Genomic DNA, 113,563 nt, shown 5'->3' with positions numbered 1-113,563 from the left:
AGCCGGATCTGATGGTCCTCGACGTGATGCTTCCCGGCTTCGACGGCCTGGAGGTCTGCCGGCGGGTGCAGGCACAGCGCCCGGTGCCGGTGCTGATGCTCACGGCCCGGGACGACGAGACCGACATGCTGGTCGGGCTCGGTGTCGGCGCCGACGACTACATGACCAAGCCGTTCTCGATGCGCGAGCTGGCGGCCCGGGTGCACGTCCTGCTGCGGCGGGTGGAGCGCGCGGCGCTGGCCGCCGTGACTCCGCGCAGCGGCATCATGCGCCTCGGCGAGCTGGAGATCGACCACGCCCAGCGCCGGGTCCGCGTCAGGAACGAGGACGTGCACCTCACCCCGACCGAGTTCGATCTGCTGGTCTGCCTGGCGAACACGCCGCGTGCTGTCCTCTCGCGCGAGCAGCTCCTCGCCGAGGTCTGGGACTGGGCGGACGCCTCCGGCACACGCACGGTCGACAGCCACATCAAGGCCCTGCGCCGCAAGATCGGCGCCGAGCGGATCCGTACCGTCCACGGCGTCGGCTACGCGCTGGAGACCCCCGCGCCATGAGCCGGCGGCTGAGCCGGCTGCGGTCCGAACTGGGCTCGGTCGAGATCTCGATCAAGACCAAGCTCGGCGCGCTGGTCGTGATGTCGGTGCTGATCACCTCGGGGCTGGCGCTGGTCGCCTTCAGGACCGGGGCCGAGCTGCGCTACATCACGGTGTTCGCGATGATCACGACCCTGCTCATCACCCAGTTCGTGGCGCACGGCCTGACGGCGCCGCTGGACGAGATGAACACGGTCGCGAAGTCGATATCCCACGGTGACTACACCCGGCGGGTGAGCGGCGCCGACCGCCGCGACGAACTCGGCGACCTCGCGAACACGATCAACCTCATGGCCGACGACCTCGAGGCGGTGGACCGGCACCGCAAGGAGCTGGTGGCCAATGTCTCCCACGAGCTGCGCACCCCCATCGCCGCGCTGCGCGCGGTCCTGGAGAACGTCGTGGACGGCGTCTCGGCCGCCGACCCCGAGACGATGCGCACGGCCTTGAAGCAGACCGAGCGGCTGGGCCGGCTCGTGGAGACCCTGCTGGATCTGTCCCGGCTCGACAACGGTGTGGTCACGCTCAAGGCACGGCGCTTCGAGGTGTGGCCGTATCTGTCGGGCGTGCTGAAGGAGGCCAATCTGGCGGCCGGGCAGCGCGGACTCTCCTCCGGCTCGGGCAACCACACACGCAAGGACGTCCATCTGCACCTCGACGTGCACCCGCCGGAGCTGACCGCACACGCGGACGCCGAGCGGCTGCACCAGGTCGTGGCCAATCTGATCGACAACGCCGTGAAGCACTCACCGCCGCACGGCCGGGTCACCGTGCGGGCCCGCCGCGGCCAGCACGCGGAGTCGCTGGACCTGGAGGTGCAGGACGAGGGTCCCGGCATCCCCGAGTCGGAATGGCACAAGGTGTTCGAGCGCTTCAACCGCGGGAGGGTCGCCTCTCCGCACGGGCCGGGCAGCGACGGCGGCACTGGTCTGGGCCTCGCGATCGCCCGCTGGGCCGTGGAACTGCACGGAGGCCGCATAGGTGTGGCCGAATCGACGCGCGGCTGCCGTATCAGGGTCACCCTTCCGGGAATCCCTCAGCGGCGCGGTTGACGTAGGGTTCGAAGCGGAAGCCTGCATTCGTGCGGTGTCGGCCGCTCCGGCCCCAGCGGATCCGGAGCACGCGCCGGAGTGCGTGTGCAGCCAGGGGTGCGAGCCACAGGCCGCAGCCGTGATGACGCGCACCCATTCGAAGGGGAACTTCGCTTGTTTCCCGCCATTTCCTACGCCGAAACCGACCGTCCGGTGTGACTTAGGCGACGATGACCACGCCCGGCCTGCACCACCCGGCCGGGGAGGCGTAGCCTTTATTTCCGCTGTCCATCACCTTGTGAAGCGGAAGAGGGCGGTTGCCGCCGTGTCGTCTCAGTCCCCCAGTAACTCGAGCTCCCCCAGCCTCCGGCCGGGCGGTGACTCCCCGACCGACCCAGACGGGCAGGGGAAGAACCCCGCTGCCGCGTTCGGTCCCAATGAGTGGCTCGTCGACGAGATCTACCAGCAGTACCTCCAGGACCCGAATTCGGTCGACCGTGCCTGGTGGGACTTCTTCGCCGACTACAAGCCGGGCGGTACGACCACCGGCACCGGCGCCGCTGCCGCGGGGGCAGCGGAGGCCGCGCCCCCCGCGGGCACCCCGACGCCGGGCACCGCACAGGCTCCGGCGCCGGTGACTCCCGCAGCCCCGGCCGCACCGGCCCGGCCCGTGGCCGCGGCTCCGACCGCACCGGCCGCTCCGGCCCCGGCGAAGCCCGCCGCCGCTCCGGCGAAGCCCGCGGCAGCGGCAGCGCCCGCCCAGGAGGCCCCCGGCGGTCCCGAGCTGGTCACCCTCCGCGGCCCGTCCGCGGCCGTCGCGAAGAACATGAACGCCTCGCTGGAGCTGCCGACGGCCACGTCCGTCCGGGCGGTCCCGGTGAAGCTGCTCTTCGACAACCGGATCGTCATCAACAACCACCTCAAGCGTGCCCGGGGCGGGAAGATCTCCTTCACCCACCTCATCGGCTACGCGATGGTGCGGGCCATCAAGGCCATGCCTTCGATGAACTGGTCGTTCGCGGAGAAGGACGGCAAGCCGACCCTGGTGAAGCCGCCGCACGTCAACTTCGGTCTCGCCATCGACCTCGTGAAGCCCAACGGCGACCGCCAGCTCGTCGTCGCGGGCATCAAGAAGGCCGAGACGCTGACCTTCTTCGAGTTCTGGCAGGCCTACGAGGACATCGTCCGCCGCGCCCGCAACAACAAGCTGACGATGGACGACTTCACGGGCGTCACGGTCTCGCTGACCAACCCCGGCGGCCTCGGCACCGTCCACTCCGTGCCGCGTCTGATGCCCGGCCAGTCGGTGATCATGGGCGTCGGCTCGATGGACTACCCGGCCGAGTTCCAGGGCACCTCCCAGGACACCCTGAACAAGCTGGGCATCTCCAAGGTCATGACGCTGACCTCGACGTACGACCACCGGGTCATCCAGGGCGCCGCCTCCGGCGAGTTCCTGCGGATCGTCGCCAACCTGCTCCTCGGCGAGGACGGCTTCTACGACGACGTCTTCGAGTCGCTGCGCATCCCCTACGAGCCGGTCCGCTGGCTCAAGGACATCGACGCCTCGCACGACGACGACGTCACCAAGGCCGCCCGTGTCTTCGAGCTGATCCACTCCTACCGGGTCCGCGGCCATGTCATGGCCGACACCGACCCGCTGGAGTACCGCCAGCGCAAGCACCCCGACCTGGACATCACCGAGCACGGGCTCACCCTGTGGGACCTGGAGCGCGAGTTCGCGGTCGGCGGCTTCGGCGGCAAGTCGATGATGAAGCTCCGCGACATCCTCGGCGTGCTGCGCGACTCGTACTGCCGCACCACCGGCATCGAGTTCATGCACATCCAGGACCCGAAGCAGCGCAAGTGGATCCAGGACCGTGTCGAGCGCCCGCACGCCAAGCCGGAGCGCGAGGAACAGCTGCGGATCCTGCGCCGCCTCAATGCGGCGGAGGCCTTCGAGACCTTCCTGCAGACGAAGTACGTGGGCCAGAAGCGGTTCTCGCTGGAGGGCGGCGAGTCCGTCATCCCGCTGCTCGACGCGGTCATCGACTCCGCGGCCGAGTCCCGCCTGGACGAGGTCGTCATCGGCATGGCCCACCGCGGCCGTCTGAACGTCCTGGCGAACATCGTCGGCAAGTCCTACGCGCAGATCTTCCGCGAGTTCGAGGGCAACCTCGACCCGAAGTCGATGCACGGCTCCGGCGACGTGAAGTACCACCTGGGCGCCGAGGGCACCTTCACCGGCCTGGACGGCGAGCAGATCAAGGTCTCGCTGGTCGCCAACCCCTCCCACCTGGAGGCGGTCGACCCCGTCCTCGAGGGCGTCGTCCGCGCCAAGCAGGACATCATCAACAAGGGCGGCACGGACTTCACCGTCCTGCCCGTCGCCCTGCACGGCGACGCGGCCTTCGCGGGCCAGGGCGTCGTGGCCGAGACGCTCAACATGTCGCAGCTGCGCGGCTACCGCACCGGCGGCACGGTCCACATCGTCATCAACAACCAGGTCGGCTTCACCGCCGCCCCGGAGTCGTCTCGCTCGTCGATGTACGCCACCGACGTGGCCCGCATGATCGAGGCGCCGATCTTCCATGTGAACGGCGACGACCCGGAGGCCGTGGTCCGTGTTGCGCGGCTCGCCTTCGAGTTCCGCCAGACGTTCAACAAGGACGTCGTGATCGACCTCATCTGCTACCGCCGCCGCGGACACAACGAGGGCGACAACCCGCAGTTCACCAACCCGCAGATGTACAGCCTGATCGACAAGAAGCGCTCGGTGCGCAAGCTCTACACCGAGTCGCTCATCGGTCGCGGCGACATCACGCTGGAAGAGGCCGAGCAGGCGCTCCAGGACTTCCAGGGCCAGCTGGAGAAGGTCTTCGCGGAGGTCCGCGAGGCCACCAGCCTCCCGGCCCCGGCCCATGTTCCGGACGCCCAGGCCGAGTTCCCGGTGGCTGTGACCACCGGGGTCTCCCAGGAGGTCATCAAGCGGATCGCCCAGTCCCAGGTCAACATCCCGGACCACGTCACCGTCCACCCGCGACTGATGCCGCAGCTGCAGCGCCGCGCGGCCTCGGTGGAGGACGGCACGATCGACTGGGGCATGGGTGAGACCCTGGCCATCGGCTCGCTGCTGATGGAGGGCACCCCGGTGCGGCTCGCCGGCCAGGACAGCCGCCGCGGCACCTTCGGCCAGCGTCACGCGGTGCTCGTCGACCAGGAGACCGACGAGGACTACACCCCGCTGCTCTACGTGGCCGATGACCAGGCCCGCTACAACGTCTACGACTCGCTGCTCAGCGAGTACGCGGCGATGGGCTTCGAGTACGGCTACTCGCTGGCCCGCCCGGACGCGCTGGTCATGTGGGAGGCCCAGTTCGGTGACTTCGTCAACGGCGCGCAGACCGTCGTCGACGAGTTCATCTCCTCGGCCGAGCAGAAGTGGGGCCAGACGTCCGGTGTCACGCTGCTCCTGCCGCACGGTTACGAGGGCCAGGGCCCGGACCACTCGTCCGCCCGCCCGGAGCGCTTCCTCCAGATGTGCGCGCAACACAACATGACGGTCGCCATGCCGACCCTGCCGTCGAACTACTTCCACCTGCTGCGCTGGCAGGTCCACAACCCGCACCACAAGCCGCTCATCGTCTTCACCCCGAAGTCGATGCTGCGTCTGAAGGCCGCGGCGTCGAAGGCGGAGGAGTTCCTCACCGGCGGCTTCCGCCCGGTGATCGGCGACGAGTCGGTCGACCCGTCCGCCGTCCGCAAGGTCGTCTTCTGCGCCGGCAAGGTCTACTACGATCTCGAGGCCGAGCGTCAGAAGCGTGGTGTGACGGACACTGCGATCATCCGTCTGGAGCGTCTGTACCCGCTGCCGGGTGCCGAGCTGCAGGAGGAGATCGCCAAGTTCCCGAACGCCGAGAAGTACCTGTGGGCGCAGGAGGAGCCGGCGAACCAGGGTGCGTGGCCGTTCATCGCGCTCAACCTCATCGACCACCTGGACCTGGCGGTCGGTGCCGACGTCCCGCACGGTGAGCGTCTGCGCCGCATCTCGCGGCCGCACGGCTCGTCCCCGGCGGTCGGCTCGGCCAAGCGCCACCAGGCGGAGCAGCAGCAGCTGCTGAACGAGGTCTTCGAAGCCTGATCCGCTCCTGCACAACGGGACCGGCCCCCACCGAAGCGATTCGGTGGGGGCCGGTCCCGTTTTCCGGGCGATCGGTGGGCGCTTCAGATGATCGAGGGCTCGAAGTCCCAGTAGGGCCGGTTCCTGGAGCGCGCGGAGACCGTGTGGACGTGCTGGGGGCCCAGCGTCGACTCGAGGTCGTTCAGCGCCTCTGCCTCGATCTTGTCGGCGCGCTGCCGCTCCCGCAGACCCCGCAGGTCCGCCGCGTGGGCGATCCGGGAGGAGAGGGTCAGCGGATGCGTCCGGCCGAGCGCCTCGGTGGCCCGGACGACGACGGACTCGGTCAGTTCGGCCGCACTCTCCGGATCGCCCACCAGATTGCGCAACGCGGACGCGTTGACGGCGCAGCCCAGAGTCCAGGGATGGTTCTCGCCGACGGCCCGGGTCATGTCGGCGAGGGCCTCCTCGACGAGGTCGTGGGCCGGTTCGCGCTCTCCGACGTTGCGCAGGATGAGGGCGTGGTTCCCCCGGGTACCCGCGGTGTAGGGGTGCTCTGCGCCGACCATGTCCGTATAGCGTGCGACGACGCGTTCGCTTATCTCACGTGCCCGGTCGATGTCGCCGTGCTCACGGGCGAAGCAGCACTGGCCCGCGGCGAACATGACGGTGAGCGGATCGCCCTCGCCCAGCACCCGTTCGCAGCTCTCCAGCACGCGGGTGAAGAGCTCCTCCGCCTTGCCCCACTCGCCCATGCGGTACTGGCACAGGGCCAGGTTGTGCTCGGCCCTGAGTGTCTGGGGGTTGTCCTTGCCCATCACGATGCGGTGCACACGTACGCTCTGGGCCTGCAACGACTCGGCCTCGCTGTAGCGGCCGAGCAGGCGGAGGTCCGTCGCGTAGTTGATCTCCGAGTAGAGCGTCCAGCCGTGCCGGGCACGGAGCAGCAGCCTGCGGGCCTCCATCGTGCGCCGGTTGAGCTCGAGCGACTCCGTGTAGCGGCCCAGCAGCCGCAGCGAAATGGCCCGGTTGTTCTGGGCGTTGAGGGTGCGGGAGTCCTGTTCGCCGAGGAGCTCTCGGTACGCCTCGAGGATCCAGGTGGAGAGCTCCAGTGCCTCCTCGTACCGCCCGAGCCCGCGCAGATCGGCCGCGAGACCGCCGGCCGCGCGAAGGTGCTCCAGGTCCTGGGGGCCGCGCTCGACCCGCAGGTGCTCGACGGCTGCACGCTCGATGGCCTCGGTGCCGGCGTAGTCGCCGACGGCGCGGAGCAGATTGGCGTAGTGGTAGCTGAGGTCCCAGATCCGGGGGTGGGTCTCGCCCAGGAGTTCCCTCCAGGCCGTCATGGCCCGCTCGCCCAGCTTGATCCCCGCCTTGTACTCGCCCGAGAGGTACATGTAGCGCAGGCAGTTGAGCACCAGGGTCTGGACCGCAGGCTCGGTGCTCCGGAGGACGTCCGCGAACTTGAGGTGCGGGGTGATCTCCGCGTACCGCGGCCACAGCCGGCTGTCCGTGGGGCGGCCGGGATCGGCGGAGGCGAGCGCCCGGCGGACGACGTCGACGAACTCCCGCCGGTCACGCTCCGGAATGTCCTTGCGGACGATCTGGTGGACCATGCGGTGCAGATAGAGGGACTCCCCCAGGGACGCCGCCTCGTCGGAGTTCGTCTCGTGCGATTCGAGACGTACCACCGAGTACTGCCGCAGCTGGCCGATCGCCTTGTTCCACAGCAGCGGGTCGTTCATCAGACCGGTCAGCTGCTCGGGCAGCGCACCGGGCGGCATCTCCTTCAGCAGCCGTACGGGCACCGAGCCGGGCGCGAAGAAGGTGCACAGGCGCAGCAGGTCGACCGACTCGGCAACGGTCTCGCGGAGCTTGTTGAGCAGTATCGACCAGGCCGTCTGGAAGGCGAGCGGGAAGTCCGCCGACACCTTGACGACGTCCTGGTCGATGCCGCCCTCGAGCAGTTCGATGTACTCGGCGACCGACATGTCCGAGTCATTGAGCCAGCCCGCCGTCTGGTCCAGCAGCAGGGGCAGGTCCTCGAGCGCCTCCGCGAGCTGGTCGGCCTCGGCGTGGGTGAGGCGGGGGGCGCGGCGCCGGATGAAGGCGACCGACTCGACCCGGTCGTAGACCGGCACCTCCAGCAGGTTGCTGTTGTGCTCGCTCCACTCCGGATTGCGCGAGGTGATCAGTACGTGCCCGGGGCCCGTCGGCACCAGGTCCCAGATGTGCTCGGGCTCATCGGCGCCGTCGAGGACCAGCAGCCATCGGGAGTAGGGCTCGCCGCGCCGCAGGGCATCACGGGCCGCGCGCAGCCGCTCGCCGTATTCGGCGCCGGTGGACAGGCCGAGTGCCGGGGCGAGTTCGGCGAGCTTCTGGCGGTAGGTGACCCGCTTCTCGGCGGAGACCCACCAGACGACGTCGTACTCCGAGCCGAAGCGGTACACGTATTCGGCTGCCAGCTGCGTCTTGCCCACGCCCGACATGCCGTGCAGGGTCACCACACCCGCGCCGGAGCCCGCCTGCTGGAGCGCATGATAGGCGTCGTTGAGCAGGCTCTCACGGCCGGTGAAACGGGTGTTGCGGCGCGGCACCCCGCCCCACACCTCGGGGGTGTCGGCGGGGAAGCGGGGTCCGCGCCGGTCCTCGGCCGGCTCGGACAGCGGTTCGGTGGGCAGGTCGAGGCGGGCGAGCAGCCGGCGCTCGGCCTCTTCGACGCCGACGTTGGTGAGGTCGGCGGCGGCGAAGACGGTGGTGGCGGTGGGGATCCGCGAGGTGGTGATGTTGACCGCGGCGAACCGGTCCGGGTCGGAGGCCACCACCTCGCGCAGCGCCCTGTTCCACTCCTCGTGGCTGCGCGGTCCGAGCTGGAAGTACCACTCGCTGAGCACCACCAGGATGCGGCCGGGGGCGAGCAGCAGGTCCTGCAGCGTCTCCTCGAGCGAGGTCTCGACGGGCGGGTCCCAGCGCTGGAAGACCACGCGCGTTCCGCGGCGTTCGAGACGGTCGCCGATCCAGGCGGCCCAGGCCCGGTTGAATCCGGCGAAACTGATGGTGACGGTCTGCGTCCCGGTTGCTCCAACCTGCTTACGTGCTCCGGGCATTCAACCGTCTCCCTGGTTCGTCATAAGCCTTATGAACATACACCCGCACCCGGTGTCCGCACCGGTGGATACGGCCCTCGCTCACCGCCCCGGCACCCCGTTCCGCTGGCACCAGATCACGCGCGCGGTACTGACATATGCCACTGCGCGTGCCAGGTGCCCCGAAGGGGGCGGATGATCAGCCAATTGGTCGTAGAGCGCCGTCATGCCGTTGACGAGGATCCGCCCTTCGCGGGTCAGCGCCGCGGAGCCGGCCAGCACGGGCAGCACCGCCCCGACCTGCTCACGGCAGCGGGCGTGTTCGGCCCAGGCCATGTCCCGGTGCCGGGCGCTCTCCGCGCCCAGCGCGAACCGCTGCCAGTAGTCGGCCAGCGCGATGTGCGAGTAGGCGCCCTGCAGCAGCCCGTCGAAGGGCCGGGGGTCGGACCGCCAGGGCGCGAAGTACCGGGGCGTGACGTCCTCGTGATGCAGGGGTACGAGTGCGCCCAGGGCCGCCAGCTTGGTGTGCTGGAGCTCATGGACCAGGGTCGACGCGATGAACGCAGGGGTGGACGGCTTGCTGCTGAGGACGGCACCGAAGGCCTCCCGCCTGGTGCCGCTGCAGTGCGCGGCACCGTCGCCCGCGACCGTGGAGCCGGGGGGCGGCGCGAGCGGGACCAGACAGCGGAGGAGCGCTGCCGATTCGGTCAGGCGGTGCTCTCCGCCGAGCCGGAGGAGGGGTTCCACACCGGACCAGGACTCGGCCCATTGCTTGCGTTCGCCCTCGTCGAGAGCGGCCGCGGCGCTCAGGCCGTGCCGCTCAAGTCCGCCGCCAGCGGTGCGGTAGGGGTGGAGGTCGTCGAGGGGTACGGGTGCGGCACCCGGCTGCACGGCGGACAGCCTGACGGCGGGAACCCAGCGGGGATCGCCGGAGCGGGCGACGCCGTCGGCGCCGATCCGCACCCTGACGGGCGGGCCCGCGCACGGATGGGCTGCCAGTTCTCCTTGTGCGAAGGAAAGTTCGACCGGACCCGGGGAGACCCTCAGTGCTCCCAGGAGCGGGAGCGCGAGCAGTCGCTGCCGTGCGGTGACGCGTGCGGTGAACGGCAGGCCGGCACGGAGTGCGCCCGTCGCCGCGAGCACCCCGAAGTGGTCGAGATCGTCGCACAGTCCGGGGACCTGCGCCGTGGCAGTGGCAGTGGCAGCAGTGGTGAGGCCGTAAAGACAGCGCTGGGCCCAGGGTCCCACGAGCGGATAGAGGAGCAGCTCGCGCACGGCCGCCCGGTCCGCGCGCTCCGCCGCCTCCAGAAGCGCCCAGTCGTCGTACAGGCGCTGGACCGTCTCCGCCGGGCAGACGTTCCCGGGGGCATCCCGCGCCGCGTCGAGCAGGGCCCTGAGCAGCACCAGCCGACGCGTGTGCTGGTCGCGTACGAGCAGGGCGAGCGTCCCGGCGCTGCCCTCGGTGCGGCCGAGTTCGTGCAGTGACCGGTCCGGGATCGCGGGGACGAGGGGGACCACGGCGCTCACTGGTCCGCCCCCTTCCTCGCCCCGGACCGCGTGGTCCCGGCCGTGGCCGTGGCCAGCCGGGCCGCCACATGGCGGATGAAGCGCTCGAGGTCGGCGCAGTAGACGGAGCGGTCGGTGAAGCCCTGCCCGGCGCGGTAGCGGTGGGCGTAGTGGCCGCCGCCGCAGACGGTGAGCAGCGGGCACGCCCGGCATTCGGTGGCCAGGGCGGAGGCCCCGGAGTGCCGGGCGGCTATCCCCGGGTGCTCCAGGGCCTCGTCGAAGCTGTGCCGGAAGACGTCGAGTCCGGTGGCCGCTGCCGTGTCGTACGCGGACTTCAGGGAGTCGACCTGCTCGATGGCGCCGTCGGTCTCCACGACGACGGCGTTGACCGGGTCCAGGCCGAGGGATTCGGTGGCGCCCGGCAGGCCCAGGAGCAGTGCGAGGCACTCCTCGAACAGTCTGATCCGGGTCTCCCTGCGTTCAGCGGGCCACCAGCGGTCGAAGACCGTGCACAGCCAGTCCCCGTACGGAGTGACCCTGCCGGCCGTGTCGAGCCCCGGCGGCGGGTTGGTCCAATTGCCGTGCGGAAGCAGCAGATCGACGGCCGGGGGGCCCAGCGCGAGGAGCGATTCGTACATCTCGACCGGTTCGGTCCGCGGGTCCACGACGGTGAGAATGCCGGCGTACGCCTCCGGGTGGCGCTCGGCGAGGAGCGTGGCACCCCTCACGGCCGCGGGCCAGGACGGCCGCCCGGCGTGGTCGGTGCGGAGCGTGTTGTGGGTCGCGAGACCGCCGTCGAGGCTGATGCCGATGCGGATGCCGTGCCGGGCGAGTGTGGTGACGCGGTCATCGGTGAGCAGGGTCGCGTTGGTCTGCACCGTCGCGTGAACCGTGCAGCCGGGTGGCACCCGTTCGCGTACGAGTCCGGTGAAGTCCGCGAGCCGGCCGGCTCCCGCGAGCAGCGGTTCGCCGCCGTGCAGCACGAGGGCGACATCACGCGTGCGGTGCGCGGCGGCATGTTCGGCGATCCGTGACGCGGTGCGGTCGAGTACCTGGGGCGGTGCGGCGGCGGGGCGGGCGGTCCAGGTGCGGTCGGGGCCCGCGTAGAGGTAGCAGTAGCGGCACGCCAGATTGCACCGGCCGTGCATCTTGACGATGAACTGCCCGAAGGGCACGGGGGGAACCGTCTTTCGAGACACTCCGGCACCCCCATGCTGTCCGGCCCCGGCACACCTTCCGGGACTGCCCCCGCTGCCGGTCCGAGGCGAGTATCCCTGGTGTGCCCGCAGGGCAAACCTCGGGCCGGGGACAATGTCCTGTTCACCGGACCGACGGGCCGAAACCATGTGGGGCAAGGGCCGCACTGCGGTTCAGAACGCGTTGTTGAAGCCCCACAGCATCTCCCGGGGCTGCTCCGCCCTGCCGCGCAGATCCGCCAGTACCTCGGAGAGCACCGGGTGGTCCATTGTCCTCAGCGCCGCGAGGTCGAGCCCCAGCAGATCGGGCAGTGCGTCCCGGTCGTCCGCCGGTCCCGTCGCTCCTTCAACCACCGACTCGCCCATCTCGTCTCCCCGTTGCCGTCGAGCTCGTCCAGCTCGTCACGCCCATCGCTCTTGTCTCTCGTCGCCGTGGTCGCGCCCGTCGCGCCACCGCCGCACCGTGCTACCGCTCGAGCTCGGCCAGCCGCTCCGCGGTGGCCTCGCCCTCGGCGCCGCCGCGGTCCGGCAGCGTGCGCCACGTCCGGGCGGCGGCCCGGTACGCCTCGCGTGCCGCCCGGGGCCTGCCCGCCTCCTCATAGGTCCTACCCCGCCAGTGGTTGGCCCTAGCATTCAACTCGGCCGCCTCTTGGGCCTGTTGTGGACTGTCCAGCTCCGCTTCGGCTTCCTTCGCACAATCCGCGGCATCGCGGAAGGCCTCGGCGGCTTCGTCCAGCCGCGTCGGCCTGCCCAGGCTCCGGTACGCGGCCAGATGGGCCTTGCCCAGCTCCAGCCAGCAGCACGCCGCGGTCAGCCGGTCGTCCGCCTCGCGTGCCGCGAGACCGAAGAGGTGCTCGGCCTCCCGCAGGTCCACCCGGTCCTCGGTGGCCGCGTGCCGCAGCATCAGCGCACGGCCCAGCATCAGCAGTCGCCCTGCCTGACGGGCACTGCCCGCCGCCGTCTCGGTGCGGCAGTCACGGAGCACCCGGACCGCGGCACCGATGTGCGGCCGGCCGTCCGGCAGCTCGGCCCGCCGGAGCAGGGCGCTTCCCCACTCGGCAAGGAGATCGGCGTGAGCCCGGGAGTCGCGGGGCACTCCGCGGGCCGCGGTCCCGAACCACTGTGCGGCCCGCTCCAGTTGGGCCGGGTCGCCGTTCTCTCCGTAGCGGGCGACGCACACCCGTCCCGCCCGCGTCTCGAACGAGGCGCGCAGCCGGGGTTCGCGGGCCGTCGCCCACGCCTGTTCGACGAGCGTGCCGGCCTCGTCCGTACCGTCGCCGGAGCGGAGGAGCGCGTCCACCAGGTCGAGCAGTATCCGCAGCCGGGTACCGGTCGTCCGGTCGTCGGCCGTGCTCCCGCTCCGCCCGCCCGCCGGTCCCTCCGGCCGGCCATCGCCCGCCGATGCGAAGGCCTTGCGCAGCGAACGCGCCGCCTGCCCCGCGTACACCCGCGACTGTTCCGGGTCGCCGGTCGCACCGGAGAGCCGCAACAGGGTCCGGCCATGGGCCAGGGGCAGGCTCGGTGGGCGGTTCTCCTGGTCGGGCCAGACGTCGGCGAACGCCTCCAGCATCCCGACCGCGCCCTGCAACAGGGCACTGTCACCGCCCAGCCGCCACTGTGCCTCCAGCGCACGGACCCGTTCCAGGGTGAGCCGCAGCGCCTCGGCAGGATCGAGGCCGGGGGCAGCGCAGGCCGCGGTGTACTCACGGTCGGCGCGGCGCAGCAGCTCAAGGGCGCCGCGCCGGTCGCCGCGCCGGCGACGGTCGTCGGCCGCCGCATGCAGCACCTTGGCGAGTACGGCGCGTTCCCGCACGGCCCCGTGGTGCGCCGATGCCCGTTCGGCGGCCCGCCGGGCCTCACCCAGCAGCTCCCCGTCGCCCTGGACCTCCCACAGCCGCAGCAGGCATCGGGCGAACTCCGCCCACATCTCCGGTCCCGGACCCGGCCCGGCCTGCCTCTCGCGCTCGACGGCGCCGCGCAGCAGCTGCACCGCGTCCATCAGGTACTGGACCATGCCCTCCGATTCGAACTGCCCCAGCAGGGCGCGGGCACTGTCCACCGAGGCGTCCGGGGCCCGGTCGGGGGTCCGCCCCGGGCCCCCGTGCGAGGTGCCGGACGGGCCGAACTGTTCCGGAAGCGGCAGGAAGCGTTCCAGCACCCGCGCCGCGACCTCGGCGAAGGGATGGGGGACCCGCCGGGTCCCGGACCTGCCGTTCTCGCCGGCTTCGCCGTTCTCGCCGCCGTAGTCGGAGTCCTCCGCCGGTGTCCCGTCCGGTATGTCCAGGGGCCGGTGCCGGCCGTCGTCCAGCTGGGCGAGCGCGAGGGCCGGGAAGTTCGGACCGCCCTTGCCGAACCGCTGCTCGACGTACTCGGAGCAGTGCTTGAGCACGAGCAGCGCCTCGTCCCTCCCCAGCGGGCCGAGCAGCGCCTCCTGGACCCCGGGTGCGAACTCGTACCACTGCTCGTCGTCCCCGCCGTCGCCTCTGCCGCTGCGCGTCAGCAGGCCGCTCAGCAGGACCTCGGCGAGCTCGGACGGACCCGAGTGGGGCAGCATCGTCCGCTGGACCAGTTGCATCACCGGCAGGCAGAGGGGGGCCGCGGCCAGATACACGGCCAGCTGACCGGCGGCCGGGGATGCCGCCGACCGGAAGTTGCTGACGAGCTGGAGCGGGGAGAGCCGACGGCCGGGCCGCGCCGCCTCCAGCGCGGCATGGTCCGTACGGACCCAGCCGACCGCGCCGGAGACCCGCACCGCGCCGGTCCCCGACAACAGCCCGGCCCAGGCGCCGAGCGCCCCGGCCACCGGCGGCAGCACCGGGACCGGCAGCCCGCCGCGACGCCCGCCCTGTCGGGCGGCGGCGCCCTCGCCGTCGACCTTCAGGGCGGCCGCGCCCGTGATGCCTTCACCGCGGGACAGCACCCCGTAACTGACGGGCAGCCTGGTGCGGTTCCACATGCGCTGCGGCAGCGGCTGCACGACGGCGGCGGGAGCCTGCCGGGCCAGTTGGTGCAGGAGCCGGTGGGCACGTCCGCTGCGCCAGAGCGGCCCGGCACAGTCGCTGAGCACCACCGTGACACGACGTCCGGTCGGATCGCTGAGCCGGTCCGCGGAGTGCAGTGGCGCGGCGGCCGGGTCGAGGCTGCGGCTGACGACGGGCGATCCGTCCGGGCCCTGGTGCAGATATCGCACCTGGACATCCCTGAACGCTCCCAACTGGGCGAACACCTGCTGCAGTTCGCCGAACAGGCGGTTCCACACCGTCATGGACGACGAGGCGTCCATGACGAACTGCAGCAGCGCCTCGGCCCGCGGGACCGCACGGAACACAGGGATGATCAGTCCGCCGGCACGGGCGCTCAGCTCCGCGGTCCCCGTCTCGTCCAGGGTGCGGCGCAGCGCGGGGGCGGGCGGGCGGTAGCGCTGCAACGGGCGAAGGGCGCGCTGCAGTTCGAGCGGCGAGGGAAGGGCGGGGGCGGCGGGTACGCCCACGGGGAGTGCGGCTGAGCCGTGCCGTCCGGCCGCTCTCGATCCGGTGCGGGGCGGTAGCGGGTAGAGCGACACCCGCCGCTCGTCGCCCACGACGGCAGGCGTGGATGCGCGGTCCCCGCCGGGCGGAGTCGCCGGTGCGGGAGGAACGGTCCGTGGGGGGCGGGCCGACGTACCCGCACGCTCGTCCGGCGCGGGCGGGTCGCCCCGACCGGTCCCGGGCGGGTCCGGAGGTGGCTCGGGGCGGGTGGTCCACCGGGCGAGCCAGAGGGCGTCGCAGAGCTGTTCGGCATCCGGGTCGAGGCCGAGTTCACGGAGCCTGGCGACGAACACGGGCAGCAGCCCGCCGTCGGGACGAACCGCGCGCCCCCCGCCCTCGTGACGTCCGGGCCCTCCACTGCCGGGGTGTTCCGGCCCGCCGACGGCCGGCGGGTCCTGTGGTCCGTGCCGTGCGACGGCATCGGGCATCCCTACATCACCTCGGCCGGTCGAGTCGCTGGATGAGCAGTTCGGCGAGGCGGTCCCGGCCGGCGGCCGCGGCGGTGTCGGTGAGGTAGATCGCATTCAACAGCTGGTCGGTGGCCAGGAGTTCAGTGCGCGACCGCTCCAGGAAATGGGCGATGAGATCCTCGCCGGAGCGTGCCGCCTCGTCGCCGAGATGGGCGCGTACGAAGGTGGCAAGGCGCTGGTGGTCGGGACGGCCGAGCTCCAGATGGATGCAGCGGCGCATCAGAGGGGCGGGGAAGTCGCGCTCCCCGTTGCTCGTGAGGACGACGAAGGGGAAGGCGCGGCACTGCACCCGGCCGCCCTTCACCGTCGCCTTGGTGCCGTCGTGAGTGAGGACCCGGGCCTCGCCGCCGGGCAGCCGGTCGGCGATCCGTTCCAGCTCGGGGATCTCGAACTCGCCCTCCTCCAGCACATTGAGAAGGTCGTTCGGCAGATCGATGTCGCTCTTGTCGAGCTCGTCGATGAGCAGCACCCGGGGGCGCTCCGACGGCAGCAGCGCGGTGCCCAGCGGCCCCAGCCGGATGTAGCTGCCGATGTCGTCGGTGGGGCCCTGTCCCGGTGCCTCCGCGCTGTGCGCGGCGATCTGCACGTCCTGCAGCCGGGCGATCGCGTCGTAGCGGTAGAGGCCGTCCTGCAGGGTGGTGCGGCTGACGACGGGCCAGCGCAGCACCCGGCCGAGCCCCAGCTCATGGGCCACGGAGTGGGCGAGCGTGCTCTTGCCTGCGCCGGGGCTGCCGGTGACCAGCAGAGGGCGCCGCAGATAGAGCGCCGCGTTGATCATTTCCAGCTCTTCCGCGCCCGGCCGGTGCAGTTCCGCCTCGTGGCGGTAGCCGCCGAGGCGACGGTCGGCGGAGCCGTCCTCGCCCGGCCCGCCGTCGGCCCCGTCGGCAGCCGCGTGCCGGCTCGCGAAATCCCGCCAGGGCGGCGGTGGCGGCAGTTGCTCGATGCCCTCGTGAGGTTCGCCCGCGCCTCGGTAGATGAGCCACTCGCTGGGTTCGCTCATTGCGTGTTCCTCGTCGTCGCTCGCGTCACTGGCGTCACTCGCGTTGTCGGCGTCACTCGTCGGCGGGGGCAGCGGCCGATCGTGCTTCACGGTAGCGATCCGTTGTACGGGCCGTAAGGGGAGAAGCGTCCGGACCGTCCCGGCCGCCGCTCACGGCGCCTCCAGCAACTGGCCCGCGCCCGGCAGCGGATGGTGCGGGTCGTCGTAGAACAGCGCAACCCCGTCCGACCAGTACGTCTCCGCACGGCCCGCGAGCACCCCCCGTCTCAGCTCATGCACCTTCCACGGCAGCCGGTCGGCGGTGCCCGCCTCCATGAGCGTGTCAGCCGCCCGCCGGTGGAACTCCGAGCAGACACCGTCGGAACTGTCGGTACCCCGGCGCCACAGAGCGACGCTGAAGCCACCCTCGAGGACCCGCAGCAGCCCCGCGGCGGACCGCGGGTCGGGCGGGGTTCCGTACCGGCAGAGCACCGGCACCGTTTCATGGGCCAGCGCGCGCAGTTCCGCCACTTCGGGAACGGGTACCCGCAATCCGTCCTCGCAGTCGACGACGGCAGCGCGCATCACGGCGCTCGTCGTGCGGTTCCAGCGCGCCAGCCGCTCGTCCGCCGCGTCGTCCTCCGCCGGTGGATCGAGGTCGGAGCAGCGGACGACCACGGGGCGCACGGCCCCGAGCGACTGCCCGTCCGGCGGTACACGCCAGTTGTCGACGTCCAGCCCGAGCAGTGCCCCCACCATGGCGACCTGCAGCACGGCAGGGCTGTCCGGCTCGTCGCACCTGCGGAACGCCTCGGTGAGCGGAGCGGCGATCCTGGCCGGAAGGGCGTCGAGGGCGGTGCCGTGACTGTCCTCCGCGACGGGCAGGACGTCTCCGCTGCGGCGGGCGACGCCGATCCGCCAGTCGTAACGGTCCCGCTCCCAGCCGCGCGGCTCCAATTCCAGCAGGACGAAGGGGCGTTCGGCCGGCCGGGCGCGATCAGCGCCGGGGCCGGGGCTGCGGTGGTGCTCGTGGTCCGCACGGTGGTTCTGCCACTCGAGGGCGAGCGCATGCCGGAACTCACGGGAGAGCCGGTCGTCGGCAACCCTCTTCACCCACTCCCAGAGGGTCTTCTCGGCGGTCAGGGCGGACGGCGCGGCATAGGGCCGCTCGGCCCTGATGACGTTCATGCAGTAACGCAGGATCAGTTCCAGCGCAGCGTCTCCGCTCGTGGCCTCGTACAGCGAGCCCAGGCCGTCACGCCAGCTGCGCGGGGCGGGTCCGTGGTCGCCCGCCCCGCTGCCGGGGAGCCCGGACAGGAGCCCGAGCAGGCTGTGGGTGCTGACCGGTGGCGGGAATTCGGCCAGGCGTCCCAGGAGGTCGACGCGCTGCTGCGGGCTGAGCGCGCGCGTCGGGGACCCGGTGACGCGCAGTTCGCTCTGCACGTCCGCCCAGGTCCGGTCCGTGCCGACGGGACTGGTGTGCCGGTCCGCGTGGTAGCGGTCGTGGGCGTGGAACACGGCCTGGTAGGTGTCGTCCGTCTCGGCCGTGACGGCTGCTGGGGGCACGGGCAGCGAACGGAGCCGCTCCACCCCGATCGAGGTGCCGCCCTGGGCGCTGTCGAGGCGCGACTTGAGCACGCCGACGACCTCGCCGCGCGCCAGATCGACGGCAGGCCCTCCGGAGACGCCCGGGACCAGCCAGTCCCCGTCGAGCCTGATCTGCTCGTCGGCATCGGCCCAGCCGCCGAAGGTGCCCATCACCTCGCACCGCCCGGTGAGCCGCTTCGGCCTTCCGTCCGCGACGGTCCACCCCGCGTACATGACATTGCCGCCGGCGAAGAGGGCGCCGGGCCGCTCGGTGACGTACACACACGCGTGCTCGACCGGCCGCAGCAGCTGGACGAGCGCGAGGTCGGGGGCGGGCCAGTCGCCGGCCCGCAGGACGGACGAGTCGCGCGCGGCGTACGGGTCGTGCCGGTCCCGCAGGGTTCCGGGTGGACAGTGGCCGCTCTCGGGCAGCGTCGCGACGACGGCGCCCCGCACCGAGGTCTCGCCGCGGCCGGGGGCGGTCTCGAAGACGATGTCCACCTCGCGCCCCTCCCCCTGCACGGCGACGTGTGCGCATGTGAGGACCCAGCTGGGGGCGACGAAGAACCCGCTTCCGAGGAAGCCCCCGCCGGATCCGCCAGGAGCATGCCCCGGCCCCGCCGCATGGATACGTACGGTCGCGGCCATCACGAGGTTCATGAGCGCACGGCGCGTCCTCTCCGGAACGCCCCCTGCGCCCCCGTCCCGCCCCTCGTTCATGATCCGCCGCCGTCGGGCGGGGTGGCGCCGCCCGGGTGCGCCGGTGCGCCGGGGACCGCCCGGCCTCCCGGGGCGGGGGACCAGGCCGGCATCGGCGGGACGACCGGGGCGGTGGTCTGCGCGGCCGCGGGCGGTGCGTCGACGGGCGGCCCCCCGCCGTGCCAGGTCAGAGTGATCTTGATGGCGCCCTTGGCCTCACCGTCCGCGAGCAGTCCCACGACCTTGCCCGCCTTGGCGGTGAGCTCGATTCCGAACTCCACGCTGACCTCGTCCGGCCGCACGGCGCGCAGCGGCTCGGCGAGCGAGCGCGCGACACCGGTCACGACCCCCTGCAGACTCTCGACCCTGGCCTGCACCTGTTCGGCGAAGCCGGTGTCGCTGTACGAAAGCCCTCCGGACGCGGGCGGGAGCGGGCGCTCCAGCTCCTCGGCCCCGGAGATCCGGGCCCAGACCGGTGTGCCGTCCGGCAGCACGATGTGCGTGATACGAGCCTCGTTGTCCCCCATGGCATCCCCCGTTCCCCCAACTCCCCGCAGATTAACCCGGGTACGCCGGCGATGCGGGGATCATCGGGAAGGACGGCCGGGGGTCGTCCGCCGGTCCGGACCGGGGCTCCCGGCGAGGCACATTAGGCTGTTTCCCATGTACTTCACCGACCGTGGCATCGAGGAACTGGAGAAGCGGCGCGGCGAGGAGGAAGTCACGTTCGAGTGGCTCGCCGAGCAGCTGCGTACGTTCGTCGATCTCAACCCGGACTTCGAGGTCCCCGTCGAGCGGCTCGCCACCTGGCTGGCGCGGCTCGACGACGAGGACGACGAGGAGTAGGTCTCCCGCTGCCCTGCACCGTCAGTCCGCTCCCGGGCGGGCGCGCAGGCGGTCGCGGGCCAGGCCGACGGCTCCGTGGGCCAGCAGGATCGCACCTGCGACGGCCCAGCCGGGGCTCCGCCGGGTGAGACCCCACAGCGTGAGGGGAAGGCCGGCCGCCAGCTGGACGACGGAGAGCGCGCGCGCCGCCGCGCCGCGGCCGTGCAGATCCGCAGGACCGGCCGCCACGGCGGGGGCCGGGCCGGGGACGTCGGAGCCGTCGCCGGCCGAATCCCCCCGTCCGTGCCGGCCGACGGACGCGGCATCGGGCAGGACCTGCGCAGCCGCGTGGAGCCGGTCAGCGGACTCACCTGGAGCGAGGCCCGCCGGCAGGTCGAGGCCGGTGCGTGTCAGGACCGCGACGAGGCCGACGAGGCGGACGCGGGCGTCCGCGTCGGGGTCGGGGCGGGTGAGGGGGTCCAGGGCCTGCACGTCCAGAACGGGGTCGAGACCGAGACGGGACGCGAACGAACGCATCGCCTCGTCCTCGCCCGCCGGGGTGCCGTCCGCGAGCCAGATGTAGCCGACCGGGCGGCGGAAGCCGGACGCCAGCGTGTAGCCGGCCCGTTCGGCGTCCCACCACAGGGCCAGGACGGGCCCGTCGGCGCCGACCGTGAGGGCGGTGGCCCAGCCGGTGAGTACGCGGTCCACCGGTTCCGCGGTGTGCCAGGGCCTGCTCTCGGGGACGAGCACACTCCAGTCACGTCCGGCCGGTGCGACGAGAAACCGCTCGCGCAGGAGCCGGGCCGGGGACCGCACGGCGGCCGGCTCGGCCCGGCAGAGGAGCAGAGCACCCTCCGATGTCGCGTCCATGGCCCATACGCTAGGGCAATTCCTCCCGCTTGATGTGCATTACCCATGCCACCCTTGACTTCCCGGGCTCGCGATATATCGTATCGATCGGAAGACGCGATATGTTGCGTCCGGGCCGTCAGGGAGGTCAGCACATGCCAGAGCCGACATGGACAGTCGGTGAGCCCCGGAAGCTCGCGTTCGACGAACCGGTGACGACCCTCGAAGTCGGCATCGTCAACGGAACGGTGAACGTCGTCGGAACCGACGAGGACTCCGCCCGCCTGGAGGTCACCGAGATCGAGGGCCCGCCCCTGATCGTGACGCGCAACGGATCCACGCTCTCGGTCGCGTACGAGGACCTGTCCCGCAAGGGCTTCCTCAAGCTGCTCGACCGCAAGCGCTGGCCCCGCCGCGCCGTCGTGTCCGTGGCCGTGCCGTCCGGAGCGTCCGTGGAGGTGTCCGTCGTGGGCGCCGGGGCCGTCGTGTCCGGCATCCGCGGCCGCACGACCGTACGCGGCGTCACCGGCGACACCACGCTCGTCGGGCTGTCCGGGACCGTCCGCGCCGAGACCGTCTCGGGCAGCCTCGAGGCTCAGGCGGTGACCGGCGATCTGCGCTTCAACTCCGTGTCCGGCGACCTGACCGTGATTGACGCGGCCGGCTCCTCCGTGCAGGCGGAATCGGTGAGCGGTGACATGGTGATAGACCTCGACGGGACACCCACGGACGTCCGGGTGACCAGCGTCTCCGGTGACGTCGCGATCCGGCTGCCGCACCCGGCCGACGCCCACGTCGAGGCGAACACCACGAGCGGGTCGGTGTCCAACGCCTTCGAGGAGCTGCGGGTCGACGGCCAGTGGGGCACCAAGAGCATCACCGGGACACTCGGCACGGGCAACGGCACCCTGCGGGCAACCACGTTGTCCGGGGCGATCGCACTGCTGCGGCGTCCCCCCTCGGAGGAGGAGCCGGGCGACGAGGCGCCCCCGCCGGGCAGGCCCGGCGACGCGCCGTACGACGCACCCACCGGAAAGGTGCTCTGACATGCCACCCGTCTTCGCCCACGGCCGGCTCCGCCTCTATCTGCTGAAGCTCCTCGACGAGGCACCGCGCCACGGTTACGAGGTGATCCGCCTGCTGGAGGAGCGCTTCCAGGGGCTCTACGCGCCTTCCGCCGGTACCGTGTACCCGCGGCTGGCCAAGCTGGAGGCCGAGGGGCTCGTCACGCACACCTCCGAAGGCGGCCGCAAGGTCTACTCGATCACCGACGCCGGACGCAGGGAACTCGCCGGGCGCAGCGCGGAACTGGCCGACCTGGAGCTGGAGATCCGCGAGTCCGTGTCCGAACTCGCCGCGGAGATCCGGGACGACGTGCGGGGCGCCGCGGGGAAGCTGCGCAGCGAGATGCGGGCGGCGGCGACCGAGAACCGGCGCGGCGGTGCGGGTGCCGACGAGAACGAGACCTGGCGCGCGGCCAAGGAGGAGATGCGGCGGGCCAGGCAGGAGTGGAAGGAGCAGGCGCGGCGGGCCAAGGACGAGTCGCGGCGGGCCCGGGAGGACGCACAGGCCGCACGCCGCCAGGCCAAGGAGGCACAGGACCGGGCCCATGAGGAGGTCCAGCGCATCGCCCGGCAGGTCCAGGACCAGGTGCAGGGGCATTTCGCGCGGGGCGACTGGCCCACGGGTGTCCGGGAAGGGCTCTCCGAACTCACCTCGCAGCTGGGAAGGATGGCGAAGGGCACGACCTGGCCGCCGTACATCAAGCCCGAGCCGGCGGACGTGGACCCGGACTGGGCGAAGGACGCGGCGGACACCGGCGATCCGGTGCGCGACCTGGAGCGTCTCCTGGACCGGTTCCGCGACGACGTCCGCGACGCGGCCCGCGACCACGGTGTGACGGCGCCCCAACTCGCGGAGGCCCGGCGCCACCTCTCGACCGCGGCGGCCCATATCGTCGCCCTGCTCCGCGGCGGCCGCTGACGGCCCCGCCCTGGTCGAGTCCCGGCCGGGGCGGTTCCGGTCGACCGGCACCGCGGCGCCCGGAGTGGCCGCCGGGCCGGTGCGGGACATCCGACGGTGCGCGAAGCCGGCGGTTTCGCCGGGTCCGACGGCTGCGGCGGCGGGCACCCGATGGCCGTGCCGAGAGCCGGGGTCGCCGTGGGTGTGGGGACAACTGCACGGGCAGCTCTCCGAACGATCAAGCCGGAGGAAACATCGCCCGCTCCAGCGTGGTGTACGTCGCCCCGTGGTCCGCCAGCACCTCCGCAACGCACCCGGGCCGCGCCGCCAGGGCCAGCAGGATGTGTTCGTCGCCGATCGACCGATCGCGGCGCCCCACCGCGATGCGCAGCGACTGCTCCAGCGTGTCCTTCGCCTCGCGGGTGAACGGGCGGCGCCCCGACCACCGGCCCTTCTCCTTGCGGCTGCCCGCCAGTGCGCCCGCGCCATGGGTCTCCTCGACCCGCGCGACGATCTCCGCGACATCGATGCCGAGACCCGCGAGTGCCTCCGTGTCCGCCTTGGACAGTCCGCCCCGCCGTCTTGCGTCCGCCAGCGCCGACTCCAGCGATGCCCGCCGGTCCGAAACTCCGAGCGCCCGGAAGGCGGACGACGCCTTCGTGTCCTTCTGGTCCATCAGCGCGAGCAGAATGTGCTCCTCGGTGATCGCTCCCGAGCCCGTCCGTTCCGCATGGGCGACCGCTCCCGTCACCACCGAACGGGCGCCTCGTGTGAACCGTTCGAACATCACTGCCTCCCGTACTTCTTGTGCACGGCCTGCCTGCTGACACCCAGCTCGGCCGCGATCTCCTGCCACGACCAGCCCTGATTGCGGGCGCTTCTGACCTGGACGGCCTCGAGCTGCTCCAGCAGTCGCCGCAGGGCGGCGACCGCTCGCAGTCCGACCCGCGGGTCGCGGTCGCCCGCCCGCTCGGCGAGATCGGTTGCTTCCGTCATGTCCGTCAACCTACATTGACAGCCGGATGGCGTCAACCAAAGTTGACAAGCGGATGTCGCCGTCGCCCGACTCCCCTACAGTCAGGATCAGTTGCCGCACTGAAGCTCGGAGACCGACGGGTCGAGCAGGGACGAAAGTCGGGACTGGTGATCCGGCGGTGACTTGTGCGCCGCCTCCGAGCAGCGCTGCGAGTCCGGCACCCCCGCCCGCGGCGTGCCGGGTGACATCGCCCGGGGGAAGAAGCGCCCGCTCGTCCGGGGCTCGTTCACCACCTCCGTGGCTTGCGCACCCTGCACGCCGGCTGCATGGACGGCGACCGCGGTCCCGGGCGGGGACACACCGTTCCGTCGAGGTCGAGGTGGAGGCCGAGGCCGAGGCGCGGGCACCGGCCACGGACCCTGACGACGACCAGCCCGTCCCGGTCAGCCGGACCGTGGCGGTGCACCTGCGCACGGGCCGAGCGCACCGCACATCCACGGTTCCGGCCGCGCAGTCCGAGGGCCCGCGGCCGGAACCGCCCCTGTCCGCCGGCCCCGGGTCACGGACACCTCCACATCGGCACCCGGCACGGCTCGGATGCGGACGAGGCCATGGCGGGAGGGTGCGACCGCGGGGGTGTCGCTCCAGGCTCGGGGCCGGGGCCCGCTGCTCTTCACGGTGATGCGCCAGCCGGTCGGACTCGGGGGCAGCGAGAGTTCGGTGACGCGCGAGCCCCGGCGGGCAGCCTCGTACGACAGCCGGTACACCCCGGCCACCGGATCCCACGCGTCCGTCCGCACCGCACCGGCGACCGCCGACGCGTAGGGCGCCGACGTCTGCTCCTTGTTCGTGCGGAAGCGGCCGTCGCCGTCCACCGCGCAGTAGCCGCCGCCGTAGCACCACACATAGCCCGCCCACCCCGAGCTGTAGCGTCCGAGGGAGGCCAGCGCATCGCGGTAGAAGCGGCTCATGTTCGGCAGGGAGTTGTTGAGCGGGCCCCACTCCCCCACGACCACGGGGACCCGGTACTTCCGTGGATACGCGGTGACGGCGGCCTCGTAGGACTCGATCCACCCGGCCGCGGGATCGTAGTCCCTGCCCGCCTCCATCGCGGCGTTGTAGAAGTGCGGGGAGTAGACGACCTTGGGATCCTTGATCTTTCCGAGGCCGGTCGGGACACCCTCGCCGACGATCGGGGTCGGCTCCACGAAGAGCCAGCTGTCCGGGTCGACCGAACGCACCGCGTCTGCAAGCCGGTTGTACATCGCGGTGAGCTGCTCGCGTTCGATCCGCCTGGCCGCGGACGGGAGGTCCTCGCCCTCGGCCATCTCCCCCATGGGCTCATTGATCAGGTCGTAGCCGAGAACGGCCGGATGGTCCTCGAAGCGGTCTGCCAGCACACGCCACATACGCGCCTGGGCCCGTTGGAGATCGGGATCCTCGTACAGATGGGTGAAGGCCCGCTGGACAGCAGGCTCGAAGTACTCGGCGAACCAGTCGTCCGGATGCGGGGTGAACGGCAGCCCGTCCGTCCGGGTCGCCCATTCCGGGATTCCGCGATGCCCGAAAGCGGGCCCGAAGACATCCTGGTGCGCGTCGATGAGGACCTGGATGTCGTACGCGGCCGCCCAGTTCAGCACGCGCTCGATCTTGCGCAGATAGCTCTCGCTGTACCGGCCGCGCACCGGCTCCAGGTCGTCCCAGAAGACCAGCAGCCGGGCGAAGCCGAAACCGTGGGCGCGCAGGTCCCTGAAGTGCCGCTCGGTGACCGCGGACAGGGCCTGTTCGCCCCGATGGGTCTTGTCCTCGACGTTCCAGCCGCGCAGGGTGACGACCCGGCCCCGGTCGTCGGTCAGCCGGGGAATGCCCGAAGGACCGGTGTCGGCGTGCGCGGGCGTCCCCGCGCAGAGGACGGCTGAGCAGACGGCAACGGCAAGCAGGCGGTGCATGGCAACCTCCGGCACGGCGCGATCGGCAGTGCCGGAGATCCCATCAGGACATCTGACGACGCATCAAGAACCGGTCAGGACAATCTTTCCGAAGAGCTCGCCGGAGGCCATCTTCTCGAAGCCCTCCCGTGCCCGGTCCAGTGGCAGCACCTCGTCGATCACCGGACGCACACCGGTGGCCGCGCAGAAGGAGAGCAGGTCCTCGAGCTCGTCCTTGGAGCCCATGGTGGAGCCGACGACCTTCAGTTCGAGGAAGAAGATCCGGGTCAGCTCCGCGTGCGAGGGACGGTCACCGCTGGTCGCCCCCGAGATCACCAGGGTGCCGCCGGGCCGCAGCGACTTGACCGAATGCGACCAGGTGGCCGCGCCGACCGTCTCGATGACGGCATCCACGCGCTGCGGCAGGCGCGCGCCCGGCTCGAAGGCGTCGACCGCTCCCAGCTCGACGGCCCGCTTGCGCTTGGCCTCGTCGCGGCTGGTGGCGTAGACGCGCAGACCGGCCGCCTTGCCGAGCACGATCGCGGCGGTGGCGACGCCACCGCCCGCGCCCTGGACGAGTACCGAGTCGCCGGGCCGTACGCCCGCGTTGGTGAAGAGCATGCGATAGGCCGTCAGCCACGCGGTGGGCAGACAGGCGGCCTCTTCGAAGGACAGTTCCTTCGGCTTGGGCAGGACGTTCCAGGCGGGCACGGCGACCTGCTCGGCGAAGGTGCCCTGGTAGCGCTCGGTGAGGATCGAGCGCGGCTCGTGCGGACCGACACCGTGGCCGGTCTGCCCGATCACCGAGTGGATCACCACCTCGTTCCCGTCCGCGTCGATACCTGCGGCATCGCAGCCGAGAATCATCGGAAGCCTGTCCTCGGAGAGGCCGACGCCCCGCAGCGACCACAGGTCGTGGTGGTTGAGGGACGCGGCCCTGACGTTCACGGTCGTCCAGCCCGTAGGCACCTCGGGCGCCGGGCGTTCGCCCAGCTCGAGGCCGGTCAGCGGCTGGTCACGGTCGATGCGGGCGGCGTAGGCAGCGAACATGACCTTGACCTTAGGGCCGGCCGGTGCACGGCGGGAACCGCACACCGGTGTGACACACACCCTCTTGCCAGCGCCTGGACCCCGCCCCCGACGGCGACGGGCCGTGCCGGGGACCCCGAAGGGTGCCCGGCACGGCCCGTCCACAGCACGGATCCGCCGGAGGCGTCAGCGGCGGGCGACGCCCTCCGCGCGGGCGGCGGCGGCGACGGCCGCGGTCACCGCGGGGGCGACCCGCTCGTCGAACGGCGACGGAATCACATAGTCCGCGGCGAGCGCATCGCCCACCACGTCCGCCAGTGCGTTCGCCGCCGCGATCTTCATGCCCTCCGTGATCCGGGACGCCCGCACCTGCAGTGCGCCCGCGAAGATGCCCGGGAAGGCGAGGACATTGTTGATCTGGTTCGGGTAGTCGCTCCGGCCCGTGGCCACGACGGCGGCGTACTTGTGCGCCACGTCCGGGTGGACCTCCGGGTTCGGGTTGGCCATGGCGAAGACGAAGGCACCCGGCGCCATCGAGGCGACCGCGGACTCCGGCACCGTACCGCCGGACACACCGATGAAGACGTCCGCACCCGCCAGCGCGGTCTCGAGCGACCCGGACAGACCGGCGCGGTTCGTGATCTCCGCGAGCTCCCGCTTGACCGGAGTGAGGTCTTCACGGTCACGGCTGACGATGCCCTTGCGGTCGGCGACCGCGACATCCCCGAGGCCCGCCTCGAGCAGGAACTTCGCAATGGCGACACCGGCTGCGCCGGCTCCCGAGATGACCGCGCGCAGGTCGCCCAGACCCCGCCCGGTCAGCTTCGCCGCGTTCCGCAGGGCGGCCAGCGTCACGACCGCCGTGCCGTGCTGGTCGTCGTGGAAGACCGGGATGTCGAGCCGCTCCTGCAGCTTGCGCTCGATCTCGAAGCACCGCGGCGCCGAGATGTCCTCCAGGTTCACCCCACCGAACGACGGGGCGAGCCGCACGACGGTCTCCACGATCTCGTCCGTGTCCGTGGTCGCAAGCGCGATCGGCACCGCGTCCACGCCGCCGAACTGCTTGAACAGGATCGCCTTGCCCTCCATCACCGGAAGCGAGGCCTCGGGTCCGATGTCACCGAGACCGAGTACGGCCGTACCGTCCGTGACGACGGCGACGACCTGCGACTTCCAGGTGTAGTCGTGGACGAGCTCGGGCTGCTCGGCGATGGCGGTGCACACCTTGGCGACGCCGGGGGTGTACGCGAGGGACAGGTCGTCCTTGTCCCGGATCGGCACCGTGGCCTGAACTGCCATTTTGCCGCCGCGGTGCAGGGCGAAGGCAGGATCGAAGGGTTCGCCGGACTCTCCGGCGGCGCCCTCCGCTTCCGTACCGCTCTCGCTGTGGGGATTGACGATCTCGGCTGCCATTTCTGGTTGACCCCTTAAGTCTTCATCGTTTGAGGGTGGCCACTCCTGGTTGAGGAGGGGTGGGCGGGCACCGCGTCCGTTCCCTGGCCTTGGGCGGGTTGGCCCACCCGCCAGGGGGAGGTACGTACGCGCGGGCGCGCCGCACAACGCGCCCCGAGCCCCGGATGAGGGGTGTAAGGATCCTTCTTACCGGACGATGCCACCGCCGACGAGTCCATTATTCGCGCAGTGAGCGGTCGGTGACGCGACTCATACGCAGGTCGTGACGAGTCGGGACCAGTGGGTGAAACCCGCCATGAATCGCATCCACGCGTCGAGACGGGACCTGAAGATTTTCCGGCCGACAGAGGGAAAAACCGCAGATGATGCGGCCTGTGGTGGCCGGATGTACCGGCCTGTGTCAGTTCGGGGGGTCACCCGTTATCCGATTTTGACATGCGGAGGACGCTGAATGGGCTGATCCGAATGGCAAGATGCCGGAAACACACGGGATGGCGACACTCGAAGGTGAGTACGCATCCCGCCTGGCAATTCCCTTCACATGCCGGAGGACCACGATCATGACCGCAAGCACCACCCGTCGCACGACCGCCGCCAGGTCCCGGATCGCCGCGGTCGGCGCGATCGCGGTCGCCGGCTCGCTGATGCTCACCGCGTGCGGTGACCAGACGAACTCGGGTTCGGGCACTGCAAAGGAGAGCGCGGCCGGCAGCAGCGCCCCGCTGTTCGACAAGCTGCCGAAGAAGTACCAGTCCGCCGGAGTCATCAAGGTCGGCACGGACGCCGCCTACGCCCCGATGGAGTACGAGGAGGGCGGCAAGATCGTCGGTATCGACCCCGACATCGCCGCCGCGCTCGGCAAGGAGCTCGGCGTCAAGTTCGAGTTCACCAGCGGCACCTTCGACGGCCTGATCTCGTCGCTGAACACCGGCCGCCAGGACGTCGTCATGTCCGCCATGAGCGACACCAAGGCCCGCCAGGAGGGCCTGGACGACAAGGGCAAGAAGACCGGCGAGGGCGTCGACTTCGTCGACTACTTCACCTCCGGTGTCTCGCTGCTGGTCAAGAAGGGCAACCCGCAGAAGATCACCTCGCTCGACGACCTGTGCGGCAAGAAGGTCGCCGTCCAGCGCGGCACCATCTACGCGGACACGTTCAAGGCCCAGGCCGCCAAGTGCGAGAAGGACGGCAAGGGCAAGCTCACCATCGAGGCGTTCGACACCGACGCCGAGGCCCAGACCCGTGTGAAGTCCGGTGGCGCCGTGGCCGACCTCAACGACTACCCGGTCGCCGCGCACATCGCGAAGACCGCGGGCGGCGGCAACGACTTCGAGGTCGCCGGCGGCCAGACCGACGCCGGTCCGTTCGGTATCGCCGTGGACAAGGACAACGCCGAGCTGCGTGACGCGCTGAAGGAAGCCCTGGACGCGATCATCAAGAACGGCGAGTACGCCAAGGTCCTGGAAAAGTGGGACGTCAAGAACAGCGCCGTCACCGAGGCCACGATCAACGCCGGTAAGTAAGTCCTGGCGTACCTCGCCTCAAGCGTTCCACTGAAGGGCAGTCACTGTGACTGACAAGTTCGACAAGACGCCCGCCGACGAGCCCCCAACGGGCTCGTCGGTGAGCAAGGAAGACGCCGTCGCCGCTCACCCCGAGCAGATCAAGGCGATCCCGGTGCGGCACTACGGGCGCTGGGTCTCCGGCGTGATCGTGCTGGCGCTGCTGGGCTGGCTCGGCTTCGCGTTCTCGCAGGGCGACATCCGCTGGGCCACCATCGGCGACTACCTGTTCGACGACCGCATCATCGCGGGTGCGCTCAACACGATCCTGATCAGCGTTCTGTCGATGCTGATCGGCCTCGTGCTGGGCATCGTCTTCGCCGTCATGCGGCTCTCGAAGAACCCGGTCACCGGCGCGGTGGCCTGGCTGTACATCTGGTTCTTCCGCGGCACCCCGGTGTATGTGCAGCTGCTGCTGTGGTTCAACCTGGCGCTGATCTTCCCCATCCTGAACATCGGGTTCTACAAGGACGAGATGGTCGACGTCATGACCCCGTTCCTCGTGGCCCTGCTGGGACTGGGGCTGAACGAGGGCGCCTACATGGCCGAGATCGTCCGGGCCGGCATCCAGTCGGTCGACGAGGGGCAGACCGAGGCGTCGCACGCCCTGGGCATGCCCACGGGCAAGACCATGCGCAGGGTCGTGCTGCCCCAGGCGATGCGGGTGATCGTGCCGCCGACCGGCAACGAGTTCATCAACCTGCTCAAGACCTCCTCCCTGGTATCGGCGGTTCAGTACACCGATCTGCTCCGGGCGGCGACGAACATCGGCTCCACCTCCTTCGCCATCATGGAGATGCTGATCGTCGCGTCGATCTGGTACCTGGCCCTGACCAGCGTCTTCAGCGTCGGCCAGTACTACGTCGAGCGGTACTACGCCCGCGGGTCGCTGCGCCAGCTGCCACCCACTCCGTGGCAGCGCGTCAAGACGAACCTCCGCTTCCTTCCCAGCCCCAGGGGGGTGTGACATGACCGCCATGGTGAAGGCCGAGGGCGTACACAAGTCCTACGGCGCAGCCCACATCCTCAAGGGCATCGACCTGGAGGTCGCCCCGCGTGAGGTGTTCTGCCTCATCGGTCCCTCCGGCTCCGGCAAGTCCACCTTCCTGCGGTGCATCAACCACCTGGAGAAGATCAACGCCGGCCGGCTCTCCGTCGACGGCCAGCTCGTCGGCTACCGCCAGAAGGGCGACAAGCTCTACGAGCTCAAGGACAGCGAGGTCGCCCTCCAGCGCCGTGACATCGGCATGGTCTTCCAGCGCTTCAACCTGTTCCCGCACATGACCGCCCTCGAGAACGTCATGGAAGCTCCGGTCCAGGTCAAGGGCGAGACCAAGTCGGTGGCCCGCGAGCGGGCCGCCCGCCTGCTGGACCGGGTCGGGCTGGGCGACAAGGCCAACAACTACCCCTCGCAGCTCTCCGGCGGCCAGCAGCAGCGCGTCGCCATCGCCCGTGCGCTGGCGATGGAGCCGAAGCTGATGCTCTTCGACGAGCCCACGTCCGCCCTGGACCCGGAGCTGGTCGGCGACGTCCTCGACGTCATGCGTGGCCTCGCCGAGGAGGGCATGACCATGGTCGTGGTCACCCACGAGATGGGCTTCGCCCGCGAGGTCGGCGACTCCCTCGTCTTCATGGACGGCGGCGTCGTGGTCGAGTCCGGCAACCCGCGCGACGTGCTGACCAACCCGCAGCACGACCGCACCAAGGCGTTCCTGTCGAAGGTGCTGTAGCAGGCGGACACAAGGGCGGGTACGGGCGTGTGATGTGCCCGTACCCGCCCTTCGCCGTACCGCCGCGGACCGCTCGGGGGCGGCGGCGGCACGGCAGGGCTACTTGACGGCGAGCACGAGCGAGTCGGACGGCGACGCCCAGACCGCTCGGGCCTCGGCGAACCCGGCCACACGCAGTGTGCGGGCATGCCACTCCAGCGAGGGGGTGTCGCCTTCGGCGTGCTCGCCGTAGATCTCGAAGCGGCGCGCGGTCGGGCCGGCCAGTACGGGGTCCTCGGCGGCCAGCGCCCACCAGTCGGCCCAGTCGAGCACTCCGGCCGCCCTGGCCCGGTCCATCGCGGCATGGCGGTGGGCGCGCTCGGCGGCGTTGATACGGGGGGTGGACTCGTCCCTCATGTGGTCGGCGTTCATGAAGACGCCGCCGTCCGCGACGAGGCCGGCGATCCGGCCGTAGAGGGTGGCGAGCGGCCCGGTGCGGATCCAGTGCAGGGCGGTGGCCGTGAGCACGGCATCGTACGAGTCGTGCGGCAGGGCCGCGGTCCAGTCCGGGTCGGTGAGGTCGGCGGTCACGAAGGTGACGCGTTCGTCGCCCGCGAAGTACCCCTCGGCGATGGAGAGCAGCGCCGGGTCGAGATCCACCCCGACACTGACGGCCTTCGGGAACCGCCTGAGCAGCCGGTCCGTGATACTTCCCGTACCGCACGCGAGGTCCAGGACCCTCGGCTGGGGGCCGACGACGGCCTCGACCATGTCGAGCATCACCCGGAAGCGCTCCTCGCGATCGGGCATGTACCACTCCTGCTGGCGGTCCCAGCTCTCCTGCCAGGCCGCCCAGTCCGTGCCCGTCGCGGCAGTCTCCGTCATGGAACTTCCTCCACTCCGTAATACCCTCGAACTCAGAGCATCTCTTACCTGATCCCCGCCGACAGTAGACCCCACTCCGTAAGGACTACAAGTGGAACTGGCCTCTTACTCGGATTACGCCGTGCATCTGGTCAACACCGAGGAGCCTGCTCGCAACAAGGACGTACTCACCTCGGTCGAGGCGGTCCGCGAGCTCTTCGGGGCATCCGGCCAGGCCGCCCGCCGCGCGACGGACGCGGACGTGACGCGATTCCGCTCGGTACGGGCCCGGCTCCGCGCAGTGTTCGGCGCGGCCGACTCGGGCGACCAGACCCAGGCCGTCGACCTGCTCAACTCGCTGCTGCTGGAATTCCCGGTGAGTCCGCAGATCTCCGGCCACGACCATCTCGACGACGAGGGACGGCCTCGCTGGCACATGCACCTCGCCGACCATCCCTCCAATGCGACGGCCGGCTACGCGGCGATCGCCGCGATGGGGCTCGCCTTCCATCTCACCGAGTTCGGCGTCGACCGGCTCGGCCTCTGCCAGGCCGCGCCCTGCCGCAACGCGTACCTGGACACCTCCACCAACCGCTCCCGCCGCTACTGCTCGGACCGCTGCGCGACGCGGGCGAACGTCGCCGCCTACCGGGCCCGCAAACGCTTGGAGACGGACCGGACCGACCGGTCCGACAGCACCGGCCGCACCGCGGAGACCAGCCAGACCACGACGGAGCGCAGCGACCGCTGATCCTCCCCGCGCGGCCGGTACCGGGCCCGTACGCGTCCCAGGAGCAGCTCGTCGGGCACCGTGCCGAACACCCGGCTGTCCCCCTCCGCGTGCGGGTTGTCCCCCAGCACCCACCAGCCGCCCTCGCGCCGCTCGGCGAGCCGCTTCACGATCAGCAGGTCCTGCTGCAGCGGATGCCGCAGCACGGCCACGTCCCCCGGCCTGAGCACGGCCGCATAGTGCACGAGCAGCTGGTCCCCGTGCGCCAGCGTCGGATGCATGGAGGGTCCCGTCACCTCCGCGATCCCGAAGGGTGCCGCGGGCTCCCGTCCCAGCTCCGTCATGGTCCACCTCCCGGTGCCACCGCCCGCTCCCGCTCCGCTCCCACGGTACGTTCAGCCGACGGTCCCGTACCCACCCTGGACTTTTGACCTAAGCCCCAGGGGGCACTCGCGAAATCACGCCTCTCACGGAGTAATGTCCCACCTGAGAAGACGATCACGAGGAAGGACAGCTCAATGCTCTCCCGCCTGTTTGCCCCCAAGGTGAAGGTCAGCGCGCACTGCGACCTCCCCTGCGGCGTGTACGACCCGGCCCAGGCCCGTATCGAGGCCGAGTCGGTCAAGGCCGTCCAGGAGAAGATGGCCGCCAACGACGACCCGCACTTCCAGGCCCGCGCCACGGTCATCAAGGAGCAGCGCGCGGAGCTCGCCAAGCACCATGTGTCGGTGCTGTGGAGCGACTACTTCAAGCCCCCGCACTTCGAGAAGTACCCGGAGCTGCACCAGCTGGTCAACGAGACCCTGAAGGCGCTGTCGGCGGCGAAGGCGTCGACCGACCCGAAGACGGGTGAGAAGGCGCTGGAGCTCATCGCCGAGATCGACCGCATCTTCTGGGAGACAAAGAAGGCCTGAGGCCGTCCGCTCCGCCGCAGCACCCTCATCCGCACCCGGTCCGCGTTCCTCCGCCGCACACATGGCGGCGGTGACGGCCGGGTGCGGTTGTGCATCATGGCCGGAACCCGAACCGGAGGCATGAGATGTTACGAGTGAGGGGTGTCGTCCTGCCCGAGCGGGAGGAGCGTACGTTCTGGATCGACGGGGACCGGCTGCGCGCCGACCCGGCGCCGGGGGCCGACGCCGAACTCGTCGTGGACGGCGGCTTTCTGCTGCCGGGGCTCGTGGATGTCCACACGCATCCCGGCACGGAGACGACCGATGTGCCCTTCGACGACTCCGTGCTGCGCAAGCATCTGCTGCAGCACAGGGACGCCGGGGTGCTGCTGGTCCGCACGCCCGGGACCGCGGCGAGGATGCCGGAGTGGGTGGACGGTGACGAGGAGCTGCCCCGTGTGCGGTCGGCCGGACGATGGCTGGCGACACCCGGGCGGTTCTTCCCCGGGTTCGGGCGCGACGTCCGTGAGGACGAACTGGCGGCAGCGGCGGTCGAGGAGGCAGCGGCGTCGTCCGGCTGGTGCAAGGTCGTCGGTGACTGGCGGTGGGACGAACCCGCCGTACCGCTGGATCTGCTGACCGAGGTCGTGGCGGGCGTGCATGCGGCGGGCGGCCGGGTCGCCGTGCACTGCCAGACGGCGGAGGGGGCGCGCAACGCCGTGCTCGCCGGGGCCGACAGCCTGGAGCACGGGATGCACCTGGATCCGGGACTGCTCGACCGGATGGCCGCACAGGGCACGGCATTCGTGCCGACGCTCGCCGTCTTCGGCGCGAAGGCGGGCAGCTTCTCCGCTCGCGAGCGCAGTCCGCATCGGGACGACTTCCTCGCCGGCTGGGAGGGCATGCTCACAAACGTCCGCTCGGCGCACGAGGCCGGAGTCACCGTCCTCGCCGGCACCGACAGCTTCCCGTGCGGCACGGTCGCCGAGGAGTCGGCCTGGCTGGTGCGCGCCGGCGTGCCCGCCGAGGCGGCACTGGGCGCGGCGTCGTGGACGGCCCGCGACTGGCTGGGCCTGCCGGGTCTGACGGACGGCGCGCCCGCCGATCTCGTCGCCTACGAGACGGATCCGGCCCTCGATCCGGACGTTGTGGCGCATCCTTCGCGGATCATCCTCCGCGGGCGCGTGGTCCGCTGACGCCGCGTCGGCGGAAGGCTCACGCTGCGGGCGTCTGAAGCAGCGGGCTCTTGTTGCGCAGCAGCCACTGGCGGTACGGCGCAGCGCGGAAGGCCGCCTCGCGGTAGGCCGCGGCAAGATCGCGATGGACGAGTTCGTACTCCTCGGCGCCTGCTCCGCGACGGTGGCAGAGGAGCAGCCGCACCGCCAGCGGGTCGCCTCGCAGTGGGCGGATGGCCATGTCCTCGCGGGGGGTCGAGGTGGGCTGGCAGGGGGCGACCGCCTCGCCGACCACGATGAGGGAGGCGGCCGTGTGGTAGTCCGCGTGCAGGATGGGCGGGTCGATACCGGCCGCTGCCAGGACGCGGCGCAGGCCGGCCCACTCGCCGTCGACGGTCGGATCGACCATCCAGCGGTCGTCGGCGAGGTCCCGCAGATCGACCACCGCCGCCGCCGCGGCCGGATGATCACGGGCCATGGAGATGAACTGGGGCTCGCGCTCGACGAGGACGCGCAGTTCCAGCCCGTCCGGTACCCGCAAGGGGCATCCCTCGACCTCGTGGACGAAGGCCACGTCCAGCTGCCCGGCAGCGACCATCCGCAGCAGGGCGTTGGCCGAGACGTTCATATGGAGGGAGAGGTCCCTGCCCTCCGGCAGCCGTTGCCTCAGACGCCGTAGCCAGCCCGCGAGGGCCCGGCTGGCCGTGGAACCGATACGCAGCCGGGAGTCGTCCGCCCGGGCGACGGCCGCCCTGGCCTCCATGACCAGCGCGGACATTCCGGCGACGAGCGGACGCGCCCGGCTCAGCACCGCGAGGCCGAGCGGGGTGGGCCGGCAGCCGGTGCGTTCGCGCGAGAACAGCTCTCCCCCGAGGGCGTTCTCGATGCGCCGCAGCTGGGTCGTCAGCGAGGGCTGACTCATTCCCAGCAGTCGGGCTGCCTTGTGCAGGCTGCCCGTGTCGGCGATCGCGCACAGGACGCGCAGGTGCCTCACCTCCAGCTCCATGGCTTGAGCGTAGGACGGCACCCACCGTCACACCAGACACCTGAGTCGCAGCAATTTCCTTGATTTTCACGGCACTTGGGGGCGATCGATGGCGTGATGCCATCGCGCTATCGCCAGTTGACATCATCCCCAGCCGACCGGAGCTCCCCGAAACTCTCCCCTACCGATCCCCACTCGGACGAGGAGAACCCCCCATGAGACATCCCAAGGCGTTATCCTGCGCCGCCCTCGGTCTCGGTCTCGCAGCCGCGCTGACCGCCGCCACCCCCGCCACCGCGACCACTGCCGTCCCCACCGGCAATGGCGCGTCCGCCGTCGCGTACGAAGGTTCCTCGGAGGACGCCAGGGCGACCAGGGCCTTCTTCGACGCCGTCGTCAGGTCGGTCGCCGAGAAGCGCGCCAAGAACCCGGGCGCCCGGGCCGTCACCGTGATCTACAGCGCGAGCAGCGCCCCGAGTTTCCGATCCCAGATATCGCGCAGCACGCAGATCTGGAACGGCTCCGTCTCCAATGTGCGGCTGCAGGAGGGCAGCAACCCCGACTTCCGGTACTACGAGGGCAACGACCCGCGCGGCTCCTACGCCAGCACCGACGGTCACGGCCGCGGGTACATCTTCCTCGACTACCGGCAGAACCAGCAGTACAACTCCACCCGCGTCACCGCGCACGAGACCGGCCATGTACTGGGGCTGCCCGACCACTACTCCGGCCCGTGCAGCGAGCTGATGTCGGGCGGCGGCCCGGGCACGTCCTGCCAGAACGCCATTCCGAACGCGGCCGAGCGCGCCCGCGTCAACCAGCTCTGGGCCAACGGCCTCGCCGCCGCCCTCGCGAAGGTCTCCTAGGGTCTCTCGTGTGGGTCGGGCTGGATCGGTGAGCGGGGTCCGGTGCGTGCGATCGCAAGGCGGAGGAAGGATTCCACGCGAAGCGTGGGCGACCGACGACAACGCTGCGAGCGTGCGTGCCGGGGCACACGAGCCCGGCACGATCCGAACGAAAGGCCCACCCCTCGCAGAGATCCCGCCTCATGGCGCCCCGCGTCCAGGAAGCCGCACCTGGACGCGGGGCGCCGGCGCGAGGACGGCCACCTCCGGCTGCCGCTGCCGGAGCCGCCGCCCGTCAAGCAGCCGGAGGGCGGAGCCGCCCGTGCGGTGTCCCGACGGTCCGCCGCGAATCCCGCAGGCCGGTTCGTACGGCCGGTCGGGGGGCCGGGCGAGGTCACCCTCGTCGGGGACCTCCCGGGCGCAACTCCGAAGGAGCGCTCCGGGCACTCCGACGACGCAGCGTGCAGGTACCTCCCAGCGGTTGCCGGCGGAGCGCCGCACAGGGCGCCAGGCGCCGCTTGAACCGCTCCGGCACGTCGAACTCCGGCACGGCACCGGCGGCGGAGCAGCGGCGCGCCCTGCGTTCAGGCCCTTTCCAGCAGCCTCCGCCCGAAGGCCGCTCCCGCCGGCAACTGCCGCCGGATACGCCCGAGCGCCTCGTCGAAGTCGCCGCCCGCGATCCCGGACTCGTACGCCGCCCCGCCGAAGTGCAGGGTCAGACTCAGGTCGACCCGGTCCGGACGGCCGTCCGCCCCGCGCTCGCCGAGCGCCAGCAGACAGCTGAGCGTGGCCTGCTCCACGGCCCCGTCCAGGGCGACGGACAGCGGCAGGTCCCATTCCACTACGCAGCCGGCAAGGGCCTCGTCCGTGTCCGCCGCGCCCAGGGCCGCGAAATCCGGGCCCGCGTACTCAATTCCCCTGATACGGGTGTGCACTCCCCGCCCGCCCTCGGCAACCGCGATCGCGATCGCTTCCGTACCCCGGCGGTCCCGGTACCAGCCGGTCCAGACTTCCGTCGACTCCGATGACATGGCGCGGACTGTAGCGGTATGACTGGCTCCGCCGTACATCCGGCCACCCCTTCGAATGCCTCGAACACCCGAACGGCCGTATCACGCGCCCCCGCTAGGCGGAGGAACCCGGTGCCGGGCCCTCGGCCGGCTCGCCGTTCGCACCTTCGGTGCCGGTGGAGCGCTCCGTGGCGACGTCCGGCGCCTCCGCCCCGGGGGGCCCGGCGTGGAGCGCACAGGAGGTGTTGTGACAGGGTCCGGGGACCCATTCGGGGACGAATGCCCCCAGGATCTTGCGCCGTTTGATGGCGGTACCGACAGGCTGTCCGCAGGACGGGCACACATACTCACCCTGCGGGCGGCGGACGGTCCGGCGTCCTTCGCTGCCCATGCGTCAAGGATAGGGCGGCGCGCCCGGGACGAACAGCGCACGGCAGCACGGCCGGCCGCACCGTCGGCTGCACGGCCGTCACCCCCGTGCCCTCACGGCCACAGCGGGGCCGCTGTGCCCGGGCGAGCGGCGTCCCCACGACCACCGGCCGCACCCCCGCGCACCCGACCCTCCCGTGGCACGCTCTACCGCTTCCTGCTGTACTTCCGCACGACCACGCCGTTGTCGAAGGTCCGCACCCAGTCCAACGTGAAGTCGGTGACAGCGAATCCGGTGGCGAACATGGGCATGCCGGCGCCGTACACCTGCGGGTAGGTCTTGATCACGAGCTCATCGATCTCGTCGAGCAGCTCCCCCGCGATCTGCGAGCCGCCGCAGAGATAGATGTCGAGCCCGCCGTCCTCGGCCTTGAGCTCGCGGACCCTGCCGACGAGGTCGTCGGAGATGATCTCGACATTGGGGTCGGGGGACTTCTCCAGAGTGCGCGAAGGGACGTACTCACGCAGTTGCGCGTAAGGGCTGGTGACACCTATGTCCAGCGCCAGCTGGTAACTGCCCCGCCCCTGGATCAGCGTGTCGAAGTGCTTGTTCTCGGCGTCCTGGATACCCATGGCCTCACGGCCCTGGAACGGAATGGTCTCCGGGTACTCGGTCTTCAGGAACTCCAGGTACTCCGCGCCCACGAAACCGAACATGGACGAGGCATCGCCGTCGGGGTCACCGATGAAGCCGTCGATGGAACAGGCGATGAAGTAGGTGAGCTTGCGCAAACCGGTCCTCTGTTTCTGTAGGGGTCAACCGGTTCAGCCCGTTCCCCCGAGCCGAACCACTTCGAATATAGTGCTCCATCCGTAGTGGTTACGCAAGGGTCTTTCACCGAAGGCATCCCGAGGAGGTACACGGAGAGATGGCCAGAAACCCGGAGCGCAGGATCGCCCTGGTCGACGCCGCCATTGAGGTGCTCGCCCGCGAAGGAGCTCGTGGCCTGACGTTTCGTGCCGTCGACAGCCAGGCGGGCGTGCCCACGGGGACGGCTTCCAACTACTTCGCGAGCCGCGACGACCTGTTCACCCAGGCGGGCGCCCGGATCCATGTGCGCATGACCCCTGATCCGGACCAGGCCGACGAAGCGATGCGGCCCGCCCCCACGCGTGCGCTGTACGTCGAGCTGATGCGCTGGCTCGTACGGCGCATGGCAGCCGAGCGCACCGGCTATCTCGCCATGCTGGAGCTGCGGCTGGAGGCCACCCGCCGCCCGGCGCTGCAGGCCGAGCTCAACCGGGCGATCCGCACCGAGCTCGACGCGAACCGCCGCCTGCACCTCGATTCCGGTCTGCCGGGCGACGCGGATGCCTTCCTCGCGCTCTATCTGGCCATGACGGGCCTGCTGCTCGAGCACTTCACCCTGCCCGAGGTGCTCGCGGACCGGGAGCTCGACGATCTGGTCGAGACAGTCGTCACCCGGATCATCCCCGAGAAGTGAGCGGCTCCCCCACCGGCTCGACACTCCGGCCGGCCCCGGGCTCCCGCCACATGGGCCACATGTGCGGGCCGTCGGGCAGATCGACGGTACGTCCCGTGAAGGCGAAACCGAGCCGCTCGTACAGCCTGCTGCTGCGTGCGCTGCTGGCCTCCAGATAGGCGGGAACGCCGTCACGGTCGCAGCGCTCCAGCACGGGGGCGATCAGTGCAGTGCCGAGGCCCTCGCCCTGCCGGTCCGGGGCGACGGCTATGAGCAACAGAAACTCGTGCGCCCTGTCGTGCGGATGGACCGCACCGGTCAGCCGCCCGATGAGCTCCGCACGCTCGTTCTCCGGGTCGGCGATCTCACGCATCCGCGCGGGGGTGTCGTCCTCCTCCTCGGGCGGCCCGGCCGGCACCTGGAGCCAGAGCGCCGCAGCCGTCCCGTCCTCGGTCATGTCGACCCGGCCCTCGGCCAGCACGAGGTCCAGGAAGACCCCCATGAAGACGCCGTGCACCTTGCGGCGGTGGTTCTCGTCGGGAAAGACCCAGCTGCTCACCGGATCGTGCATGAACGCCTCGTCGAGCAGCCGCACCACTGTCCCGCGATCGCCCGCACTCGCCTGCCGTATCCGCACGCCCACGCCCGGCCCCTCTCTGGGAACATCAACTGGTCGCTGTGATCCTAGAGTTGGGGACCGGGCCACCGCACCCGGCGATGCTCAGCGAGTGCGGCGTGTGACGAACTCCGCGAGGGACAGCAGATCCCCCGCAGCCGCAAGATCCGGCACGGCCCGGGACAGCTGCTGGACGGCCCGCGCCATCCGGTCCGCCGCCTGCAGCTGCGCCCAGTCGCGGCCGCCCGCACGGTCCACGGCATCGGCTGCGCGGCGGACGTCCTCGGCGTCCATCGGCCGCGTGTACAGCCCGGCCAGTTCCGTGCCCGCCGCCGTACCCGAGCTCAGCGCCGCGACGACCGGGAGCGACTTCTTGTGTGCGACGAGATCGGCGCCGGCCGGTTTGCCCGTGCGCTCGGGGTCGCCCCAGATCCCGATCAGATCGTCGATGAGCTGGAAGGCCAGCCCCGCCTCCCGCCCGAAGGCGTCCATAGCCGCGATCTCCTCCTCGTCCGCCCCCGCATAGAGCGCACCGAGGGCACAGGCGCATCCCAGCAGCGCCCCGGTCTTCGCGGTCGCCATGGCGATGCATTCGTCGAGCGAGACCTCGTGCGGGTCGAGCTGCTCGAAAGCACAGTCCGCCTGCTGCCCGGCGCACAGTTCGATGATGCACGCCGCGAGCCGGGCGGACGCCCTGGCCGACGCAGGGTGATCGTCCTCGGCGAGCAGCCGCAGCGCGAGGGCGAGCATGGCGTCACCCGCGACGATGGCGTCGGGAGTGCCGAACACCGTCCATGCCGTGGGCCGGTGCCTGCGGGTCGCATCCTCGTCGATCACATCGTCGTGCAGCAGCGTGAAGTTGTGCGCGAGCTCGACCGCGGCCGCGGCCCGCACGGCCTGCTGCGGGTCTCCGCCGAGCGCCCGTGCGGCGGCGAGCACCAGAGCGGGCCGGATCGCCTTGCCCGCCCCGTCGGCGGCCGGGGTGCCGTCGGCGTGCTCCCAGCCGAAGTGGTACATCGCGACACGGCGTATGGATCCCGGCAGGGACTCGACCGTGTCCCGCAACCGGGGATCGACGAAGGTCCGGGTGCGCTCCAGGAGTGCCGCTGCCTCGTGGCCATCGGTGGCGGCATCCGTGCTGGTCATGGTCACGGTCTTTTTCCTCCGCGGACGTAATGGGGGCGGGGACGGCCGGCACAGGTGGCCGTCCCCGCGGTTCAGCGGGCGCCCGGTCAGCGCCAGCGGCTCACTTCGACGTTCTCCAGCACACCGAGGGCGTCGGGCACGAGGATCGCCGCGGAGTAGTAGGCCGTGACGAGGTACGAGATGATCGCCTGCTCGTCGATGCCCATGAAGCGGACCGACAGACTCGGCTCGATCTCGTCGGGGATGCCGCTCTGCTGCAGCCCGATGACGCCCTGGTCGTCCTCGCCCGTTCGCATGCACAGGATGGACGTCGTCCTGGAGTCCGAGATCGGGATCTTGTTGCAGGGAAAGATGGGCACTCCGCGCCAGGCCGGAATGCGGCTCCCGCCGATGTCCACGGTCTCCGGGTAGAGACCCCGCCTGCTGCACTCCCGACCGAACGCGGCGATCGCACGCGGATGGGCGAGGAAGAGCTTGGAGCCGCGCCGCCGGGAGAGCAGTTCGTCCATGTCGTCCGGGCCGGGCACACCGTCGTGCGGCTGCAACCGCTGTCCGTAGTCGCAGTTGGCCAGGAGCCCGAACTCCCGGTTGTTGATGAGCTCGTCCTCCTGGCGCTCGCGCAACGCCTCGACCGTCAGCCGCAACTGGTGTTCCGTCTGGTTCATCGGCTGGTTGTAGAGGTCCGCCACCCGGCTGTGCACCTTGAGCACGGTCTGGGCGACGCTCAGTTCGTACTCACGAGGAGCCGCGTCGTAGTCGACGTACGTATGCGGAACGACCGCCTCGCCGACATGGCCCGCGGAGAGGTCGATGGCGGCCTCGCCGTACTTGTTGGTCCGCTGGTGGGGAATCGACAGGACCGAGAGGAGATGGGCACCGAGCGACTCCGCGCGGTCCGCGAGGGCGAGCACATCCTGTCGGGAGAGCTCCAGCGCCACGCACGCGGTCGCCGCCCGGGCCGTGAACTCCCACACGGCGTCCCCGTCGACCAGCGACCGGTCCCCGAAGTAGGCCCCGTCGGCGAGGACTCCGAGCACCGCCTCGTCGCCGTAGGGTCCGGTGCCGATCTGCTCCACACGGCCGTGGGCCAGGAGGAACACCCGGTCCGTCGCCTCGCCCTTCGAAGCCAGCACGTCGCCGGGCGCGAAACGCACCTGACGGCAGCGCTGCGCCAGCTCGCCCAGCACGGCTTCGTCGTCGAACCCCCGCAGCGGCGGCAGCTCGCCGAGCTCGGCCGGAATGACCTCGACCTGGCTACCGGTCTGGATGAAGGTGACCCGGCCGTCGCCCACGGAATAGCTGAGCCGGCGGTTCACCCGGTACGTACCGCCCTGGACCTGGACCCAGGGCAGCATCCGCAGCAGCCACCGCGAGGTGATCTCCTGCATCTGCGGCGCCGACTTGGTGGTGGTCGCCAGGTTCCGCGCTGCGGCCGTACCGAGACTCTGCTGCGGCAACGCCTGGCCCTCGCGCACCTCGTCACCAACCGAACCAACCGACATGAGACTCCCTCACATTCATGGGTTGACCTGCGAGGAAGAGCCTTCCAGCACGGAGAGTCCCGACGCCATTACACAAATGAGTGGGACTGATCGGAGAGGGACGGGGCACGGCGCGTCCGCCGGTGCCGGGCGAATCCTTCGACCCCTCAACGAGGTTGGGGTCGTGGCCGTTGTATCTGCGGCACACGTGACTCGAGTGGAAAAGGAGTAGGTCATGGCCCCACCCATGTCCGCGAACAACTTCCTCGACGCCCTGCGCGACGAGGGGCTGACGGTCGTCCAGGTCGGCGACTGGCGCACCCACAACCGCGATCACAGGGGTCCCTGGGGCCCGGTGAACGGCGTGATGATCCATCACACCGTCACCCGTGGCACTGCGGACACCGTCCGGATCTGCCGCGACGGGTACGCCTTCCTCCCGGGCCCCCTCTGCCACGGCGTCATCGCCAAGGACGGCTCGGTCCATCTGGTGGGCTACGGACGCGCCAATCACGCGGGGCCGGGCGACGACGACGTCCTGCGCGCCGTCGTCGCCGAACGGGCACTGCCACCCGACGACGAGGCGAACACCGACGGGAACCGTCACTTCTACGGTTTCGAGTGCGAGAACCTGGGCGACGGCGAGGACCCCTGGCCCGCGGTCCAGCTGGAGGCCGTGGAGAGGGCCGCAGCCGCGGTCTGCCGGCGCCACGGCTGGACGGCACGCTCGGTGATCGGCCATCTCGAGTGGCAGCCGGGCAAGGTCGACCCGCGCGGCTTCTCCATGACGTCCATGCGCGCCCGCATCGACGAACGGCTGGGGCGAGGGGCCGTGACGGCGCCGGGGAGGGGCCGGACGGCGGCCGGAGGGACACCGGTGGCTGTTGCCGGCGTGCCCGGGTGACACGGGCGGCCACCACCGGGCAACACCCTGCATGACGCCCGCGTGACAATGGCCGGGTGAACGCGTTCGACCTCGGTGCCCTCCGTCCCCGGCTCCCCTCCCCTCTGGAGCCGGTCGAGGACGAGCGCTTCACCCGGCACGGTGTGCGACTGCTGCTCAAGCGCGACGACCTGATCCATCCGGATCTCCCGGGCAACAAGTGGCGCAAGCTCGCACCGAATCTGCTCGCCGCCGCCGGACGGCCCGTCCTGACCTTCGGCGGCGCGTACTCCAACCATCTCCGGGCCACCGCCGCGGCGGGCCGGCTGCTCGGCTTCCGCACCATCGGTGTCGTCAGGGGCGACGAGCTCGCCGGCCTCCCCCTCAACCACTCGCTCGCCCGGTGCGCCTCGGACGGGATGCGGCTGCACTTCATCGACCGCGCGACGTACCGCCGCAAGGCCGAACCGGAGGTGCTGGCAGCAATACTCCACCGCCTCGGGGAGAGCGCGGAGCCCGGGGAGTGCCATGTCGTCCCCGAGGGCGGGAGCAACGCCCTGGCGGCACACGGCTGCCGGGAACTCGGGCTCGAGCTGCGCGGCGTGGCCGATGTGGTGTCCGTGGCATGCGGGACGGGCGGGACGCTCGCGGGGCTGGCCGCCGGACTCGCACCGGGCCAGCGGGCACTCGGTGTCCCCGTGCTGAAGGGCGGCTTCCTGGGCGAGGAGATACGGAATCTGCAGCAGAGCGCCTTCGGACGCCCGGCGGGCAACTGGTCACTGGACGACCGATTCCACTTCGGTGGCTATGCGCGCACCACTCCCGCACTCGACGCCTTCGCCGAGGACTTCGAGGCACGGCACGGGCTGCCCGTCGAACGTCTCTACGTCGCCAAGATGCTGTACGGGCTCGTCGCCCTCGCCGACGAGGGCGCGTTCCCGGCGGGAACAGCCGTGGCCGCCGTGATCACGGGGAGCCCGGAAACGGCTGCCGGGACCCGGTGCCCTTCGGGAGCCCCAGCGCCGCCTCAGTCCGACCCCTCCCGATAGGCGGCCGCCTCCTCGAGGTCCAGCCGCCGCAGCAGCGTCCGCATCATCTCGTCGTCGATGCGCCGCTCGTCGCGCAGCCGTACGAAGACCTCCCGCTCGGCATCGATCACCTCGCGCGCGAGCCGCCGGTAGGTGTCGTCCGCAGATTCCCCGGTGATCGGATTGCCGGCCCCGAGCCGCTCCCACACCGCGTTCCTGCGCCGCTCCAGGACGGAGCGCAAGCGGTCCGCAAGCGGTCCCGGCAGAGCATTGCGGTCATCGGCGAGCAGCTCCGCCAGGCGCGCCTCCGCCGCCGCGGACGCCTCGCTCTGCGCCTGCGCCTCGGCCAGGGTCTCTGCCTGCGCATCGCGCTGGGGCAGCTTCAGGGCCCGGATCAGCGGCGGAAGGGTCAGGCCCTGCACGACAAGTGTCCCGATCACCGTGGTGAAGGTCAGGAACAGCACCAGATTGCGGGCGGGGAAGGCCTCCCCGCCGTGCACGGTCAGCGGAATGGAGAAGGCGATCGCGAGGGAGACCACACCGCGCATCCCTGCCCAGCCGACGATCACGGGCGCCTTCCAGTTCACCCCCGGCTCCCGTTCCCGGATCCGGCTCGACAGCTTCCGGGGCAGGAAGGTCGCAGGGAAGACCCAGACGTAGCGGACCACCACCACGGCGACGAAGACGACCAGGGCGTACCAGACCGACTCCCCCATGCTGTACGAGCCGAGTCCCTGGACGACGTAGGGGAGCTGCAGCCCGATCAACGCGAAGACCGAGGACTCCAGGATGAAGGCCACCATCTTCCAGACGGCCTCCTCCTGGAGCCGGGTCGCGAAATCCACCTGCCAGGACCGGTGCCCGAGGAAGAGGGCGACCACCACGACGGCCAGCACGCCGGACGCCCCGACCTGCTCGGCCGCGGCGTACGCGACGAAGGGGATGAGCAGGGAGAGGGTGTTCTGCAGGAGCGCTTCCTTCAGATGCGTACGCAGCCAGTGGATAGGCACCATCAGGACCAGGCCCACGCCGACACCGCCGACCGCCGCCAGCAGGAATTCACCGATGGCGCCCGCCCAGGTCACGCCCTCCCCGATGGCCGCGGCCACCGCAACCCGGTACGCCGTGATCGCGGTGGCGTCGTTCACCAGGGACTCGCCCTGGAGGATCGTGGTGATGCGGTTCGGCAGTCCGAGGCGGCGCGCGATCGCGGTGGCGGCGACGGCGTCGGGCGGCGCCACCACCGCGCCGAGCACCAGCGCGGCCGGCAGCGGCAGATCGGGAATCAGCAGATAGACGAGATAGCCGACGACGACCGTCGCGAAGAGCACATAGCCGACGGAGAGCAGGGCGATCGGCCTGACATTGGCCCTCAGGTCGAGGTACGAGCTGTCCACGGCGGCCTTGTGCAGCAGCGGGGGAAGGATCAGCGGCAGCACGATGTGCGGGTCCAGCGTGTACGCCGGCACACCGGGCACATAGGCGGCGGCCAGCCCGACGGCCACCAGCAGCAGCGGTGCCGGTACGAATGTCCTGCGGGCGGCCGCGGCGATCACCGCGCTCGCCGCGATCAGAGCCACCAGTGGCAGAGCGCCCATCTCACCGACCTCACGTCCGTCACACCCGTCGTAATCTGGCAATCATGAGCGAGTGCCCGCATGTTCTCGACCTGCCGCGCCCCGAGCCCGCACAGCTGAGCGACACCTGTCGCGAATGTCTGGCGGACGGCACACACCCCGTGCAGCTGCGGCTCTGCCTGACGTGCGGACACGTGGGATGCTGCGATTCCTCGGCCAACCGGCACGCCACCCGGCACTCCGAGGGAACGGGGCATCCGGTGATGCGAACCCTGGAGCCGGGGGAGAGCTGGCGGTGGTGCTTCGTGGACGGTTCGATCGTGTGACGCCTGGGTACGTCAACCCTCCACCAGTTCTTCTCAATTGGGCCCGCAGACCTCTAGCCACTGTGCGTGCCCATGTGCTTACCATGAGTGACAGCGCCGGGTAGGGGTCCCTGCGACACGGCACCATGGATCGCGATAGCGTCGCCAGTCCAGGTACTGGCTGCGCACCGACGCGCAGCACTCGGCTCCGGGACCGTCCTCCCGGGGCCTCGATCGACCTTGTGCCACCTTGGAGGTGAGGGTGTCCCAGATCGCAGGCGAGCCCGGGACCCAGGACTTCGTGGAAGTCCGGCTGCCCGCTGCGGGTGCCTACCTGTCCGTGCTGCGTACGGCCACGGCCGGCCTCGCGGCGCGCTTGGACTTCACCCTCGACGAGATCGAGGATCTGCGTATCGCGGTCGACGAGGCGTGCGCGATCCTGCTGCAGCAGGCCGTACCGGGATCCGTCCTCAGCTGCGTCTTCCGGCTCGTCGACGATTCCCTCGAGGTCACGGTCTCGGCCCCGACGACCGACGGGCGCGCACCGGAGCGCGACACCTTCGCCTGGACGGTGCTCTCGGCACTGGCGGGCAAGGTCGACTCCTCCGTCGCGGACGACCGCACGGTCTCCATCAGCCTGTACAAACAGCGCGGCGCGGGACCCGGGCCGGCGTGAGGAACGGGGACGGTCCGGTGCGGGACGAGGAGCGCAGTCCCGGAGTGCCGGGCGGCGGGCGTGCGGCTCCGGCCGATCCGGTGTACGCACCGGCGGGCATCCCGGAGCAGCAGGCCAGGCCGCACCCGGCGGTGGATGGACGTGACGTGTCGGCCGCGGCGGACGCGGCGGAGCAGGCGCAGGCGCAGGCAGAGCGGGCGGCCCATATGAGCGAGCAGCACCAGCACCACTCAAAGGATCGTGAGCACCACGACCCGAACGACCGGAGCGAGGCGCGCTCCATGTTCATCGAGCTGCGCAAACTTCCGGAAGGGTCGCCCGAGCGAGCGAACCTGCGGAATCAGCTGGTGCGGATGCATCTGCCGCTGGTCGAGCATCTGGCCCGGCGGTTCCGCAACCGCGGGGAGCCCCTCGACGATCTGACCCAAGTCGCCACGATCGGGCTGATCAAGTCGGTCGACCGGTTCGATCCCGAGCGGGGCGTCGAGTTCTCGACGTATGCGACCCCGACGGTCGTCGGCGAGATCAAGCGCCACTTCCGCGACAAGGGCTGGGCGGTGCGGGTGCCGCGGCGGCTGCAGGAGCTTCGGCTCGCGCTCACGACCGCGACGGCGGAACTGTCCCAGCAGCACGGGCGCTCCCCCACGGTGCATGAGCTGGCCGAGCGTCTGGGGATCTCCGAGGAGGAGGTCCTGGAGGGACTCGAGTCCGCGAACGCGTACTCGACCCTGTCACTGGACGTCCCCGACACGGACGACGAGTCCCCGGCGGTCGCGGACACACTCGGCGCGGAGGACGAGGCGCTGGAGGGCGTCGAGTACCGGGAGTCGCTGAAGCCGCTGCTGGAGGATCTGCCGCCGCGCGAGAAGCGGATTCTGCTGCTGCGCTTCTTCGGGAACATGACCCAGTCGCAGATCGCGCAGGAGGTCGGTATCTCCCAGATGCACGTCTCGCGGCTGCTGGCCCGGACGCTGGCACAGCTCCGCGAGAAGCTGCTGGTCGAGGAGTAGCAACCGCGTCCGGGCTGCACGGTGGAGACTGCCTGCGCGGCACCGGCCACAGCCGCCGGTCCCCGGGGTGCCGACGTCCGGTGATACCGGGGGCACGGCCGCGAGCCGTTGCGTCCTCGGCCCGTGCGGCGGTTGCGGACGGGGCGGACGCGTCGGGATCCACCGCGGTACCGGCAACATCGCCGGAGCACACCCGGGTTCCGGCCGAGGCCAGTGCAGTGACCGGCAGGGATCACCGGCTCGCGACGCCTGTACGGCTCCGGCGGCTACCGCGGGGTGGGGGCACCCCCGGCGGAGCCAGGGGGAGTACCCCCCCCCCCCCCGCGCTGCGTTGTCGCATCACCCGAGTACGTCCGGTACGAGGGCGATCTCCACCGGCCTCCGACCGGGTGGGGCCCGCGGAGCCAGGGGGGTGCCCCCACCGCGGTGCGATGCTTCCCCTCGGCCTGGCGGGCCCGCGGAGAAAGCCCCTAGCGGCGGCTGCCCAGAGCCTGCGTCGTCGCCGGGTTGAGCACGAGAACCAGCCCCGTCACCGCCACCACCGCCAGGGCGATCCCCGCGGGAATCAGCGAGCCGGACGAGCGCAGGAGGGTCCAGGCCACCGGCAGGGCCATGAGCTGGGTGATGAACGCCGGGCCGCGGCTCCAGCCGCGGCGGAGGAGCAGTCCGCGGGCCGCCAGCAGCGGAATGATGCCGAGCGCGATCAGCGTTGCCCCGCCCGTTTCGGCCTGGGAGGTGCTGTCGGGGTCGCCGGTGAGACCGGTCACCAGCATGTAGATGCCGCCGACGATCAGGGCCAGGGCCTCCAGACCGCAGACGGCCGCCGCGGCGGTCAATCGGTTCGGGCGGGCTCCGGAGTCCGGGGCGGTGGTCGGCTCGGGGGTCTGCTCAGCACTGCTCACCCATGCAGGGTAGCCGTCGCCCCCGGAGCGCCTGGGCGGGTCCGGGTCCCGGGCCGGGGGTGAGCCCGGTACCGCGCGGTAGGTACCCTGGCGGCCATGCGCGCACTCCTCGTGGTCAACCCGGCAGCAACCACCACCAGTGCCCGCACCCGTGACGTCCTCATCCATGCCCTGGCCAGCGAGATGAAGCTGGAGGCCGTGACCACGGAGTACCGCGGCCACGCCCGCGACCTCGGCCGGCGCGCGGCCGAATCCGACGACATCGACCTGGTGGTCGCCCTCGGCGGCGACGGCACCGTCAACGAGGTCGTCAACGGACTGCTCCACGCCGGCCCCGACCCCGACGCCCTCCCCCGGCTCGCCGTCGTCCCCGGCGGTTCCACGAATGTGTTCGCCCGCGCTCTCGGCCTTCCGAACGACGCCGTCGAGGCGACCGGAGCGATCCTGGACGCGCTGAGCCTGCGCAGCGAACGGACCGTCGGCCTGGGTCTGGCATCCGGCACGCCGGGCACGGACGACGAGGGCGTGCCGCCCCGATGGTTCACGTTCTGTGCCGGATTCGGCTTCGATGCCGGAGTCGTCGGGCGGGTGGAACAGCAGCGGGAGCGCGGCAGGAGATCGACCCACGCGCTCTACATACGCCAGGCGGCCCGCCAGTTCCTCGAGGATCCCTACCGCAGGCGCGGCGCGATCACGCTGGAGCGGCCCGGAGCGGAGCCGGTGAAGGACCTGGTTCTGTCCATAGTCTGCAACACCTCCCCCTGGACCTATCTGGGCAATCGGCCGGTGTACGCGTCCCCCGAGGCTTCCTTCGACACCGCCCTGGACGTCATGGCACTGAGCCGTCTTTCAGCCGCGGCGCTGGCCCGCTATGCCACTCAGCTGCTCACTTCGACCCCGCAGCGCGGCCCGCGGGGCAAGCACGTCGTCTCCCGCCACGATATGACGGACTTCACCTTGCATTCGAAGGCCCCGCTCCCCTTCCAGATGGACGGAGACCACCTTGGGCTGCGTACGAGCGTGACGTTCACAGGCGTTCGCCGTGCACTGCGTGTGATTGTGTGAGTGGAAGGGCCCAAAGTCCTTGCACTCGAACGTTTAGGCGCGGATCCACCCCATGGAAGTACGGCTGTGATCTAGTCGACACCAAGGAATCAAAAAAAACTTTCCGGAAGGGGTTGTATCCGCAGCCGAGGTTTGCGAATCTCTACGTGGCGCTCGGGACGGCCCGCAGAACCGGCCTCCCGGAGCCAGAACCCCTCTCAAACTCGGACCGCAACCAGTCCAACTGGGCGTCGGCCCTTCCCTTGCGGGGGGATTCGTGAAAGCGTTCACATTCACAAGCACCCTGCATGTCATACCAAGAGAGGTAGCAGCCATGGACTGGCGTCACAACGCCGTTTGCCGCGAGGAAGACCCCGAGCTGTTCTTCCCCATCGGCAACACCGGTCCTGCGCTGCTGCAGATCGAGGAAGCCAAGGCCGTCTGCCGCCGCTGCCCCGTCATGGAGCAGTGCCTGCAGTGGGCGCTCGAGTCCGGCCAGGACTCCGGCGTCTGGGGTGGCCTCAGCGAGGACGAGCGCCGCGCCATGAAGCGTCGCGCCGCTCGCAACCGGGCGCGCAACGCGTCCGCCTGACGCCACCTGTTACGAGCCTGAGCCCGGCGGCGCGTACGGCGAGTACGCACTCACCGCCCCCGAGCCGCAGCGCGCAGCAGTAACCAGAAGCGTTCGAGCCCCGGACCGTACCCGATACGGTCCGGGGCTCGCTGCTGTGCCGGGCCGGCCTACTTCTGACCGCGCACCGGGATGTCGAGGACGACCCGGGTGCCGCGCTCCGGGGCAGGCTGCATGTCGAAGGAGCCTCCCAGCTCCCCCTCGACGAGCGTCCTGACGATTTGCAGACCGAGATTCCCGGCCCGCTGCGGATCGAAGCCCTCGGGCAGGCCCCGGCCGTCGTCCTGAACGGTGATCAGCAGACGCTCGTCGGCACCGCCCGCTTCCTCCCGCTGTGCCGGGGAGACCCTGATACGCATGGCCGAGACCTCGACCGTGCCGTGCTCGCCCGGCGCGAAGGCGTGCTCCAGGGCGTTCTGCAGGACCTCGGTGAGGACCATGGACAGCGGGGTGGCGACCTCGGCGTCGAGGATCCCGCAGCGGCCGGTGCGGCGGCACACGACCTTGCCGGGGGAGATCTCGGCGACCATCGCGACGACACGGTCGGCGATCTCGTCGAACTCGACCCGCTCGTCGAGGTTCTGGGAGAGCGTCTCATGGACGATGGCGATGGACCCCACCCGGCGGACCGCCTCGTTGAGCGCTTCGCGACCGCGTACGGAATCCATCCGGCGGGCCTGCAGCCGCAGCAGGGCGGCGACCGTCTGGAGGTTGTTCTTCACCCGGTGGTGGATCTCCCGGATGGTGGCATCCTTGGTGATCAACTCACGTTCGCGGCGGCGAAGTTCCGTGACATCACGGAGAAGCACGAGGGAGCCGATCCGGGGGCCCTTGGGCTTGAGCGGAATGGCCCGCAGCTGAATGACCCCGCCGTTCCCCTCGACCTCGGCCTCGCGCGGCGCATATCCGCTGGCAAGTTTGACCAGGGCTTCGTCGACCGGGCCGCGGGACGGGGCGAGTTCGGCGGTGATCTGGCCCAGATGCTGCCCCACCAGGTCGGCGGCAAGGCCGAGACGGTGGTAGGCGGACAGGGCGTTCGGGGACGCGTACTGCACGACACCGTCGGCGTCGAGACGGATCAGCCCATCCCCGGCGCGCGGCGAGGCGTCCATGTCGACCTGCTGCCCGGGGAAGGGGAACGCCCCGGCGGCGATCATCTGCGCCAGGTCCGATGCGGACTGCAGATAGGTGAGCTCGAGGCGGCTCGGGGTCCGCACGGTCAGCAGATTGGTGTTTCGGGCGATCACCCCGAGGACGCGCCCCTCACGACGGACGGGGATCGACTCGACCCGTACCGGCACCTCTTCGCGCCATTCCGGGTCGCCTTCGCGCACGATCCGCCCCTCGTCGAGGGCGGCGTCGAGAAGCGGGCGGCGTCCTCGCGGAACCAAATGGCCGACCATGTCGTCCTGATAGGAGGTGGGCCCGGTGTTCGGCCTCATCTGGGCCACGGAGACGTAGCGCGTGCCGTCGAGCGTGGGAACCCACAGGACGAGATCCGCGAAGGAGAGGTCGGAGAGCAGCTGCCACTCCGAGACCAGCAGATGCAGCCACTCGAGGTCGGACTCACTGAGGGCGGTGTGCTGGCGTACGAGGTCGTTCATGGAGGGCACGCTGTGAGCGTACCTTTGCGGTGAACCTGACGGGACGGGGCTCCGTGGTGGAGGATGGGCCCGGAACCGGCTGCGCGCATGGATGGACAGACGGAATGGTCTAGTCCAGAATGATGTTGACAGCAGTACCACCCGGGGGACGCCCCCGGACCACCGAATACCTCCACCCTCCCCGCACAGGAGGGTGGACCGAGGTACGCGATGCTCTCTGCCCTGACTGCGTCGCTGCCTCACCGGCCGCACGGGTCCGCACCCCGCCGGCCGAGCAACTCCGGGCTGCGGTGCCGGACGGGTTGAGGGTCCCGTCCCGGCGCCGCGGCCCGCGGGTGTTTTCCGGGCCGGAACCCGCTCTCGGGGCGAGAGCCTTCCTCGTCGGATCCCCCGTCGCCGCGAAGGACGCGGAGGAGCCCACCGCGCTCGTCGGGGCTGCACAGCCCTCGGCAGCGATCCGGCGAGCATCTCCGGGACCGGGCCACGGGCCAGGCTCAGGAGCCGCCCCTGAGCCGGTCGCGCTGGATCTGACGGCCCAGGGCGCGTCGCACGGACGCCGGGGCAGTGGCAGCGGCCTTCGATGGGGCGGGGACATCGAGATGACGGCTGATCTCGTCGTACGCCTCCCGACAACCGCCCGGCAGCTCTTCCCGATACAGCGTCAGGTCCTGTTCGACGAGGCGCCGCAGCTCGTCGACGTTCCGGGGCGTGAAGCGCTTCTTCCCCCGGGTCAGGGCGTTGACGTAACGCGTACAGCAGGCGGCGTCACAGAGGGTCTCGGAGAGTTCCTCGGCGAGGCCCCACAGGCGCCCTTCGAGCCAGGGCATGTCGCGCTGGTCGAGGGAGAGCTCCATCGGGGGCGGCGGGTCGCCCGCCCTGCACTTCTTGACCTGCTTGGACACGGCAGGCTGGCTCATCTCCGCGAGCTGCGCGATCTTGTCCTGGGTCCAGCCGAATCCGGCGAACAGCTTGATCATCTCGGTGCGCAGCTTCCGCATCTCCTCGCCCGCACGGATGACGTCGTTCATCTCGGCGAGCATCCGCCCGGCCTGCTCCTCGGTGAGCGTCCCGGGGTTCCGGTGTGTGTTCTCTTCGCCTGCCATAGCTCGGTTGTATACCCGAGCCCGGCCGTTATAACCCAGTTGTACAACCAGGTTATGACTGAGAGGGTTCCTCTCATGCCCTTCTTCCCCGCATCCGATGGAACCCGGCTCTCCTACCGCGCGACCGGAGACGGCGACCCGGTCGTCTGCCTCCCCGGCGGTCCCGCGGACTCCCGCTACCTCGGCAACCTCGGCGGTCTCTCCGCGCACCGCCGGCTGATCACCCTGGATCTCCGCGGCACCGGCCGGTCCGCGATTCCCGAAGACACTTCCTCCTACCGCTGCGATCGCCTGGTCGACGACGTCGAGGCACTGCGCGAACACCTCGGGCTCCGACGGATGGACCTGCTCGGCCACTCCGCCGGCGCGAACATCGCGACGCAGTACACAGCGCGACATCCGGAGAACGTGGGCAAGCTCGCCTTGATCGGCCCCGGCACAAGAGCCGTCGGCATGGCGATCACCGGGGAGATGCGGCGCGAGCTCGCACGGCTTCGCGCGAACGAGCCGTGGTTCCCGGCGGCGTTCGCCGCGCTGAAGGCGGTCACCGAGGGCACGGGCAGCGACTGGGAAGCCGTCTCCCCCTTCTTCTACGGCCGCTGGGACGCCCTGGCGCAGCAGCACCACGCGGCCGGCCGGCCGGACAACGAGGTTGCGGTCGCCCTCTTCGCGGCCCCGGGCGCCTTCGACCCGGAGGCCACTCGTGCGGCGCTCGCCGCCTGTGGGGCCCCCGTCCTGCTGCTCACCGGAGAGTACGACGTGAGCAGCCCTCCCCGGTCGGCGGCCGAGTTCGCGGGCCTGTTCCCCGACGCCACGCTCGTCGTACAGCCCGGTGCGGGCCACTACCCCTGGCTCGACGACGCCGACCGGTTCGTCGCGACCGCTGCGGCATTCCTGGGCTGAGGGCGCGCCGATGGCCGACCTCGGCGCCGCTTTCCGTGCCGCGACCGGTCAGGCCCGCGCCGCCACGCCATCACCTCGGCTCACCCGTTTCTGCTAGATTGGTCTATACCACTATCGTCGACCGATGGGCAGGCCCAGCGTGGAAGTTGTCATCGTCCCGGACGCCAAGGCTGGCGGAGAACTCATCGCCCAGGGCATCGCGGACCTGCTCCGACGCAAGCCCGATGCGCTGCTCGGGGTCGCCACCGGATCGACGCCGCTGCCTGTCTACGAGGCCCTCGCGGCGAAGGTGCGGGCGGGCGAGGTGGACGTGTCACGCACACGGATTGCGCAGCTGGACGAGTACGTGGGACTGCCCGCCGGGCACCCCGAGTCGTACCGCTCGGTCGTCCTGCGCGAGGTCGTCGAGCCGCTCGGGATGGACACGGACGCCTTCATGGGCCCGGACGGATCGGCGGACGACGTACAGGGGGCATGCACGGCCTACGACGCAGCGCTGGCCTCGGCCGGCGGAGTGGACCTGCAACTGCTCGGGATCGGAACGGACGGGCACATCGGGTTCAACGAGCCGTGCTCGTCCCTGGCCTCGCGCACACGGATCAAGACGCTGACGGAGCAGACGCGCGTGGACAACGCACGCTTCTTCGGCGGCGACATCGAGCAGGTGCCCCACCATGTGATCACGCAGGGTATCGGCACGATTCTGGAGGCACGGCACCTGGTCCTGCTCGCCACCGGCGAGGGCAAGGCCGAGGCCGTGGCCGCCAGCGTGGAGGGTCCGGTCGCCGCGGTGTGCCCCGCCTCCGCGCTGCAGCTGCATCCGCACGCGACGGTGGTCGTGGACGAGGCCGCGGCGGCGAGGCTCACCTTGGGGGACTACTTCCGGCACACCTATGCGAACAAGCCGCAGTGGCAGGGTCTGTAGCCCCTGCCACACGCCGGACGCCGACGCGCCGGACCGCCCGGCCTCGCTGTCGCCTCCCCGGTCGCCGCGAAGCCGGCGTGCGTCGCGGATGGCGGCCGAGCACCCCCTCACCGTCTGCGCTCCGCGGCACAGCCGCACCGGTCCGGCCGGCGAACAGCCGTGCGCCGGCGCGGGCGCAGAGCTCTGACTGCGTCCCGGCCCGGCCGTCCGCTGCCTGCACGCCTCGGGGGCGGGTGCCACGGCGGTGCCGGCCGAGTCGGCCCCACCTGCGGCGACGGCGAGTGCTCCCGACCCCACCGGGTCGGCGCTGAAGTCCATCGATCCACGGGCGTTGCAGTCCGCCGTGGAGCGTGCGGCGAAGAAGCTGGTGGTCCCCGGCGCCACGTCCTGGTCCGCACCCCGCAGGGGACCTTCCGGGCGACCGTCGGCACGTCCGAGCGGGGCAGGAGCGAACGGCCACCGCACAGGACCACTTCCGGATCGCCTCCAACACCAAGACCATGACCTCGGCGCTGATCAACCTCCTCGCCCAGGACGGCAGGCTGCGGTTGAGCGACCCGGTGTCCCGGAGGAAGGAGCCCACGCGGAGCGTGGGCGACCGACGACAACGCGGAGCGTGGGCGACCGACGACAACGCCGCGAGCGTGCGTGCCGGGCGCGCGAGCCCGGCACGATCCGAACGAGAGGCCCCAGGTCGGACAGGCCTTAGTGCAACGGCCGTCCGCAGATCACCTCGGCTGCGGCCACCCCGCACACCCGTGCCGCACCCAGCGTCGCCACATGGAGGGCGCCGCGTGGTGGGGCCTCGTCGAGGCCCATCTCGACCACGATCGTGTCGGGACGGGCGGCGAGGAGCGTGTCCAGGGCCTCGGTCATCCACTCGTGCCGATGGACGTCGCGGACGACCGCGACCAAGGGCCGGGAGCCGGCTTCCCGGAGGATGTCCCCGGCCGACGACGCGTCCGCGTAGGTGCCCGTGACCGTGCCCGGGAGCAGCCGGCCGATTTCCGCGGCGACGCCCCAGGGCGTCTCGTCACCGACGGCGATGTTCGCGACGGCGGTGAACGCGGCGACGTACGGCGCCGATGTCAGCGGTGCGTACGGCCGCTCCCCCGGCGTGACGCGCACAGCCCGCCGCGCCGCGACCAGACCGATCTCGGTGCCGGGCGCGGTCCCCTCCTGTGAAGCCGCGCCCGGCTCCGATGCCGCCCCCCTGGCCCCCCTGGTCCAGTCCGCGAGCGCGCGCACGCGCGCGGCCGCGTCGGCCAGTCGTTCCTCGGGCAGGTCGCCCTCGCGTACCGCGGCGACGAGAGCGTCCCGCAGCCGCAGCACAATGCCCTCGTCGGCCAGGCCACCGCCGACACAGATCGCGTCGGCACCGGCGGCGATCGCGAGGACACTGCCGCGCTCGATCCCGTACGTCGCAGCGATGGCCTGCATCTCCATGCCGTCCGTGACGATCAGGCCGTCGAAACCCAGCTCCTGGCGCAGCAGACCGGTGAGGATCTGCGGACTCAGGGTCGCCGGGTGATCGGGGTCGAGCGCGGGTAGCAGGATATGCGCGCTCATGACCGACTTGGAACCCGTTGCGATCGCCGATTGGAAAGGCAGCAGCTCACGGGCGCCCAACGTGGCCAAGTCCACATCGATCCGGGGCAGAGCGTGGTGCGAATCGACGGCGGTGTCACCATGTCCCGGGAAATGCTTGGTACATGCAGCCACTCCCGCGGACTGCAGTCCCTCGACATACGCGGCGGTGTGCCGGGCGACCAGACCCGGATCGGAGCCGAAGGACCGCACCCCGATGACCGGATTGTTCGGGTTTGAGTTGACATCGGCGGATGGGGCCCAGTTCAGATCGACCCCACAGGCGGCGAGCCGCCGCCCGAGCTCCGCCGCAACGGCGCGGGTCAGATCGATGTCGTCCACGGCACCGAGGGCATGGTTGCCGGGGAAGGAGGAGCCGGTGCGGACCTCCAGCCGGGTGACGTCCCCGCCCTCCTCGTCGACGGCGACGAGCACGTCGTCCCGCTCGGCCCGCAGCTGAGCGGTGAGTGAGGCGAGTTGTCCGGGCGAGGCGATGTTGCGGCCGAACAGGCCCACGGACGAGAGCCCCTCGCCGATACGGCGCAGCAGCCATTCGGGCGCGCTGGTACCGACGAAACCGGGCTGGAGAACAGCGAGCGCATCACGTGTGAGCGTGTCGATGCGGTGTGCAAGCGTCGTCATGGGGCGGCGTCATCCCTTCACTGCGCCGGCCGTCAGACCCGCGGCCATCTTGCGCTGAACGAGGAGGAAGAGGATCACGATGGGGACGGCCATCATGGTGGCGCCGGCCATCATCGGTGCGTATTCCGTGCCGTGCTTGGTGGTGAAGTTGCCGAGCCAGACGGTGGCGGTCTGATTCTGCTGGCTCATCAGCATCAGGGCGTACAGGTACTCGTTCCACGCCTGGATGAAGCCGTACACGGACGTCGCCACCATGCCCGGGGCGAGCAGCGGGAACACCACGCGCAGAAAGGCGCCGGTGCGGGTGCAGCCGTCCACCATCGCCGCTTCCTCCAGCTCCCGGGGGATGTTGACGATGAATCCGCGCAGGGTCCACACCGTGAAGGGGAGAATGAAGGTCAGGTACGTGATGATCAGACCGGTGAGCCTGTCGTACTGACCGAGGTCGTTCAGCAGCAGAAAGACCGGAATGATCATGGCAACCAGCGGCACCATCTGAACCGCCAGGATGCCGACGATCACGATCTTGCGGCCGCGGAAGGCGAAGCGGGAGATGGCGAGCGCGGCCAGCATGCCGACCACGATGCCGATCGCGACCACGACGAGGGAGACGACGAGGCTGCGCCACACCGGGCCCCAGAAGTCGGCGACGTCGAGCGCACGCGAGAAGTTCTCGAGGGTGAACGTCCGGGGGAAGAAGCGCGGGTCCGGGTCGATGGCGTCCTTGGCAGGCTTGAAGGCCGTGTTGAGCATCCAGTAGACCGGGAAGCCCGCGGTGACGAAGACCAGCAGGCCCAGCAGGTTCCAGCCCGTCCTGTTCTTTCCGGATCGGCCCGGACGGCGTGCGGCACCCTGAGTCACAGCGCTCACTCGACTTCTCCGATCTTGAGCATCTGACGCATGTAGACCGCGACCACGCCGAGCAGCAGGAGCACGGTCACCAGGGCGATGGCCGAGCCGCCGCCGTAGTCGTTGACGACGAAGGCCTTGTCGTACGAGTACGTCGTCAGCAGTTGGAACTCCGCCTCGGGATGTCCGTTGCGCATCACGAAGACCTGGGGGAAGACCCCCATGTCCCAGATCACGGACAGCGTCGTGAGCATCACGATGATCGGCTTGAGGATCGGCAGCGTGACGTAGCGGAAGACCCCCCAGGATCCGGCTCCGTCGAGGCGTGCGGCCTCCTCGAGCTCCTTGGGCACCTGGGTGAGTCCCGCGCCGAGGGTGATGACGACGAACGGCACGGCGCCCCAGACGACCAGCAGCATGATGACGGCAAGGCCCTGCGGTCCGTCGGCGAACCAGTTGTGCCCGGCCATGTCCACCCCGGGCAGCCTGCTGAACAGCCAGTTCAGCACGCCGTAGTCGGTGTCGAAGAGCCATTTGAAGATGGCGGTGGCGACAATGATGGGCATACCCCAACTTGCCACCAGCGCAATGTTCACCAGGGTCTTCACCCACCCGGACACGCGCTGCAGCAGCAGGGCGATCAGCATGCCGAGGACCATGGTGAGAACGACCGCGCCGCCGGCGAAGACCACCGTACGGACGACCACGGACCAGAACTCACCATCGCTGAGGATCTTGGTGAAGTTGTCGATGCCGACCGACTCCGGCTCCTGGAAGCCCCACAGTTGCGGCTGGCCGAACTTCTGGAAGGAGAGGGTGACCAGCCGGACCATCGGATATCCGAGCACCAGCAGCAGGACCAGCAGGCAGGGCGCGAGGAGCGCCCAGGGCAGACCCGCCCCGACGCCCGTGCGCCGCGGCTTTCCCGGCCCTCCGCCTCCCCGGCCTCCGGCCCCTGCACCCGGGACTGTCGACGGCCGCGTGGGCGGCACCTTGGCAGTGGTTGTCTCTGCGGCACTCATCGGGCGCTCCTCAGCGGTCCCTCTCCTCGCACGGGAGCAGGGCTCCGTCGGTGTCCGACGGAGCCCTGCCGGGAGGTCACTTGGTGTTGATGACCTTGTCGATCGCGGCATCCGCCGCCTTCGCGGCCTCCTCGACCGACTTCTTTCCGGTGCCGATCTCCTGCAGCATCGTCTTGAGGATCTGGGCCTTCTCGACCTGGCCCCAGCCCGGCGCCATGGGCACGAACCAGCTGGACTCGGCCGCAGTGGCCGGGACGGCCGTCTTCGGGTCGCTCTTCAGAGTCGCCAGGTCGGTCTTGTTGTTGGGGAGGTTGCCCTTGGCGAGCAGGCCCTTCTGGCCCTGGGCGCCGGTGAAGGCGTTGATCCACTCGGCCGCGACCGCCTGCGCCCTGGACTTGACCGGAATGGCGAGGTCGGAGCCACCCAGGAAGACGGGCATGTTCTTGCCGGACGGGCCGGGCATCACGAAGTTCTCGAGGTTGCCCTTGAGCTTGCCGGTCTTGTCGTTCTTCGGGTCCTCGGCGGTGGCGCCTTCCCAGGCCGCGCCGAAGATCATGCCGGCGTTGCCCTGGCCGTACACGATGTAACGGTCCGACTCGTCCTTGGTCTTGTCGGCCTTCATGTAGGCGTCGAGGACCTTCTTGTACTCGGTGAGCCCCTTGACCGACTCGGGCGAGGAGAGGCCCGCCTTCCACCGGCCGCCGTCCTTCACGGCGATGGCACCGCCCGCGTCGTACACGAAGGACATCGCGGCGTACCAGTCCGGCGAGGGCTGGTACCAGGCGCTGAACTTGCCGCCCTTCTTCTTCTGGATCTTGTCCAGGGCGGCGGTCAGCTCGGCGTATGTCTTCGGGGCGGCCTTCACACCGACCTCGGCCGCGACGTCCTTGCGCCAGTTGCCCACACGGCCGCCGGCGTAGTACGGGACGCCGTAGGTCTTGCCCTCGTACGTCACGGACTCCTCGAGGCCGTCCAGCCAGGTGTCGGACTGCTCGAACTGCTTCGGGTCGACCTCGGCGAAGGCGCCCTTGACCACGTATCCGAGCATCTCGGTGTTGCCCATCTCGACCACATCCGGGGCCTTGTCCGTGGCGAGGACGGCATCGAGCTTGGCATTCTTGTCCGGCCAGCCGTAGTACTCGTGCTTGATCTTGATGCCGGGGTGCTTCTTGACGACCGCGTCGTCGGCCGCCTTGACCAGCTCGGGCCAGTTGTTCTGGGCGTCGACCGTCAGCCAGACGGTGAGTTCCTTGGCGTCCGCCCCGCCCTTGTCCCCGCCCTTGTCGCTCTCGGAGCCGCACGCGGCAATGCCGACCATCATGCCTGCGACGCCGATCGCCGCGATGAGCTTGCGCTTCACGCCACCCTCCTCAGGATGCTGCAACCCCCCGCCCACCGCGAAGACATACGGAGACATACGCCGAGTACTGCTCGTGGGGCTGGGACCCGGTCTTTAATGGTTTAGACCAGTACTCGGGAGCTTGGCCTAGACCTTTAGGGGTGTCAAGGGTGTATAAGAAGGGCTGTCGCGTCCGTTATCGGACCGACACCTGAGGGAGGGCGACGACCCGCGACCGGACCGTGCCACCATGTGAGCCGTAACAGACGGAGGAGCCGGTGACGGCAGCAGCACACGAGTCGGGAAGGCAGGCCATGGCCACGGACGGGGGCGGCACGGAGGCCGAGAACGGGACGACGACCCGCACGGCCCGCGTGCCCAAGTACTACCGGCTCAAGAGGCATTTGCTCGACATGACGGAAACGCTGCCGCCCGGCACGCCCGTACCGCCCGAGCGCACGCTTGCCACCGAATTCGACACCTCGCGCACGACCGTGCGCCAGGCCCTGCAGGAGCTGGTCGTCGAGGGCCGGCTGGAACGCATCCAGGGCAAGGGCACGTTCGTCGCGAAGCCCAAGGTCTCGCAGGCGCTCCAGCTCACCTCGTACACCGAGGACATGAAGGCGCAGGGCCTCGAGCCCACCTCCCAGCTGCTGGACATCGGGTACGTCACGGCCGACGACACGCTCGCCGGGCTGCTGGACATCTCGCCGGGCGGACGCGTGCTGCGGATCGAGCGGCTGCGGCTGGCCAGTGGCGAGCCGATGGCGATCGAGACCACGCATCTGTCGGCCAAGCGCTTCCCCGCGCTTCGGAGGTCGCTGGTCAAGTACACCTCGCTCTACACGGCACTGGCGGAGGTGTACGACGTCCATCTCGCCGAGGCCGAGGAGACGATCGAGACCTCGCTGGCCACACCACGCGAAGCGGGACTGCTCGGCACCGACGTCGGCCTGCCGATGCTGATGCTGTCCCGCCACTCACTGGACAGGAACGGTGAGCCGGTGGAGTGGGTGCGCTCGGTGTACCGCGGCGACCGCTACAAGTTCGTGGCGAGGCTGCAACGACCCGAGGCGGACTGACGGCCGGGGGCCCGGGGGTCGCCCCCGGAACGAGGCGGACCGACGGCCGGTGCGGAGGTCCGGGCCGAGTCGCGGCACGAGCGGTACGGATGAGCCGCTCAGCGGTTGAAATAAGCCGTTGAGCGGTTGAATTCAGCCGCTCAACGGTCGAACCGACCGCTGGGCGATTGCCTCTTCCGTTATCCGGACCAGGGTTCCATCAAGCTGAACCGTCCCCTAGATTGCCTGCGCGTTACATCAGCGCAGCTGATCAGCGAGGGGACGGAGCCGCTCATGTCCGAAACACCCGCAGAGAGAAAACCCGCAGTCACCCCGCTACGGGTGGTGGTGGCCCTCTGCCTGATCGCGCCGTTCGCGGCGATGCTCTGGGTCGGTTCGTACGCGAAGACCGACCCGGCGTTCGCCGGTATCCCGTTCTTCTACTGGTACCAGATGCTCTGGGTCGTGATTTCGACCGCACTGACGATGGTCGCGTACAAGCTGTGGCAGCTTGACCAGCGCGCCCGCAAGGAAGGGGCGTCGCAGTGAAGGACGGCGTGAACGGCGTCGCACTCGCCGTATTCATCTTCTTCTTCCTGGCCGTCACGGTCATGGGCTTCCTGGCCTCGCGCTGGCGCAGGGCCGAGAACGAGAACAGCCTGGACGAATGGGGCCTGGGCGGGCGGTCGTTCGGCACCTGGGTGACCTGGTTCCTGCTCGGCGGCGACCTCTACACCGCCTACACCTTCGTCGCCGTACCCGCGGCGATCTACGCGGCGGGCGCTGCCGGTTTCTTCGCCGTGCCGTACACGATTCTCGTCTACCCGCTGATCTTCACCTTCCTGCCGCGGTTGTGGTCGGTGTCGCACAAGCACGGATATGTGACGACGTCGGACTTCGTCCGCGGACGCTTCGGCTCGAAGGGGCTGTCGCTGGCGGTCGCGCTCACCGGCATCCTCGCGACGATGCCGTACATCGCGCTGCAGCTCGTCGGCATCCAGGCTGTGCTGGACGTCATGGGCGTCGGCGGCGGTGAGAACACCCACTGGTTCATCAAGGATCTGCCGCTGCTGATCGCCTTCGGTGTGCTGGCGGCGTACACCTACTCGTCCGGTCTGCGGGCACCCGCGCTGATCGCCTTCGTCAAGGACACCCTGATCTATCTGGTGATCGCGGTCGCGATCATCTACATCCCCGTCAAGCTCGGCGGCTTCGACGACATCTTCACCAAGGCGGGCGACGCGTTCGCGCAGATCAACCCCGCGACCGACAAACCGCGGGGTGCGCTGGTGCCCGGGGAGCTGGGCCAGTGGGGTTACGCCACGCTGGCGCTCGGATCCGCGCTGGCCCTGTTCATGTATCCGCACTCGATCACCGCCACGCTGTCCTCGCGCAGCCGTGACGTGATCCGGCGCAACACCACCATCCTGCCGCTCTACTCGCTGATGCTGGGGCTGCTGGCGCTGCTCGGGTTCATGGCGATCGCGGCCGGAGTCAAGGTGACGAACGGTCAGCTCGCCATTCCGCAGCTGTTCGAGAACATGTTCCCCGACTGGTTCGCGGGGGTCGCGTTCGCGGCCATCGGCATCGGCGCGCTGGTACCGGCGGCGATCATGTCGATCGCGGCGGCGAACCTGTTCACGCGGAACATCTACAAGGACTTCCTGAAGCCGGACGCGACTCCGGAGCAGGAGACCAAGGTGTCGAAGCTGGTGTCGCTGCTGGTGAAGGTGGGTGCCCTGGCCTTCGTCCTGACGATGGACAAGACCGTCGCCATCAACTTCCAGCTGCTGGGCGGCATCTGGATCCTCCAGACCTTCCCGGCCCTCGTCGGCGGCCTGTTCACCCGGTGGTGCCACCGCTGGGCGCTGCTCGCGGGCTGGGCCGTCGGCATGATCTACGGCACAGTGGCGGCGTACGGCGTCGCAAGTCCGACGCAGAAGCACTTCGGAGGGTCATCGGCGGAGATACCGGGAATCGGGGAGATCGGCTACATCGGCCTGACGGCCTTCGTGCTCAACGCGGTGGTGACCGTCGTCCTCACCCTCGTGCTGCGCGCCGTGAAGGCCCCGGACGGTGTCGACGAGACGTCTCCGGGGGACTACACGGCGGACGCCGGGGACCCCGGGGTCGAACCCGAACTCCCGAAGGTGGGCGCAGTCACCCACTGACGCGTGTGTTTCCCGGCGCCGGCCGGCACGGGCCCCATGAGCCTGTGCCGGCCGGCGTTCGTGTCCGTCCGAAACGGCACCGCATTGTCCCCGCACCCCCTCCGCGGCCTTGGGAACATGGGGTGTTGAGGCAACCGGCCGGGGGAACGGCCTCGAGCCGCCCTCGTGCACATGGAGGAAACTTCGGATATGGACATCTTCGTCAGAAGGGCCGAACCCTCGGAGTACGAGGCCCTGGGGGAGCTCACGGCACGGGCCTATCTCGACGGCAGGCTGCTGGACTTCGGCGAGGAGGACCCGTACCTCGACCGTCTGAGGGACGTCGTCGCCCGGGCCCGACAGGCCGAGGTACTGGTCGCGGCGGACCGGGACGGCCGGGTGCTCGGCGGGGTGACCTTCGTTCTCGGCGGGGCGCCCTGGGCCGACATCGCCGAGGACGGGGAAACCGAGTTCAGGATGCTGGCGGTCGCCACGGAAGCGCGGGGGCGGGGCGCCGGGGAGGCACTCGTCAGGGCGTGCATCGAGCGGGCCAGGGACACCGAAGGCTGCCGGAGGCTCGTCCTGTCGACGCACCCCCGCATGCACGCCGCGCACCGCATCTACGAACGAATCGGCTTCGTCAGAACGCCCGAGCGGGACTGGTGTCCGCTGGCGGACGTGCCTCTGCTGGCCTACAGCCTGGAGCTCTGAGAACCGCGGCGACACAACATGTGGGGGGTGCCTCAAGCCACCGCCCCTACATGTATGCTCATGCTCGCTGTCGCCGCAGGGGAATCCGGTTCGAGTCCGGAACTGTCCCGCAACGGTGTGCCGGTGTGCCTTTGCGGTGTCGCACAGGGCATACACCTGCGAGTCCGAAGACCTGCCGACGGCGCACCCGGACCGTCCGGCCCGGGTGCCGACGACGTCCGGGCCTCGCGGAAACAGGTCGGTGGACGCGGTGCACCCTGCCCCCGGGCGAGTGCGCCCGTGCCCCGTGCCCCCGCCGGCCCCGAGCCGAGCGAGGGAGAGCACCCTGTGACCATCGCGCCGCCCGATCCTGCTTCAACGCAGTCCGCCGATGGGCCAGGTACCGCGCTGCTGCGCATCCTGACCGACCTCACCGCCGATCTCCCCGACACGGACCCCGGCCGCGTCGCCGCGGCCGCCCTCCGCGGCCGCCACGCGGGCTCGGACGAGGCCGAGTTGCGCGAACTCGCGACCGAGGCCGCCGCTGGGCTGATCTCCGAGGACCCGGCCTACTCGCGCCTCGCGGCCCGGCTGCTCACCCGCACGATCGCGGAGGAGGCGGCCACACAGGGGGCGGTCGCCTTCTCCGACTCCATCGCCGTCGGGCACCGCGAGGGCCTGATCGCGGACCGCACGGCCGCGTTCGTGCAGACGCACGCCGCGCGCCTCGACGCGCTGATCGACCCTGCCGCCGACGACCGCTTCGGGTACTTCGGCCTGCGCACCCTCTTCAGCCGCTACCTCCTCCGGCACCCGATCACCCGCAAGGTCATCGAGACCCCGCAGCAGTTCATGCTGCGTGTCGCCGCCGGCCTCGCCGAGGACGAGTCGCCCAGGGCTCTCGACGAAGTCGCCGCGCTGTACGGGCTGATGAGCCGGCTCGACTACCTGCCGTCCTCCCCCACCCTCTTCAACTCCGGTACCCGCCACCCCCAGATGTCGTCCTGCTATCTGCTGGACTCCCCGCTGGACGAGCTGGACTCGATCTACGACCGCTACCACCAGGTGGCGCGGCTCTCCAAGCACGCGGGTGGCATCGGTCTCTCGTACTCCCGTATCCGCTCGCGCGGTTCGCTCATCCGCGGCACCAACGGCCACTCCAACGGCATCGTGCCGTTCCTGCGCACGCTGGACTCCTCCGTCGCCGCGGTCAACCAGGGCGGTCGCCGCAAGGGCGCGGCCTGTGTCTACCTGGAGACCTGGCACGCGGACATCGAGGAGTTCCTGGAGCTGCGCGACAACACGGGTGAGGAGGCGCGGCGTACGCACAACCTCAACCTGGCGCACTGGATCCCGGACGAGTTCATGCGCAGGGTGAACGAGGACGCCGACTGGTCGCTCTTCTCGCCCGCCGACGTCCCCGAGCTGGTCGACCTCTGGGGCGACGAGTTCGACGCCGCCTACCGCAAGGCGGAGGAGGCGGGCCTCGCCCGCAGGACCATCCCGGCCCGCGACCTGTACGGCCGCATGATGCGTACGCTCGCCCAGACCGGCAACGGCTGGATGACGTTCAAGGACGCCTCGAACCGCACCGCGAACCAGACCGCTGAGCCCGGCACCGTCGTCCACTCCTCCAATCTCTGCACCGAGATCATCGAGGTGACGAACGACGGCGAGACCGCTGTCTGCAACCTCGGATCCGTCAACCTCGGCGCGTTCGTCACCGACGGCGGCACCGGTGCGGACGCCATCGACTGGGAGCGGCTCGACGCCACCGTCCGCACGGCCGTGACCTTCCTGGACCGGGTCGTCGACATCAACTTCTACCCGACCGAGCAGGCCGGCCGCTCCAACGCCAAGTGGCGTCCGGTGGGCCTCGGCGCCATGGGCCTGCAGGACGTGTTCTTCAAGCTGCGGATGCCCTTCGACTCCGCCGAGGCGCAGGCACTGTCGACCCGGATCGCCGAGCGGATCATGCTGGCGGCGTACGAGGCGTCCTGCGACCTGGCCGAGCGCAACGGCCCGCTGCCCGCCTGGGAGCAGACCCGTACGGCGCGCGGTGTGCTGCACCCGGATCACTACGGCACAGCCGTGGAGCTCAACTGGCCGGAGCGCTGGGCCGCGCTGCGTTCCCGGATCGCCACGACCGGGATGCGCAACTCCCTCCTGCTCGCCATCGCGCCGACCGCGACCATCGCGTCGATCGCGGGTGTGTACGAGTGCATCGAGCCGCAGGTCTCCAACCTCTTCAAGCGCGAGACGCTCTCGGGTGAGTTCCTCCAGGTCAACTCCTATCTGGTGGACGAACTGAAGAAGCTGGGCGTGTGGGACGCGCAGACCCGTGAGGCGCTGCGCGAATCCAGCGGCTCGGTTCAGGGCCTCAACTGGATCCCGGCGGACGTACGGGCGCTGTACCGCACGGCGTGGGAGATCCCGCAGCGCGGCCTGATCGACATGGCAGCGGCACGCACCCCGTTCCTGGACCAGTCGCAGTCGCTGAACCTCTTCCTGGAGACGCCGACCATCGGCAAGCTCAGCTCCATGTACGCGTACGCCTGGAAGCAGGGCCTGAAGACGACGTACTACCTGCGCTCCCGCCCGGCGACCCGCATCGCGCGCGCCGCGTCCGCAACCGCCGCCACCACCGCCCCCATTCCCGCACAGCAGGCGGCGCCCGACGCCGACGCCATCGCCTGCTCGCTCGAGAACCCCGAGTCCTGCGAGGCCTGCCAGTAATGCCCACCGAAGCCACCACCGTCAAGAACCTGCTCGACCCCGGCTTCGAGCTGACCCTCCGTCCGATGCGCTACCCGGACTTCTACGAGCGCTACCGGGACGCCATCAAGAACACCTGGACGGTCGAGGAGGTCGACCTCCACTCCGACGTCGCCGATCTGGCCAAGCTCTCCCCCGGCGAGCAGCACCTGATCGGCCGTCTGGTCGCCTTCTTCGCGACCGGCGACTCCATCGTCGCGAACAACCTGGTGCTGACGCTCTACAAGCACATCAACTCCCCCGAGGCGCGGCTGTATCTGTCGCGGCAGCTCTTCGAGGAGGCCGTGCACGTCCAGTTCTATCTGACCCTGCTGGACACCTACCTCCCGAACCCGGAGGACCGCACGGCCGCTTTCGCTGCCGTCGAGAACATTCCCTCGATCCGCGAGAAGGCCGAGTTCTGCTTCAAGTGGATGGCCGCCCTCGACGGGGAAGGGGGGGTGGAGAAGATCGACCGCCTGGAGACCAAGGCGGACCGCAGGCGCTTCCTGCTCAACCTGATCTGCTTCGCCGCCTGCATCGAGGGCCTGTTCTTCTACGGGGCGTTCGCGTACGTCTACTGGTTCCGTTCGCGCGGTCTGCTGCACGGTCTGGCGACCGGCACCAACTGGGTGTTCCGGGACGAGACCATGCACATGAACTTCGCCTTCGAGGTCGTGGACACGGTCCGCAAGGAGGAGCCGGAGCTCTTCGACGACGAACTCCAGCAGCAGGTCACCGACATGCTGAAGGAGGCCGTCGAGGCGGAGCTGCAGTTCGGCCGCGACCTGTGCGGTGACGGCCTGCCGGGCATGAACACCGAGTCGATGCGCGAGTATCTGGAGTGCGTCGCCGACCAGCGGCTCACCCGGCTCGGCTTCGCCCCGGTCTACGGCTCGCAGAACCCGTTCTCCTTCATGGAGCTCCAGGGCGTCCAGGAACTGACGAACTTCTTCGAGCGCCGGCCTTCGGCGTATCAGGTCGCCGTCGAGGGCTCGGTCGACCTGGACGAGGACTTCTGACCTTCCGGCCGGACGCGTACGGCAGGGGCCCGGACCGGGGTACGGTCCGGGCCCCTGCCCGTTGCGGTGCCCGGCGGGGCGGGCGCGGCAGCCGTGGCGCCGGCCGGTCGCGGTGCACCACCCGTCGACCGCAGGCAGCAGCCGGCGCACGCATCCGCAGTCCCGGGAACCGGTCCGGCCGGGCCCGGACCCGGTCTCATGGCCACAACGACAGCGCCCCGCACCGGAAACGGTGCGGGGCGCGGCCACCGGCGGTCCGCCGGAACGTCAGTCGTTCGGCACGGTCTCGTAGCGCGGCGTGCCCTCGGCCATCTGCTTCAGGGCGTCCTTGCGGTCCCTCTTCGACAGCCGGTCGATGTACAGATAGCCGTACAGGTGGTCCGTCTCGTGCTGCAGGCAGCGCGCGAAGTACCCGGTGCCGCGCACCTTGATCGGCTTCCCCTCGGCGTCCTGCCCGTGCACCTCGGCGTAGTCCGGGCGGGCCAGCGACGCGTACGCCGTCGGGACGGACAGACAGCCCTCGTTCGAGTCGTCGAGCACACGGTGCTCGGGCGGCAGTTCCTGGAGCACGGGGTTGCAGACGACGCCTGTGTGGCGCACACCCTCGTCGTCGGGGCAGTCGTAGACGAAGACCTTCAGATCGACACCGATCTGGTTGGCGGCCAGGCCCACGCCCTCCGCCGTCCGCTGGCTGGCGAACATGTCGTCGATCAGCGCCGCGAGCTTGTCGTCGAACTCGGTGACGTCCTTGCACTCCTTGTGGAGCACCGGGTTGCCCACGACGGTGATGGGACGGGACGTGCCGCGCTCGCGGTACGCCCGCTCACGCTCCTCGCAGTCCTCCGTATCGACGACGAAGCCGTCGTTGATCTGCTCGTCCGTCTCCTGCTGCGCCATTCCGCCGTAAGCCTTCCTGAAAACCCGGTCTCGATGTCCCGTACAGCCTACGGCCCAGCCGGAGTGGTCAGCAGACTTCCTCGAGATCCCGCCACTCACGGCTGTCCGGGCTGTCCGCGACCCAGCCGTCGAGCAGCCCCTGCACCAGTGCGGCGGGCGCCGCGATGCCGCACTCGCGCTCCGGCACCCACAGGTCCCCGGCCGTGCGGTGACCCAGCGGACCGGGGTGACCGGGTTCACTGTGGTCGTGCGGATCGAGGTGCTCACCGTCGCCCTCGGCGCTCGGCATCACGCTCTCCGAGCACGCCCGGCAGAGCAGCCGTACCGACGACGACCAGTCCTCGGCGGCGAAACCGGCGTCGGCCGCGAGCTGCTCCAGCGCGTCCCGGTCCTCCTCGGAGGCGGCCTCCAGCAGTACCACCCAGGTGGGGACGGGCGAGGGTGCCCAGAGCTCGATCTCGTCGAAGACGGGGAAGCTGTGGCCGGCGGCGGTGGTGCGCTCGCCGTGCGGCACACCGTCGTGCAGCACGACCTCGCCCCAGCGCCGACCGGACGAAGGCAGCGGAATGGACAGCACCTCTATCCGGGCCGGGTCGAGCCTTCGGCCCCACACGACCTCGGCCTCGCCCTCCGGCGACAGCCGTACGGCGGCGCTTCCCAGCTCCATGCCGAGGGGTTCACCACTGGCGGCCGCCTCACCGGGCACCTTCAGCCCGTACGCCTGCCAGGAGCGGCGGGCCAGTGGCCAGTCCTGCAGGGCGGTGGCGGCGATGCCGACGTTCCACCAGTCGGGGGCGCCGGTCTCCTTGTCGAGGAGTGCGACGGCGCGCAGGCCTGCGGCGCGCGCCTGCTCCCAGTCGTGCCGGAACTTGTGCAGCAGTGCCAGATTGAACCAGGACTCCGAGAGCCAGGGCTCCAGGTCCGCTGCGCGGGTCAGCAGCGCTCCCGCGTCCTCGTACCGGCCGTCACCGATCAGCGTGAACGCGCGGTCGGTGGCCTGCCGCCAAGAGGCGGAGGGCCGATGCCGTACCTTCCCGAAGATCCTCACGATTCCCGCCTGCCGGTCGCTCGGGTCACTTCCCCCGACACATTGCCTGTCTGTGTCTTTGTTGGCTGTCTCTTGTATCTGCCTTCAATCGCATCCAACCATGCCCGGTCGGACGCTCGCTCATTACCCATGGGTTACCCAGACGGGGAGGGGGCCAGACCGGCCGTCCGTCTCCCGCCGGTGGCCTCAGCGCAGGCCCTGCGGGCCGAGCCGGTCCCGGGTCAGCACGCGGGCGAGCGACTCCACGACCTCCGGCTGATGGTCCTGGGCGGTTCCGAGGCGCAGTCGCTCCAGGGCGTCCAGGGCTTCCAGGCCCTGTCCGGCACGGTGACCGGTGAGATCGTCGTATGCATTGACCGTGCGGACGATCCGGGCGGGGAGCGGCTGTTCACGGTACGGATCCGCCTGCCGCTCGACTATCACCGCGACGGCCGCCGGCACCCCGGTCTGGCGGACCACGGCGCCGCCCAGCAGGGCGATTCTTCGCTGCTCGGCCGTGGGAAGCCAAGCGGTGGCACCCTCCGGGACGGGGTCGACGAGGGAGAGCTGCCCGACGTCGTGCATCAGCGCTGCGTACTCCAGAACGGTCAGCTCGGCTTCGGAGAGGCCGAGCTCACGCCCGACGGCGGTGCTGAGCGCCGCGACGCGGTGAGCGTGGCCGTGAGGGGTGTAACCGGCTATCTCGGTGGCCCGGGCGAGCGAGGCGACCGTCTGGCGGCAGGTCGCCCGGATCGCCGCGCACCGGCGGAACGCGAGCTGGGTCAGGAGCAGCGGTATGCAGAACACCGGTAACGCCCACAGCCCCGCGACGGCCACGGCGAGCGCCATCACGGCCCCGGTCGCGCAGACCGCCGAGCCAATGCCGAGGAGCGAGCGCAGCTCGTCGCGGAGCAGAGGACCGTACGGATAGCGGGTGCGGGCGCGCAGCATCAGTGCGGCGAGCACGGCGTCGCAGAGTGCCGTGAGCAGGAGCAGCAGCAGGAGGTAGAGCGCGTGGTACGGGCCCTCGCCGACCCGTTCGGCCAACTCGCCCGAGTTGTGGAGCGGTTGGAAGCAGGCCGCGGCAAAGGCGACGGTGAGCACGCGGCGGGCCGCAAGATCGGCCGCGGGCCCGTCGCCACGGGCGACATGCGGTACGGCACCGGCGAGTGCGCCGGCGACGACGACCGCCACGACCTGGAGAACACCGTGCGTCGTGGCCCGCCCTGCGTTCTCACCCAGCAACGCGTACGCCAGCGCCCCGGCCGCCCCGACGGGCGCAGGCTCACGCTCCCCCGGTGGTGCGCCCCGGCGGGCGAGCTCCCCCACCGCGATGAGCGCCCCGAAAGCGAGGGCGGTCCCGGGGTCCTCGATCCCGTTTCCCAGGGCGCCGACGAGTCCGGCCCCCGCGAGCGCCGCGGCAGCGCCGTACACGACTGCGACGGTGAGCGGGACGGGTCGCCTCATCCGTGCCGCCTCTCCGCGATGCCACGGCCGTTCCGGGCCGTGGCAACGGCTTCGACCATCCGCCGTACCCTCCCGGTGGCGGCCGTGGAGACGCCGGGGGCCGTCAGGGCCGTGGCCGGCCCGCCAGCCTGCCCACCGGGGCCGTCGGTCCTTCCGCGCGCACCCCCGCGACCCGTTCGCCCGCCGGGGCCCGTCGTGTCCGGACGACCGCCCAGGAGCGGCTCCGGCCCGGGCATCCCCCCGGCCGACGCAGGACCTGTCGCCGGCGGGGGAACAGTGGCCGACTCGGCACCCGTGGCGGATGCAGCACCCGTGGCCGGCGCGGCGGCGTGTGCCGGACCGCCGCCTGCGCCGGGCGACGAGGGTCCGTCCGCGGAGACCTCCGCCTGCCAGCCATGGCGCGACAGGCCACGGACAAGGGCTCGGACCATCCGGGGGTCGAACTGCGTGCCCGCGCACCGCTCCAGTTCCTCGACCGCCGCTGCGACCGGACGGGCCCGCCGGTACGAGCGGGTCGATGTCATCGCGTCGAAGGCGTCGGCAACAGCCACGACGCGGGCGGACTCGGGGATCCGGCTGCCGGCGAGACCGTACGGGTAGCCGCTGCCGTCGAGCCGTTCGTGGTGGTGCAGGATCGCCGCCCTGGCCTCCCCCAGGAAGCCGATGCCACGCACCATCTCGTGCCCGTACTCCGGGTGGAGCTCGATGAGCCGGCGTTCCTCGGGTGTGAGGGGCCCGTCCTTGCGCAGCACCCGCGTGGGCACGCCCATTTTGCCGACGTCGTGCAGGGCCCCGGCGAAGCGGAGGGCCTCCTGGCGTCCCTCGTCCATGCCAAGCTCGCGTGCGATCAGCACCGAGGCCCGTCCCACGCGCTCGCTGTGCCCACGGGTGTACCTGTCCTTGATGCCGACCGCGTGCACGAGCGCGCGGATGGTGGACCGATGGGCGTTCTGTTCGCGGTGGTACTGCGCGAAGACCCAGCAGGAGATGTACATCGGCAGCAGGACGAGCATCGCGGAGACGGGGCCGTAGGGGCTTCGCCACAGCACCGCCATCATCAGTCCGACCGGCCCGTGCAGGGCGTGCGGGGCGAGCGAGCGCGGCAACAGCCCTCCCCATGCCGCCCTCGGGGGCAGCTGTTCGGCCGTGGCCAGGATGGCCCCGTCGAGCGCTGCGAGCACCAGACAGAACGCCAGCACGGCGGCCCCTGCGGGCAGCATCACGCGGGGAAAGACGGGCGTGGTGCCGAGCCCGCCGCACAGCACGGCCGCCCAGGACGCGGCCCAGGCGGCCAGAGCGAGTTGAGCAGCGCGCCACAGTCTGCGCACGCCCCCCGGTCTCCGGTCCACCGGGGCGACGAGCGCACCGGGCACGGCGGCCAGCGCCGCCGCAGCGGGCGGCAGCAGCAGCGCTGCTGCGAGCAGCACGGGGAAGAACGATCCGGCAGCCGTCGGTGGCGCCGCGCCCGAGGTCCGCCCGGCGGACCGACCCCGGCCCGGTAGCTCGCACACCGCGTAGATCCCGGCAAGCAGTGCGATCTCACCCCAGGGGACAGGGACACCGGGGAGCGCCACGGGGAACACGCATGCGCCGGCGCACACCACGGTACAAAGAACCAGAACACGCGCCCCGCGCGGAATGCCTCTCACCCGCCCTCAGCCCTCCTCGGCCGCCCCAGGGGGCTCCCAAGCCCCTCAGGGCCCCCCAAATCGACCGTCAGGCTAACGAGTTGAACGTTGGACGGTGGTCTGGAACGACCGATTAGCACCATCGAGTGACGGACAGGTGTCCGCGGGCGTACGCCAGGGCACCGAGCCGGGCTCCATCCGGCCGCGCCGGGGGCACACCCCGTGGGAACGCGCCTCGGGCGCCTGCCCGAGCACCGGCCGACGCACCACCAGCACACCCGCAGCGCACGCAGAGGGGGCGCACCTTCCGGTGCGCCCCCTCGTGCCGTCCGTCCCGCAGCAGGCGGTTACTCCGCAGCCGCGCTCGGCAGATCCGCTCCTGCCGCCGTCACATCGTGCTCCGGCACGGCCTCGCCCGCCCTGATCAGCTCGATCCGGCCCATGACCTTGGCCCGCAGATCGACGGGCACGTCGTCATGGCCGCAGCAGCGCTTGACGAGTTTCTTCACCGCCTGCTCCAGCCCGTACTTCTCGAGGCACGGGGAGCACTCCTCGAAGTGGACCTCGAACTTGGTGCAGTCGGCATCGGGCATTTCGCGGTCGAGGAACTCGTACAGGTGATCGAGTACCTCTGCACAATCCGTCTCGTGCGGCTCTCCGCAGCTCATGAGCCCGAGCCCTTCCGATCGTTCGTCGACTCCCCGGCGCCCGCGGGCACCAGCCCGCGCTCACGGGCGTAGTCCTCGAGCATTCCGCGCAACTGGCGGCGGCCCCGGTGCAGTCGGGACATCACCGTACCGATGGGCGTTCCCATGATGTCCGCGATCTCCTTGTAGGCAAAGCCCTCCACGTCCGCCAGATAGACGGCGATACGGAACTCCTCGGGGATCGCCTGCAGGGCTTCCTTCACATCCGAGTCCGGCAGGTGGTCGAGGGCCTGGGACTCGGCGGAGCGCAGGCCGGTCGACATGTGCGACTCGGCACGGGCCAGCTGCCAGTCCTCGATCTCCTCGGCCGCACTGCGCTGGGGCTCGCGCTGCTTCTTGCGGTACGAGTTGATGAAGGTGTTCGTCAGAATGCGGTACAGCCAGGCCTTGAGGTTGGTGCCTTCGCGGAACTGGTGGAACGAGCCGTACGCCTTGGCGTACGTCTCCTGTACGAGATCCTCGGCATCGGCCGGATTGCGCGTCATGCGCAACGCGGCCGAGTACATCTGGTCGAGGTAGCCGAGGGCATCCCGCTCGAATCGTGCGTTGCGCTCGGCGGCCGTCTCGTCCGTGCGGCCGTCGTCGGTCCCAGTGACCGGACCCACCTCCTCCAACGCCGTGGCGAGACCGAGACCGGACCCGCTCGAATCGGAGGATAGACGACCAACCGCTCCGCCCGCCGCCCGAACCGGGGTCGTCCTGGGTGCGGACAGCACCGTCCAGTCCAGGTCAGCGGCCTGCGACCTGCTCGGGCAGATGGTCGAACCCATGCGACGGACTCCCTCTCCACTTCGTGTGCTGACGCCCGTCACAACAGCGGTCCCGCCCGCGACTATTCCCGCCCCCCGTCCCCGCCCCGTCAGCTCAGCGAGGTGATCCACTTCCGCACGCCCTCGACGGCCACGGCCAGCGCCTCCTCCTGGGTCGACGCCGCCCGCTTGGGCACGGAGAGCCCGTGGTCCGCGGAGTCGACCCCGATCAGCTCGTAATCGCCCTCGGGGAACTCCTCCGGCCTCCCGAACGGGTCGTTGCCGCCCTGGACGACGAGTACGGGCACTCCCGCCCCGAGCAACTCGTCGGCCCGTGACTTCTCCGGTCTGCCCGGCGGGTGCAGGGGGAAGCTCAGCGCGAGTACGGCGTGGGCACCCAGCTCACCGGCGGTACGGCAGGCCACACGTGCACCGGCGCTGCGCCCGCCCGCGACGATCGGCAGACCCTGCCTCTCCAGCGCCGGCCACAGTCCGCGCCAGCCGGTGTCCAGGGTCTTCGGTGCGGGCGCGACCCGTTTGCCCGCCACCCGCCACGGCTGCTCCACGAGGGCGACGGTCACCCCGGCACCGGGCAGGCCGGCGGCGAGCGCCTGCAGATCACGCGCCTCGATGCCGCCCCCCGCCCCATGGCTCACGGCCAGCACGAGGCGGGCCCTGCCGGTGGCCGGGTGCCAGGTGATGCGGGCGTCTCCCGCCGGTGTCTCGACGATCTCGCTCTGTGTCACGTCAGCAGTGTCACACCACGCGTCCCCGAAGTGTCAGAAGAGGGTGCCGACCTCGGGAGCCTCCAGCTCCTCCAGCAGCTCGGGGCCGTTGTTGCGGACATTGGAGACGGCAGTGCTCACGGGATAGGCGCGCATCAGGCCCGACGGCGGCGGTGCGAGCAGGGCGCGCAGCTGGTCGGCGTCCGTACGGGCCGGGTCGAGCCATGCGTCCCAGCGGTCCTCGGTGAGCATCAGCGGCATCCGGGGGTGGATGTCGGAGAGAGAGTTCGGGCCCTGGGCGGGCGCGACCGCCAGCGGGGCCGTCTCCGCCTCCGTCGTGATCACCGAGCAGGTGACCCACCAGGACTGGGGATGGTCGTCGGGCAGCGTCCGGTCGCGCCAGAACTCGTACAGACCGGCCATCGCGAAGACCGAGCCGTCGGCGGGGGTGACGAAGTACGGCTGCTTCCGCGGCCGCTTCTTCCTGCCCTGGACCTCCAGTTCCCGCTCCTCGGTGCCGGTGACCCACTCGTAGTAGCCGTCGGCGGGCACGATGCAGCGGCGGGCGAGGAAGGGCCTGCGGAACGAGGGCTTCTCATGGACGGTCTCCGCGCGCGCGTTGATCATCCGGGCGGCGCCCTCGGGGTTCTTGGCGAAGGACGGGACGAGTCCCCATCTGAGTTTGCGCAGCTGGCGAACCGGACGTCGGTCGTCCGCGTCCTTCAGAGGACGTTCGAGTACCGCGTAGACCTCTTTCGTGGGGGCCACGTTCCAGTCGGGTGCCAGGGCCTCCGCCGGTTCCCACTTCTCGATCTGGAAGAGTCCGGTGAGGTCCTCGGGCCTGCGACTCGCTGCATACCGTCCGCACATAAGTGCCACACTGCCACGACCCCGACCCTCCCGAGGAGCCACCCCGGAAATGGCCACCACCGAAGTTCTCGGCACCCAGCCGGCACCCGACCAGTGGCTGGTCATAGCAACGGCCGCGCTCGCCCTCGTCGCGGTCGTCCCGCAGCTGCTCTGGCGGCTGTCCCGCAATGCGATCACCATCGCCCACGAGGGCGGGCACGGCCTGATGGCTCTGGTCACCGGCCGTCGCCTCGACGGCATCCGCCTCCACTCCGACACCAGCGGCCTCACCGTCAGCCGTGGCAAGCCGACCGGTCTCGGCATGATCCTCACGGCGGCCGCGGGCTACACCGCCCCGCCCCTGCTCGGCCTCGGCGGGGCGTGGCTGCTCGCCGCGCATCGCATCACGCTGCTGCTCTGGGTGGCGACCGCGCTGCTGATCGCCATGCTGGTGATGATCCGCAACGCGTACGGGGCGCTCACCGTGATCCTCACCGGCGCTGCCTTCCTTCTCGTCTCCTGGTTCACCGGTCCGGCGGTGCAGGCCGGCTTCGCCTATGCCGCCGTGTGGTTCCTGCTGCTCGGCGGTGTGCGGCCGGCCTTCGAGCTCCAGGCGAAGCGGCGCCACGGCGGGGCGCCCGACTCGGACGCCGACCAGCTGGCGCGGCTGACCCATGTACCGCCCGCGATGTGGCTCTTCCTCTTCCACGCCGTGTCCCTGTGCTCCCTGATCGGCGGCGGCCGCTGGCTGCTCGGTCTGTGACCCGCCGCAGCCGGGCCGGGGCTGCGGCTCACCCCGCTCCTCGGCCCTGACCGGCCGCGGAGCGCTCCGGTCCGCGCGGGACCGGGGAACAGCCGGGGTGCTCCCGGCCCACTAAAGTGATGGCCATGACCGACAGCCCCGTGCACCCCGACCCCTGGCCCGCCCCGCATGCGAGCGGACCCGTCGACGCGACGGTCGTCGTGCCCGGTTCCAAGTCGGTCACCAACCGCGGACTGGTCCTCGCCGCACTGGCCGCCGAGCCGGGCTGGCTGCGCCGCCCGCTGCGCTCCCGCGACACCCTGTTGATGGCCGAGGCGCTGCGGGCCATGGGCGTGGGCATCGAGGAGCAGGTCTCCTCCAGCTCCACCGCCACCGGTGGCCCCGACAGCGGTGAGGCCTGGCGGATCATCCCGGCCGGGCTGCACGGTCCCGCCACGGTCGATGTCGGCAACGCCGGTACGGTGATGCGCTTCCTGCCGCCGGTCGCCGCCCTCGCCGACGGTCCCGTCCGCTTCGACGGCGACCCCCGCTCGTACGAGCGTCCGCTCGGCGGCGTGATCAACGGTCTTCGTGCACTGGGTGCCCGGATCGACGACGACGGGCGCGGCGCACTGCCCATGACCGTGCACGGCGGCGGAGCGCTGGACGGCGGCCGGGTCGAGATCGACGCCTCGTCGTCCTCCCAGTTCGTGTCCGCCCTGCTGCTCTCCGCCCCCCGCTTCAACCAGGGTGTGGAGGTTCGGCATGTGGGCTCCCGGCTGCCGTCGCTGCCGCACATCCGGATGACCGTCGACATGCTCCGTACGGTCGGGGCACAGGTCGACGAGCCGGAGACCGGCGGCGAGCCGAACATGTGGCGGGTGCGTTCCGGCGCTCTGCTCGGCCGCGATCTGACCGTCGAGCCCGACCTGTCCAACGCCCAGCCGTTCCTGGCGGCGGCGCTGGTGACGGGTGGCCGGGTCACCGTTCCCGACTGGCCCGAGCACACCACCCAGCCCGGTGACGCACTGCGGGAGATCTTCACCGCGATGGGCGGTTCCTGCGAGCTCACCGACTCCGGGCTGACCTTCACGGGCACCGGCCGGATCCATGGCATCGACGTCGACCTCGGTGAGGTCGGTGAGCTGACTCCGGGCATCGCCGCGGTCGCCGCCCTCGCCGACTCGCCCTCGACCCTGCGCGGGGTCGCGCATCTGCGCCTCCACGAGACCGACCGGCTCGCCGCGCTCACCAAGGAGATCAACGAGCTGGGCGGCGATGTGACCGAGACCGAGGACGGTCTGCACATCCGGCCGCGCCCGCTGAACGGCGGTGTGTTCCACACCTACGACGACCACCGGATGGCCACGGCCGGATCGATCATCGGTCTCGCCGTCGAAGGTGTGGAGATCGAGAACGTGGCGACGACCGCCAAAACCCTTCCCGACTTCCCGAGGATGTGGACCGACATGCTCGCGGGCAACTGAGCGGGGACGCAGGAGATGCGCCGCTACGGCAAGCACACGGACGAGGACGACATCCGCCAGCGCCCCAACCCCAAGGGCAACCGTCCCCGTACCTCCATCCGCCCCAAGCACGAGGACGCGGCGGAGGGCATGGTCCTGACCGTCGACCGCGGCAGGCTCACCTGCCTGGTGGACGACCGTCCCGTGCTGGCGATGAAGGCCCGCGAACTGGGCCGCAAGGCGGCCGTGGTCGGTGACCGGGTCGAGTTGGTCGGCGACCTGTCCGGGAAGAAGGACACGCTCGCCCGCATCGTCCGCATCGGGAAGCGCTCCTCCGTGCTGCGGCGCACGGCCGACGACGACGATCCCTACGAGCGCGTCGTCGTCGCGAACGCCGACCAGCTGGCCATTGTGACGGCACTCGCCGATCCCGAACCGCGGCCCCGGCTGATCGACCGCTGTCTGGTCGCCGCGTACGACGGCGGGCTGGAGCCTCTGCTGGTGCTGACCAAGTCGGATCTCGCCCCGCCCGAGAAACTGCTGGAGCTGTACGGCGCGCTGGACATCCCCCATGTCGTGACATCGCGCGAGGAGCTGTACGGGGGTGACGCGGCGGACCGCGTGCGCGAGCACATCGGCGGCCGCATCACCGCCTTCGTCGGGCACTCGGGAGTCGGCAAGACCACGCTGGTCAACGCCTTGGTCCCGGAAGACCGCCGTCGTAACACGGGCCATGTCAACGCGGTCACGGGCCGCGGCCGGCACACCACGACATCGGCACTCGCACTACCGCTCGCGGGCGCCGGGGGCTGGGTGATCGACACCCCTGGTGTGCGGTCCTTCGGGCTCCACCACGTCGATCCGTCGCGGGTCATTCTCGCCTTCCCCGACCTGGTGCCGGGCACGGAGACCTGCCCTCGGGCCTGCTCGCACGACGAGCAGGACTGCGCACTCGACGACTGGGTGGCCCAGGGAAACGCCGACCCGGCGCGTCTCTACTCACTGCGGCGGCTGCTGGCCACGCGCGAACGTCACGAAGGCGACTGACACAGGACTGGCGGCCCGCGGCCGAGAGGGCCCGGCCGGACGACGCGCCAGCCAACCGGACCGTGGACGTTTGCCGACGACCACGACTGGTAAGTGCATACTCGCACCAAGTGAGACGAAGCAGTCACCGACGCGGGAGGCACTCACGATGGCGTGGCTGCTCGTAGTGGTCGCAGGGCTCCTGGAGACGGGGTTCGCGGTCTGCCTGAAGCTGTCGCACGGGTTTACGCGCCTCTGGCCCACCATCGCCTTCGCCGTCTTCGCCCTGGGCAGCTTCGGCCTGCTCACGCTCTCGCTGCGGAAGCTCGACGTCGGTCCCGCGTACGCGGTGTGGACGGGGATCGGCGCCGCCGGCACCGCGATCTACGGGATGATCTTCCTCGACGAAATCGCCTCGGTCCTGAAGATCGTCTCGATCTCTCTGGTGGTCGCCGGGGTCATCGGCCTGCAGCTCTCGGGCTCGAGCCACTGACGGCACTGCGGACCAGCTGGGCAACCCCTTCGGACGGCGGCGCGACGAGACACGAGAGCGCAAGCCGTACGGCGAGCTCGCAGCGATGTGCGAGGTCGGCCGCCTCTTCCTTGGTACGGCTTCTGGCACTCTGCTCGAACGCGGCGACCGAGCGGTCCCGCACCGCGGCCGCCAGATCGGCGGGCGCGGGATGTCCGGCGTCCGCGCGCCGCTGCGCGGGCACCCCGGACCCGGGGCCGGGGCGCGCGGCACGCGGGACCGGCAGCCGCTCGCCCCAGCAGCCGGTGAGCAGGGCACGCAGGAGCGGCCTCGCCCGCGCCTCGCCCACCGTCCACTCGGCGACCGACACCAGCCGCTCGGCGCAGGCCGCTGCGCGGTCCCCGAGCAGTCGGTCCACGCCGTGGAGGTATGCGTCGGCCTCCCGTCGCACGAGTGCGCGGGCGAGACCGTCCTTGCTGCCGAACTCGTTGTAGAGGGTCTGCCGTGACACCCCGGCCGTGGAGGCGACATCGATCATCCGGACCCCGGACCAGGGCAGGCCTGCGAGTGCGGTGAGAGCGGCGTTCAGAAGTGCTTCTCGCGCAGTGGGCATCGTCGCCTCCTGGGCGGGCCTCCCGGCCCCCTTTGCGGCTCTGTGCTCAGAGTTGACGGACGGCCACTCGCTGTCAAGAGGCCCTGCGGACCGGCCGGTTCCTCATCAGGGGCCGGCCACCGACCCCGGTGGCCGGGAAATCGCCCGCCCCACCCGGCGATAGAGTTTCGACCATGGCCGACTATCACGATGATCTGCGTCTCGCCCATGTCCTCGCGGACGCCGCCGACGCGGCGACGATGGACCGGTTCAAGGCGCTCGACCTCAAGGTCGAGACCAAGCCGGACATGACCCCGGTGAGCGAAGCGGACAAAGCGGCCGAGGAGCTGATCCGGTCCCAGCTCCAGCGCGCCAGACCTCGGGACGCGATCCTCGGCGAGGAGTACGGCATCGAGGGCACCGGTCCGCGGCGCTGGGTCATCGACCCGATCGACGGCACGAAGAACTACGTCCGTGGCGTGCCGGTGTGGGCGACGCTGATCTCCCTCATGGAGGCCGGCGAGGGTGGCTACCAGCCGGTCGTCGGCGTGGTCTCGGCACCGGCGCTGGGCCGCCGCTGGTGGGCTGCCAAGGGTGCCGGTGCGTACACCGGCCGCAGTCTGTCGTCGGCGACCCGACTGAGCGTTTCCAAGGTCTCGGAGCTCTCCGACGCCTCCTTCGCGTACTCCTCGCTGAGCGGCTGGGAGGAACGGGGCCGGCTCGACGGCTTCCTGGATCTGACCCGCGAGGTCTGGCGCACACGTGCATACGGCGACTTCTGGCCGTACATGATGGTCGCCGAGGGTTCGGTGGACATCTGCGCCGAGCCGGAGCTGTCCCTCTGGGACATGGCGGCGACCGCGATCGTCGTCCAGGAGGCGGGCGGCACCTTCACCGGCCTGGACGGCACCCCCGGACCGCACAGCGGCAATGCGGCCGCGTCGAACGGGCTGCTGCACGAGGAACTGCTCGGCTATCTCAACCAGCGCTATTGACCTGTACGCCCCGGGCGCCCCCGATGGGCTGCGCACTCCCCCTTGTTGACTTCGCGAATCACTGCGACTCTGAGAGTCCCCCCACTTGTGAACTTGTGAATCAGTTCTCGTTGAACGGTTCACCAAGGAGGTGGCTCCATCCATGCTCGTCCGTGACGCCATGAGCACGGTGGTCCTCACCATCGGCCCGGCACACACCATCCGGCAGGCCGCCCGGCTGATGGCCGCACGCCACGTCGGCGCGGCCGTCGTCCTCGACCCCGACACCAGTGGTCTCGGCATCCTCACCGAGCGCGACATACTGAACTCGCTCGCCGCCGGCCAGGACCCCGACCATGAAACCGCCGGCATCCACACCACCACCGACGTCGTCTTCGCGGCGCCTTCCTGGACGCTGGAGGAGGCAGCCGAGGCCATGACGCATGGTGGCTTCCGCCATCTCATCGTGCTCGACGGCGCCGGACCTGTCGGCATCGTCTCCGTACGCGACATCATCCGCTGCTGGACACCGACCCGTCACCGCGCGGCGGCGACCACGGTCGCAGGGTAGGCGGGCGACGCGCATACGAGAGGGCCGGAACCCCTTGGGTGCCGGCCCTCTCACCGCGACAAGCGGTCCAGTGCTGGAGTATCAGCCGCGCAGGACCTGGACCGCGGCCTCCAGCCGCTTGCCGAAGTCTCCGTCTGCCCGACGGAAGTTGTCGATCGCACGCTCGGCGATGTCGTCACGCGAGACCTTGGCGATGAAGCCCGCCAGGTTCTCGATCAGACGGCCCTTCTCGTCCTCGGACATCAACCGGTAGAGGTTGCCCGCCTGGACGAAGTCGTCGTCCTCGGCGTGCACCGGGGCGACATGGTTGCCCGTACCGCCGGACACGGCGGTCGGCTGCCACAGCGCCCTGTCCGTCTGGAAGGGCCCGCCGAAGCTGTTCGGCTCGTAGTTCTTGGCACCCTTGTGGCGCCCGTCGTACAGGAAGCCGTCACGGGAGTTGGTGCGCGCCTCGGTGGCGTGCGGACGGTTCACCGGCAGGTGATCGGCGTTGATGCCGACGCGGTAGCGGTGGGCGTCGCCGTACGCGAAGAGACGGCCCTGGAGCATCTTGTCCGGAGAGGGACCGATACCCGGCACGAAGTGCGCGGGACTGAAGATCGACTGCTCGACCTCCGCGAAGATGTTCTCCGGGTTGCGGTTGAGCTCCAGCTTGCCGATCTCGATCGGCGGGTAGTCCTCGTGCGGCCACACCTTGGTGAGGTCGAACGGGTTGAAGCGGTAGTCCGCCGCCTCGGCCGCCGGCATGATCTGCACCTGCACGGTCCAGGTCGGGAAGTCGCCGCGCTCGATGGCCTCGCGCAGATCGCGCTGGTGGCTGTCGGGGTCGACACCCGAGAGGCGGTTGGCCTCGTCCGTGGTGAGGGTCCTGATGCCCTGGTCCGTCTTGAAGTGGTACTTGACCCAGAAGACCTCGCCCGCCTCGTTGTTCCACTGGAACGTGTGCGAGCCGTAGCCGTTCATGTGGCGGTACGAGGCGGGAATGCCACGGTCGCCGAAGAGCCAGGTCACCTGGTGCGTCGACTCCGGGCTCAGCCCCCAGAAGTCCCAGACGTTGTCCGCCTCCTGGGAGCCCGTGTAAGGGTCGCGCTTCTGCGTGTGGATGAAGTCGGGGAACTTGATGGCGTCTTTGATGAAGAACACCGGGGTGTTGTTGCCGACGAGGTCGTAATTGCCCTCCTCGGTGTAGAACTTCAGCGCAAAGCCGCGTGGGTCGCGGACCGCATCGGCGGCACCGAGGTTGCCCGCGACGGTGGAGAAGCGGAGGAAGGTCTCGGTCTGCTTGCCGACCTCGGAGAGAAACGTCGCGCGGGTGTACCCGGTGACGTCCGCGGTCACCGTGAACGTGCCGTAGGCCCCGGCACCGCGCGCATGGACGACACGCTCCGGGATGCGCTCCCGGTTGAAGTGCGCGAGCTTCTCGAGCAGCAACTGGTCCTGAACGAGAACCGGACCGCCGGCACCCGCGGTCTCGCTGTTCCGGTTGTCGGCGACCGGTGCACCGGCCTCTGTGGTGAGCGGCCCCTGGGTCACGTACGCCTCCTGCGTGTACTGCGCCATCGATCCCTTGGCGAATGTCATGCCGATCCTATAATGGACAAAGTCCAAGTCAAGTGGAGATCTAAACTCACACCTGTTCGGAACCTGGTTCAATCAGCTGTTAGGCTGGTTTGTATGAGTGACCTGCTGCAACGACTGCGCGGACGCGGCTGGCGGATGACCGCACAGCGGCGTGTCGTGGCCGAGGTTCTCGACGGGGACCACGTCCACCTGACCGCCGACGAGGTGCATGCGCGCGCCGTCGAGCGACTGCCGGAGATCTCCCGCGCGACCGTGTACAACACGCTGGGTGAGCTCGTCTCACTGGGCGAGGTCCTCGAGGTCACCACGGACGGCCGCGCCAAGCGGTACGACCCGAATGCGCACCGCCCCCACCAGCACCTGGTCTGTGCGCGCTGCGGCACCATCCGCGATGTGCACCCGACGGGCAATCCGCTCTCGGACCTGCCGGACACCGAACGCTTCGGCTTCACGATCTCCGACGTCGAGGTCACCTACAGGGGCATCTGCCCGCACTGCACCGGCGCCTGAGGGCTCTCCGTACGGACCGGTGTCTCCGTACGTGACCGGTGTCTCCAATGCGACCCGGCGAGGCACAGGGACACGGCGTGGCCATATGCGCTCCGTACGCCCCCGTTCCATACGCGCCGCCCCGTACGTTCAGCCCCGCCGGCGAGGCACCCCACGGCTCCGTGCACAGGAACACGGCTGCCGGACCCGGCCACCCGGGGTCCGGAACGGACCGATGCGGCGTTCACCACGGAAGCATCCGATACGAACGAACGGCGAAACAGCACCGGGACAGCGAAAAACACCGGAGCCGGAGTCCTCTTCAGGACTCCGGCTCCGGTTTCAGTAGCGGGGACAGGATTTGAACCTGCGACCTCTGGGTTATGAGCCCAGCGAGCTACCGAGCTGCTCCACCCCGCGTCGGTGAACCCAACAGTACGTCACCGTGCGGACCAGAGCAAATCAATAACCGCTCACTTGTTCGTCACGCGCACACTCGCCCCACCGTGCCGCCTGCGCCCGACCAGGCGCTACGGCCGGGCAGCGTCACGCCGTGAGTTCCTGGTGGAGCGCCTGGCGCAGAGCTTCCGCCCTCTTGGCGACCTCCGCCGGCCCCAGCTCGACGGCACGTGCGCACCACCGCTGCCCCTCGGTCAGCTCCCCCCGGCGCGCGGCAAGCAGCGCAAGCCGCAGCGCGGCCCGCCCGTGCCCGGCCCGGGCCGCGCGGGCCCACCAGAGCGCCGCCTCCCGCTCATTGCCCTCGCGTGCGAGCAGCAGCCCGAGATTGAACGCGCCGTTGCGGCTGCCCGCCTCCGCCGCCTCCCGGTACCACCGCGCCGCATCCGTCAGATCACCGCGCGCGGCAGCCAGCATGCCCACCCGCACCTGCGCACGCCGGTGGCCCTGCTGAGCAGCGCGCTCGTACCACTCCTCGCACTCGGTCTTCTCGTTCACAGGCTCGCCCAGCGCCGGCCCCGCAGGCGGGGGCTGACGTGCGTCGAGCACGGTCGCGAGCCGGAACGCCGCCTCGGCGCTGCCGCTCCCGGCCGCACAGCGCAGATGCCGCTCGGCCTCCCGCTCCTCGCCGTCGCGCAGGCAGGCCATACCGACCTGGAGTGCGGCCTCGGTGTGCCCGGCCGCAGCGGCACGCTCGTACCAGCGCAGGGCCGCACGGTCATCGTCCCGGCCGGCGTACAGGATGCCGAGGTTGAACGCGGCGTCCACGCTGCCCGCCTCGGCGGCCTTGGAGAACCACGGCTCGGCACCGGCCGTGTCACCGGCCTGGAGGAGCAGCACCGCGAGCGCGTTGGCCGCCTCTCGGTGGCCGGCGTAGGCGGCACGCCGGTACCACTGCTCCGCCTGGGGCGTCCGGTCCTGGGCCGCACAGAGCAGACCCAGGTTGTACGCGCCGTTGACATCACCCGCGTCCATCGCCGCTCGGTACCAGCGCTCGGCAGTCTGCTGCTCACCGCGTGCAGCGTGCAGAGCACCGAGTGCATTGGCAGCGTTGCCATCGCCGTCCTGCGCGGCCCGCAGCCACCACACCGCGGCACTTTCCTCGTCCCCGGCATCCCTGAGCAGGAACCCCAGTGCACACGCGGCTCGTGCCTCGCCGTCCTTGGCGGACGTGAGGTACCAGCGCCCGGCCTCCTTCAGCTCACCGCGGCGCTCCAGGATGACCCCGAGCTGCAGGGCCGCCCGCCGGTGCCCCCGCGCGGCGGCCTGCCGGTACCACTGCTCGGCCTCCCGCCGGACCCCTCCCGCTGCTGTGCCGTCGGCGGCGGCGTCCGCGGCGGTGTCCGCCGCGGAACCGTCCCCGGCGGGCCGGCCGGCGGCGATCTCGCGACCGGAGGTGCCGGTGCACGTCTCCGCGGCGGCGGGGCCGAACCCCATGGCTCCGGGCCGGCCCGGAGCGGCACCGGCGGACCGCGCCTCCCGCTCCAGCGCTCGCGCCAGCCGGTAGGCGGCCTCCCGGTGGCCCTGCTCCGCCGCAGCACGGAGCCAGCGCTCGGCGCCGGGCTCGCTGCGATGCTCCAGCAGATCGGCCAGTGCATAGGCGCCCAGGGCGTGGCCCTGCTCGGCGGACTGACGCAGCCAGTACTCCGCGGCAGGCTCGTCACCCCGCTCGCGGTAGTGCCGGCCCAGGGCATGCGCAGCGGCGGCGGAGCCCGCGACGGCGGCGATGCGCCACCAGCCGGCGGCCTCGTCGGCGTAACCGCGCTGATGGAGCAGAACACCCAGGTTGTTTGCGGCGGCGCGGTCGCCCTCGGCGGTCGCGGCACGCAGATACGACTCCGCGCCGTCGAAGTCGCCGCGACGCAGCAGCATCGCTCCGAGAACGCTCATGGACGCGATGTCCCCGGTGTCGGCGGCTCGACGGTGCCTGGCCTCGCACTCGGCCTCGGCAGACTCCACGGTGTCGGCGGCGTCCACGGGCTCGATGGGCTCCGTGTGGTCGACAGGGCCGACGGACCCGGCGTGTTCGGCGGCGGTGCTGCGATCGTCGGAGCCTGCGGCGGTGCTGCGTTCGTCGGGACGGGCGGCGGACCCCGCGGACGTCAGTGCGTCAAAGGGCTCGGCGAGCCCCAGGGCGCCTGCCGCATCCCCGGCATCGATCCCGACCGCATCCGTCGCGGTCCCGGAACGCCGCTGCGCAAACCGCCCTGTCTCCAACAGAGTTGCCCTGTCCCCCATAAATTCCATCGTCGCACCACCTGCAACCCGCGTACATCTGGTATACCGCAGCCAGTGAGGTCACTTCAGCGTTTTGTCGACATGCCCACAGAGAGACAAGTCAAACACGCCTCACGCCAACTCGTCCCCCTCGGCACGCACTTGTTGCCAACGCATAGGAAGAAGGCCCGGATCCTGATGGATCCGGGCCCTCGACTTCAGTAGCGGGGACAGGATTTGAACCTGCGACCTCTGGGTTATGAGCCCAGCGAGCTACCGAGCTGCTCCACCCCGCGTCGTTGTGGTGCAACAGTACCACGGTGCGTGGTGGGGTCCTGCCCGGCGGCCCTTCGGCCGCCGGGCCTCCCCTTGGAGCCGGCCGGTCAGTCGGCCTGCGGCTGCGGCTGTGCCGCGGCCGCGCGCTCGAGCGCCGACTGCAGGTCCGCCTGGGCCCTGCCGTACGCCGCCCAGTCGTTCTTCTTGAGCGCGGCCTGGCCCTCCTCGTACGCCTTCTGCGCATCCGCAATGGCCTGCTTGAGCGCGGCGTCACCGGTGGCCGGCGGCTTCGTCGTGTCGCCCGGTGGTGGTGGCGTCGTGGGCGGCTGCTCGGCGCCGTCGACGCCGAAGACCGCGTTCAGCGCCTCCGCCAGGCTGTCCTTGAAGACCGGCTTGCCGCCGTACGACACGGCCACCTTCTTCAGCAGCGGATAGTTCGCGCTGCCGCCGCGTGCGTACACCGGCTCGATGTAGAGGAACCCACCGTCCAGCGGAACCGTGAGCAGGTTTCCGTACTCGATGTCCGAATCCGTACCTCTGAGGTCACGGACGAACGTCGCCACCTCCGGCACACCGTTCAGCTCGGACTGCACCTGCTGCGGACCTTGGACGGTCGAGGTCACTCTCAACAGCCTTATCGAGCCGTACTTGTCGCTCGTCGCATCGGCGTCGACCGCCATGAACGCACCCAGGTTGGGCCGTCCGCTCGGCGTGAACGTCGTCGTCAGCGAGAACCTCTGCTGGTCGTCGCCGGGCATCTTGAGGCTCAGGTAGTACGGCGGGACCGTCCTGCCGTCCTTGTTCGTCGGGTCGTCCGGCACCTGCCACGCGTCGCTGCCGCTGTAGAACTGCTCGGGGTCGGTCACGTGGTACCGCGTGAGCAGCTCGCGCTGGACCTTGAACATGTCCTGCGGGTACCGGAGATGGGCCTTGAGGTCCGGCGCGATGTCGCTCTTCGGCTTCACCGTGCCCGGGAAGGCCTTCATCCAGGTCTTGAGGACCGGGTCCTCGGTGTCCCACTGGTACAGGTCGACCGCGCCGTCGTACGCGTCGACGGTCGCCTTCACCGAGTTGCGGATGTAGTTGACCTGGTTCTGCTGTGCGACGACGGCACGCTGGCTGTCGGTCAGCGAGTCGGCCGTGGTGTCCCCCAGGGTCGTACGCGATGCGTAGGGGTAGCCGTTCATCGTCGTGTACGCATCGACGATCCACTTGATCCGGCCGTCGACCACGGCCGGATAGGCGTCGCCGTCGATGGTGAGCCAGGGGGCCACCGCCTCGACACGGTCCTTCGGCGTGCGGTTGTAGAGGATCCGCGAGCCCTCGCCGATCGCTCCGGAGTAGAGGATCTGCGGCTCACTGAACGCGACCGCGTAGGCGGCGCGGTTGAACGCGTTGGAGAGGTTGACCCCGCTCTTGCCCTTGTAGCTGGTGGTCTCCTCACCGTTCTTCTCGTAGTCGAGTTCCTTCTGAGGGCCGCCCACGATCGAGTACTGCTCGGTCTTCTCGCCGTAGTAGATCCGCTGCTCGTACTTGCCGAGCTGGCCGGTCGTCGGCAGTCCGGACTCGGTGAAGTCGGGCGAGCCGACCGTCCCCTGGTCCTCGTTCGTGATCGTGTTGGTGCCCTTGGCCGCGATCGCGCCGTAGCCGTGGGTGTAGGTGAAGTGGTCGTTGATCCAGTTCCGCTTGGGGATGCCCTTGATGTTGAGCTCGCGCAGACCGATGACCGTGTCCTGCGGCTTCCCGTCCGGACCGGTGTACCGGTCGACGTCCAGCGTCGCGGGGAACTGGTAGTACTTCCGCTCCTGCTGGAGCTGCTGGAACGCGGGCGAGACGACATTGGAGTCGACCAGCCGGTAGCTGGCGGCCGAGTCGGCCTGGTCGCGCTGCTGTGCCTTGCGCTTCGGATCGCCCTTGCCCGAGTAGTTCTCGGCCTTGGTGCTGTCGATGCCGTACGCCTTGCGGGTGGCATCGATGTTCTTCTGGATGTACGGAGCTTCCTTGGCCTGCTCGTTGGGCTGGACCTGGAACTTCTGCACGATGGCCGGGTACAGACCGCCGATCAGGATCGCCGACAGCACCATCAGGCCGAAGCCGATCACCGGCAGCTGCCAGGTGCGGCGCCACAGGGTCGCGAAGAACAACACGGCGCAGATGACTGCGATGCAGAAGAGGATCGTCTTCGCCGGCAGATAGGCGTTGGCGTCGACGTACCTCAGACCTGTCCAGTTGCCCGTGGCCTTGAAGTCACTGGACTTCACCGCCAGGCCGTACCGGTCCAGCCAGTAGGCGACGGCCTTGAGGGCGACGAAGAAGCCGAGCAGCACCGAGAGATGGCCGGTGGCCGCTGCGGTCGCCCGCGCACCCGGGCTGGTGATGCGCAGTCCGCCGTACAGATAGTGGGTGAGCGCGGCGGCGATCAGCGAGAGGACGGCGGCGGCGAAGCCGAACCCGAGCATGAAGCGGTACCAGGGCAGATCGAACGCGTAGAACGCCACGTCCATGTGGAACTGCGGGTCCTTCTGGCCGAACGGCACGCCGTTGACCCACATCAGCCAGGTGCGCCACTGGGAGGACGCGGACGCTCCGGCGATCAGGCCGACGAGCGCGGTGATCGCGAGGAGCACCCACTTCTTGTAGGGAGCGATGCCCATCCGGTAGCGGTCGAGGCTCTGCTGCTCCAGCGACATCGCGCTCAGCGGCGGACGCAGCCGGTGCGCCAGCCAGATGTTCAGCCCGACAGCGGTGGCCATGACCAGGCCGAAGACCGTGAAGAGCCCGATCTTGGTCCAGAGGGTGGTGGTGAACACCGACGAGTACTTCACCGACCGGTACCAGAGCCAGTCGGTCCAGAACCCGGCGAACATGACAAAGGCCATGGTCAGGACGGCCAGCACGCCCAATGTCATGAGCAGGGTGCGGACGCGCCGGGACGGCCGACCGACTCTCATCCGTGGCCCGGTCGGGCCTCCGCCGCGGTCCGGCATCTGGAAAGCCAACGTGCGCCCCTCGAGTTCGCGGTTTGTGTAAAGCCTGCGGGCGCGTACGCGCCGCGGGTGAATCAGGCCCACGCGATCGTAGGGCCCACTCGTGCAACTTACTGAGGCTTTACCTAGTTCCCGACTCCGGGTCCGAAGGAGGCAGGATGTTGCCCATGTCCAACGATTCCCCCTCAGGCCCTCCGATGGCCGCGAGCCCGCTCACCCGAGCGGTGCTCGAGATCGACGAATACGCGTCCGGCCTCGGCTGGGACCAGCCGGCAAGGCTCTTCGCCCTTGTCGACACCGCACAGCTGCGCTCGCAGGAGCCGGGCCTCGCCGCCCAGCTCGGTATCGACGACGGCGACGCGGCCGCTCCCCTCACCCCGGTCGAGCAGGACGAGATTCCGTCCGGCGCCCCGCTTGACGAGTTTCTCGCGACGATCGCCTGGCCCGATGCGGTGGCAGGCTGTGCGCTCACGGTCGAGCGGCTGATGCTGCCGCCGTCCGCGGAGGCCTCCGTACCGAAAGGTCTCGACGAGGCCGGTCTGGCGAAGTGGGTCGCCGGCCATCCGGACCGCCAGGAGGTCCGGATGACGGTGGCGGTGCTGCGCGACGGCGCGCGCGAGTCGGCGCTGCGGCTGCGTGAGAAGGACTCCTCGACGGAGGTTCTCACGGGGTCGGACCTGGTCCCGGGGCTGGCCGAGGCACTGTCGGCGACGTTCGAGGCGTAGTCGCTGCCCGGGGGCGGGCCCTGAGGGCTGTCCCGTTATCTGGTGGATCAGCGCGCGGCGTCGATGCATCGGGCCTCCCCCCTAGGCCCGCCAGGGTTGGGGGGAAGCACCGTAAGGCGGAGGGGTGTCCTCGTACTTGGCGTATTCGGACACTCCGACAACCCAGCCTGGTGATACCTCCCAGCGGCAGCTGGGGGAGTGCCGCAGCTGTCGTCGTGCGCCCGCCGGGGATCACGGGACAGCCTTTAGCGGGCGCGCCCCGGCCCACGGGTCGGGGATCAGCCCTTCGAGCAGCTCGGCAGGCCCGCCGTGTCGCCGTTGCGGATCTTCTCCAGCGACTTCGTCGCGTCGTCGATGTTCTTCACCCGCACCAGAGTGAGCCCGTCCGGAACGTCGGAGGCCGCGGCCGCACAGTTGTCGCTCGGTGTCAGGAAGTACTCCGCGCCCGCCTTCCGGGCGCCGACCAGCTTCATCTCGATGCCGCCGATCGGGCCGACAGCGCCCTTCTCGTCGATGGTGCCCGTGCCCGCGATGAACTTGCCGCCGGTCAGATCGGCGGGCGTGAGCTTGTCGACGATGCCCAGGGCGAACATCAGCCCCGCGCTCGGGCCGCCCACGTCGGCGAGCTTGATGTCGACGGTGAACGGGAACGTGTGGTCCGTACCGGCTGTGATGCCGACGATGGCCCGGTCGCCTTCGTCCGACTTCGTCGTGGTCATGGACACGTCCTGCGCGACGGACGGCTCCTTGCCCGCCTTCTCCGCCGCGGCGGCCTCCTTCGCCGGAACGATGGAGAAGACGACCTTGTCGCCGGGCCGGTGCTTGGTGACGAGCTTGGCGACGTCGTCCGGCCCCGTGATGGCCGTACCGTCCACGGCCTTGATCACATCGCCGGCGTGCAGCACTCCCTGCGCAGGGCTCGCCTTGCGGACCGAGGCCACGACGACCCGGGTCTTGACGGGGATCCCCAGCTCCTTCAGCGCCGCGACCTTGGCGCTCTCCTGGGACTGGCTGAACTCCTCGGCGTTCTCCTGGTTGGACTGCTCCTCCGTCTTGCCGTCCGGATAGAGCGTCTCGTGCGGCACCACCACGTTGTCATGAGCCAGCCAGCCGTAGACGACCTCGGCGATGTTCATCCTGTAGTCCGCGCCGGTCACCCTGACCGTTGTCATGTTCAGGTGCCCGGTGGTCGGATAGGTCTGCCGGCCCGAGATCTGCAGCACGGGCTCGCCACCGGAATCGCCGAGGGTGTTGACCGTGGGCCCGGGGGACATCTCGGAGTAGGGCGGCGCCATGAACACACCGACGCAGAGCAGCACAATGAGCACGAGGGTGGAGGCGAGCATCGTCGCTGTGCGGCGTGGCATGGAACGACAGTACGGGACTGGTCCGTCAGTACACCCGCCGGGCCGGGCCGTCCGGGGCCCGCGACGGCGACCGCGTCAGCGGGCGTCCGAAGTGGAGTGGGACTTCTCCATGGCGTCCCGGAACCGTGCGTAGCCCGCGAGCTCGGCGACATCCCCGGTGCTGCGATTGCGCGAGGCCCAGCCTCCCCATATCGCCGCACCGACGGCAGCGACGAGCGGAATCAGCAACCAGGCGAGTGCCGCCATCCTGACCTCCCGACCCCATGAGCTGGAACAGCCTCTGCAACAGCTGACCGATCAGCAGATTAACCATCCGTCGGTTCAACGCTCGTGCCAGGGGGGCGGTTACGCAAATCGGTTTCTCTGCCTGCCAACCGGGTGGCACCCGCCCGAGACCCGGGTACGCGCTCTCCGCACCCGCCGCGACGGTCGGCGCTCCCCGTGCCCACGTTGCAGGATCCCCCGGCCACGGCGCCCGCTAACAGGATTCACCCCCCGGCCGGAACCTCAAATTCCGGCGTGCCCCGTCCCGCAGTGCCGACCCGGTGCTCCGGCCAGGTGGTGCAGCGCAGGAGCGCACGCCGGGGCGCGGACGCGCACTCAGCAGGCGCCGACCCACTCCTCCGTGCCGTCCGAGAACCGCTGGTGCTTCCAGATCGGAACTTCGTGCTTCAGATCGTCGATCAGCTTGCGGCAGGCCTCGAACGCCTCGCCACGATGGGGGCAGGAGACCGCGACGACCACCGCGAGGTCCCCGATGCCCAGATCACCCACACGATGGACGGCTGCAAGGGCGCGGACCGGATACTCCGCGGCGACCTTCTCCGCGACGCGGCGCATCTCCGCCTCCGCAGTCGGATGGCACGAATAGCCGAGTGTGTCCACGTCCGATCCGCCGTCGTGATTGCGCACCGTGCCGACGAACAGCGCCGTACCCCCGGCCGCCTCGTCGCCGACCGCGCCGAACACCTCGTCGACGGAGAGCGGGGTGTCGCGGATCTCCAGCAGCCGGATGGGGTCCGCCGTCCCCTGCTCACCGGGGTGATCGTTGGTAGGTGCCATGACCCCATCGTGCCGCACCCGGCCGGCGTCCGGGAATTGCGCTTTCCACCGGGCGGGCCCGGCGGCGGTTGGAGCCTTCTCCTACACGATCACGTCGGCACCCTGCCCACAGGACCGGCGTGCCCGCGACGGGCCGGGCGCCGCACGTTCCCGGCGGCCCGTCCCGTCGTCCGTTCCCGGCCGCCCCGCTACAGACCGCGTCGCTTACGGGCCCGCCGTACCAGCGCGGCCGTGCCCAGCAGCGCGACCGTCGCGCCCGCGGCACCGGCGGCAGCCGTGGCGTCCTTGCGGCCGAGACGACGGCCCGCGACGGTGTGCCGGCCCTCCACCTCCTCGAGGAGCGCGGCGAGCACCTCCTCGTTGGTCCACTGGGGCCGCCAGCCGGCGTCGTGCAGCCTTCCGACACTGACGACCCAGGGGTGCATCGTGTAGGCGAGGTCCCCCGCCGGCGAGGGTGTGAGGCCGATCCGGTGCAGCCGGGCCGCCGCGCCGAGCGCGACCGCCGACGGCAGCTCCATGCGGCGGATCCCGCTGAGCTCCTCGACCTCCTCCTGCTCCAGCCAGCCGTCGCAGCCGACCGCGAACTCGCCGTCGACCTTTTCCAGGGCCGCGTACTCCAGGGCGCTCACCAGGTCCTCGACATGGCAGAACTGCCAGGTGGGACGCGACCCCGCAACCACCAGGAGCCTCGGCGACTCGAAGTACCGGGTGAGAGCGGTGTCCGTACCGCCCACCAGGACGGCGGGCCTCACCACCGTGACGTTGAGGCCGGGATGCGCGCGGGGGGCGCGGCGGCCCAGTCGCTCGATCTCCAGCAGGTCCCCCACACCGGTGGCCTCGGCGGTGGCGCGCAGCTCCGCGTCCTCGGACAGCGGGATGTCGTTGTCGGGCAGCGCCCCGTAGACCATCGTCGACGTGCACAGGACGACCCGGTGGACGCCCGCGGCCGCGGCCGCGGTGAGCACGGTCTGGGTTCCGCGGACGTTGTACGCGGAACGCGCCGCCGGGTCGGTCTCCAGGTCCAGATCGAGCGCCAGGTGCACGACGACATCGGCGCCGCGCAGCTTCTCGGCGATCGCCGGGTCACGGACGTCGAGGATGTGCCAGTGTGCCTCGGACACATCACCGCGACGCTCGTCGATGGCGATGACCTGCTTGATCTCGTCCGAGGCGGCAAGGCGCCCGGTCAGCAGTGCGCCGACGCCCGAAGCGGCGCCGGTGACCGCGACCACGGGGCCGCGCCCCGAGGCCGGGGTTGAGTGGTTTCGCGCTGCGCGAACCTGCGGATCTGGGGAACTCACCAGGCGTCTCCAGCGGTTGTCTTCAGTACGTACACGAAAGACGCGTACGGACCAGGTGGCGTCCATCCTGCCGCAGGCCACGAGCCGACGGAGCACCGAGCCCTCATCCGGCACGGATGTCCGGACGATCGGGGTCGGCGGACGGGAGAGCGAGCGGACCGGGGGCCGGGTCCGGCGAGGCGGCGCGAGGAGTCGGCGCGGTGGCGACACCGCCCGTGCCCACGGGGCAGCGGGAGAGCCGGCGACCGATGCCGCCCCTGCCGGACGGCAGCCGTCGCACGCGACGTCATCGCAGCCGGCCGTGCCCCGCTTAGGCTGGTGGTGTTGTCGGGCATTCGCCGTCGGCAGGAAGCCGGTGGCCCTACGAGCCGAGGAAACCCGTGAGTGACACCCCATTCGGATTCGGCCTTCCGCCGGAGGAGCCGGAGAACGGCGACGAGGGCAAGAAGAAGGACCCCGCCGGAGGTGGGCAGGGTTCCGGCGGGGGCCAGGGCGGCCCGGCCAACCCCTTCGCGTTCGGGTTCCCCGGCGCCGGAGCGGGCGGCCCGGGCGGCGCCGACAACCCGTTCGCCGCGATGTTCGGCTCCCTGAACCCGGCCGACCTCGGCGCGGCCTTCCAGCAGCTCGGCCAGATGCTGAGCTACGAGGGCGGCCCGGTGAACTGGGACATGGCCAAGCAGATCGCCCGCCAGACGGTCTCCCAGGGTGCCCAGGACGGCACGAAGGACGCGAGCGTGGGCCCGGCCGAGCGCTCCGCCGTCGAGGAGGCCGTGCGCCTGGCCGACCTCTGGCTCGACGGCGCGACATCGCTGCCCTCCGGTGCCGGAACCGCCGTGGCGTGGAGCCGCGCGGAGTGGGTCGAGGCGACTCTCCCGGCGTGGCAGCAGCTCGTCGACCCGGTCGCCGAGCGTGTGGGGCTCGCCATGGGCGATGTACTGCCCGAGGAGATGCAGGCCGTGGCAGGTCCGCTGATCGGCATGATGCGTTCGATGGGCGGCGCCATGTTCGGTCAGCAGATCGGACAGGCCATCGGCGTGCTGGCGGGCGAGGTCGTCGGCTCGACGGACATCGGACTTCCACTCGGCCCGGTCGGCAGGGCGGCACTGCTTCCGCTGAACGTGGACGCGTTCGGCAAGGACCTCGGTGTCCCCAGGGACGAGGTGCGTCTGTACCTGGCCCTGCGAGAGGCGGCGCATCAGCGGCTCTTCGCCCATGTGCCATGGCTGCGCTCCCACCTCTTCGGCGCGGTCGAGGGGTACGCGCGGGGGATCAAGGTCGACACGACCAAGCTGGAGGACGTCGTCGGCCAGTTCGACCCGACGCATCCCGAGCAGCTCCAGGAGGCGCTCCAGCAGGGCATGTTCCAGCCAGAGGACACCGCGGAACAGAAGGCTGCGCTCGCCCGGCTGGAGACGGCACTCGCACTGGTCGAGGGCTGGGTGGACGCCGTCGTCCACGATGCCGCGAAGAACCGGCTGACGTCGGCGGGCGCCCTGCGTGAGACCCTGCGCCGCCGTCGCGCCACGGGCGGACCCGCCGAGCAGACGTTCGCCACCCTGATCGGTCTCGAGCTGCGTCCTCGTCGGCTGCGGGACGCGTCCCGGCTCTGGGCGTCGCTCACCGACGCACGCGGGGTCGACGGGCGCGACGGCCTGTGGGAGCACCCCGACATGCTGCCGACCGCGTCCGACCTGGACGACCCGGACGGTTTCGTCCACCGTGAGCAGCTCGACTTCTCCGAGCTGGACAAGATGCTCGGCGAGGCGGCCAGGGGACGGGACGAGGCCGGCAAGGGCAAGGACCCTGAGGGCCAGGGCCACGAAGGTCCCGTTCAGGACGGCCCCGGTGACGAACTCGGCCAGGACGGCAGGGGCGAGAGCGACAAGTGAACCTGTACGACGACGCCGTCCGCGTGCTGAAGGAGTACGAGGACCAGGAGCCGCTGCGCGATGCCTATCTGGACCATCTCGCCGGACACCCGGACGGAATGTGGAAGGCGTGCGGGGCCGGGCATCTGACGGCCAGTGCGCTGGTGGTCGACCCTTCGCGCGACCGCGTGCTGCTGACACTGCACAGAAAGCTCGGCATGTGGCTGCAGATGGGCGGCCACTGCGAGCCGGGTGATGCCTCGCTCGCGGACGCGGCGCTGCGCGAGGCGGCCGAGGAGTCCGGTATCCAGGGGCTGACACTGCTGCCCGGCGGTCCGGTGGCTCTGGACCGGCACCCGATCCCGGCGCCCTGCCAGTGGCATTTCGATGTGCAGTACGCAGCGATCGCCGCGCCGGACGCGGTGGAGGCGATCAGCAACGAGTCGCTGGACCTGCGTTGGTTCGCGTACGACGAGGTCGCGGCCGTGACCGACACCTCCGTCGTACGGCTGCTCGATCGCACCCGCGCCCGGCTGGGCGGCAACTAGTGCTGTGACCGGACGGGATTGCCGGGAAGCCCGCGGCGTCCGGTGCATGGGATCTCCCCCGGCCCCTCGGGGCCGCGGGCATGGGGTCTCCCCCGGCCCCTCGGAGCCGAGGGCATGAGGTCTCCCCCGGCCCCTCGGGGCCGAGGGGACGCATCGCAAGGCGCGAGCATCGCCCTCGTACTGGATGTACTCGGGTGGTGCGACAACACAGCGTGGGGTGCCCTCCCAGCGGCAGCCGGGGGAGTGCCGTGCAGGGCGTCGTGAGCCGGTGAGCCCGTCCGGACACAGCACCAAGGGCTCACAGGGGCGGCCGCTCGGCGGACCGCCCCTTGCGCTGATTGATGCCTCCCGGGCTCAGCTCCAGGCGTTGTTCTGGTTCTGGGCGTGCGAGCCGTGCTGTCCCACACCGAACTGGGCACGCGCACCCTGCCCGATCTGGGCGTTCTGCGGTGGGAGGACCTCACTGGGCTGGACCAGGGCGAAGCCCTGTCCGAGGAAGCTCAGCTCCCAGCCCTCTCCGGTGTTGCCGCGGCGGCGCCACACTCCGGTGGAGTGCGTCTGGGACTGCATCTGGACGCGCAACGACGACGACCAGGCGACGATCGCGTCGGCGTCCACGTTGACGTACTTGTCCGGGGTGACCTGCATCATCAAGGGCTGTCCTGAGGTCATCAGCGCGACCTTGCCCCGGCCGGAGATGTTGAGCTGGTACTTGCCGGATCCGGAGATTCCGTACTGGCTGTCCACGGCGATGACTTCGGTGTGCAGGGTGGAGTCGAGCGCCAGCACATAGGCACTGTCGACGGTCATGCCCTCCTGGTCGACGTCGACGACATGGACGTACTGCGCGAGGTTGGCGAAGTAGACCGTGCCCTGGCCGGAGCAGCGCATCAGGTCGAGACCCTCACCGGTGCGTGCGCGGGCGCGCCGCTGGCCCTGCGACTGGTACTCGCCGTCGAAGTCGATCAGCCCCTGGTAGGCGACCATGGCGCCCTTGCGGGCGAGGATGTCGTCGTGCCCGGTGAGGGCGACCCGCAGGAGCTGCGGGTTCTGGACGACGTACCGCTCCTGGGACTGCTGTTCCGCATAGCTGAAAAGCGGGCTCTGCATGATGTGTTCTCGCTCCCCCTCAGCCCCGGATCCGCAGGCGGTCGGTGCTGTCCTCACTCGGCTGTACGACGACGATGCCCTGGCCGGAGAAGGCCATCTGGAACGCCTCCCCGCTGCCCCGCCCGATGAGGGACGAGGCCTTGAAGCTGCGCTTGCCCTTCACCTTCAGGTTCGGCGACCAGGCGACGAGCGCGTCCGGGTCGACGTACGTCTCGTCCTCACCGCGCCCGCAGTCGACCACGATCGGCGTGCCGCGCGAAGTCAGGGCGACCCAGCCGGTGCCGGCGACCGTCACGTTCCACAGACCCTGGCCGGCGAACTTGGCAAGGCCCTTGACCCGCTCGACACCCCACTGGAGGTGGGCGTCGAAGGCGAGCAGATTGGTGCCGTTGACGGAGATCGAGTCGTTGTTGAGGTTGATGACGACGACATCCGCGCCGTAGTCGGCGAGATAGAGCAGTCCGTCGCCGGAGCACTTCATGATGGGCGCGCCCTCGCCCGTCACCCACTGCGAGGCGACCTGGCGCACAGCCGGCGGGTTGGGCTCGTACTGGATGAAGCCCTCGTAGGCGACCATCGAGCCGGCCCGTGCGTACAGGTCCTGGCCGGTGGCCATGGCGACCTTGAGCATCGTGCGGCCGTGGTTCTCCATCCGGGCCACGACGGGCGTCGGGGCGTAGCCCGCGAGTTGCTGGTTCATTCTTCGGGCTCCCTCAGACCTCGTACGGCTGGACGACGATGAAGTTGCCGGGGGCTCCCCGGAACTGCAGGTTCACGGTCTCTCCGCTGTGGCCGGGGTACGCGTTGCGGCGGAGCCGGACCTGGCTGGAAAGAATCACCTGGGACGCGGACGACCAGGCCACGATGGCGTTGGAGTCGGCGAACGTCGTGGGCGTGACCGGAAGAACCACCGGAATGCCATGGGTCTTCACGACGACCGTGCCGGTGCCCTGGAACTGCATGGTGAACAGAGCGCCGCCGGGAATGCCGTGACCCTCGATACGACGGACCTCGTGCTGCAGCGACTCGTCGAACGCGAGCACGTTCTCCGCGGAGACGCAGATGCCGTCGCCCTGAAGCTCGATCGGGTGCAGATGCGCGCCCTCCTCCGCGAGGAACACCTGGCCACGGCCCGAACAGCGCATCAGCTGCATCTCCTGGCCCGTGGCGTTGCCGACCACACGGCCGGCGAAACCGGCGCTCTTGTAGCTGAAGTCGACCTTGCCCTGATACATGACCATGCTGCCCTGGCGGGCGAGGACGGGCGTGCCTCCCATGGCGAGGTCGACCCGCATGAGCTGCTGGTTCTGCGGAGTCCAGCGCTGTCCGGTGGGCAGCTCCTTGTAGGGCTGCAGCGCCGCCTGCAGCCCGGCACCCGCCTGCGGAGCCCCTTGGGGGACGCCCTGGGGAGCACCGGGCTGACCGTAGGGAGCGGGCTGCTGGCCGAAGGGGGCGGGAGCGCCCGGGACCTGACCGGGCGGCTGCCCGGGGACCTGACCGAACTGCGGCTGCTGCGGGGGCCCTCCGTACGGCGCCGGTGGAGCCTGCGGCGGCACCGTCCCGGCGGGCGGAGTCATCGGTGCGGCGATCGTGGGCGCCGAGTGCACCTGCGGATTCACCGGGGCGGGTGCCGGGGGCTGGGCCGCGGGCGCACCGAACGCGGGAGCGGGCTGCGGAGCCTGAGGTGCCTGCGGCGCGGCAGGGGCACCGAACGACGGGGCCGGCGCAGGGGTGGGCACGGACGGCGCGGTCTGCGCCGGCGGTGCGAAGCCCGGCACGGCCTGCTGCTGCTGAGGCGGCTGCGGCTGCGGCTGCGCGGCCTGCTGCTCCTCGGCGACCTCACCGCCGAAGTTCTTCAACAGCGCATCGAGACCGCCGTCGAAACCCTGGCCGACGGCGGCGAACCGCCAGACGTCCTTGAGGTAGAAGTCGCCGAGCATCAGGGCACGTTCGGTGGAGAACTCCGAGCCGGTGAACGCGTACCTGACGACCTCCTCACCGCCCGCCACGATCCGGATGTACCCGGGGCCGATCTGCGACATCTGCCCGGCACCGTCGATCGCCGCGGTGAAGGACAGCTTCTGGATGTTCGCCGGAATGCGGTCCAGCGTGACACGGAACGACTCGGTGTCCCCAGCCTGTGCACCGAGCAGCTGCACCGACTCCTCCGGCGACTTCGGCTGATTGAAGAAGATGAAATACCGGTCGTCCGAAAGCTGCTCATTGGCGTCGAGACCGAAGCAGCTGATGTCGAAGGTCACTCCGGGCGCGGCGATCTGCACACCTACGTACAGATCGGTCCCCGGCGTCAGATCACTGATCTTGGCCTTGTGGCCTCGTTGGAATTCCCTGGCCATGCGTAACGACCGTCCCCCATCCCGACGACATGTGAATACGTCGCGCCAGGCTAACCGCTACGGACGACATTGAGCCAAGTCGGTACACATTCGGTACAGGATCGGCGGAACTCACTCTCCGGGCGGGACGGGCAGATGCGGGAGGCGGTCCGCGGCGACCACACCTTCGAGGTAACCCCGCGCCCGCTCGGTGCGGGGGTATGCATCGAGGAGCCGCCAGAAGCGCGGCCCGTGGCCCGGTACGAGCAGATGTGCGAGCTCGTGGACGAGTACGTAGTCGACCACGTACTCCGGCATTCCCTGCAGCCGGTGGGACAGACGGATGCTGCCCTCCGCCGGAGTGCAGGACCCCCAGCGGGTGTTCTGATTGGTCACCCAGCGGACCGACGTGGGTCTGGCCCGCCCGTCGAAGTACTGGTCGGACAGCCTCTCGGCGCGCTCGGCCAGTTCCACGTCACCGAGTGCACGCTTGCTCTCCTGGGCCGCGAGCTTGTCGAGCATCACCGTCACCCACCGCTGCTCCTCCGCCTCCGACATGCGCGCCGGGATGAGCACGATCGTCCGGTCGCCCTCCCGGTAGGCGGAGACCGTTCGGCTGCGCCGGGTGCTTCTGCGGACCTCGACCGCGCTCGTCGCGGAGGAGCAGGACGGATGTCGGGTCATGCGGTGCTGCTGGCTTTCGGCGCTGGGCGGTCGGTCGGCGGACACGCCCCGACGTTACCCGCTGTCAGTGGGGGAAGTCCCGCCTCCGGGGCGCTTCACACTTGATCCACTCGACGGCGTGCACCTTTTGAACGACTAATACCCCATGCCTGTGGACAACTTTCCGCTGCGGTTGCCGAGGCCGTGCATTCTGATGAGGGAAAGATCCGCCCGAAAGACCGACGGGCGGAACGGAAGCGGAACTCGGCCCGGACAACGGGGCCGGTGCGGGGGCGAATATGCATCCGATCGTCAAGCCGGCACTTCGGCGTGCCTGGCGGGATCTTCAGTACGTCCAGTTCGGCGCGTCGCCGGCGCATGCAGTGGTGCTGGGTCCGGTGGACACGGCGTCCGGGACTCTGCTCTCCCTCTTCGACGGCACCCGCGGGCTGGTGCGGCTCCGGGAGGAGGCCAGGGCGGCGGGGCTGCCCGAAGGACAGATGGACGCCCTGCTCGCCCGGTTGACCCGGGCGGGTCTCGTCGACGACGCGACAGGCGGCGGGCCGGAGGCCGATGCGTTACGGCAACGGGCCGGCGCCGTACTCGACCGGCTGCGTCCCGACGTCTCCTCGCTCTCGGTCGTCCATCCGGAACCGGGGGGCGCGATGGCCCGGTTGGCGGCGAGGAACGCCATGCGTGTCCAGGTCCGTGGCGCTGGGCGTGTCGGGGCGACGGTGGCGGCGTTGTTGTCCGCCTCGAGTGTGGGCCAGGTCGAGGTGCTTGACGGAGGATGCACCAAGCCCTGGGACGTGGCACCCGGCGGGTTGCAGGCGGAGGCGGTTGGCGAGCGCAGAGACGTGGCGGCACGGCGGTTGGTGCGGAGGTCCGCGCCGTGTCGAATCCCACGAGCGGGACTTGGTCAACCGGCCGGTCCCCCACCTGACGAGCCTGCGCTTTCCCTGATCGTCGTCGCCCCGCGGGACGGTCTCGCCGCCTATGCTCCCGACCCGGCAGGCGCAAAGGAGTGGATCGCGACCGGGACACCTCATCTCTATGCAGGGGTTGTGGAGGCCACTGGCGTGGTCGGGCCGCTCGTGCTGCCGGGAGGCAGTGCCTGTGCGGGATGTCTGGAGCTGGCCGGCCTCGACCGGGACCCCGCCTGGCCCAGGATGCTGGCGCAATGGCGCTCGGGACGGCATGGCGGGCCGACCGGTCCCTGCGACCTGTCGCTCGCCACCGCGGTCGCCGGGATGACGGCCGCACATGCACTGGCGTTTCTGGACGGTGATCTGCCGACGAGCACAGGAGCGCGCTGGGAGGCGTCGCTGCCGCTGCTGGAATGGCGGTCGGAGCGATTCGGGGGCCATCGCGACTGTAGCTGTGGTGCGGTTGGGCAGACTGAGGGGGAGCGCGCCTCGGGGGCCGGGACGCCGCAGGACACAATGGCCGGGTAACCGCCGCACGCGGCAGGCGATCTGGGACTTGGAGGGGCGCAATGTCTGATCTTCCCCGGAAGGCGGTCACCCGTACCGCCAAGTTGGCGGCACTGCCACTTGGCTTCGCCGGCCGCGCCACCTGGGGCCTGGGCAAGCGGATAGGGGGCAAGTCTGCGGAGATCGTGGCCAGGGAGCTGCAACAGCGGACGGCGGAGCAGCTGTTCAAGGTGCTCGGTGAGCTCAAGGGTGGCGCGATGAAGTTCGGGCAGGCCATGTCCGTCTTCGAGTCGGCGCTTCCCGAAGAGGTCGCCGGTCCCTACCGTGCCGCGCTGACCAAGCTTCAGGACGCGGCTCCCCCCATGCCGACGAGCACCGTCCATGACGTGCTGGTGCAGCGACTCGGCGAGGACTGGCGGGACCTGTTCCTGGAGTTCGAGGACAAGCCCGCTGCCGCGGCGTCGATCGGCCAGGTCCACCGGGCCGTCTGGCACGACGGGCGCGAGGTCGCGGTGAAGGTGCAGTACCCCGGGGCCGGCCAGGCACTGCTCTCCGACCTGTCCCAGTTGAGCCGGTTCGCCCGGCTGCTGGGTCCACTGATTCCGGGGATGGACATCAAGCCGCTGATCTCCGAGCTCCGGGACCGGGTCTCGGAGGAGCTGGACTACGGGCTGGAGGCACAGGCGCAGCGGGAGCACGCGGCCGTCTTCGCGGACGATCCCGATGTCGTGGTGCCTGATGTGGTCCACCAGGGGAACCAGGTGCTGGTGACCGAGTGGCTCGACGGGATACCGCTGGCCGAGGTGATCAACGACGGCACCCAGGAGCAGCGTGACCGCGCGGGCCAGTTGCTGGCTCGATTCCTCTTCTCCGGTCCCGCCCGCACGGGACTGCTGCATGCCGATCCGCACCCGGGGAACTTCCGGCTGCTGCCGGCGGCGGATGCGGACGAGGACGCAGAGGCGCCCGGGGCATGGAGGCTGGGGGTGCTGGACTTCGGCACCGTCGACAGGCTCCCGGGCGGGCTGCCGGGCACCATAGGCGAGTCGCTGCGGATGACCATCGAGGGCGAGGCCGAGGCGGTCTATGTGCTGCTGCGCGAGGAGGGCTTCGTCAAGGACTCGATCGATCTCGACCCGGATGCAGTGCTCGAATATCTGTTGCCGATCATCGAGCCGGCCGAAGCCGATGCGTTCACCTTCAGCCGAGGCTGGATGCGGAACCAGGCGGCCCGGATCGCCGATCCCCGCTCCCCCGCACACCAGTTGGGCAAGCAGCTCAATCTGCCGCCCGCGTATCTGCTGATCCACCGAGTGACGCTGAGCACCATAGGTGTGCTCTGCCAGCTCAATGCGACGGTGCGGCTCCGCGACGAGCTGGAGGCGTGGCTCCCGGGCTTTCTGCCGGAGGCCGAGACGGAGGAGGAGACTCTGGAGACGGGCGGGAAGGAACTGGCCGCGGAGGCCTGAGCAGCTGCCTGCACTGCGGCGGGACTCGGCGGCCCCCGACGGTTGTCCCTTGCCGTCGGGCGGCTATGACGATCCGTCATCCGTGGCCTCTGAGAGTGCACCTCGTCCGAGGGCCCTCACCACCAGGCGGAGTCGAGTCGTCCCTCGATGGCCCTGATATTGGCTCGGGCGCAGTCGTCGCAGAAGTAGTGGCGCCGACCGTTCTCCACGGAGCAGGTCCAGGTCGGTGGGGTGCCTTCGGCGACTTTGCCGCACCGGGAACACACCACGTTCTCGGCACCCGGACGGACAGGGTGATGAGTCTGCTGGTCCACCTCGTGACGATAACCCCGTACGGGGCGAGCCGCAGGGACAACGCACCGGCGGGGACGACGCGCCGCGGGGGCCGGTCCATCCGGACCGGCCCCCGCGGTGGGAGTGGAGCACAGCACGTACCGTCGGCCGTCGGTCAGGACATGACGGCCATGGCCAGCGCGCGGCGGGCACGCATCGACGCGCGCTCGGCACGCCTCTGCATACGCCGAGCGGCGACCAGGCGCGCAGCCTGGCGGTCCGACTCGGCTTCCCGCAAGCGCTGATGCATATGGGCACGTGCCAGGGCTTCTGGGATGAGTTGCATTTCGCGGGTCCTGTTCTGACGCGAGGCGTTCGCGCCGATGGTGGTGACAGCTGGGGTGGCGGAGCCGGACGGCTCGCTGGCGGAAGAGGTCATCGGGGCCTGCTTCTGGGGATCGTGCTTGAGGGGGCGGTCGATGGTTCCGGAGACGTTCATGCCGTGACCGGGTTCTTGCGCGGGCGACCACGCGGCCGCTTCCGGGCGACGACGACACCCTGGACGAAGAGCTCGCCGCCCCAAACGCCCCACGGCTCACGCCGCTCCTTGGCGCCCGCGAGGCAGGCCTCCATCAGAGGGCAGGTCCGGCAAAGGGACTTGGCGTACTCGACATCGGCCGGCGACTCGGCGAAGAAGACCTCCGGGTCGAAGGAACGGCAGGGGACGGGCACGCCGAGGTTCTCGATGGCGTCGTCGAGCGCGGTCAGCGCAGTGAGCGGAGTCAAGGTGGAGTCCTCCGTGAGGCCGGGCGGGGGGATCGTGTCGGAAGGCGGTACGGACGGGGCGTGCGCTTCGAGTTGCACGGTGGTGTTTTCCTCGTCTTGTCGGTCCGGCCTGTTGGCCGGGCTTCTGCTGGTACCGGGTCTTGCTGGTCCCGAGGCCCCTTCGCTCTGTTTCCTCATCGGGGAAAACAGAAGGGCCGCGGATCCCTGGTGGGGTTCCGCGGCCCTGAAGGCGCCGGCCTGATTCTGGATCAGGCTGGATCACTCCAGGGTTCGAGCCCACGGAAGGCCCACATCGTGTGGTGCTGCGTCGTCTGCTTCTTGGTGCCGGCACTGGCCGCCGCAAAGGCGTAGGCCTTGGCCTCTGCCTTTGCTACTGCTGCTTCCAGTGCCTTGGTCGGTCGCTCATTGCGCTCCCGGACGGGCAGACCCGCAGGGAAGGAGACCGGAAGCACGGCCGAGAGGCCGGACAGACCGGTGCCAATGAACGCCGAACCGGAGAGGCCGAGCGAGCAGGCGGAGACGACCGAGCGATCGGTCATTTTGGCGGTGCGGATGAAGCTGGTGTTGATGCTGATCACTGGAATCGCCTCCTCTCGGCGTCTCTGGGACCGGCCAAGGCCGATCGCGTATTCGGATAAGTACAGCACGAGAGCAGGGCTTCGGAGAAGCCGCCGTTCCCGTGGTTAAGAACCTATGGGGATGACCAGGGCGGGCGCAAACTATTTTTTCGACGAGTTTGTATCAGTCGTCCTCCTCACTTCTCCCAACCTCCTGACCTGCACAGATGGTCAGGACATCGGCTCCGAAGCGCTCCAACTTGCGTCCGCCGACCCCCGAGATGCCAGACAGCTCACCCTCGTTGGCGGGCACGGCCTCCGCGATCGCCATCAGAGTCTTGTCGGTGAAGACGCAGTAGGCGGGCTGGCCCAGCTCCCTGGCCTGCTCGGCGCGCCAGTCGCGCAGCCGCTCGTACAGGGCCTCGTCCATGTCGGAGGGACAGTCCTCACAGCGCATCAGCTTCATCTCACCCGCGTCGGTGAGCGTCTTGCCGCACACCCGGCACAGCACCGGCCCGCGTCGCTTGCGCCGTCCGGAGGAGCCACTGCCGCGCTCGATGCCACCGGCACCGCCCGCCGAGCCCGCGCCGACCGCAGCCGAACCCGGCCGCAGCCCGGCGAGAAAACGGGTGGGGCGCCGGGAGGCCCGGCCGCCGGGAGAACGGGAGAGGGCCCAGGACAGCGACAGGTGGAGCCGGGCACGGGTCACCCCGACATAGAGCAGCCGTCGCTCCTCCTCCACCTGCTCATCCGTCTTGGCATAGGTGATCGGCATCATGCCCTCGGTGAGACCCACCAGGAACACGGCATCCCATTCCAGTCCCTTGGCGGAGTGGAGCGAGGCGAGCGTGACGCCCTGGACGGTGGGGGCGTGCTGGGCGGCCGCCCGCTCGTCGAGCTCGGCAACGAGATCGGCGAGGGTCGCCGCCGGCTTGACGGCGGCGAAGTCCTCCGCGAGGCGGACCAGCGAGGCCAGCGACTCCCAGCGGTCACGGACGGCGCCGGAACCGACCGGGGGCTCGGTCGTCCAGCCCTTGGTGGAGAGCACCGCGCGCACCTGGGAGGGCAGGTCCTCGACATCGTCCAGCAGCGGGTCGTTCCCGCCGGCCCGGGCGGCGCCGCGCAGGGCGACCCCGGCCTCGCGCACTTCGGCACGCTCGAAGAACCGCTCGGCGCCGCGCAGCTGGTACGGCACACCGGCGTCGGCGAGGGCCTGCTCATAGACCTCGGACTGGGCGTTGACCCGGAAGAGCACCGCAATCTCGCCCGCCGGGACGCCCGAGGCAATCAGGTCGCGGATACGGCGGGCGGTGCCCTCCGCCTCGGCGGGCTCGTCCGCGTACTCCGTGTAGGCCGGCTCGGGGCCGGGGTCGCGCTGCGAGATCAGCTCAAGGCGGTGCTCGGCGGCCCGGCCGCGCGCCTGGCGCAGCAGTCCGTTGGCGAGGTGCACCACCTGGGGGGTCGAGCGGTAGTCGCGGACGAGCTTCACCACCGTGGCGTTCGGGTGGTGGGTGCGGAAGTTCAGCAGATGGTCGGGGGTGGCTCCGGTGAAGGAGTAGATCGTCTGGCTGGCGTCCCCGACGACGCACAGGCTCTCCCGGTCACCGAGCCAGAGTTCCAGCAACCGCTGCTGCAGCGGCGACACGTCCTGGTACTCGTCCACCACGAAGTGCTGGTACTGGCTGCGGATCTGGTCGGCGATGTCATGGCGGTCCTGGAGGATGCCAACCGTGAGCAGCAGGACGTCCTCGAAGTCGATCACCGAGCGATCACGCTTCAGCTGCTCGTACAGCGCATAGATCTGGCCAATCTCCGCCGGGTCACGAGGGGCGTCCCTGAGCGACTTGGCAACAGCCGCGGGATAGTCGGCCGGCACGGTCTGGGTGACCTTGGCCCACTCGATCTCGCTGGTCACATCCCTGAGCTCATTGCGGTCGAGCCGGATCCTGCAGCGGGCCGCGGCCTCGGCTACCAGCTGGATCTTCCGCTCCAGCAGCCTCGGCATCTCACCACCGACGACTTTCGGCCAGAAGTACTGGAGCTGACGCAGGGCCGCCGAGTGGAACGTGCGGGCCTGCACTCCGCCCGCGCCGAGCTGCCGCAGCCGGCCGCGCATCTCCCCGGCCGCGCGGTTGGTGAACGTCACGGCCAGCACACTCGCCGGCTGCAATATCCCCGCCCGCACTCCGTAGGCGATGCGATGGGTGATCGCCCGTGTCTTGCCCGTACCGGCGCCCGCCAGGACGCACACCGGACCGGCCAGGGCCGTGGCGACCTCGCGCTGCTCGGGGTCGAGCCCGTCGAGCACCGCGTCCGCCGACTCGGGGACCTGAGGGAAGAGAGTGGAGTGCGTTGCTGCTGTCACCCCGCCATGCTGCCAGGTCCCATGAGATCATCGGGACGCTTGTCCACAGGGCGGCAGGACCGGTCGTACCAATGCGGGAATGACGAAGGTGCCGCGTACGTTCGAGTACCCGGACACCCCACGAGCCGGGGACGCCTCACGACCGGAAACGGGAGAAGAAGATGCAGGGATCTCTGACGATGTACAGCACGACCTGGTGCGGCTACTGCCGTCGGCTGAAGAGCCAGCTGGACCGGGAAGGCATCTCATACGTCGAGGTCAACATCGAGGACGACCCGAAGTCGGCCGCATTCGTGGAGCAGGCCAACGGCGGCAACCAGACCGTTCCCACGGTCCTGGTCGTCCCCCAGGGCGGTGGCGAGAACATCGTCATGACGAACCCGAGCCTGGCCCAGGTGAAGCAGGCCCTCGCGAGCTGACCCGGCCACTCAGCGCTGCGCCCCCTCCGGTCCGATCACCGGTGGGGGCGCCGCTGTCACTGGAGAGATGTGCGGCGTCGAGGGGTGCAGCGCAGGAGAGGTAGAGCACAGGAGAGGTCCAGCGCGGAGGAGCGCCGTGGGTCGGGGACGGCACTGCTCCGGTGGAACGGCGCCTGCTCCCATCGGCGGCCGAGCCGACGCCACCACCGGCCGGGTACCGGCAACCGCGCAAGCGGGCGGGTCCCGGCAACCGCGCAGGCGGGCCGGCCCCGGCCGCGCAAGTCCCATCGGGGGAGAGCCCGGCCATCCAAGGGGTGACCGGCACGGTGCGACCGAGTGAGGCCGGGCGGTTCATGGGAGTCATTCCTTCATGACCACCACGATGCACGCCGTGCGCGCCCACAGACGGGGCGGCCCGGAACAGTTCGTCTACGAATCTGCCCCGCGTCCCGAACCGTCTCCGGGCGAGGTGCTCGTCGCCGTACGGGCGGCCTCCATCACCGCCGGTGAACTCGAATGGGACGCCACCTGGACCGACAGCTTCGACGGCACGGGCCGGGACCGTACACCGACCGTGCCCTCGCACGAGGTGTCCGGCGTCGTGGCCGCCGTCGGTACCGGGGTCACGGACCTCGCCACCGGCGACGAGGTCTACGGCCTGATCCCGTTCACCCGCGACGGCGCGGCCGCCGAGTACGTCACGGTCCCGGCGAAGATGCTGGCCTCCAAGCCTGCCCTGCTGGACCACGACCAGACCGCGGCCGTACCGCTCGCCGCGCTCACCGCGTGGCAGGCGCTCGTCGACCACGCCGCAATGGAACAGGGACAGCACGTGCTGGTCCACGGGGGCGCCGGAGGCGTGGGCACCTTCGCCGTTCAGATGGCCGTTGCGCTGGGCGGGCAGGTGACCGCCACCGCCTCGGCACACAACCGTGACTTCGTCGCCGGGCTCGGGGCGCACCGGGTCATCGACTACGCGTCCGAACGCTTCGAGGATCTGGTGCAGGACGCCGATGTGGTGCTCGACCTGGTCGGTGGCGAGACGCTCGACCGCTCCTGGCCCACGCTCCGCCCGGGCGGAATCCTGATCAGCATCGTGCAGCCGCCGGACCCGGAGAAGGCCGCCGCGCACGGGGTACGCGCGCTCTTCTTCATCGTCCAGCCCGACCGGGCCGGACTGGTGGCCATCACCGAGCTGATCGACGAGGGCAGGCTGAGGCCTGTGGTGGACCGTGTGGTGCCACTCACCGAGGCACGTGCGGCCTACGAGGCGCTTGCGACGGAGCACCCGCGCGGCAAGGTGGTTCTGCACGTCGAGCACGGAGTGACCGGCTGACGGCAGCCCGGCCCGGCGCGCAGCACGGCCCTCCGGCCGGGCCACGACCCCCTGTCCGCGTCCCCAACCTCACAGGGCAATACACCTAGCTAGGGCCTCTCGTTCGGATCTTGCCGGGCCCGCGTGCCCCGGCACACCGATCCAGCCTGATCCAAACGAAAGACCCTAGGCCGCCGAACCCGGACGGGGCAGAGGCTTGCCATACCAGAGTTCGATGAGGCGGGCGGCGATCGAGATGCCGTAGGGAGGCAGCACCTCACCCGACTCGAAGGCGGCCCGCAGGTCCTCCCGTGAGAACCAGCGCGCCTCGTGGATCTCCTCACCGTCGACCTGGATCTCCGACGAGGTGGCACGCGCCATGAAGCCCAGCATCAGACTGGAGGGGAAGGGCCAGGGCTGGCTGGCGACGTACTCGACCTCGCCCACGGTGACGCCCGCCTCCTCGTACACCTCTCGGATCACCGACTGCTCGATGGACTCACCCGGCTCGACGAAGCCCGCGAGCGTCGAGAAGCGCCCCTCCGGCCAGTGCACCTGACGGCCCAGCAGTGCCCGGTCCTCCTCGTCGGTGACCAGCATGATCACAGCGGGATCGGTGCGCGGATAGTGTTCGGCGCCGCAGGCCGGGCAGCGCCGGATGTGCCCGGCGGCCGCGATGACCGTGCGTTCGCCGCAGCGGGAGCAGAAGCGGTGGAGCCGCTGCCAGTTCTCCAGAGCGACCGCGTGCACCATCAGGCCCGCGTCGCGCGGGGAGAGGAGCAGCCCGGCCTCGCGCAGCCCGGCCGGACGCGCCGACTGGTCCATGCGCCCGGGCAGGGCGTCCTTCTGCAGGGCAAAGTAGCTGACGCCGTCCTCGTCGGTACCCAGGAAGTAGCGGTGGGTCTCGGTGACGGGCGCTTCGAAGGCCGGGGTCATGACGAGCTCGGTCCCGCCGTCGGCGGTGTCGTCGATGAGCACCTGTCCGCCGGAGACCACGAACACCCGTGTCATCGGGTGGCTCCACGCCGCCGCCAGCCAGGCCTCGTCGAGCCGGTGATGCGCCGCGCGGTCGATGCCGCTCGGTGCGGTGAGGCTGATCGGACGCCCGTCGGCGACGTGATTGAAGGTGCTCACGTGTACTTCCCACTCCCCCGGGTCTGCGGTGATCTGTCAGCGGAGGGCGACGGCCAGGTCGCCCCATAGATACGCGGTGGCTTCCACGCCCTTGAGCAGCAGGTCCAGCTCGACCTTCTCGTTGGGTGCGTGCCATCCGTCGGACGGTACGGAGATACCCAGGAACAGCACGGGTGCACCGAGGACGTCCTGAAGATCGGCGGCCGGGCCCGAGCCGCCCTCGCGCGTGAAGCGGATCTTCGCGCCGTCGAAGGCACGGCTCATGGACCTTGCGACCGACTGGAGCGCAGGGTGGTCCAGCGGTGTCAGACACGGACGGGTCGGTGCACCGAAGGTGATCTCATGGCGGATTCCGGCGGGGACCAGGGATGCGAGCCAGTCCCCCACCGCCTTCTCGATACGGTCCGGTTCCTGGCCCGCGACCAGGCGGAAGGAGAGCTTCAGCTGGGCGGAGGACGGAATGATGGTCTTTCCGCCGGGGCCCTGGTAGCCGCCGCCGATGCCGTTGACCTCGGCGGTCGGCCTGGCCCAGATGCGCTCCAGGGTGGAGTGTCCGGCCTCGCCGAGCGTCGCGTGCGACTTGGCCGTACGAAGCCACTCGGACTCGTCGAACGGCAGCTCCGCGAGAAGCTCACGCTCGGTGCCGGTCAGCTCCGCGACGCCGTCGTAGAAGCCGGGGATCGCCACGCGTTCGTTCTCGTCGTGCAGCGCCGCGACCACACGGGCGGCGACGGTGGCCGGGTTGGGCACCGCGCCTCCGAAGGAGCCCGAGTGGATGTCCTGGTCGGGGCCGTACAGCACGATCTCGCAGTCGGCGACGCCGCGCATTCCGGTACAGACGGTCGGGGTGGTCTCGGACCACATGCCCGTGTCGGAGACGATCACGGCGTCGGCGGCGAGGCGGTCCTGCCGGTCTTCCACAAGGCCGCGGAAGTGGGGCGAACCGGACTCCTCCTCGCCCTCGACGAGCAGCTTCAGATTGACCGCGGGGGTGGTGCGGCCCGTGGCGGCGAGGTGGGCGCGTACGCCCAGGGTGTGGAAGAAGACCTGCCCCTTGTCGTCGGCTGCGCCCCGCGCATACATCCGGCCGTCCTTGACGACAGGCTCGAACGGGTCGGTGTGCCAGCCGTCCTCACGAGCAGCGGGCTGCACATCGTGGTGACCGTAGACGAGCACGGTCGGCGCGTCCGCCTCGTCCGACGGCCACTCGGCGAAGACGGCCGGAGCACCCGGGGCTGCCCCCGGCGAAGCCGGGGGGACCTCCCAGACCTCGGCGGTCGGGAAGCCGGTCTCCTTGAGTTTCGCCGCCAGCCATTCGGCGCTGCGCCGTACGTCCGCGCCGTGCTCGGGCTGGGCCGAGACGGACGGGATACGCAGCCACTCGGCGAGGTCGTCGAGGAAGGCGGCGCGGTGCTGCCCTATGTACGTACGGACGGCGCTGTCCGGGGTGTCGCTCATGGTCCCGAGCCTATCCGGCGCGCGGGGGCGCGTTCGCCGGACCGGTCACTCGCGGGCCCCGGGGCCTGCTCCGCCCCGTCGGCCTGCTCGGTTCCCCCGGCCGGGTCCCGGTCGTGGACCGGGTCCTCGAGCAGGATGCGCTCGAGGCCGGCCCGGTCCGGCAGGCCGTCGGGGCGGACGATCTCCCCCGTGCGCACATAGAGGAAGGCTGCGGCAACGGATTCCGGCGGGAGCCCGTGCTGCTCGGCCCAGGCGAGGCGGTAGACGGCCAGCTGGAGGGGGTCGGCGTCGCGCGTACGGCTGGTCTTCCAGTCCACGATCTCGAACATGCCGCTGGCCTCGTCGCGGTACACGGCGTCGATACGGCCCCTGATGACGCGACCGGCCAAGGTGAGCTGGATCGGCACCTCCACGCGGTACGGGGTACGGCGTGCGTACGGAGTCCGCTCGAACGCCTCCTTGAGCACAGCGAGGTCACGCTCGTCGGCGATCTCCGCCTCGTCCGGGTCCTCCGGATCACGGCCGGGCAGCTCGTCGGGCCCGAGCATGGGCAGCGGCAGCTCCTCGAACCTCGACTCCACCCAGGCGTGGAACCGGGTGCCCCGGCGCGCCGCCCGCTGCGGGGGCCGCGGCATGGGCCGGGCCAGCTCCTGGGCGAAGCCGTCGGGGTCGGCGGCAAGACGCAGCAGCTGGGAGGCGGAGAGCGCGGGAGGTACCGGGACGTCGCGCACGGACGCGCGGGCGCGACGGAGCTCGGCGGTGAGCGCATCGAGATCGCGGTCCCAGGAGTCGACGGTGCGGGCGTCCTCGGGGGTGAGGAGCCCGGGAGCACGCCGCTGGGCCGGGAGGCGGGGGCGGCCGGCCGGATCGGGATCCGGGGCCGAACCCGATTCGGTCACCGGCTCGGGCTCGGGTTCCGATTCCGATTCCGGCTCGGGCTCGGGCTCGGGTTCCGGCTCGGGCTCGGGTTCCGGCTCGGCCTCCCGCTCGGGCTCCGGGGCATCGGGTGGCCAGAGCTCGTCCGGCCAGGGCTCCTCGTCGGGTTCGGTGAGCTCGTCCGGCCACAGGTCCTCCTCGGCCGCCGCCGGAGCGGCTCCGTGGCCGGTCCCTGCGCCGGGGGGAACGGG

The 113,563-nt window shown here is 70.4% G+C and carries 101 protein-coding genes, 2 tRNA genes, 1 pseudogene and 1 riboswitch (2 of these 105 cut by a window edge); of the genes and pseudogenes, 43 read left to right on the top strand and 61 right to left on the bottom strand.

Going from position 1 to position 113,563, the window contains the following annotated elements; all coding sequences use genetic code 11:
* The 3 genes from AC068D_RS22190 to AC068D_RS22180 all read left to right on the top strand — a co-directional run.
* Positions 1-554 carry the 3' portion of a response regulator transcription factor gene (locus tag AC068D_RS22190; RefSeq protein ID WP_478824748.1) on the top strand. The gene continues 190 nt to the left of window position 1, outside the view, so 554 of the gene's 744 nt are visible here — the last part of the coding sequence; its start codon lies beyond the left edge, outside the window; it ends in the stop codon at positions 552-554.
* Positions 551-1,645 carry a sensor histidine kinase gene (locus AC068D_RS22185; protein WP_478824747.1) on the top strand — a complete coding sequence of 365 codons (1,095 nt, stop codon included), beginning with the start codon at positions 551-553 and terminating at the stop codon, positions 1,643-1,645. Before AC068D_RS22190 ends, AC068D_RS22185 begins: the two co-directional genes overlap by 4 nt.
* Before the next feature lie 304 nt (positions 1,646-1,949).
* Positions 1,950-5,765: a multifunctional oxoglutarate decarboxylase/oxoglutarate dehydrogenase thiamine pyrophosphate-binding subunit/dihydrolipoyllysine-residue succinyltransferase subunit gene (locus AC068D_RS22180; RefSeq protein ID WP_478824746.1), complete on the top strand. Its 3,816-nt coding sequence runs from the start codon at positions 1,950-1,952 to the stop codon at positions 5,763-5,765.
* 83 nt (positions 5,766-5,848) lie between these two features.
* Here the strand turns inward: AC068D_RS22180 and fxsT are convergent, their stop codons facing one another.
* The 8 genes from fxsT to AC068D_RS22140 all read right to left on the bottom strand — a co-directional run bounded on the left by fxsT (position 5,849) and on the right by AC068D_RS22140 (position 19,315).
* On the bottom strand, positions 5,849-8,845 hold the full coding sequence (fxsT, locus tag AC068D_RS22175) for an FxSxx-COOH system tetratricopeptide repeat protein (protein ID WP_478824745.1): 2,997 nt from the start codon (positions 8,843-8,845) through the stop codon (positions 5,849-5,851).
* Positions 8,846-8,926: 81 nt separating this feature from the next.
* Positions 8,927-10,351: an aKG-HExxH-type peptide beta-hydroxylase gene (locus AC068D_RS22170; RefSeq protein WP_478824744.1), complete on the bottom strand. Its 1,425-nt coding sequence runs from the start codon at positions 10,349-10,351 to the stop codon at positions 8,927-8,929.
* Positions 10,348-11,505: an FxsB family cyclophane-forming radical SAM/SPASM peptide maturase gene (locus AC068D_RS22165; protein ID WP_478824743.1), complete on the bottom strand. Its 1,158-nt coding sequence runs from the start codon at positions 11,503-11,505 to the stop codon at positions 10,348-10,350. The genes AC068D_RS22170 and AC068D_RS22165 overlap by 4 nt, the downstream gene beginning before the upstream one ends.
* A 195-nt stretch (positions 11,506-11,700) precedes the next feature.
* A complete protein-coding gene (fxsA, locus tag AC068D_RS22160) occupies positions 11,701-11,892 on the bottom strand; it encodes an FxSxx-COOH cyclophane-containing RiPP peptide (protein ID WP_478824742.1) in 192 nt (63 codons plus the stop codon).
* 100 nt (positions 11,893-11,992) lie between these two features.
* A complete protein-coding gene (locus AC068D_RS22155; protein ID WP_478824741.1) occupies positions 11,993-15,481 on the bottom strand; it encodes an SAV_2336 N-terminal domain-related protein in 3,489 nt (1,162 codons plus the stop codon).
* A gap of 7 nt (positions 15,482-15,488) precedes the next feature.
* Positions 15,489-16,523, bottom strand: a complete 1,035-nt coding sequence (locus AC068D_RS22150) for an AAA family ATPase (protein WP_478824740.1) — start codon at positions 16,521-16,523, stop codon at positions 15,489-15,491.
* Between the two features lie 150 nt (positions 16,524-16,673).
* On the bottom strand, positions 16,674-18,749 hold the full coding sequence (locus AC068D_RS22145) for a VMAP-C domain-containing protein (protein WP_478824739.1): 2,076 nt from the start codon (positions 18,747-18,749) through the stop codon (positions 16,674-16,676).
* A 56-nt stretch (positions 18,750-18,805) separates the two neighbouring features.
* Positions 18,806-19,315, bottom strand: coding sequence for a CU044_2847 family protein (locus tag AC068D_RS22140; protein WP_478824738.1), 510 nt, complete (start codon positions 19,313-19,315; stop codon positions 18,806-18,808).
* A gap of 136 nt (positions 19,316-19,451) precedes the next feature.
* Between AC068D_RS22140 and AC068D_RS22135 the strand changes: the two genes are divergently transcribed.
* Positions 19,452-19,634, top strand: coding sequence for a DUF6104 family protein (locus AC068D_RS22135; protein WP_005312030.1), 183 nt, complete (start codon positions 19,452-19,454; stop codon positions 19,632-19,634).
* A 21-nt stretch (positions 19,635-19,655) separates the two neighbouring features.
* On the opposite strand, the gene AC068D_RS22130 is transcribed toward AC068D_RS22135, so the two are convergent.
* Positions 19,656-20,486, bottom strand: a complete 831-nt coding sequence (locus AC068D_RS22130; protein WP_478824737.1) for a hypothetical protein — start codon at positions 20,484-20,486, stop codon at positions 19,656-19,658.
* Between the two features lie 134 nt (positions 20,487-20,620).
* Here AC068D_RS22130 and AC068D_RS22125 point away from each other — a divergent pair, with 134 nt between their 5' ends.
* Together AC068D_RS22125 and AC068D_RS22120 are read left to right on the top strand one after the other, a co-directional pair.
* Positions 20,621-21,511, top strand: coding sequence for a DUF4097 family beta strand repeat-containing protein (locus tag AC068D_RS22125; protein ID WP_478824736.1), 891 nt, complete (start codon positions 20,621-20,623; stop codon positions 21,509-21,511).
* Between the two features lies 1 nt (position 21,512).
* Positions 21,513-22,448 (top strand): PadR family transcriptional regulator, encoded by a 936-nt coding sequence (locus tag AC068D_RS22120; protein WP_478824735.1) that lies wholly within the window; start codon positions 21,513-21,515, stop codon positions 22,446-22,448.
* A 217-nt stretch (positions 22,449-22,665) separates the two neighbouring features.
* Here AC068D_RS22120 and AC068D_RS22115 read toward each other — a convergent pair whose 3' ends face one another.
* The 5 genes from AC068D_RS22115 to AC068D_RS22095 form a co-directional block, all read right to left on the bottom strand.
* Complete coding sequence (locus AC068D_RS22115; protein ID WP_478824734.1) at positions 22,666-23,214, bottom strand: Clp protease N-terminal domain-containing protein; 549 nt, start codon at positions 23,212-23,214, stop codon at positions 22,666-22,668.
* Positions 23,214-23,423, bottom strand: coding sequence for a helix-turn-helix domain-containing protein (locus AC068D_RS22110; RefSeq protein ID WP_018571396.1), 210 nt, complete (start codon positions 23,421-23,423; stop codon positions 23,214-23,216). The genes AC068D_RS22115 and AC068D_RS22110 overlap by 1 nt, the downstream gene beginning before the upstream one ends.
* A gap of 423 nt (positions 23,424-23,846) precedes the next feature.
* The gene (locus AC068D_RS22105; protein WP_478824733.1) at positions 23,847-25,352 is read right to left on the bottom strand and encodes a glycoside hydrolase family 5 protein; all 1,506 of its coding nucleotides are present in this window, start codon (positions 25,350-25,352) and stop codon (positions 23,847-23,849) included.
* Positions 25,353-25,415: 63 nt separating this feature from the next.
* The gene (locus tag AC068D_RS22100; RefSeq protein WP_478824732.1) at positions 25,416-26,381 is read right to left on the bottom strand and encodes a zinc-binding dehydrogenase; all 966 of its coding nucleotides are present in this window, start codon (positions 26,379-26,381) and stop codon (positions 25,416-25,418) included.
* A gap of 165 nt (positions 26,382-26,546) precedes the next feature.
* Positions 26,547-27,773 carry an NAD(P)-dependent malic enzyme gene (locus tag AC068D_RS22095; protein ID WP_478824731.1) on the bottom strand — a complete coding sequence of 409 codons (1,227 nt, stop codon included), beginning with the start codon at positions 27,771-27,773 and terminating at the stop codon, positions 26,547-26,549.
* 560 nt (positions 27,774-28,333) lie between these two features.
* Between AC068D_RS22095 and AC068D_RS22090 the strand changes: the two genes are divergently transcribed.
* From AC068D_RS22090 to AC068D_RS22080, 3 genes are read left to right on the top strand one after another with little or no spacing between them, the layout of a single operon-like run.
* Positions 28,334-29,296: an ABC transporter substrate-binding protein gene (locus AC068D_RS22090; RefSeq protein ID WP_478824730.1), complete on the top strand. Its 963-nt coding sequence runs from the start codon at positions 28,334-28,336 to the stop codon at positions 29,294-29,296.
* A gap of 46 nt (positions 29,297-29,342) precedes the next feature.
* On the top strand, positions 29,343-30,302 hold the full coding sequence (locus tag AC068D_RS22085; protein WP_478824729.1) for an amino acid ABC transporter permease: 960 nt from the start codon (positions 29,343-29,345) through the stop codon (positions 30,300-30,302).
* Between the two features lies 1 nt (position 30,303).
* Positions 30,304-31,065 carry an amino acid ABC transporter ATP-binding protein gene (locus AC068D_RS22080; RefSeq protein ID WP_478824728.1) on the top strand — a complete coding sequence of 254 codons (762 nt, stop codon included), beginning with the start codon at positions 30,304-30,306 and terminating at the stop codon, positions 31,063-31,065.
* A gap of 99 nt (positions 31,066-31,164) precedes the next feature.
* Here the strand turns inward: AC068D_RS22080 and AC068D_RS22075 are convergent, their stop codons facing one another.
* The gene (locus tag AC068D_RS22075; protein ID WP_478824727.1) at positions 31,165-31,929 is read right to left on the bottom strand and encodes a class I SAM-dependent methyltransferase; all 765 of its coding nucleotides are present in this window, start codon (positions 31,927-31,929) and stop codon (positions 31,165-31,167) included.
* 91 nt (positions 31,930-32,020) lie between these two features.
* Here AC068D_RS22075 and AC068D_RS22070 point away from each other — a divergent pair, with 91 nt between their 5' ends.
* A complete protein-coding gene (locus tag AC068D_RS22070) occupies positions 32,021-32,659 on the top strand; it encodes a CGNR zinc finger domain-containing protein (protein WP_478824726.1) in 639 nt (212 codons plus the stop codon).
* Here AC068D_RS22070 and sodX read toward each other — a convergent pair.
* Complete coding sequence (gene sodX / locus AC068D_RS22065; protein WP_478824725.1) at positions 32,554-32,982, bottom strand: nickel-type superoxide dismutase maturation protease; 429 nt, start codon at positions 32,980-32,982, stop codon at positions 32,554-32,556. The two genes, AC068D_RS22070 and sodX, sit on opposite strands and share 106 nt — an antisense overlap.
* A gap of 174 nt (positions 32,983-33,156) precedes the next feature.
* On the opposite strand from sodX, the gene sodN reads away from it, so the two are divergent.
* Both sodN and AC068D_RS22055 read left to right on the top strand, forming a co-directional pair.
* Positions 33,157-33,552 (top strand): superoxide dismutase, Ni, encoded by a 396-nt coding sequence (gene sodN, locus AC068D_RS22060; RefSeq protein WP_093652587.1) that lies wholly within the window; start codon positions 33,157-33,159, stop codon positions 33,550-33,552.
* A 125-nt stretch (positions 33,553-33,677) separates the two neighbouring features.
* Entirely contained in the window at positions 33,678-34,727 is a 1,050-nt protein-coding gene (locus AC068D_RS22055) for an amidohydrolase family protein (RefSeq protein WP_478824724.1), read from the top strand.
* Between the two features lie 19 nt (positions 34,728-34,746).
* Here AC068D_RS22055 and AC068D_RS22050 read toward each other — a convergent pair whose 3' ends face one another.
* The gene (locus AC068D_RS22050; protein ID WP_478824723.1) at positions 34,747-35,712 is read right to left on the bottom strand and encodes a LysR family transcriptional regulator; all 966 of its coding nucleotides are present in this window, start codon (positions 35,710-35,712) and stop codon (positions 34,747-34,749) included.
* A gap of 194 nt (positions 35,713-35,906) precedes the next feature.
* Between AC068D_RS22050 and snpA the strand changes: the two genes are divergently transcribed.
* Entirely contained in the window at positions 35,907-36,557 is a 651-nt protein-coding gene (gene snpA, locus AC068D_RS22045) for a snapalysin (protein WP_478824722.1), read from the top strand.
* A gap of 563 nt (positions 36,558-37,120) precedes the next feature.
* Here snpA and AC068D_RS22040 read toward each other — a convergent pair.
* The 3 genes from AC068D_RS22040 to AC068D_RS22030 all read right to left on the bottom strand — a co-directional run bounded on the left by AC068D_RS22040 (position 37,121) and on the right by AC068D_RS22030 (position 38,707).
* A complete protein-coding gene (locus tag AC068D_RS22040) occupies positions 37,121-37,567 on the bottom strand; it encodes a DUF6304 family protein (RefSeq protein WP_478824721.1) in 447 nt (148 codons plus the stop codon).
* A gap of 94 nt (positions 37,568-37,661) precedes the next feature.
* Positions 37,662-37,937: a hypothetical protein gene (locus AC068D_RS22035; protein ID WP_478824720.1), complete on the bottom strand. Its 276-nt coding sequence runs from the start codon at positions 37,935-37,937 to the stop codon at positions 37,662-37,664.
* A gap of 185 nt (positions 37,938-38,122) precedes the next feature.
* Entirely contained in the window at positions 38,123-38,707 is a 585-nt protein-coding gene (locus tag AC068D_RS22030; RefSeq protein ID WP_478824719.1) for a dihydrofolate reductase family protein, read from the bottom strand.
* Between the two features lie 137 nt (positions 38,708-38,844).
* Between AC068D_RS22030 and AC068D_RS22025 the strand changes: the two genes are divergently transcribed.
* Complete coding sequence (locus AC068D_RS22025; protein WP_478824718.1) at positions 38,845-39,420, top strand: TetR/AcrR family transcriptional regulator; 576 nt, start codon at positions 38,845-38,847, stop codon at positions 39,418-39,420.
* On the opposite strand, the gene AC068D_RS22020 is transcribed toward AC068D_RS22025, so the two are convergent.
* The 3 genes from AC068D_RS22020 to AC068D_RS22010 all read right to left on the bottom strand — a co-directional run bounded on the left by AC068D_RS22020 (position 39,404) and on the right by AC068D_RS22010 (position 42,663).
* Positions 39,404-40,042, bottom strand: a complete 639-nt coding sequence (locus AC068D_RS22020; protein WP_478824717.1) for a GNAT family N-acetyltransferase — start codon at positions 40,040-40,042, stop codon at positions 39,404-39,406. The genes AC068D_RS22025 and AC068D_RS22020 overlap by 17 nt on opposite strands.
* Before the next feature lie 78 nt (positions 40,043-40,120).
* The gene (locus AC068D_RS22015; protein ID WP_478824808.1) at positions 40,121-41,161 is read right to left on the bottom strand and encodes a family 2 encapsulin nanocompartment cargo protein polyprenyl transferase; all 1,041 of its coding nucleotides are present in this window, start codon (positions 41,159-41,161) and stop codon (positions 40,121-40,123) included.
* A gap of 86 nt (positions 41,162-41,247) precedes the next feature.
* The gene (locus tag AC068D_RS22010) at positions 41,248-42,663 is read right to left on the bottom strand and encodes a family 2B encapsulin nanocompartment shell protein (RefSeq protein ID WP_478824716.1); all 1,416 of its coding nucleotides are present in this window, start codon (positions 42,661-42,663) and stop codon (positions 41,248-41,250) included.
* Between the two features lie 214 nt (positions 42,664-42,877).
* On the opposite strand from AC068D_RS22010, the gene AC068D_RS22005 reads away from it, so the two are divergent.
* Both AC068D_RS22005 and AC068D_RS22000 read left to right on the top strand, forming a co-directional pair.
* Entirely contained in the window at positions 42,878-43,546 is a 669-nt protein-coding gene (locus AC068D_RS22005) for an N-acetylmuramoyl-L-alanine amidase (RefSeq protein ID WP_478824715.1), read from the top strand.
* A 56-nt stretch (positions 43,547-43,602) separates the two neighbouring features.
* Positions 43,603-44,574 carry a 1-aminocyclopropane-1-carboxylate deaminase/D-cysteine desulfhydrase gene (locus tag AC068D_RS22000; RefSeq protein WP_478824714.1) on the top strand — a complete coding sequence of 324 codons (972 nt, stop codon included), beginning with the start codon at positions 43,603-43,605 and terminating at the stop codon, positions 44,572-44,574.
* Here the strand turns inward: AC068D_RS22000 and AC068D_RS21995 are convergent.
* Positions 44,553-46,151 carry a Na+/H+ antiporter gene (locus AC068D_RS21995; protein ID WP_478824713.1) on the bottom strand — a complete coding sequence of 533 codons (1,599 nt, stop codon included), beginning with the start codon at positions 46,149-46,151 and terminating at the stop codon, positions 44,553-44,555. The two genes, AC068D_RS22000 and AC068D_RS21995, sit on opposite strands and share 22 nt — an antisense overlap.
* 44 nt (positions 46,152-46,195) lie before the next feature.
* Here AC068D_RS21995 and AC068D_RS21990 point away from each other — a divergent pair, with 44 nt between their 5' ends.
* The 3 genes from AC068D_RS21990 to AC068D_RS21980 all read left to right on the top strand — a co-directional run bounded on the left by AC068D_RS21990 (position 46,196) and on the right by AC068D_RS21980 (position 48,121).
* Positions 46,196-46,456, top strand: a complete 261-nt coding sequence (locus AC068D_RS21990) for a UBP-type zinc finger domain-containing protein (protein WP_478824712.1) — start codon at positions 46,196-46,198, stop codon at positions 46,454-46,456.
* Between the two features lie 241 nt (positions 46,457-46,697).
* Positions 46,698-47,111 (top strand): ATP-binding protein, encoded by a 414-nt coding sequence (locus AC068D_RS21985; protein ID WP_018845530.1) that lies wholly within the window; start codon positions 46,698-46,700, stop codon positions 47,109-47,111.
* Positions 47,000-48,121, top strand: a complete 1,122-nt coding sequence (locus AC068D_RS21980; RefSeq protein ID WP_478824807.1) for an RNA polymerase sigma factor SigF — start codon at positions 47,000-47,002, stop codon at positions 48,119-48,121. Before AC068D_RS21985 ends, AC068D_RS21980 begins: the two co-directional genes overlap by 112 nt.
* 470 nt (positions 48,122-48,591) lie before the next feature.
* Here the strand turns inward: AC068D_RS21980 and AC068D_RS21975 are convergent, their stop codons facing one another.
* Positions 48,592-49,023: a hypothetical protein gene (locus AC068D_RS21975; protein WP_478824711.1), complete on the bottom strand. Its 432-nt coding sequence runs from the start codon at positions 49,021-49,023 to the stop codon at positions 48,592-48,594.
* A gap of 96 nt (positions 49,024-49,119) precedes the next feature.
* Between AC068D_RS21975 and AC068D_RS21970 the strand changes: the two genes are divergently transcribed.
* On the top strand, positions 49,120-50,088 hold the full coding sequence (locus AC068D_RS21970) for a diacylglycerol/lipid kinase family protein (protein ID WP_478824710.1): 969 nt from the start codon (positions 49,120-49,122) through the stop codon (positions 50,086-50,088).
* A 313-nt stretch (positions 50,089-50,401) separates the two neighbouring features.
* Entirely contained in the window at positions 50,402-50,659 is a 258-nt protein-coding gene (locus AC068D_RS21965; RefSeq protein WP_003953983.1) for a WhiB family transcriptional regulator, read from the top strand.
* A gap of 149 nt (positions 50,660-50,808) precedes the next feature.
* Here the strand turns inward: AC068D_RS21965 and AC068D_RS21960 are convergent, their stop codons facing one another.
* Positions 50,809-52,302, bottom strand: coding sequence for a histidine kinase N-terminal domain-containing protein (locus AC068D_RS21960; RefSeq protein WP_478824806.1), 1,494 nt, complete (start codon positions 52,300-52,302; stop codon positions 50,809-50,811).
* Positions 52,303-52,796: 494 nt separating this feature from the next.
* Positions 52,797-53,405, bottom strand: a complete 609-nt coding sequence (locus AC068D_RS21955) for a sigma-70 family RNA polymerase sigma factor (protein WP_478824709.1) — start codon at positions 53,403-53,405, stop codon at positions 52,797-52,799.
* A 75-nt stretch (positions 53,406-53,480) separates the two neighbouring features.
* Between AC068D_RS21955 and AC068D_RS21950 the strand changes: the two genes are divergently transcribed.
* Positions 53,481-54,308 (top strand): alpha/beta fold hydrolase, encoded by an 828-nt coding sequence (locus AC068D_RS21950; RefSeq protein ID WP_478824805.1) that lies wholly within the window; start codon positions 53,481-53,483, stop codon positions 54,306-54,308.
* A gap of 139 nt (positions 54,309-54,447) precedes the next feature.
* Positions 54,448-55,233 carry a glucosamine-6-phosphate deaminase gene (nagB, locus tag AC068D_RS21945; protein ID WP_478824804.1) on the top strand — a complete coding sequence of 262 codons (786 nt, stop codon included), beginning with the start codon at positions 54,448-54,450 and terminating at the stop codon, positions 55,231-55,233.
* A gap of 705 nt (positions 55,234-55,938) precedes the next feature.
* Here nagB and AC068D_RS21940 read toward each other — a convergent pair.
* The 4 genes from AC068D_RS21940 to AC068D_RS21925 all read right to left on the bottom strand — a co-directional run bounded on the left by AC068D_RS21940 (position 55,939) and on the right by AC068D_RS21925 (position 60,693).
* Entirely contained in the window at positions 55,939-57,462 is a 1,524-nt protein-coding gene (locus tag AC068D_RS21940) for a glycoside hydrolase family 3 protein (RefSeq protein ID WP_478824708.1), read from the bottom strand.
* 9 nt (positions 57,463-57,471) lie between these two features.
* Entirely contained in the window at positions 57,472-58,332 is an 861-nt protein-coding gene (locus AC068D_RS21935) for a carbohydrate ABC transporter permease (protein WP_478824707.1), read from the bottom strand.
* Entirely contained in the window at positions 58,329-59,333 is a 1,005-nt protein-coding gene (locus AC068D_RS21930; protein WP_478824706.1) for a carbohydrate ABC transporter permease, read from the bottom strand. Before AC068D_RS21930 ends, AC068D_RS21935 begins: the two co-directional genes overlap by 4 nt.
* 76 nt (positions 59,334-59,409) lie before the next feature.
* Entirely contained in the window at positions 59,410-60,693 is a 1,284-nt protein-coding gene (locus tag AC068D_RS21925) for an extracellular solute-binding protein (RefSeq protein WP_478824705.1), read from the bottom strand.
* Between the two features lie 293 nt (positions 60,694-60,986).
* Here AC068D_RS21925 and AC068D_RS21920 point away from each other — a divergent pair, with 293 nt between their 5' ends.
* The 6 genes from AC068D_RS21920 (at position 60,987) to AC068D_RS21895 (ending at position 68,349) form a co-directional block, all read left to right on the top strand.
* A complete protein-coding gene (locus AC068D_RS21920) occupies positions 60,987-61,754 on the top strand; it encodes a GntR family transcriptional regulator (protein WP_478824803.1) in 768 nt (255 codons plus the stop codon).
* A gap of 273 nt (positions 61,755-62,027) precedes the next feature.
* Complete coding sequence (locus AC068D_RS21915; RefSeq protein WP_478824704.1) at positions 62,028-62,282, top strand: DUF3311 domain-containing protein; 255 nt, start codon at positions 62,028-62,030, stop codon at positions 62,280-62,282.
* Positions 62,279-63,904 (top strand): monocarboxylate uptake permease MctP, encoded by a 1,626-nt coding sequence (gene mctP / locus AC068D_RS21910; RefSeq protein ID WP_478824703.1) that lies wholly within the window; start codon positions 62,279-62,281, stop codon positions 63,902-63,904. The genes AC068D_RS21915 and mctP overlap by 4 nt, the downstream gene beginning before the upstream one ends.
* A gap of 189 nt (positions 63,905-64,093) precedes the next feature.
* Positions 64,094-64,594, top strand: a complete 501-nt coding sequence (locus AC068D_RS21905; protein ID WP_478824702.1) for a GNAT family N-acetyltransferase — start codon at positions 64,094-64,096, stop codon at positions 64,592-64,594.
* A gap of 54 nt (positions 64,595-64,648) precedes the next feature.
* Positions 64,649-64,788: riboswitch (cobalamin riboswitch) on the top strand.
* Between the two features lie 133 nt (positions 64,789-64,921).
* Positions 64,922-67,309 carry a ribonucleoside-diphosphate reductase subunit alpha gene (locus AC068D_RS21900; protein WP_478824701.1) on the top strand — a complete coding sequence of 796 codons (2,388 nt, stop codon included), beginning with the start codon at positions 64,922-64,924 and terminating at the stop codon, positions 67,307-67,309.
* Entirely contained in the window at positions 67,309-68,349 is a 1,041-nt protein-coding gene (locus AC068D_RS21895; RefSeq protein WP_478824700.1) for a ribonucleotide-diphosphate reductase subunit beta, read from the top strand. The genes AC068D_RS21900 and AC068D_RS21895 overlap by 1 nt, the downstream gene beginning before the upstream one ends.
* 267 nt (positions 68,350-68,616) lie before the next feature.
* Here AC068D_RS21895 and def read toward each other — a convergent pair whose 3' ends face one another.
* From def to AC068D_RS21855, 8 genes and pseudogenes are all read right to left on the bottom strand, one after another.
* Positions 68,617-69,246, bottom strand: a complete 630-nt coding sequence (gene def / locus AC068D_RS21890; protein WP_478824699.1) for a peptide deformylase — start codon at positions 69,244-69,246, stop codon at positions 68,617-68,619.
* A gap of 67 nt (positions 69,247-69,313) precedes the next feature.
* A complete protein-coding gene (locus AC068D_RS21885) occupies positions 69,314-70,294 on the bottom strand; it encodes a tetratricopeptide repeat protein (protein WP_478824698.1) in 981 nt (326 codons plus the stop codon).
* 186 nt (positions 70,295-70,480) lie between these two features.
* Positions 70,481-71,740, bottom strand: coding sequence for an HD-GYP domain-containing protein (locus tag AC068D_RS21880; RefSeq protein WP_478824697.1), 1,260 nt, complete (start codon positions 71,738-71,740; stop codon positions 70,481-70,483).
* Positions 71,741-72,072: 332 nt separating this feature from the next.
* A pseudogene (locus AC068D_RS21875) lies at positions 72,073-73,389 on the bottom strand (HD-GYP domain-containing protein); the annotation flags it as partial.
* A gap of 326 nt (positions 73,390-73,715) precedes the next feature.
* Positions 73,716-74,036 (bottom strand): mycothiol system anti-sigma-R factor, encoded by a 321-nt coding sequence (gene rsrA, locus AC068D_RS21870; RefSeq protein ID WP_478824696.1) that lies wholly within the window; start codon positions 74,034-74,036, stop codon positions 73,716-73,718.
* Positions 74,033-74,680, bottom strand: a complete 648-nt coding sequence (locus tag AC068D_RS21865) for a sigma-70 family RNA polymerase sigma factor (RefSeq protein WP_478824695.1) — start codon at positions 74,678-74,680, stop codon at positions 74,033-74,035. Before AC068D_RS21865 ends, rsrA begins: the two co-directional genes overlap by 4 nt.
* A gap of 254 nt (positions 74,681-74,934) precedes the next feature.
* Complete coding sequence (locus tag AC068D_RS21860; RefSeq protein ID WP_478824694.1) at positions 74,935-75,570, bottom strand: alpha/beta hydrolase family protein; 636 nt, start codon at positions 75,568-75,570, stop codon at positions 74,935-74,937.
* A 33-nt stretch (positions 75,571-75,603) separates the two neighbouring features.
* The gene (locus tag AC068D_RS21855) at positions 75,604-76,419 is read right to left on the bottom strand and encodes an SOS response-associated peptidase (protein WP_478824693.1); all 816 of its coding nucleotides are present in this window, start codon (positions 76,417-76,419) and stop codon (positions 75,604-75,606) included.
* Positions 76,420-76,468: 49 nt separating this feature from the next.
* On the opposite strand from AC068D_RS21855, the gene AC068D_RS21850 reads away from it, so the two are divergent.
* The 4 genes from AC068D_RS21850 (at position 76,469) to AC068D_RS21835 (ending at position 80,125) form a co-directional block, all read left to right on the top strand.
* Entirely contained in the window at positions 76,469-77,161 is a 693-nt protein-coding gene (locus tag AC068D_RS21850) for a M50 family metallopeptidase (protein WP_478824692.1), read from the top strand.
* Between the two features lie 125 nt (positions 77,162-77,286).
* Positions 77,287-78,627 carry a 3-phosphoshikimate 1-carboxyvinyltransferase gene (aroA, locus tag AC068D_RS21845; RefSeq protein WP_478824691.1) on the top strand — a complete coding sequence of 447 codons (1,341 nt, stop codon included), beginning with the start codon at positions 77,287-77,289 and terminating at the stop codon, positions 78,625-78,627.
* A 15-nt stretch (positions 78,628-78,642) separates the two neighbouring features.
* On the top strand, positions 78,643-79,653 hold the full coding sequence (gene rsgA / locus AC068D_RS21840) for a ribosome small subunit-dependent GTPase A (RefSeq protein WP_478824690.1): 1,011 nt from the start codon (positions 78,643-78,645) through the stop codon (positions 79,651-79,653).
* 148 nt (positions 79,654-79,801) lie between these two features.
* Complete coding sequence (locus tag AC068D_RS21835) at positions 79,802-80,125, top strand: DMT family transporter (RefSeq protein WP_478824689.1); 324 nt, start codon at positions 79,802-79,804, stop codon at positions 80,123-80,125.
* Here AC068D_RS21835 and AC068D_RS21830 read toward each other — a convergent pair.
* A complete protein-coding gene (locus tag AC068D_RS21830; RefSeq protein WP_478824688.1) occupies positions 80,091-80,717 on the bottom strand; it encodes a TetR/AcrR family transcriptional regulator in 627 nt (208 codons plus the stop codon). The two genes, AC068D_RS21835 and AC068D_RS21830, sit on opposite strands and share 35 nt — an antisense overlap.
* 173 nt (positions 80,718-80,890) lie before the next feature.
* Between AC068D_RS21830 and hisN the strand changes: the two genes are divergently transcribed.
* Complete coding sequence (gene hisN / locus AC068D_RS21825; RefSeq protein ID WP_478824687.1) at positions 80,891-81,691, top strand: histidinol-phosphatase; 801 nt, start codon at positions 80,891-80,893, stop codon at positions 81,689-81,691.
* A 142-nt stretch (positions 81,692-81,833) separates the two neighbouring features.
* Complete coding sequence (locus AC068D_RS21820) at positions 81,834-82,241, top strand: CBS domain-containing protein (RefSeq protein WP_478824686.1); 408 nt, start codon at positions 81,834-81,836, stop codon at positions 82,239-82,241.
* Positions 82,242-82,322: 81 nt separating this feature from the next.
* Here AC068D_RS21820 and AC068D_RS21815 read toward each other — a convergent pair whose 3' ends face one another.
* A complete protein-coding gene (locus AC068D_RS21815; protein WP_478824802.1) occupies positions 82,323-83,801 on the bottom strand; it encodes a catalase in 1,479 nt (492 codons plus the stop codon).
* Positions 83,802-83,915: 114 nt separating this feature from the next.
* Between AC068D_RS21815 and AC068D_RS21810 the strand changes: the two genes are divergently transcribed.
* Positions 83,916-84,332, top strand: coding sequence for a Fur family transcriptional regulator (locus tag AC068D_RS21810; RefSeq protein WP_478824685.1), 417 nt, complete (start codon positions 83,916-83,918; stop codon positions 84,330-84,332).
* A 325-nt stretch (positions 84,333-84,657) separates the two neighbouring features.
* Here AC068D_RS21810 and AC068D_RS21805 read toward each other — a convergent pair.
* From AC068D_RS21805 to AC068D_RS21790, 4 genes are all read right to left on the bottom strand, one after another.
* Positions 84,658-84,731: transfer RNA gene (locus tag AC068D_RS21805), tRNA-Met, on the bottom strand.
* Between the two features lie 126 nt (positions 84,732-84,857).
* Complete coding sequence (locus AC068D_RS21800) at positions 84,858-87,014, bottom strand: tetratricopeptide repeat protein (RefSeq protein ID WP_478824684.1); 2,157 nt, start codon at positions 87,012-87,014, stop codon at positions 84,858-84,860.
* Positions 87,015-87,206: 192 nt separating this feature from the next.
* Positions 87,207-87,280 (bottom strand) — tRNA-Met (locus AC068D_RS21795).
* Between the two features lie 87 nt (positions 87,281-87,367).
* Positions 87,368-90,247: a UPF0182 family membrane protein gene (locus AC068D_RS21790; protein ID WP_478824801.1), complete on the bottom strand. Its 2,880-nt coding sequence runs from the start codon at positions 90,245-90,247 to the stop codon at positions 87,368-87,370.
* Positions 90,248-90,414: 167 nt separating this feature from the next.
* Between AC068D_RS21790 and AC068D_RS21785 the strand changes: the two genes are divergently transcribed.
* A complete protein-coding gene (locus tag AC068D_RS21785; protein WP_478824683.1) occupies positions 90,415-90,972 on the top strand; it encodes a PPA1309 family protein in 558 nt (185 codons plus the stop codon).
* 278 nt (positions 90,973-91,250) lie between these two features.
* Here the strand turns inward: AC068D_RS21785 and AC068D_RS21780 are convergent, their stop codons facing one another.
* The 4 genes from AC068D_RS21780 to AC068D_RS21765 form a co-directional block, all read right to left on the bottom strand.
* Entirely contained in the window at positions 91,251-92,339 is a 1,089-nt protein-coding gene (locus tag AC068D_RS21780; RefSeq protein WP_478824682.1) for a YlbL family protein, read from the bottom strand.
* A 75-nt stretch (positions 92,340-92,414) separates the two neighbouring features.
* Positions 92,415-92,585 carry a hypothetical protein gene (locus tag AC068D_RS21775; RefSeq protein WP_478824681.1) on the bottom strand — a complete coding sequence of 57 codons (171 nt, stop codon included), beginning with the start codon at positions 92,583-92,585 and terminating at the stop codon, positions 92,415-92,417.
* A gap of 354 nt (positions 92,586-92,939) precedes the next feature.
* On the bottom strand, positions 92,940-93,401 hold the full coding sequence (locus AC068D_RS21770) for a molybdenum cofactor biosynthesis protein MoaE (RefSeq protein WP_478824680.1): 462 nt from the start codon (positions 93,399-93,401) through the stop codon (positions 92,940-92,942).
* Positions 93,402-93,589: 188 nt separating this feature from the next.
* Entirely contained in the window at positions 93,590-94,702 is a 1,113-nt protein-coding gene (locus tag AC068D_RS21765) for an SDR family oxidoreductase (RefSeq protein WP_478824679.1), read from the bottom strand.
* Positions 94,703-95,082: 380 nt separating this feature from the next.
* Here AC068D_RS21765 and AC068D_RS21760 point away from each other — a divergent pair, with 380 nt between their 5' ends.
* Together AC068D_RS21760 and AC068D_RS21755 are read left to right on the top strand one after the other, a co-directional pair.
* Positions 95,083-96,591, top strand: coding sequence for a zinc-dependent metalloprotease (locus tag AC068D_RS21760; protein WP_478824678.1), 1,509 nt, complete (start codon positions 95,083-95,085; stop codon positions 96,589-96,591).
* Entirely contained in the window at positions 96,588-97,118 is a 531-nt protein-coding gene (locus tag AC068D_RS21755; protein ID WP_478824677.1) for an NUDIX hydrolase, read from the top strand. Before AC068D_RS21760 ends, AC068D_RS21755 begins: the two co-directional genes overlap by 4 nt.
* A gap of 354 nt (positions 97,119-97,472) precedes the next feature.
* Here the strand turns inward: AC068D_RS21755 and AC068D_RS21750 are convergent, their stop codons facing one another.
* The 4 genes from AC068D_RS21750 to AC068D_RS21735 form a co-directional block, all read right to left on the bottom strand.
* Positions 97,473-98,228 carry an AIM24 family protein gene (locus AC068D_RS21750; protein WP_478824676.1) on the bottom strand — a complete coding sequence of 252 codons (756 nt, stop codon included), beginning with the start codon at positions 98,226-98,228 and terminating at the stop codon, positions 97,473-97,475.
* A gap of 19 nt (positions 98,229-98,247) precedes the next feature.
* Complete coding sequence (locus AC068D_RS21745; RefSeq protein ID WP_478824675.1) at positions 98,248-98,928, bottom strand: AIM24 family protein; 681 nt, start codon at positions 98,926-98,928, stop codon at positions 98,248-98,250.
* Positions 98,929-98,941: 13 nt separating this feature from the next.
* Positions 98,942-100,585: a TerD family protein gene (locus AC068D_RS21740; protein ID WP_478824674.1), complete on the bottom strand. Its 1,644-nt coding sequence runs from the start codon at positions 100,583-100,585 to the stop codon at positions 98,942-98,944.
* 111 nt (positions 100,586-100,696) lie between these two features.
* Positions 100,697-101,248: a M48 metallopeptidase family protein gene (locus tag AC068D_RS21735; protein WP_478824673.1), complete on the bottom strand. Its 552-nt coding sequence runs from the start codon at positions 101,246-101,248 to the stop codon at positions 100,697-100,699.
* Positions 101,249-101,526: 278 nt separating this feature from the next.
* Between AC068D_RS21735 and AC068D_RS21730 the strand changes: the two genes are divergently transcribed.
* Together AC068D_RS21730 and AC068D_RS21725 are read left to right on the top strand one after the other, a co-directional pair.
* A complete protein-coding gene (locus tag AC068D_RS21730) occupies positions 101,527-102,681 on the top strand; it encodes a ThiF family adenylyltransferase (protein WP_478824672.1) in 1,155 nt (384 codons plus the stop codon).
* A gap of 41 nt (positions 102,682-102,722) precedes the next feature.
* Positions 102,723-104,129: an ABC1 kinase family protein gene (locus AC068D_RS21725; protein ID WP_478824671.1), complete on the top strand. Its 1,407-nt coding sequence runs from the start codon at positions 102,723-102,725 to the stop codon at positions 104,127-104,129.
* Between the two features lie 116 nt (positions 104,130-104,245).
* On the opposite strand, the gene AC068D_RS21720 is transcribed toward AC068D_RS21725, so the two are convergent.
* From AC068D_RS21720 to AC068D_RS21700, 5 genes are all read right to left on the bottom strand, one after another.
* On the bottom strand, positions 104,246-104,443 hold the full coding sequence (locus tag AC068D_RS21720; RefSeq protein ID WP_478824670.1) for a hypothetical protein: 198 nt from the start codon (positions 104,441-104,443) through the stop codon (positions 104,246-104,248).
* Positions 104,444-104,577: 134 nt separating this feature from the next.
* Complete coding sequence (locus AC068D_RS21715; protein WP_478824669.1) at positions 104,578-104,901, bottom strand: hypothetical protein; 324 nt, start codon at positions 104,899-104,901, stop codon at positions 104,578-104,580.
* Complete coding sequence (locus tag AC068D_RS21710; RefSeq protein ID WP_478824668.1) at positions 104,898-105,266, bottom strand: WhiB family transcriptional regulator; 369 nt, start codon at positions 105,264-105,266, stop codon at positions 104,898-104,900. The genes AC068D_RS21715 and AC068D_RS21710 overlap by 4 nt, the downstream gene beginning before the upstream one ends.
* A gap of 170 nt (positions 105,267-105,436) precedes the next feature.
* Positions 105,437-105,766, bottom strand: coding sequence for a hypothetical protein (locus tag AC068D_RS21705; RefSeq protein WP_478824667.1), 330 nt, complete (start codon positions 105,764-105,766; stop codon positions 105,437-105,439).
* A gap of 163 nt (positions 105,767-105,929) precedes the next feature.
* Complete coding sequence (locus AC068D_RS21700; protein ID WP_478824666.1) at positions 105,930-108,110, bottom strand: ATP-dependent DNA helicase UvrD2; 2,181 nt, start codon at positions 108,108-108,110, stop codon at positions 105,930-105,932.
* A 161-nt stretch (positions 108,111-108,271) separates the two neighbouring features.
* Between AC068D_RS21700 and AC068D_RS21695 the strand changes: the two genes are divergently transcribed.
* Positions 108,272-108,529, top strand: coding sequence for a glutaredoxin domain-containing protein (locus AC068D_RS21695; protein WP_478824665.1), 258 nt, complete (start codon positions 108,272-108,274; stop codon positions 108,527-108,529).
* 370 nt (positions 108,530-108,899) lie between these two features.
* The gene (locus AC068D_RS21690; RefSeq protein WP_478824664.1) at positions 108,900-109,865 is read left to right on the top strand and encodes an NADP-dependent oxidoreductase; all 966 of its coding nucleotides are present in this window, start codon (positions 108,900-108,902) and stop codon (positions 109,863-109,865) included.
* Between the two features lie 165 nt (positions 109,866-110,030).
* Here AC068D_RS21690 and nudC read toward each other — a convergent pair whose 3' ends face one another.
* The 3 genes in view from nudC to AC068D_RS21675 are tightly spaced (at most 36 nt apart) and all read right to left on the bottom strand, a layout consistent with a single transcriptional unit that may run on beyond the window.
* Positions 110,031-110,978, bottom strand: coding sequence for an NAD(+) diphosphatase (nudC, locus tag AC068D_RS21685; protein ID WP_478824663.1), 948 nt, complete (start codon positions 110,976-110,978; stop codon positions 110,031-110,033).
* Between the two features lie 36 nt (positions 110,979-111,014).
* The gene (locus AC068D_RS21680; protein ID WP_478824662.1) at positions 111,015-112,436 is read right to left on the bottom strand and encodes a dipeptidase; all 1,422 of its coding nucleotides are present in this window, start codon (positions 112,434-112,436) and stop codon (positions 111,015-111,017) included.
* Positions 112,433-113,563, bottom strand: partial view of a UvrD-helicase domain-containing protein gene (locus AC068D_RS21675; protein ID WP_478824661.1) — the end only. 2,559 nt of this gene lie beyond the right edge of the window; 1,131 of the gene's 3,690 nt are visible here — the last part of the coding sequence; its start codon lies beyond the right edge, outside the window; its stop codon occupies positions 112,433-112,435. Before AC068D_RS21675 ends, AC068D_RS21680 begins: the two co-directional genes overlap by 4 nt.

The sequence above is a fragment of the Streptomyces sp. NPDC043861 genome, from assembly GCF_056435905.1.
Note: the sequence above shows the minus strand (reverse complement) of the source record. Positions and strands in the feature narration are given on the sequence as shown.

Excerpts from the sequence above, each read along its gene's own strand:
- AC068D_RS22185 (WP_478824747.1), top strand. The coding sequence starts at position 551 with ATGAGCCGGCGGCTGAGCCGGCTGCGGTCCGAACTGGGCTCGGTCGAG.
- fxsT (WP_478824745.1), bottom strand. The coding sequence starts at position 8,845 with ATGCCCGGAGCACGTAAGCAGGTTGGAGCAACCGGGACGCAGACCGTC.
- fxsA (WP_478824742.1), bottom strand. The coding sequence starts at position 11,892 with ATGGGCGAGTCGGTGGTTGAAGGAGCGACGGGACCGGCGGACGACCGG.
- AC068D_RS22155 (WP_478824741.1), bottom strand. The coding sequence starts at position 15,481 with ATGCCCGATGCCGTCGCACGGCACGGACCACAGGACCCGCCGGCCGTC.
- AC068D_RS22150 (WP_478824740.1), bottom strand. The coding sequence starts at position 16,523 with ATGAGCGAACCCAGCGAGTGGCTCATCTACCGAGGCGCGGGCGAACCT.
- AC068D_RS22145 (WP_478824739.1), bottom strand. The coding sequence starts at position 18,749 with ATGAACCTCGTGATGGCCGCGACCGTACGTATCCATGCGGCGGGGCCG.
- AC068D_RS22140 (WP_478824738.1), bottom strand. The coding sequence starts at position 19,315 with ATGGGGGACAACGAGGCTCGTATCACGCACATCGTGCTGCCGGACGGC.
- AC068D_RS22135 (WP_005312030.1), top strand. The coding sequence starts at position 19,452 with ATGTACTTCACCGACCGTGGCATCGAGGAACTGGAGAAGCGGCGCGGC.
- AC068D_RS22130 (WP_478824737.1), bottom strand. The coding sequence starts at position 20,486 with ATGGACGCGACATCGGAGGGTGCTCTGCTCCTCTGCCGGGCCGAGCCG.
- AC068D_RS22125 (WP_478824736.1), top strand. The coding sequence starts at position 20,621 with ATGCCAGAGCCGACATGGACAGTCGGTGAGCCCCGGAAGCTCGCGTTC.
- AC068D_RS22120 (WP_478824735.1), top strand. The coding sequence starts at position 21,513 with ATGCCACCCGTCTTCGCCCACGGCCGGCTCCGCCTCTATCTGCTGAAG.
- AC068D_RS22115 (WP_478824734.1), bottom strand. The coding sequence starts at position 23,214 with ATGTTCGAACGGTTCACACGAGGCGCCCGTTCGGTGGTGACGGGAGCG.
- AC068D_RS22110 (WP_018571396.1), bottom strand. The coding sequence starts at position 23,423 with ATGACGGAAGCAACCGATCTCGCCGAGCGGGCGGGCGACCGCGACCCG.
- AC068D_RS22105 (WP_478824733.1), bottom strand. The coding sequence starts at position 25,352 with ATGCACCGCCTGCTTGCCGTTGCCGTCTGCTCAGCCGTCCTCTGCGCG.
- AC068D_RS22100 (WP_478824732.1), bottom strand. The coding sequence starts at position 26,381 with ATGTTCGCTGCCTACGCCGCCCGCATCGACCGTGACCAGCCGCTGACC.
- AC068D_RS22095 (WP_478824731.1), bottom strand. The coding sequence starts at position 27,773 with ATGGCAGCCGAGATCGTCAATCCCCACAGCGAGAGCGGTACGGAAGCG.
- AC068D_RS22090 (WP_478824730.1), top strand. The coding sequence starts at position 28,334 with ATGACCGCAAGCACCACCCGTCGCACGACCGCCGCCAGGTCCCGGATC.
- AC068D_RS22080 (WP_478824728.1), top strand. The coding sequence starts at position 30,304 with ATGACCGCCATGGTGAAGGCCGAGGGCGTACACAAGTCCTACGGCGCA.
- AC068D_RS22075 (WP_478824727.1), bottom strand. The coding sequence starts at position 31,929 with ATGACGGAGACTGCCGCGACGGGCACGGACTGGGCGGCCTGGCAGGAG.
- sodX (WP_478824725.1), bottom strand. The coding sequence starts at position 32,982 with ATGACGGAGCTGGGACGGGAGCCCGCGGCACCCTTCGGGATCGCGGAG.
- sodN (WP_093652587.1), top strand. The coding sequence starts at position 33,157 with ATGCTCTCCCGCCTGTTTGCCCCCAAGGTGAAGGTCAGCGCGCACTGC.
- AC068D_RS22055 (WP_478824724.1), top strand. The coding sequence starts at position 33,678 with ATGTTACGAGTGAGGGGTGTCGTCCTGCCCGAGCGGGAGGAGCGTACG.
- AC068D_RS22050 (WP_478824723.1), bottom strand. The coding sequence starts at position 35,712 with ATGGAGCTGGAGGTGAGGCACCTGCGCGTCCTGTGCGCGATCGCCGAC.
- snpA (WP_478824722.1), top strand. The coding sequence starts at position 35,907 with ATGAGACATCCCAAGGCGTTATCCTGCGCCGCCCTCGGTCTCGGTCTC.
- AC068D_RS22040 (WP_478824721.1), bottom strand. The coding sequence starts at position 37,567 with ATGTCATCGGAGTCGACGGAAGTCTGGACCGGCTGGTACCGGGACCGC.
- AC068D_RS22035 (WP_478824720.1), bottom strand. The coding sequence starts at position 37,937 with ATGGGCAGCGAAGGACGCCGGACCGTCCGCCGCCCGCAGGGTGAGTAT.
- AC068D_RS22025 (WP_478824718.1), top strand. The coding sequence starts at position 38,845 with ATGGCCAGAAACCCGGAGCGCAGGATCGCCCTGGTCGACGCCGCCATT.
- AC068D_RS22015 (WP_478824808.1), bottom strand. The coding sequence starts at position 41,161 with ATGACCAGCACGGATGCCGCCACCGATGGCCACGAGGCAGCGGCACTC.
- AC068D_RS22010 (WP_478824716.1), bottom strand. The coding sequence starts at position 42,663 with ATGTCGGTTGGTTCGGTTGGTGACGAGGTGCGCGAGGGCCAGGCGTTG.
- AC068D_RS22005 (WP_478824715.1), top strand. The coding sequence starts at position 42,878 with ATGGCCCCACCCATGTCCGCGAACAACTTCCTCGACGCCCTGCGCGAC.
- AC068D_RS21995 (WP_478824713.1), bottom strand. The coding sequence starts at position 46,151 with ATGGGCGCTCTGCCACTGGTGGCTCTGATCGCGGCGAGCGCGGTGATC.
- AC068D_RS21990 (WP_478824712.1), top strand. The coding sequence starts at position 46,196 with ATGAGCGAGTGCCCGCATGTTCTCGACCTGCCGCGCCCCGAGCCCGCA.
- AC068D_RS21970 (WP_478824710.1), top strand. The coding sequence starts at position 49,120 with ATGCGCGCACTCCTCGTGGTCAACCCGGCAGCAACCACCACCAGTGCC.
- AC068D_RS21965 (WP_003953983.1), top strand. The coding sequence starts at position 50,402 with ATGGACTGGCGTCACAACGCCGTTTGCCGCGAGGAAGACCCCGAGCTG.
- AC068D_RS21960 (WP_478824806.1), bottom strand. The coding sequence starts at position 52,302 with ATGAACGACCTCGTACGCCAGCACACCGCCCTCAGTGAGTCCGACCTC.
- AC068D_RS21955 (WP_478824709.1), bottom strand. The coding sequence starts at position 53,405 with ATGGCAGGCGAAGAGAACACACACCGGAACCCCGGGACGCTCACCGAG.
- AC068D_RS21950 (WP_478824805.1), top strand. The coding sequence starts at position 53,481 with ATGCCCTTCTTCCCCGCATCCGATGGAACCCGGCTCTCCTACCGCGCG.
- AC068D_RS21940 (WP_478824708.1), bottom strand. The coding sequence starts at position 57,462 with ATGACGACGCTTGCACACCGCATCGACACGCTCACACGTGATGCGCTC.
- AC068D_RS21930 (WP_478824706.1), bottom strand. The coding sequence starts at position 59,333 with ATGAGTGCCGCAGAGACAACCACTGCCAAGGTGCCGCCCACGCGGCCG.
- AC068D_RS21920 (WP_478824803.1), top strand. The coding sequence starts at position 60,987 with ATGGCCACGGACGGGGGCGGCACGGAGGCCGAGAACGGGACGACGACC.
- AC068D_RS21915 (WP_478824704.1), top strand. The coding sequence starts at position 62,028 with ATGTCCGAAACACCCGCAGAGAGAAAACCCGCAGTCACCCCGCTACGG.
- AC068D_RS21905 (WP_478824702.1), top strand. The coding sequence starts at position 64,094 with ATGGACATCTTCGTCAGAAGGGCCGAACCCTCGGAGTACGAGGCCCTG.
- AC068D_RS21895 (WP_478824700.1), top strand. The coding sequence starts at position 67,309 with ATGCCCACCGAAGCCACCACCGTCAAGAACCTGCTCGACCCCGGCTTC.
- def (WP_478824699.1), bottom strand. The coding sequence starts at position 69,246 with ATGGCGCAGCAGGAGACGGACGAGCAGATCAACGACGGCTTCGTCGTC.
- AC068D_RS21880 (WP_478824697.1), bottom strand. The coding sequence starts at position 71,740 with ATGAGGCGACCCGTCCCGCTCACCGTCGCAGTCGTGTACGGCGCTGCC.
- rsrA (WP_478824696.1), bottom strand. The coding sequence starts at position 74,036 with ATGAGCTGCGGAGAGCCGCACGAGACGGATTGTGCAGAGGTACTCGAT.
- AC068D_RS21855 (WP_478824693.1), bottom strand. The coding sequence starts at position 76,419 with ATGTGCGGACGGTATGCAGCGAGTCGCAGGCCCGAGGACCTCACCGGA.
- AC068D_RS21850 (WP_478824692.1), top strand. The coding sequence starts at position 76,469 with ATGGCCACCACCGAAGTTCTCGGCACCCAGCCGGCACCCGACCAGTGG.
- aroA (WP_478824691.1), top strand. The coding sequence starts at position 77,287 with ATGACCGACAGCCCCGTGCACCCCGACCCCTGGCCCGCCCCGCATGCG.
- rsgA (WP_478824690.1), top strand. The coding sequence starts at position 78,643 with ATGCGCCGCTACGGCAAGCACACGGACGAGGACGACATCCGCCAGCGC.
- AC068D_RS21835 (WP_478824689.1), top strand. The coding sequence starts at position 79,802 with ATGGCGTGGCTGCTCGTAGTGGTCGCAGGGCTCCTGGAGACGGGGTTC.
- AC068D_RS21830 (WP_478824688.1), bottom strand. The coding sequence starts at position 80,717 with ATGCCCACTGCGCGAGAAGCACTTCTGAACGCCGCTCTCACCGCACTC.
- hisN (WP_478824687.1), top strand. The coding sequence starts at position 80,891 with ATGGCCGACTATCACGATGATCTGCGTCTCGCCCATGTCCTCGCGGAC.
- AC068D_RS21820 (WP_478824686.1), top strand. The coding sequence starts at position 81,834 with ATGCTCGTCCGTGACGCCATGAGCACGGTGGTCCTCACCATCGGCCCG.
- AC068D_RS21815 (WP_478824802.1), bottom strand. The coding sequence starts at position 83,801 with ATGGCGCAGTACACGCAGGAGGCGTACGTGACCCAGGGGCCGCTCACC.
- AC068D_RS21810 (WP_478824685.1), top strand. The coding sequence starts at position 83,916 with ATGAGTGACCTGCTGCAACGACTGCGCGGACGCGGCTGGCGGATGACC.
- AC068D_RS21800 (WP_478824684.1), bottom strand. The coding sequence starts at position 87,014 with ATGGAATTTATGGGGGACAGGGCAACTCTGTTGGAGACAGGGCGGTTT.
- AC068D_RS21790 (WP_478824801.1), bottom strand. The coding sequence starts at position 90,247 with ATGCCGGACCGCGGCGGAGGCCCGACCGGGCCACGGATGAGAGTCGGT.
- AC068D_RS21785 (WP_478824683.1), top strand. The coding sequence starts at position 90,415 with ATGTCCAACGATTCCCCCTCAGGCCCTCCGATGGCCGCGAGCCCGCTC.
- AC068D_RS21780 (WP_478824682.1), bottom strand. The coding sequence starts at position 92,339 with ATGCCACGCCGCACAGCGACGATGCTCGCCTCCACCCTCGTGCTCATT.
- AC068D_RS21775 (WP_478824681.1), bottom strand. The coding sequence starts at position 92,585 with ATGGCGGCACTCGCCTGGTTGCTGATTCCGCTCGTCGCTGCCGTCGGT.
- AC068D_RS21770 (WP_478824680.1), bottom strand. The coding sequence starts at position 93,401 with ATGGCACCTACCAACGATCACCCCGGTGAGCAGGGGACGGCGGACCCC.
- AC068D_RS21750 (WP_478824676.1), bottom strand. The coding sequence starts at position 98,228 with ATGCAGAGCCCGCTTTTCAGCTATGCGGAACAGCAGTCCCAGGAGCGG.
- AC068D_RS21745 (WP_478824675.1), bottom strand. The coding sequence starts at position 98,928 with ATGAACCAGCAACTCGCGGGCTACGCCCCGACGCCCGTCGTGGCCCGG.
- AC068D_RS21740 (WP_478824674.1), bottom strand. The coding sequence starts at position 100,585 with ATGGCCAGGGAATTCCAACGAGGCCACAAGGCCAAGATCAGTGATCTG.
- AC068D_RS21735 (WP_478824673.1), bottom strand. The coding sequence starts at position 101,248 with ATGACCCGACATCCGTCCTGCTCCTCCGCGACGAGCGCGGTCGAGGTC.
- AC068D_RS21730 (WP_478824672.1), top strand. The coding sequence starts at position 101,527 with ATGCATCCGATCGTCAAGCCGGCACTTCGGCGTGCCTGGCGGGATCTT.
- AC068D_RS21725 (WP_478824671.1), top strand. The coding sequence starts at position 102,723 with ATGTCTGATCTTCCCCGGAAGGCGGTCACCCGTACCGCCAAGTTGGCG.
- AC068D_RS21715 (WP_478824669.1), bottom strand. The coding sequence starts at position 104,901 with ATGAACGTCTCCGGAACCATCGACCGCCCCCTCAAGCACGATCCCCAG.
- AC068D_RS21695 (WP_478824665.1), top strand. The coding sequence starts at position 108,272 with ATGCAGGGATCTCTGACGATGTACAGCACGACCTGGTGCGGCTACTGC.
- AC068D_RS21690 (WP_478824664.1), top strand. The coding sequence starts at position 108,900 with ATGACCACCACGATGCACGCCGTGCGCGCCCACAGACGGGGCGGCCCG.
- AC068D_RS21680 (WP_478824662.1), bottom strand. The coding sequence starts at position 112,436 with ATGAGCGACACCCCGGACAGCGCCGTCCGTACGTACATAGGGCAGCAC.